Genomic DNA, 115,343 nt, shown 5'->3' with positions numbered 1-115,343 from the left:
CCTTGACGATCTTTGGTACTGACGGTGATTTGTGTTGCTCGATACATATTATCAAGGTTTTCATTACCTGCGAATTTTTGTTTATCTTCGTCAGATAATGGTTTTAATAAATAGGTGTTCTCTCCGTACATATTATAAGTAATTGCGACTTGTGGCACGATGATTTGGTTCGTTTCTGTTGGCAAGGCAACACGCAAACGCGTAAACATACCGGACAATAATTTTTGGCTATTTTCGCTATCAAAGGTCGCTTGAACAGCAATTAATCCTGTTGAGGTATCAATGGCAGGTTCAATCGCAGTTATTTTAGCACTAAAGGTTTCGCCTAATAACGCATCAGCCGTAGCGGTAACTTTTTGTCCTACAGTAAGATTATCAAGTTCATTTTGTGAAACAGAAAAATCAACTTTCATTTGACTGCGATCTTCAACACGCACAATTTCTGTTCCTGCAGTAACATATTCCCCTACGTTTACTTTGACAATCCCAGCAATACCGTCAAAAGGTGCATAAATTTTACGACGAGCAATGGTTGCTTTTAACGACTCAATATTAGCGACTAATGCGTCATAAGTAGCTTTAGCATTATCCAACTCCGTTTGTGAAATACTTTGGGTTTTCGCTAATCTTAAATAGCGGTGATATGTTTGTTGAGCGAACGGTAATTGTGCTTCAGAGGCTTGTAAAGTCGCTTGTTCTACACTACTATCAATATTGATGATTAGATCACCTTTTTTGACGGTTTGTCCCGACTGAATTAAAACAGCTGAAACTGTACCCGCAGATTGAGCTTTTAACATAGCCCCTTGATTTGGACGAACTAACCCTGTGGTTTCAATCACAGGTGTCCATTCAGAAGCCGTAACTTTAAATGCAGTAACAGGGCTAGCACCTTCAGGGTGGGTAGCTAAATACTCTGAAATCTTTTTTTGTTTATACATTGTAAATGCAATCACAACAGCAAAAACAAGAAAAATAATAACCAATACCAATTTAATCACGAAACTGCGTGATTTTTTTGGTTTATTGGATTGAGTTTGGTTCATAGAGTTCTCCATAAATATCAATGAAAGAAATGTTAAGTGTAACGCTATTTTTTAATAGCCTGCCAAGTTTGTTGTACCACTTGTTCTAAAACGGATTTAGGATAAGTGATATTATGATAAAAAGTTTTGACTGATAAACTTATTGCACTATCAAGACTAATCGTAAATAAAATTTGTGAAGGTAAATCGCATAAAACGCCTTTTGCTTTAGCATGTTCACAAAACTTATTCCAAGGATCATTTGGATTATTAGTCCGTTCTTGTACTAATGAACAAAAGCCAGGTAATGAACGATATTGATGGAAGTTTAATACCGTTTCAGGGCATTTTTGTATTTCAAACCAAAGGTTCCACCAAAAACGATGATATTGATGATAAGGATCATCATCTAAATTAAAGTTTTGAGACATTGCGGTTTCAAATCGAATAAAAATATTTTCAATAAGCCGAGTTAATAAGGCTTCTTTATTTTCAAAATGAATATAAATAGTACCGGGAGAAATTCCTGCTTCTTTTGCAATTTTATGAATAGAAAGATGGTGTAAACCATCTCTTGCCATTAAGCGTTCTGTTGTTGTAAAAATAATATCTACTGTATCGGATTTATGTTGCATAATATTTAGCCTAAAAAATGTTTATTTTTCAATGAATGAACGTTCGTTCATTTTATTTTTTTTGTGATCAGAGTCAAGATTTTATTAGAGAAGTTTAAGATAGTTGTATTAGATAATTATGAGGAATAATAAAAAAATTCCACACCTTTATTGCTAAAAGTGTGGGTAAATATCAATGTAGGAGGAAGTTAAATTTTATTCATTGGTTCAAAATCACGCTGTTCTTCGCCAGTATAAATTTGACGAGGACGAACAATTTTGAAGTTGCCTTGATTATACATTTCTTTCCAGTGAGCAATCCAACCTACAGTACGACCTAAAGCAAACATTACGGTAAACATTGAGGTTGGAATACCAATAGCTTTTAGAATAATACCTGAATAGAAGTCCACATTTGGATAGAGATTCTTTTCAATGAAGTATGGATCGTTTAATGCAATACGTTCTAATTCCATAGCAACATCAAATAATGGGGTATCGATCTTCAATTCTTGTAATACTTCATGGCAAGTTTGACGCATTACTTTTGCACGAGGATCATAATTTTTATAAACACGGTGACCAAACCCCATAAGACGGAATGGATCATTTTTATCTTTTGCACGGGCAATAAATTCTGGGATACGATCTACCGTTCCGATTTCTTCTAACATATTAATACAGGCTTCGTTTGCACCACCATGTGCAGGTCCCCAAAGTGAAGCAATACCTGCTGCAATACACGCAAATGGATTAGCACCAGAAGAAGCCGCAGTACGTACAGTAGAAGTCGATGCATTTTGTTCATGGTCAGCATGTAAAATAAAGATACGATCCATTGCTCTTTCTAATACAGGATTTACTACATAAGGTTCGCAAGGGGTTGCAAACATCATATAAAGGAAATTACCTGCATAAGAAAGATGGTTTTGTGGGAACATGAATGGTTGACCAATAGAATATTTATAACACATTGCTGCTAGTGTTGGCATTTTTGCTAGCAAACGAATAGCAGTTAATTCTCTATGTCTTACATCACGAACGTCTGTAGAGTCATGATAGAACGCTGCTAATGCACCACTAACCCCACACATAACCGCCATTGGGTGAGAGTCACGACGGAAACCATGGAAGAAACGACTAAGTTGTTCATGTACGAGAGTATGCTTTTTAACTAATTGAGTGAATTCTTTATATTGTTCTGGTGTAGGACGTTCACCAAAAAGTAATAAATAAGCGACTTCTAAATAATCAGCATTTTCTGCAAGTTGATCGATTGGGTAGCCACGGTGTAATAAAATTCCTTGATCACCATCGATATAAGTAATAGATGATTTACAAGTGGCGGTTGACATTAAACCAGGATCGAAAGTGAAGAGTTTTTGTGAAGTGAGTGATTGTACATCAATTGCATCGTAGCCTAGTGTTGCTTTTTGTACTGGTAGATCATATTCGCGACCATCACTCAGAGTTAGCTTTGCAGTAAGTTCTTCTGACATAAATTCCTCCTTGTATTGTCTTTCTTAGAAATAAGTCAGTATGATATTGTTAGACTTACATATATGTTAATAAGTTGTTATGCAATATATCACCATTATTTTGGAACTGCCTGCAATTTTTTTTAAAATTAGAGGTAGATCAAAAAATTTTTCGGGATTGTTTGTTTTGTTTTTGTTAAAAATGTAACAAATGTCACAGAAAATAATTTTTTTATGGACGATAATAAGCATACTCCAATTTCGAGTGAATCTTCTAGCTATTTTATAGGGGTAACATCGAATTTGTTGTTAAGCTTATAAACTAGTGAAAAAAGTTGTAGCACAACTGTTGTAAGTAAAAAATGAAGGACTTATCAATGCAATCTAACAATACAATGAAAGAGTGGCTTGCCTCGACCGCATTTGGAGGTGCAAACCAAGCTTATATTGAAGATCTTTATGAATCTTATTTAACCGACCCAACCAGTGTTTCTCCAGAATGGCAATCAATTTTCCAACAATGGAAAGCCGAAAATGACCAACCACATGCTCTCATTAAAGATTATTTCCGTCGTTTAGCAAGCGAAGGTCGCCGTAATCAACAAACCGTGATTGATCCAGAAGCCGGTGCAAAACAAGTTCGTTTATTACAATGGATTAATGCTTACCGTTTCCGTGGTCATCTTAATGCAGATCTTGACCCATTGAAAATGTGGAATCGCCCAGAAATAGATGAATTGGATTTCCATTATCATGGATTTACAGATGAAGAATTAGATGAACGTTTTAATATCGGGCAGTATGTGTATCAACGTGAAAGTATGACCTTACGCGAAATTGATAAAGCGTTGAAAGAAACTTATTGCGGCCATATCGGGCTAGAATTTATGCACATTACCGATATTGAAATTCGTCGTTGGTTACAAGAAAAAATCGAAACAGTCTTAAATAAACCGTTATTTACAAAAGAAGAACAATTAACCTTTTTAAAAGAATTAACTGCAGCTGACGGTTTAGAACGTTATCTTGGAGCAAAATTCCCAGGGGCGAAGCGTTTCTCATTAGAAGGGAGTGATGCCTTTATTCCATTGATGAAAGAGATTATTCGTCATGCAAGTAAACAAGGCGTAAAAGATGTTGTAATGGGGATGGCTCACCGTGGTCGTCTAAATATGTTAGTCAATGTACTAGGTAAAAAACCAAGTGAATTATTTGATGAATTTGCGGGTAAACATGCAACTAATCGTACTGGTGACGTGAAATATCACCAAGGTTTCTCTTCAAATTTTGTGACAGAACATGGTTATGTACACTTAGCACTTGCATTTAACCCATCACATTTAGAAATTGTAAGTCCTGTTGTTATTGGCTCAGTTCGTGCAAGACAAAATCGTAGTCATGATACAGAACGTCAAAATGTTTTAGCGGTTACGGTACACGGAGATTCTGCTGTGGCAGGACAAGGTATTGTGCAAGAAACCTTAAATATGTCGGCGACACGAGGCTATACTGTTGGTGGAACTATCCGTATTGTAATTAATAACCAAATTGGTTTTACCACTTCAAATCCGCACGATACACGTTCAACAGAGTATTGCACTGATATTGCGAAAATGATTCAAGCACCAATTATTCATGTGAATGGTGATGATCCAGAAGCGGTTGCATTTGCTGGACGTATTGCAGTGGAATATCGTACTAAATTTAAACGTGATATTTTTATTGATCTTATCTCTTATCGCCGTCATGGTCACAATGAAGCCGATGAACCATCAGCAACACAACCATTGATGTACAAAAAAATTAAAGGTCATCCAACACCACGTAAAGTGTATGCAGATATGTTAGTTACACAAAACGTGATTACTGAAGAAGAAGCAAATGTTTTTGTCAACGACTATCGTGATGCACTTGATCAAGGTGAATGTGTGGTGCCTGAGTTTGTGCCAATTGATATGAATAAGATTGACTGGTTGCCATACTTAAATCATAGCTGGACATCACCTTATGAAAGTAAATTCCCAGAAGAGCGTTTTAAAGCATTAGCACATAAAATTAGCGAATATCCAGCTGATCATCCATTACAAAGCCGAGTAGCGAAAATTTATACTGATCGTCAAGCAATGGCGAGAGGAGAAAAACCATTTGACTGGGGAATGGCAGAGTCAATGGCCTATGCAACTTTGTTAGATGAAGGCAACCATATCCGTTTATCTGGTGAAGATGCGGGACGTGGTACATTCTTCCACCGTCATGCAGTATTACACAACCAAGAAAATGGTACAACTTATACCCCGTTACAACATCTCCACGATCAACAAGGTGAATTTGAAGTTTGGGATTCTGTACTTTCAGAAGAATCAGTATTGGCATTTGAATACGGTTTTGCGACCACAACGCCAAGAACCTTAACTTTGTGGGAAGCACAATTTGGTGATTTTGCTAACGTAGCCCAAGTCGTAATCGATCAATTTATTAGTTCTGGTGAACAAAAATGGGGCAGAATGTGTGGTTTAGTGATGTTATTGCCTCATGGTTATGAAGGACAAGGACCTGAACACTCATCTGCACGTCTAGAACGTTATTTACAACTTTGTGCAGAAGACAATATTCAAGTATGTGTCCCTTCTACACCAGCACAAGTTTACCATATGTTAAGACGTCAATTATTACGTAAAGTACGTCGTCCACTAATTGTAATTACACCAAAATCATTATTACGTCATCCATTAGCAGTTTCTGAAATGGAAGAGTTATATAAAGGTGAATTTAAAAATGCGATTGGTGAAGTTGATGCGTTAGATCCAAAACAAGTAAAACGTGTAGTACTTTGTTCAGGTAAAGTTTATTACGACTTACTAGAAGAAAGACGTAAACGTGAAATTACTGATATTGCCTTAATTCGTATTGAACAACTTTATCCTTATCCACATGCGGAAATGAAAGAAATTTTAGCAGATTATCAACACGTAACGGATTTTGTATGGTGTCAAGAAGAACCACAAAACCAAGGTGCTTGGTATTGTAGCCAACATAATTTCTATGCATCTATTCCTGAAGGAGCAAAATTACGCTATGCGGGTCGTCCTGCATCAGCATCGCCTGCGGTAGGATATATGTCATTACATGTCAAACAACAAAAAGCGTTGATTGATGATGCGTTAACAATTGAAAAATAGAATTTAACTAAGTAGAGGATACATAAATGAGTAATGTTGAAATTGTTGTTCCTGATTTGCCTGAATCTGTTGCGGATGCAACTGTTGCAACTTGGCATAAAAAAGCAGGAGATGTGGTTAAACGTGATGAAGTGCTTGTTGAAATTGAAACAGATAAAGTTGTGTTAGAAGTTCCTGCGAGTATTGATGGCGTATTAGAAAGTATTGTTGAGGAAGAAGGGGCAACTGTTGTGAGTAAACAGCTGCTAGGTAAACTCCGTGAAGTAAAAGAAGGTGAAGAAACGAATGCTAGCGTGAGTAAAACTGAACCAACACCAGCAGATCGTCAACATGCAGCGATTGAGCCAGAAAGTTCAAATGATGCTTTAAGCCCAGCGGTTCGCCGTTTACTAGCAGAAAAAGATCTTGATCCAAGTAAGATCAAAGGTTCTGGTGTTGGTGGTCGATTAACACGTGAAGATGTTGAGGCTTATGCTGCATCTAATTCAACCAAAACCGTTGCAGCAGAAGAAACTGCACCAGTATTAGCCGCACGCAGTGAAAAACGTGTACCTATGACTCGTTTACGTAAACGCATTGCAGAACGTCTATTAGAAGCGAAAAACAGTACAGCAATGTTAACAACCTTCAATGAATTAGATATGACACCAATTAAAAAATTACGTAAACAATATGGTGAACAATTCGAGAAGAAACACGGTGTGCGTTTAGGGTTTATGTCTTTCTATGTAAAAGCAGTGGTGGAAGCGTTAAAACGTTATCCTGAGATCAATGCTTCTTTAGATAGTGATGACATTGTTTATCACAACTATTTTGATATCAGTATCGCCGTATCTACGCCACGTGGGTTAGTAACCCCAGTATTACGTGATTGTGACCAGCTCAGTATGGCTGAAATTGAAAAACAAATTAAAGTATTAGCTGAAAAAGGTCGTGATGGTAAATTGACAGTTGAAGATTTAACTGGTGGTAACTTTACGATTACTAATGGTGGTGTTTTTGGCTCATTGATGTCAACACCAATTATCAACCCACCACAAAGTGCGATTTTAGGTATGCACGCAATCAAAGATCGTCCAGTCGCAGTGAACGGTCAAGTCGAAATTCGTCCAATGATGTATCTCGCACTCTCTTATGACCACCGTTTAGTGGATGGTAGAGAGTCAGTTGGTTTCTTAGTCACTATCAAAGAGTTACTTGAAGATCCAACACGCATCTTATTAGAAATTTAATTTAACCGACACATTTTAATAATACCTGCCATAAGGTTATGGCAGGTACGCAATCAATAGGAGAAAGCATGAATTTACATGAATATCAAAGTAAGCAAATTTTTTCTGAATATAAGTTACCTGTGAGTAAAGGTATCGCTTGTCAAAACCTCGAAGAAGGTTTACAAGCAATGAAAACATTAGGCGGCAGTGAATGGGTTGTGAAGTGTCAAGTTCATGCTGGTGGACGTGGTAAAGCTGGTGGAGTGAAACTTGTCCGTTCAGAACAAGAGGTCGCAGAATTTTTTGATCGCTGGTTAGGCAAACGTTTAGTGACTTTCCAAACAGATGCAAATGGTCAACCAGTTAATACGATTTATGTAGAGCAATCATCTAATATCAAAAAAGAACTCTATGTTGGGATGGTAATTGACCGTTCATCACAATCTGTGGTTTTTATGGCATCAACTGAAGGTGGCGTAAATATTGAAGAAGTGGCAGCAAAAACACCACATCTATTGCATAAAGTTTATGTTGATTCACTAATCGGCGGTATGCCATATCAAGGTCGTGAATTAGCCTTTAAATTAGGTTTAAATCCAGAACAAACTAAACAATTCACTCAAATGTTCTGCCAATTAACCAAACTCTTTATTGAAAAAGATGCTGCATTATTAGAAATCAACCCATTAGTGATTTTAGATAATGACAAATTACACTGCCTAGATGCAAAAGTTGTGATTGATGGCAATGCACTTTATCGCCACCCAGATCTCCTAGCAATGCGTGATTTAAGCCAAGAAGATCCTCGTGAAGCAGAAGCAGAAGAATCACAACTTAACTATGTTGCACTTGATGGCAATATCGGTTGTATGGTGAATGGTGCTGGTTTAGCAATGGGAACAATGGATATTGTTAAACTACACGGTGGTTATCCAGCTAACTTCCTCGATGTTGGTGGCGGTGCAACCAAAGAACGTGTAGCAACTGCATTCAAAATCATTCTTTCCGATAAGAATGTAAAAGCAGTATTAGTCAATATTTTTGGTGGAATTGTACGTTGTGACTTAATTGCTAACGGTATTATTGATGCGGTGAAAGAAGTCGGTATTAATGTACCTGTTGTTGTGCGTTTGGAAGGGAATAATGCGGAACTTGGTCGTGAAATTCTTGCAAATAGCGGACTTAAAATTATGGCTGCCAATTCATTAACAGAAGCAGCTCAGTTAGTGGTTAAAGCTGCGGAGGAAAAATAATGTCTATTTTAATTGATAAAAATACAAAAGTAATTTGTCAGGGATTCACTGGCGGTCAAGGTACATTCCATTCAGAACAAGCATTAGCTTATGGTACGCAATTAGTGGGTGGGGTTTCGCCAAATAAAGGCGGTACAACCCATTTAGGTTTGCCAGTATTTAATACTGTACGCGAAGCAGTAGAAGCAACAGGTGCAACAGCTTCTGTGATTTATGTACCAGCACCAGGCTGTAAAGACGCAATTTTAGAAGCGATTGATGCAGGTATTCAATTAGTTGTATGTATCACTGAGGGTATCCCAACAGTAGATATGTTAGTGGTAAAACAAAAATTGAATCAAACCGGTGTGCGTATGATCGGTCCAAACTGTCCAGGTGTTATCACTCCAGGTGAATGTAAAATCGGGATTATGCCAGCGCATATCCATAAAAAAGGTAGTATTGGAATCGTTTCTCGTTCAGGTACATTAACTTATGAAGCAGTAAAACAAACTACTGATGAAGGTTATGGTCAATCAACCTGTGTAGGAATTGGTGGTGACCCAATTCCTGGATCAAGTTTTATCGATATTTTGAAACTATTTGAAGCTGATCCTGAAACCAAAGCGATTGTGATGATCGGGGAAATTGGTGGTTCTGCAGAAGAAGAAGCTGCTGCTTATATTAAACAACACGTAACTAAACCAGTTGTGTCTTATATCGCAGGGGTAACAGCACCAAAAGGTAAACGTATGGGACACGCAGGTGCGATTATCAGTGGTGGTAAAGGTACTGCTGATGAAAAATATGCTGCACTTGAAGCTGCAGGCGTGAAAACAGTACGTAGCCTTGCAGATATTGGTAAAGCATTACGTGAGTTATTAGGTTAGTCCTATCATTTACTAATAAAAAACCGCCAATTTGGCGGTTTTTTGTTTGCGGTTATCTTATTATTTACCGCATTGTCACAAACTCTTCTGAGCCAGTTGGGTGGATAGCGACAGTATTATCAAAATCTTTTTTCGTTGCGCCCATTTTGATTGCAACGGCAAAGCCTTGAATCATCTCATCTACCCCAAAACCAATACCGTGTAAACCGACAATTTTTTCTTCCTCACCGACACACACTAACTTCATACGGCAAGGTTGGCGATGTTGTGTTACTGCAGTGTACATTGAAGTAAAAGTCGATTTATAAACTTTTACATGATCTGCACCATATTGCTCGATCGCTTGTGGTTCAGTTAAACCAACTGTACCAATCGGTGGATGACTAAAGACCACGGTTGGAATCAAGTTATAATCTAAATGTTCATTTGGTTTATTGTTAAATAAACGTTCAGATAAACGGCGACCAGCGGCAACAGCAACAGGCGTTAATTCCACTGCACCAGTATTATCACCTACTGCATAGATACCTTTTACATTGGTGTTTTGGTATTTATCAACTTCAATAAAACCTTTGCTATTAGTTTTTACGCCAGCAGCCTCGAGGTTTAGTTTGTCTGTCATTGGCACACGACCGATTGCCCAAACCACACAATCAACAGTTTGTGAACGGCCATCTTCTAAGAAGAGAGTTAAACTACCGTCAGCATTTTTCACCACTTTTTGTGGTACAGCTTGCGTGTGTAACGTTGCCCCTTCGTTTTGCATAATTTCCACTAAGGTTTCCACGATCAATGGATCAAAATTACGCAATGGTGCGTGTTTACGCACAAATAAATGGGTTTCTACGCCAAGATTATGTAATACACCAGCAAGCTCAACCGCAATATAACCAGCACCTACGACTGCAACACGTTTTGGTAATTCAGTTAACGCAAATACCCCGTCAGAATCAATTCCGTATTCTGCCCCTTCAATATTTGGATGACTTGGACGACCACCAGTAGCAATTAAAATATGTTTTGCTTTAATTAATTCGCCATTGACTTCAACCGTATTTGCATCAACAAATTTTGCAAAACCACGAATCACATCAACTTTGTTATTGCCTAATACACGCTCATAAGATTGATGAATACGATCAATATAGGCTTCACGGCTTGCACGCAATTTTGCAAAATCAAAGCGGTTTACAGTAACATCAAAGCCATAATCAGGGGCATAAAGATTAATCGCTTCGGAAATTTGTGCACCATACCACATTACTTTTTTCGGTACACAACCGACGTTTACACAAGTTCCACCTAAATATTTTGCTTCAATAATGGCACATTTTTTACCATAACTCGCTGCACGATTAATCGAAGCGATACCACCGCTTCCTCCACCAATCGCAATATAATCATATTCTTTTGTCATAAGTTCTCCCATTGTTGAGATGTTTTGAAATTTACCGCGTTATTGTGGCGAATTTTGTGTTGTGATGCTAACTGTTAGCATAAATTGGTTTAATTGGTAATAGCGATTTACTCAGGTGTAATCCAATTAATTGACCAATGTCCTGTACCTGTTGGTGCGAGAATTTTGGTTAAGTAAGGCAAAATTTCACGCATCTGCTGTTCTAATTGCCAAGGTGGATTAATTACAATCATTCCGCTTGCGGTCATTCCTCGTTGCTGCGTATCAGGGCGAATACCAAGCTCAATTTGTAAAATTTTACGGATTTTGGTTTCTTCAAGAGCTTGCACCATTTTTTTGACTTGTTGACGTAAAACAACTGGATACCAAATCGCATAAGTACCAGTGGCAAAACGTTTATATCCCTCTACAATGGCATCAACCACGAGTTGATAATCTTCTTTGAGTTCATAAGGGGGATCAATCAGGATAAAACCGCGGCGTTCTTTCGGTGGTAGAGTAGATTTTAATTGTTGAAAACCATTTTCACGCTTGGCCTGAACATTGGCATAAGGCTGCATATTTTTGCGTAATAACGGATAATCGCTAGGATGTAATTCCGTTAAAATCGCACGATCTTGTGGACGTAGCATATTAGCAGCCAGTAGAGGTGAACCTGGATAGAAAGTAAGGCGACCGTTGCGATTCACTTTTTTAATTTGCGTTAGGTAGCGTTGTACGATTTCGGGTAAATCAGTGCGTTCCCATAAATAACCGATACCCTCTGCAAATTCTGCTGTTTTTTCTGCTTCAAAACTTTGTAATGAATAGAGTCCAGCCCCTGCGTGCGTATCTAGGTAAAGAAATCCTTTCTCTTTTTGTTGTAGAGATTCAAGGATCAGTAATTGCACAATATGTTTAAGTACATCAGCATAATTACCAGCGTGAAAACTGTGGCGGTAACTTAACATAAATTTCCTCTTATTTTGCTAATTGATTCCAATGTTTTGGATTGACGTATTCAATGCCTTTATCAGTAAAACGAATATTTTCGTGTTGTAGTAGATAACGTTTGGCAGGCAATCCACCACCAAATCCTGTTAGTTGCTGCTGTTTACCTAAGATACGATGACAAGGCACGATAATACTAATTGGATTACGCCCAATCGCTCCGCCAACAGCACGAATTGCTTTTGGATTACCAATTCGCTCAGCAATCTCTGCATAAGTAGCCGTATGCCCAAACGGAATTTGTAATAGTTGTTGCCAAACGGCTTGTTGAAAGGGGGTACCGAGTAATTTTAAGGGTAATTGGTGAAAGGTGTGTTGCTCACCTGAAAAATAACGATTTAATGCTTGCTCCGTTTGACATAACACAGGGTGATCATCACGCATAATCCAATGATGTTGACATTGATGTTCACGCTCAAACAGCACACCGATCAAATGATGTTGCTGTGCTAGGAGTTGCAGTTTACCTACTGGAGAGTCCATAACAGATAAAAAGATCGGTTCTTGCATATTGTTCTCTATCTTACAGATTAAAAAGGGCGTTATTGTGCGTACAAAATGATAATTTCTCAAGCAGATTATCGATTTCTTCTGGTAAATAAGCCGATTAGGTTTTGCACGCGATAAATTAATAACGCCGATAAAATCAAAGCACTACCGACAATTTTAATGGTAGTGAGTTGTTCACCAAGCAGTATCACGCTCAAAATAATCGTCCAAACAGGTTCCAACAACATAATGATTGATGCGTTGGCAATATGGCAATAACGTTGCCCAATGGTTTGTAACATATAACGGAAATTAGTACCAATTAATACACTAATAGCTAACCACCAGATTGCCGAAGAAGGAATATCGCTTTGCCAGTGTTCGGTAAGTAAAGAGTAGGAAAGGCATAATATTCCTACCACAGAGAGTTGTAATGTGGTTAAAGGCAAAGGGGGAATGGATTTAGAATATTGATTATGCAACACAAAATAGATCGCAGAAAACAGCGAAGCAAGTAAGTATAGTGAGCTATCAACTGAGAAATGCAAATCACCTTTTGAATTTGCAAGCAGATAGACACCACATAATGCCGTAGGGAGAGCAATCCAGAATGTACGCAATGGTTTATTGCGGAAAAATAGCCAAGAGATTAAAGGGGCAAGTAACATCGATACACTGACTAAAAAAGCCCCTGAACCAAGATTATTATTAAAGGTAATTGCCATAATCCACGTTGCCATAAAAATAGCAAAAAAGAGGCCTGTCGATAATGCACGGATCGTTTCAGAACGTGTTAAACGCTTTAATTGTGGATAGGCAAAAGGGAAGAAGATTAAGGCTGCGGAGAAAAAGCGTAAACCGATAAAACCGACTGGTGGAAACCCGACTAACGCATATTTAGAAAAGAACCAACCGAGTGCAGCTAAAATTGAAACAAAGAAAAGAATTATTTCTCCAATACCATCAATATTTTTCATTTGTACATCCATTTTCTTTTTTATTAGTTTGGTATTATCGGTATTCGTGAAATGTCTGTAAAACCCTTTTCAATAAGAATTTATCAATTATTGTCATAGAGCAAATAGCAGATATAAAGTTACTGGATATTTATACAGTTTTCTTGTATGCTATGCGACAGTTTTTTTGTGAGGTTGAATATGATTGGGCATTTACGCGGAATATTATTAGAAAAAGCACCGCCTGAAATTTTATTGGATGTCAATGGTGTGGGATATGAGTTGTTATTACCAATGACAAGTTTTTATCATTTACCTGAAGTGAATCAAGAAGTCTCGCTTTATACACATTTAGTTGTTAGAGAAGATGCTCACCTACTATTCGGTTTTTATCAAAAACAAGATCGTACATTGTTCCGTGAATTGATTAAAACTAATGGCGTTGGTCCTAAATTAGCGCTTGCTATCCTTTCGGCAATGTCAGTAACTGAATTTTCTTATGCGATTGAGCATGAAGAACTCTCTAAATTAATTAAAATTCCAGGGGTAGGGAAGAAAACCGCAGAACGTTTATTGGTTGAATTGAAAGGAAAATTCAAACAATACCGTAATGAAGATTTCTTTATTGAACAAAAAGTAGGAAGCCAATCTCCTGAACCAACCTTTGCAACAGCAGCTTCGCCAGCAGAGGATGCCATTTCAGCATTAATTGCGTTAGGTTATAAGCCAGCCGATGCCGAGAAAATGGTCAAGCGAGTTGCCCAACCTGAATTAAATAGTGAACAGTTAATCCGTGAAGCATTAAAAAATGCGTTGTGATAAATGGTATAAAAAATGATTGAAGTAGATCGTATTATCAGCCCAACCGCCAAAGCCGAAGAAGAGTATATTGATCGTGCGATTCGTCCTAAATTGTTACAAGATTATGTTGGTCAGCCACACGTCCGTGAACAGATGGATATTTTTATCAAGGCAGCCAAAATGCGTAATGATGCGTTAGATCATCTCTTGATTTTTGGACCACCAGGATTAGGCAAAACCACTTTAGCCAACATAGTGGCCAATGAAATGGGCGTGAATATTCGCACAACTTCAGGACCTGTGTTAGAAAAAGCAGGGGATCTCGCTGCGATGCTAACCAATCTCGAACCGCACGATGTATTATTTATTGATGAAATCCACCGTTTATCGCCAGCGATTGAAGAAGTGTTATATCCAGCAATGGAAGATTACCAACTGGATATTATGATTGGCGAAGGCCCAGCTGCTCGCTCAATTAAATTAGATCTCCCGCCGTTTACGCTTGTTGGTGCAACCACAAGAGCGGGTTCTTTAACGTCACCATTAAGAGATCGTTTTGGGATTGTACAACGCTTAGAGTTTTACTCGGTCCCTGACCTCACTTCCATTGTAATGCGGAGTGCAAATTGCCTGAAATTACAAATTGCTGATGAAGCAGCTCACGAAATTGCACGCCGTTCTCGTGGTACACCACGCATTGTTAATCGCTTATTACGCCGTGTGCGTGATTATGCGGATGTCAAAAATGGCGGATTTATATCGGCAGACGTTGCCAAGCTCGCCTTAAATATGCTCGATATTGACTCAGAAGGGTTTGATTTTATGGATCGTAAACTACTTATGGCAATTATCGAACGCTTTGATGGTGGGCCTGTTGGCTTAGATAATTTGGCAGCAGCGATTGGTGAAGAAAAAGAAACGATTGAAGATGTGTTAGAGCCTTATTTAATCCAACAAGGTTTTTTACAACGCACACCAAGAGGCAGGATCGCCACTTCACATACCTATCGCCATTTTGGTTTGGCTCAGTTAGCAGAACGATAAATAGTATTGAGTGATACAAGCTGACAGTAAGAGATCTGCGTAGAAGTAGGAAAAAATGCAGGCAAACAAGAGTTCTTATTGCATCGCTATCAGAAATCTTATAGAATTTGCACGTTTTTTGCCAAAGAAAAGGATTGGCGAACAATAGTTGATTTTCTGCTTAATAAAAAGCAGTACAGTTGTAAGTGAAATTATTAGAGGAATAAGACTATTAAAACCGTAAAAAAAGCCCCAGCAACTAATCGCCCGAATCGTATTAATGAAGAAATTCGTGTGAAAGAAGTCCGCTTAATTGACCAAGATGGTGAACAAGCGGGAATCGTATCTATCCAACAAGCATTGGATATGGCGGAACAAGCCGAACTCGATCTAGTTGAAATAAGCCCTAATGCAGAGCCACCAGTGTGCCGCATTATGAATTACGGTAAGTTCCTCTATGAAAAGAGCAAAACTGCAAAAGAGCAGAAGAAAAAACAAAAAGTTGTTCAAGTAAAAGAGATTAAGTTCCGTCCAGGAACTGACGAAGGCGACTATCAGGTAAAACTACGCAGCCTGATTCGCTTTTTAGAAGACGGGGATAAAACCAAAATCACATTACGTTTCCGTGGTCGTGAATTGGCACATCAACAAATTGGGATTGAGATGTTAGATCGGATTAAAGCAGATTTAGCAGAATTAGCTGTCGTTGAATCTGAACCATCTAAGATCGAAGGTCGCCAAATGGTGATGGTACTTGCCCCGAAAAAGAAATAATTAGTGCAACTCAAGTAATAAAAGTAACGATGAATTAATCGTTACTTTTTATTCGCCTAATTATTGGTGATTAATAGTAAAAACAATGCGGAGTTAAACTCATGCCTAAAATCAAAACAGTACGTGGTGCTGCTAAACGTTTCAAAAAAACTGGAACTGGCGGTTTTAAACGTAAACAATCTCATCTTCGTCATATTTTGACTAAGAAATCAACTAAACGTAAACGTCATTTACGTCATAAATCAATGGTGGCGAAAGCTGACCAAGTTTTAGTCGTAGCTTGTTTACCATACGCATAACCCACGGGTTAGCGAACGTTTCGTTATTTTTTAAGTACAAATAGACAAAGGAGATTCCTATGGCCCGTGTAAAACGTGGTGTAATTGCAAGAGCTCGTCATAAGAAAGTTCTTAAGGCAGCTAAAGGTTATTATGGTGCACGTTCTCGTGTATATCGTGTTGCTTTCCAAGCAGTAATTAAAGCTGGTCAATATGCTTACCGTGACCGCCGTCAACGTAAACGTCAATTCCGTCAATTATGGATTGCACGTATCAATGCGGCAGCACGTCAAAATGGCTTATCTTACAGCCGTTTCATCAATGGCTTGAAAAAAGCATCTGTTGAAATCGATCGTAAGATTCTTGCCGATATCGCTGTATTTGACAAAGTTGCCTTTGCTGCTTTAGTTGAAAAAGCAAAATCAGCACTTTAATAAACTAAATTATTTCATTTTAGTTCGTGAGAAAGGATAGTGAGTTAATCGCTATCCTTTTTTACTAAGTGAGGCATTATGCAAGTAAAAACATTTTCACGACTTTTATTAGTAGCTTGTTTACAACTGGGAACGCTGCAAGCGATAGCAGCGAGCAATGATTTTGCCGTACAGTTTGCAAAAGGTGAACATTCGGCAGAATTAAATGGAACAATCCAAGGCTATAATGCAGATCGCTATACTTTTTATGCGAAACAAGGGCAAATAGCAACATTGGAAGTAGTGAAAAAAGATCCGCAAGTTCAATTTTCCTTAGCCTATGCAAAGAAATCCAAGCAAGTTGATTTAACCGCTAGTCAACAATTATTGCCTTATTCTGGTCAATATATTCTGACCGTTCATCAAACTCGTAATGACGCACGTAAGCAACCAAAAGCACAGAGAATTTATTCGGTAAAATTATCCATCTCTGATGTGGCTAAGCCTAGCCAAAATGCAGACCAATTAACGCAAGTGATTTATCGCTGTGACAACGGCAAAAAGCTAACGGTTACTTATCAAGGTGAGCAAGCGACAGTGAATTGGCAAGGCGGTATGGAGAAATTAACGCTCGATAAAAAATTAAGCCAACCGCATAACCCTGTATTTAGCAATGCAGCTTACCTGTTAAGTTTGGCAACGTTGCAAGATAAGGCTTGGCAACAGAGTACCATTCATTCTTGGTTAAAATTGGGTAAAACAGCGACCGAAGATAAAGTGTTATTACAAGCGTGTGTGGTAACGAAGTAAGGTTACTTGAGCTTTCCGCTGAAAAATGCGTTTATTAACGTGAGCAAGCCCTCCCTCATTATAGCAATGGAACGGAGGGCGAGATTGAACCCAGCGATACCGAACAGTAAAGAACAGTATCCACGCCAAACCCCTCAATAAGCAGGCTATTTTCCTGCTTTTCCGCTTTTCCTCGCTTCCTTTCCTTTTTATTGCCTTTGAAAAGTACATCAAACAGAAAACAAGCGAATCAAGGCTATCCGATTCAAGATTTTGCCGATTTAACAATGAAACGTTTTACTAACTTTGGAGTAAAATTTTTATAACGTTTTACTCCAAATGTTCACATAAAACGGATTATTACACCGCTTCAAAAAAGCGAAAAACCTACTAAATAAACGTTACGCAAACGATAACGTTACTCCAAAAGAGTACAGTGATAAATAAATGTTCAATTTATTTTTTTCGATAATTTAAAGATCTTTTGCATTATTAAGAAATAAATTCACTACGTATTTAAATAGAGCAACATGATGAATTACTTCAAAAGAGGTGGTGCATATATGCTGTTTTGCTTTTCAACAAAAAATGGATGAAATTTAGTATTAAAGAACAAAAAATAGCTAAAAATGGCGAGAAAATGACAAAATAATGCCTAATTAGAGGTATATAAAAATATTGAGATAATTTAAGTTTTAATTATATTTAATTTGGCTATAAAAATATTTTTTTGCTATTTTATAAAATAAATATCCGTAATTAGTTTTGTGTTTTTTAGATTATATTTTAAACAATGGAAACTTCAAAATATAATAACTTAGTAAACTATTTACCCTCCCCCAGATGTTTTTAAAAACCTAGTAATCACAAGGGTTTTAGCGATTTTAAACTTGTACAAAATCGTTAAAAACTTGTACTTTTCCGTTTTTTTATGAATAAAGATCAAGAAATCAATTTTTTATTAAAAAATAGATTAAAAAAACTAATGCAAAAAATTTTTGAACTAAATCACTAAATTTAAAAATTATTATTTACATAAATTTATTCCTGACCTACATTGTTACCGATTTTTAGGAGCGACTCTGATTGACGAATTTAGTTGATAAGCAATTTGATGTAATTCCTTCAAACCGTAGTCAAGTTTTTAACCACGTATAGCATCTATGCTATACCCCAATTAGTAAGGAACAGTTTATGAATCATATCTTCCGTGTCATTTTTGATCATACCAAAGGTATTTGGGTGGCGGTGTCTGAGCTTACCAAGGCACATGGAAAAACCAAATCAGAGAAAACAACTCGCTCTGTAAGCAATGTCAATGGGGGGGGTATTTACGCAGTAAGAAAACGTTAGCGACAACCCTATTAGCTGCGTTATTAGCCAGTTTAGGGGTATCGAATGGTGCGATGGCAACGGCATATAAGACTAACTCTACTGGATCTCCTTCTAGTAATTCATCAAATGATTTCAATACAATTTCAACTTATACAGTAGCTGCGTTTGATGGAAAGACAGCAGCAAAATTAAACTCTTTTGCTTCCTTAATAGGTGAGACCGGAAACTTTAATGTAGGATTTTTAGATAGAAGTGGCGGAAAAGCCACCTTTAGTCAGTCAGGCACAATTAAGATTTTAGGTGGAAATGGTATCACTACCACAGCAAATGGCGATACTATTACCATTTCTTCCACTGGTGCACCAAGTCAAGGTACTGTGGAACTTTATGGAGATAATGGGCAATCTACATTTACAGATACACTCAGTATAGTAGGAGTGCCAGATGGTCCTATTGCAACACAAGCTTCGAAAGGACAGGTTTCTGTATATTTGAAAAAGAAGGGCGTTGATACAGAATATCTAGCTGATAAAGCAGTAACAAAAGATAAATTATCTGATGCTCTTCAAACTCAAATTTCAAGGCTTAATGCAGATGGTACATTAAACTTTTCTAACCTTGCCGCAACGAATGGTGTGATTACAACAGCGATGTTGGCTAATAATTTTTTACTTGATGGTTCTAAGATTGCAGCTGGAACAGTAACAGCAGATAAATTAGAAACAAACTACAAAACTTCTATTGACAAAGCGATTGCTAAAACTGAAAAAATTATTACTTCCATTTCTAATGGAGACACCATAAAAGAGTTTTCTGGGACAACTTTATTAATTAGTGGCAATGATGATATTTCAGCGAGTATAGGTGGGGGTGGGGCAGTAAGTATTGCCTTAACCAAAGCAGCAAGTATTACTGAAAATGACAATCATGCTGCAACAGCGGCACAAGTTTATAAAGCAATTACAAGTGCAAAAACTACAGTAAGTTCTGAGGCTGGTTCATATATTCAAGTAGCAGAAACTCAAGGTTCAGGCATTGCTAGCAATAGTTATAAGGTTTCTTTGGATTTTGACACACTAAAAACAAAATTAAATGACACTTTTGCTGAAGATAGCGATTTAGATAGTTATCTAACAAAAACAGATGCAGCAGAAACTTATCTAACACAAACAGATGCAAAAAGCACCTACCTCACTAAAGCTGGATTAACCGCAGAGGGTAGTAACATCGTAATTGATGATACGACTGACGGTAAATCAGTTGGTTTAGCGACTACACTTACAGGCTTAACTTCTGCGACCTTTGGTAAAGGAGCAACAAATACAGTTATTGATCAATCTGGTGTTGCTGTTGGTAATGTCCAATTATCCGCAGGTGGTTTAGAGATGGATAACCACGCTATCACAGGTTTATTAGCTGGTTCGAAAAATGGCGATGCGATTAATTATGACCAATTTGAAAGCGTTGCGTCTCAATTAGGCACTGTTCAAGAGGGCAAATTTACACCTAAAACCTATAGCAAAGTCCTCTATACCGATTCAACAGTGAAGAAAGAAGAAACTATTGAAAAACAACCTGTTCTATTTAGGGCAGCGTTACTAAGTGACATTACTATTGCTCCACCAACTAGTGCAACAGAAACAGGAGGCACTATTTCAACTACCGTAGAGGATTTAGTTAATGCAGTAAATTCTGGCTTGAATTTTACTGATGGATCACATAATACAAAAGTACAGCTCGGTGGCACAGTTACCTTTAAATCGGATAAGGATACAGGCAGCAATATTACGGTAGATAACGAAAACGGCACATTCAAATTTGGGCTTAAGACTACAGGTAGCGTTACGAAGGACACTCCTGACGCAGACAAGTTAATCACCAGTGGTGCAGTGGCGAAGGCGTTAGACGGATATGTCACTAACGGCGCTCTTGAGAGTTATGCTACTAAACAATTTGTGAATGCAAAAACCATTACCTTTACAGGGAATGCAAAGGATAGTACAGCTGCAATAGTGGATTTAGATAGCAAAAATAGTCTCAATTTATCTGGAGATGCCAATATTAGCGTTGCTTCTAACCCAAAAGGTGTAAATTTCACGCTTAATCAAGAGCTTACTGGTTTAACTTCTGCACAATTTAGTAGTGAAGTTGCTGCTGGTGAAATCAAATTAGGAAGTATTTCTTTAAAGAATAATGATGGCGTTTTAGCTCTTTCACAAACTAGTCAAAACACAAGAATTAATGGTGTAGCAAAAGGTATTAAAGACATGGATGCCGTCAACGTTTTGCAATTTAAATCTGTTGCAGGTGTGTTAGGAACGTTTGATGCTAGTAGTGGAACATTTACTGAACAAAAATATGATGGTGTTAAAACACAATCAACACAAGCTCCAGCTAATGGGCAGTCTTTAAAAACGACAGTTCAGAATTTAGTTAGTGCAGTTAATAATGGCTTTAATATTCAGAATTCTGATGGTTCAAATAAATACCAAGTACTATCTGGCGGTTCAATTACCTTTAAACAAGATAAAACGACAGGCTCTAACGTTGATGTAGATGTAAACAGCAATGGAGAGGTTTTGATTGGGCTTAAGACTGATACTGTGGTTACTGATCAAAGTAATAAGTTGATTACCAGTGGTGCAGTCTTTACCGCTATTGATACAGCTAAAGGTGAGGTGCTAGACGATGTGTCACAAACTTATTTAAGCAAAGCTGATGCTGAAAGCACTTACTTAAAAGGTGTCACCGCAGGGGATAACATTAAAGTTAGTGAGGGAGATGGTAAAGCTACTGTTAGCTTAAAGAAAAAACTTACAAGTTTAACTTCTGCGGAATTTGGTAATGCCTCAGACGGTACAACTATTAACAAAGGCACTATCACTGCAACTGGTGCAATTACTGGTGGTAGCTTTGCGGTGAAGAATGGACCAACATTATCTGCAACTGGCTTAACAATGAACAGCCAAACAATCACTAATTTAGGTGCTGGTATTGCTGAGACTGATGCAGCAAATGTAGGACAAGTGAATGAAGTTTATACCTCATTGGGTCAAGTTGCAGATGAATTAGGTACTTGGAATGTTAGCACTAAGAAATTTAAAGCTCAGTCTTATGCAAAAGTGAATAAAGGTACGACAGTAGGAAGTAGTACTTATGACAATCTTCATAGTGCGGTAACTGATATTATTGATGCAATTAACGGTGGTATGACATTTAAAGTAGGTAGTGCTGAAGTCAATAAATATTTAGGCGGAACACTAGCATTTGATAATACTGCACCAGCTGATTCTGATGGTTCAAATATTGCACTTTCTGCTGATACCAGTGGTATCCATTTCGGGCTTAAACAAGTAGCTACAGGAACTGCTCTTAATGCTGATGCAGAAAATAAATTGACTACATCAGGTGCAGTTAAAGGTTTTGTTGATGATTATGAGTTGTCGTATAGCATAACAGGTGGTGATAGCGGAGCAAGTGCTTCTACAGCACTTAGTCAAGGCTTTACTTTTAATAATGAATCGCCAGATCAGCTCACTATTGGTTCAAGTGCTGCAGGTGTAATTGACTTTGGGCTTCAAGTAGCTAATGAGGTTGATAACTCTGATTACTTGATTACAAGTAGCGCAGTTAACACAGCACTTACAGACTTAGATACTAAGTTAACAGATGCTATTACAGCAGGCGATAATTATGCTAAGACTGCTAAGATTACTTTCCAAACAGATGATGGTAATAAACTTAGAAGAGGGCTTGATGGTACTTTAGCTATTACTGGTGATGATAATATTGAAACAGCTAAAACAACAGATGGTAAGTTACAAATTAAACTTAAACGTGACACTAATTTGAGTTCTGCGACTTTCAAAGATGAGGATCAAGAAGATGGAACGACAACGACAGTAAATAAATCAGGTGTTGTAATTGTTACGGGAACTAGAGGTGCCACTTTAACGGATTCACAACTTGAATTTACTGGTGGTGCTAAAGGAACAGTATCGTTAAGTAAAGATGGTTTAAATAATGGTAATAATAAGATTACCAATGTGGCTGATGGTGAAGATGATACTGATGCGGCAACTGTAGGACAACTTTCTGCAGTCGTAACTGGATTAGGCGGTACATTCGATAATGGTGATGCAATATTTGACCAATTTAGCACACCAGTTCAAGGTTCTGGTAGTGAAGCGGCACCACTCAAGGCAATCACGGCAATTAATCATTTAATCGCTGCAGTGAATAATCGTACAGTTGAAAAAACAGAGATTGCAAATGCAACAGCCAAAGATGGTAAATTAGCGACCGCTTATGCAGTTAAAGAGTATGTCGGTGATCAACTTGGCGCTACTACCTTAGCCTATAATGCTGATAACGGCAAAGATACAAAACAGACCGTGACATTAAGTCAAGGGCTTGACTTTAAGAGTAGTACAAACCTTACTGCAACTGTCGGGGCGAGTGGTGAAGTCACTTATGCCTTGAAGGATAAATTAACCGACTTAACCTCTGCGGTATTTGGTGATTCCTCAGACGGTACAACTATTAACAAAGGCACTATCACAGCGACAGGTGCAATTACTGGTGGTAGCTTTGTGGTGAAAAATGGACCAACCTTATCTAGTGCTGGTTTAGCGATGAATAGCCAAAAAATCACAGGTTTAGCTGCTGGTACTGCAACAGGTGAAGCGGTGAATTATGATCAATTTAGTACCGTTGCTGACCAACTAGGTGGTTTAACAAGCGGATCACTTACAGCACAAAGTTATAACAAAGTTAATATCGAAGGTCAAAGCACTGATTCTCGTACTAAGATTATTGATTCTGTTAAAGACTTAATTACCGCCGTTAATACAGGTTTTAAGGTCTCTGATGGTAATGATGATTCGGCAACTCAAATTACTGCTGGTAAAACAGTAACCTTTAAACCAGCTGATGGTGAAAAGAATATCTCTGTTACCAACAATGCAGGCACTTTGAGTTTTGAACTTAAAGAAACAGCGGATAAAAATGCGATTGCAAATGCAACTGTGGAGTCTAAAGAAGATCCATTAGCAACAGCACTTGCTGTTAAAGGGTTTGTGGAAGATAAAATTGGTGCAACTACGATCGCTTATACCGCTAATGGAGTTACAAATAAGAAATCAGTCAAATTATCTGATGGTTTAGACTTCCAAAATGGTAATAACTTAACTGCATCTGTTGATAACGATGGTAAGGTGAAATATGACTTAAACCCAACATTAACAGGTATTACCTCAATTGATGGCACTGCGTTGGTGTTAGAAAGCAATAAAGTGAAATCAATTAATGACGGTAAGGTTACCTTTGATGCAAATTATGGTTATGTTGCTACGATTAATGGAAATGCCGTTGTCTTTGGACAAGATGGTAAATTAACTTCGCTTGATACGGCGAGTGGTGCAGTAATATTTGGTGACAATGCGATTACTTTAGCTACTAAGAAAGTAACTGGTTTAGCCGCTGGTGAAGTGAAAGATGCTTCAACAGATGCGATTAATGGTGATCAATTGTTTGGTTCATTAGAGAGTGTTAAAAATATTCTCGGTGATGGATTCAGTAATGCAGATGGTGCAGTTACCTATACTGGAACAGGCGGTATTGCTGGTCTTGGAAATGATGTAACAACCATTAGTGGCGCATTTACTGCACTTAAATCAAGCATTACTTCACTAGAAAGTGGTTTCTCTGGTCCTGTGGTTTATGTTGATAAGAATGGTGAGCCAACAACTGATAAAAATAAAATTACTGCTTTATCTTTAGTCAGTGGTAATGGAAACCCAATTCAATTAAAGAATGTCGCTTCTGCTTTGAATTTAGGTGATAGCACTGATGCAACCGCAGCTGTTCAAAGTTTATTAGAGGAAACTGATGCTAAGGCATTGAATACCGCAGTGAATTTGAAAGACTTACAAGCTGTTGCTCAAGCTGGTTTGAACTTTATCGGTAATGATGCTGCAGCTAAAGTTGTGAATATCCCACTCTCTAATACATTAGCGATTGTTGGTGCAGGCACAATTAATGCTGAAAACTTCGCTGGTGTAGACGCTGCAGCAGGTAATATCCGTGTTATAGCTGATAGTAAAAATAACAAACTTATCGTTGAATTAGCGAAGAAACTTCAAGCGTTGGAAGAAGCTCAATTCGGTACAGCTAATGCGAATACGACAATTACCGCAAGTGGTGTAACTGTTCATCCAGAAAGTGGTAGTGATGTAAGTCTAACCGCAAGTGGCTTGAACAATGGCGGTAATAAGATTACCAATGTTGGCACTCCAACTAAGAGCGATGCTGGAAGTGTAGCAGCGAATAAAGAGTATGTTGACACTGAAATCACTAATGCAAAAACTGAGCTTACTAAGACAGGCTTTGAACTTAAAGCAAATGGTGTGGTGCCAGCTGATCAAGATGCAACCGTGAAACTTGGTGATGTTGTAAATGTTGTTAATGGTGCAAATAGTAGTGTTTCAGTGGTAACAACACCATCAGGTGAAACTGTTGATGGCAAGACTACTACACACACCTTACAAGTTAATGTAACTGGCTTGCCAACTGCCTTTGTTGATAAGGATGGTGATGCATTAGTGAAAGTCAATGGTAGTTATTACAAAGCCAAAGATGTTATTGGTAAAGATGGTTCTATCAATATCACTGATGATGTCCAAGCGGTTGAACCAGCAAAAGTCTCTCTAGTTGGTTCTGATGGTAATCCGACTGCAATGCAGCTTGATAATGTGAAGAGTGTTCTTACTAAAGGTGAAGGACAAACTATTACTAATGCTATCAATGATGCTGTAGCGAAGAATGGTAATGGTCAATCTGCGGTAAATGTTAACGACTTAAAAGAAGTTAACGATCGTGTTCAAGCTGGTTTCAATATCAAAACCTCTGCAGATGGTGGAATAGTTGATAATACTGGAATTGCGACTACTGGCGATAACATCAACCCAGATCAAAATACCTTAGAATTTGTGGCTGGTGCGAACGTTACCTTAAAACAAGAAGCAGGTAAGATCACTATTTCTACCAATAATGTGGATATTGTGAATAATGTTATCAAAAGCCAAGGCTTACCAGTAAGCTATGGTTATAAAGATGCGAAGGACGGCACTTATAAGAAAGCGTATAAGATTGGTGATAAGTTCTATACTGATACGGCTGGCACTAGCGAAATTCCTACTGGTTCTGAAATCGTCGCTCGGATGGATTATAACGATCCAATGACCTTAGCGAATGTGAAGAGTGCGTTAGGCTTAACAGGTAATTACAACAATACCTCAACAGAAACTAATGGTGGTACTCCGGCAAATCCACAAGCGATTACTGTTGATGATGCACAAAAAGCAGTGGCTGGTGAAAGTAAAGATGGTAAGAGTGGATTACTCGCTAAAGCAGGTACTGACCTCAATAAAGGCGTTAACCTAGGCGATCTCCAAGCCGTTGCTCAAGCTGGATTGGACTTTACAGCGAATAACCAAAAAGATGGTCAAGATGTTGTGATTCACCGTCCAGCTGGTACGAAGATCGCAATTAAAGGCGAAGGTACTGTTGATCAAAACCCAGATAACACTTATAAGACAGCAACCAATAATATTGTTGTTGAAGCGAAAGCGGATGACGCTTCTTTAACCGTGAAGCTTGCTGAAGACCTCAGAAACTTGAAGAGTGCAATCTTTGAAGCGTCTGATTCTGATACAGGTAGCTTACAAGTGGATGGCAATGGTGTTCGTTTCTTAAAAGATGGCACTGTTGATACTAGAGATGAAAATGCACCTTCTATCGCGAAGACTGGTATTGACGCAGGTAACCAAAAAGTCACTAACGTGAAAGATGGTACTATTGATGACGGTAGTGAAGATGCGGTTAATGGCGGTCAAATTGCGAAGATCTTAGGTAAAGAACCTAAGAATAATTATGGCGAAAATATTGGTGGTACTGGTAAAGATAACATCAATGATGCCTTGAAAGCAGTTCGTTCTGAAGTGAATAACAAAGGCAGTGATGGTAAAGACGATAGCAATATTGGTATTACCAAAACTGAAGGTAACAATGGTCAAGATGTTTACAGTGTGAATATGAGTAAAGACCTTGTGCTTAAGACTGTAACTTTAGATAACGGCGATGGTAACGGTAAAGCGAAACTTGGCGTGGTTCATCAAGCACAATATGTGGGTAGCGAAACTGCGTTGGATGTGAATAACGTTCGTATTACGGGCGTTGCCGATGCGAAAGATCCAACTGATGCTGTTAACTTAAAGCAAATGCGTGAAATGGGCTATCAATTAAATAGCCGTGTCACTGCGTTGGATAATAAAGTGAACAAGATGAATCGTGAGTTGCGTGCTGGTATCTCTGGTGCAATCGCTGCAGCGAACTTACCACAATCTGCTGTTGCAGGTGCGAATATGGTGTCTGTCGCTGGTGGTAGCTACGGTGGCGAAAGCGCAGTCGCGTTAGGGTTCTCTAAACTCTCTGACAGCGGTAAAGTCGCATTCAAGATCAGTGGTACTTCTGACAGCCGTGGTAAAGTGGGTGTCGGTGCTGGAGTAGGCTTCTATTGGAAATAATGAAGTTTTAACCTTAGACCTCCAATAAAATCGTAAGTAAAACCGGGCAACTGCCCGGTTTTTTGTTAACGAAGTCCTGTATTTTTTCGTTTTTTGGCTCAGTAAATGTCATGATCACTAGATGGGGTAAATCATGCGATAATCACTCCCCCTCTTTAATCTTGAAAGGGGAGTGTGTCGCTAGGATTTATTTAATATAAAGACAAACCGCCAATTGGCGGTTTGTCTAAATGTTTTTCGCAAATTCTAACAACTGACGTTCCTCGTCCCAGTTGATATGCGGTATTTTAAATTTATCAAATGTTCGTTTGATTGTATTTAAAATATTAATCTTGTCTGCTGTGTCGGGGGTATCTAATGTAAAAAGGATATTATCTTTTTTTAACAATCCTTCTTCTTCAGCACGGTTCACTTTAGCTACCCAGCTATCACAATGTTCAATCATACTTGGTTTTTCAATTTGATCGAACGCAAGTGGTTTAACCGCTTTTAAGATTTCCAGATCATCATCGTTTTTTAATGCAAGTGGTAAAGTAAATTTAGCCAGCTCACCTCTAACTTTATGTTGTTTATAGCTTAGTAAAATTCGATCAGCATCTTGTTGAAATAGCCTTTTATAGTGTTTGATGATACTTTGTTCTTGGCTTTCTGCTTTAACGCCCGCATTTTGAATAAATTGATGGTATAGATTATTAAAATATGCTTGTGGATCATCAACTAAACCGACAGCAGCGTTGCTATATTGTATGATGCCCTCTTTTACATCAACGTAGTTATGGAAGAAGGTAGCCATTTCTTGAGGTGATACATCAAACAACTGATTAACAATATATTGTAATTCATTGTCAATCGTATCATGTACGTTTTCAAAAATTTTGCTATGGTAGAAAAAATCATTTACTCGTTTATTGTTTTTGCTAACTAGACGATAGGTTAATTTTCTGCTTTCAGGTTCACACATCAATAAGCCAACATTGACAAATTCGCCTGTTTCAAAGTACGGTCTATAGCGTACAAAGCTGTATAAAATAGGGTGTTTCATTCTATGTTGTCCCAATAATGTGGTTCAGTGATTCGAGAAAGAATAGCTTTAATCCTGTTAATTTCGTCATTCATTTTTTGATATTCTTCATCATCAAGAATAAACCAATTCTCAGGAATTAGCTGGTAAATATCATCAAATTCTTTCAATATGTCAATTGCTTTATTGTTAAAAGTATCTTTATCCACCCAATCTAAACGCCAGCTTCTGTTTTTGGTTGAAAAAATATGTTCATCAAATTGTGCGTTTTCATCAAATGCTAAATTGTGATCTATCACAAGGATTTTTTGTTGTTGTTCATCAAACAATAAATTAATATTGCCCGTTCCTACAGTAGAAGCTGTTCTATCTGAATTTAAAATCCAGCGATCAAACATATACAGCAACTTTTGAGTTGGTTCATCAAGGTAGTTTATATTCATTGCCTGCGCAGTTTTTGCAATTTTGGCATTTTTCATAAATACAGATGCGAATGCAGTACCTGTTGGTAAATCTCTTTTCCATTCAGCTGATACGTAGCTATTTGATTCGGGGGTTACATCAACAAAACAAACTTCAGGGCTGGGTAAGGCTATTCTGTGAGCTAGGAGAGAACCGAATACTTCAGCTAATAGTTGTGGTAAAGGCATCATAGCAAGCGTCTTTACAATAACCCATTTTCCAGTTTCTGTTTGACAAATAAAAGGGCGGGTTATTCCCATTTTTGTTCTTTCTCGTATGAATATGATTTTATCCATCTATTTTTTACCCAATAAAATTCATCTTCTGGCTTTGGTGTATTCGCTTTTGCATTGAATAAATGGCTGGCTTTTACCATTAATTGCCCACTCTCGATAAGAAAGATTACCTCACAAAACAAGGAACTTATCGCTAATACATTAGTGTTGTTTTTAGTACATTTTGATGTCAGTACTGCAAAGAAACGTATCAAAGCGAAGCGTGAGGACAATAATATCTGAATAATTTGGAAGAGGGGGCTATCTTTGCCTTAATGATATGTCATAGATCATTTTAAGTTGTATTACAGTGATACAAAAATAACACTTAAATCTATAACTCATTGATTTTATTATTATAGTTATATCACTGTTATATAAAATCTGGTGGAGCTGGGGGGAGTTGAACCCCCGTCCGAAATTCCTCTACCTTCAGTACTACATGTTTAGTCTAGTCTTTAGTTTCACTTACTCACTGCGGACAGACACGCGATAAATAAGCTAGTTTGATTTAATTTAGTGCTTCGATCCTCAAACGGCGGCGTCCACACGATCTCGTTTTGGATGACTTATCTGAACCCTCGTCTTACGAGCGGAAGCTGAGGAGATAAGGCTTTAAGGCAGGTTATTAAGCTGCTAAAGCGTAGTTTTCGTCGTTTGCGACTATTGTTTTGCGGTTTATTTACGAGGCCTACCGCACCTCGACATGCACCTTGGGCTTCGCTAATCCCGTCGAATCCTAGATCAGCCCCAAAAAAACGTTGCTATTCTAACAAAAAATAATAGCAATAGAAAGTTAGCGTTGTATTCAAGAGGAGCAGTTAAGCAAATTTAATGTTGTTATATTAGAAATATGGATATTTTTCAGGAATGTAGAAAAATATTCATAGAGGCTAAGCCTGATTTTTTAATAAGAGTTCTTCTACTTCTTGAAATAGGGTAGAAAGTGCTTGTGCTTCATTTAATAGTAATAACAACATCTCTTTTTTAAATTCAGGTATAGGTAGATCTTGTGCAAGTCTAAGATCATCTTCTTTTTGTCTTAATATTTGGTTAAAGTTATCTTGATGTTTAATGATATCCATAAAATATTTATGGATTTTTTTATGTTTTTTTAAGGTATTGTATTTCACGCAGACTTTTACAAATGGCAGGATATAGTTGGTTTCAATTAGATCTTGATAACTTTTAATTGAGAGATAAATTTCTTTATGATCATCCACTTGTAATGTATTAATTTTTACTTTTCGCATTTCTGCCAGAATATTAATTCTCGCTAAACGAGTGTAGTAATAAATTTCTCCTTTTATTTCATTAGCTGATTTTTCGTTATCTTCTTTATGTTTAATCGTTTGCTGAATCAAAAATAATGCACCACCACCAAGTAGAGGGCCAATAACATCAAGGACATTATCAAAGATTTCAAAAGTTGGACTAGATAAAAATTCGAGCATTTGGCACCTCTGATTGGTAGATTGTTTATTTATAGATTAAGTAAGCGTTCTAATGATGGCGCAAAATAATAGCTGCCAGTTACAGGTTTTGTGAAACCTAATAAGCGGTCAGTTTTACCATCTATTTCACCAAACATACTGAGTAATTGTTGTTCAATATTATGTAATGTGCCACAGTAAGAAATAAAGTAAAGACCATGCTTACCACTCGCAGTTCCGTAAGGTAAACTTTGACGTAGAATTTTTAAACCTTTGCCATTTTCTTTTAAATCGACACGCCCAACATGAGAGGTTGGTGGAACGTCATCTAGTTCAACACTATCAGGTTTGGTACGACCGATCACCTGTTCTTGTTTGTTTTGATCGAGTTTTTCCCATTTATCTAACTGGTGTTCCCAACGTTGAGTAAAAACGTAACTACCATCTTGATCAATACCACTTTGTACTAAACCAATTTGGCGACGTAATGTTTCACCAGCAGGGTTTTCTGTCCCATCAATAAAGCCAGTAAGATCACGATCTTCTACCCAACGGAAACCGTGATTTTCTTCGACAATCGTAATCGCAGATCCAAATGCCTTGAGTACTAGTTGTGCTAAAGAAAAATTCACATCGTGACGCAGTGAAAGAATATGAATTAATAAATCGTTTTGTGTGGCAGGTGCGGCTAAATTGCCTTTACCTAATTGAGTAAATGGTTTTAATTCTTGTGCATCATTGGTTGATGATATATTTCGCCAAGCATTTGCGCCAAAAGCAATGACACTATGTAGATGTGCATCTGGATGTTTTTGTTGTAAGGATGCTGTTAATGCAACAACTTTTTTGCAAGCCTCTGCAATAGTCGAGTAATCTTCAATTTTGGCTTCGATATAAATAGCCGCTTTACAATTTTCAAATAGAATTCCTGTTTGTGCAGTCATAATTCACTCCATTTCTATATCAAAAAACAATGATTTATTATAACGCAAACGGAAAACATAAGATGTTAGTTTTTGTCAATGTAATCGTTTGCGTTTTTTCTATTAAAATAGATTTTCATTGCTTAAAAAACTCTGTATAATGCCGCCGCAATATTTTTCATCTATTTTTCATTTCATTCACAATTTAACAGAGAGATATTGCAATGCTTAGAGTAATTAAAGAAGCCCTCACTTTTGATGATGTTCTTCTCGTACCTGCACACTCCACCGTACTTCCAAATACGGCAAATCTTTCAACTCAACTTACACAAAAAATCCGTTTAAATATTCCAATTTTATCTGCAGCAATGGATACTGTTACTGAGGCGAAAATGGCAATCGCTTTAGCACAAGAAGGTGGAATTGGTTTTATTCATAAGAATATGAGTATTGAACGCCAAGCGGAGCGTGTGCGCAAAGTGAAAAAATTCGAGAGTGGGATTGTTAATGATCCTATTACTGTTCGTCCAACAACAACCTTGGCAGAAGTTGCTGAATTAACGAAGAAAAATAAATTTGCTGGTTATCCAGTGACTTCAGAAAATGGTGACTTATTAGGTATTGTGACAGGGCGTGATACTCGCTTTGTTTCTGATTTATCGTTACCTGTTACAGCAGTGATGACACCAAAAGAGCGATTAGTCACAGTGACAGATGGTGAATCTGCAAATCGTGAACATATTTTTACTTTAATGCACCGCCATCGTGTAGAAAAAGTGTTAGTAGTTGATAGCGAATTTAAATTAAAAGGAATGATTACCTTAAAGGATTACCAAAAATCAGAGCAAAAACCAAATGCGTGTAAAGATGAGTTTGGACGTTTGCGTGTTGGTGCAGCAGTAGGAGCTGGTCCAGGTAATGAAGAACGTATCGATGCGTTAGTTAAAGCGGGAGTAGATGTTCTGTTAATTGACTCTTCACATGGTCATTCAGAAGGCGTGTTACAGCGTGTTCGTGAAACCCGTGCGAAATATCCAGATTTACAAATTGTTGCGGGTAATGTGGCGACTGCTGAAGGTGCAATAGCTTTAGCTGATGCAGGTGCAAGTGCGGTGAAAATTGGTATTGGACCAGGTTCAATTTGTACTACACGCATTGTGACAGGGGTAGGTGTACCGCAAATCACTGCGATTGCTGATGCTGCAGAGGCTTTAAAGGATCGTGGTATTCCAGTGATTGCAGATGGCGGTATTCGTTACTCTGGTGATATAGCGAAAGCGATTGCAGCAGGTGCATCTTGTGTCATGGTTGGTTCAATGTTGGCAGGGACAGAAGAAGCACCAGGTGAAATTGAACTTTATCAAGGTCGTGCCTTTAAATCTTATCGTGGTATGGGATCATTAGGGGCAATGGCAAAAGGTTCATCAGACCGTTATTTCCAATCTGATAATGCGGCAGATAAGTTAGTACCAGAAGGTATTGAAGGACGTATTGCTTATAAGGGCTATCTTAAAGAAATTATTCACCAACAAATGGGTGGCTTGCGTTCTTGTATGGGATTAACTGGATGTGCGACTATTGAAGAACTTCGTACTAAAGCTCAATTTGTGCGGATTAGTGGTGCGGGGATTAAAGAAAGCCACGTTCACGATGTGACTATCACTAAAGAAGCGCCTAACTATCGTATGGGCTAATGAACAATACAGCTAAACTTAATAACGAGTTTGGCTGTATTTTTTTGTTTATTATATTGCATAAGTTTCTATCAAATACGGGCAAATAAGATGTTACAAGCAATTATCTTTGATATGGATGGTGTGATTGTTGATACTGAATATGTTGAGTTTAATGCACAACGGGAATTTATTGAGCGCTTGAAACAACACAATCAGCCAATTACGTTAGAACAGCAATCAGAGGTGGTCGGAAAATCATTAAAAGATATTCCAGCTGTGATTAAGAAATTATCTGGTTCCTCCCTATCATTAGATGAAATTAGAGAACAGTATTATCTTTTTTGGGATGATCTGTTTCAGCATCTAGATTATCGTGCAATTTTTCGTCAAGACATTAGCAAAATCATTGAATTTGCTAAACAGCAGCAGATAAAACTAGCAGTTGCCTCTTCCTCTTCACAACTGCATATTGAGCGAATTTTAATGACTTGTGGCATTAAAGAAGCGTTCGATTGCATTGTAAGTGGTGAGATGTTTGTTCGTAGCAAACCCGATCCAGAGATTTATCGTTATACCTTAGATAAACTAGGTGTGACAGCTAAAAATGCTGTCGCAATAGAGGATTCGTTCTATGGTATGCAAGCGGCGAAAGCAGCAGGATTAACCGTGATTGGCTATGAAGAAAAGCGTATGTTAATTGATCAATCATTAGCAGATTATATGGGCAAAGATATGCAAGAAATTTTAGGCACTATTTGTCAATTACATCAGTAAAAGTAACCAATTTTAGCAGTGCATCAGTCATTATTTTAATCAACTAGAGAAACAACATGAATAATATTCACCAACATAAAATTTTAATTTTGGACTTTGGGTCGCAATATACGCAACTTATCGCACGTCGTGTACGTGAAATTGGCGTTTATTGTGAGTTGTGGGCATGGGATGTTGCCGAAGAAGATATTCGTCAATTTGCACCAAACGGGATCATTCTTTCAGGTGGTCCAGAAAGTACTACTGAAACTGGAAGCCCTCGTGCACCAGAATATGTGTTTAATGCAGGTGTACCTGTATTGGGTATCTGTTATGGTATGCAAACGATGGCAATGCAGTTAGGTGGCTTAGTTGAAGGATCAAGTGAACGTGAATTTGGTTATGCTGCAGTTGAAGTGTTAGCCAAAGATAATTTGTTTAAAGCGTTAGCCGATGCCCATTCAGCACAAGGTAATGCCTTATTAGATGTTTGGATGAGTCATGGTGATAAAGTAACTAAAATTCCACCTCAATTCCATATTTCTGCAGCAACAGAGTCTTGTCCGATAGCGGCAATGGCGGATGAATCTCGTCATTTTTATGGCGTGCAGTTCCATCCAGAAGTGACTCATTCAAAACAAGGGTTAGCATTATTAGAAAATTTTGTGGTGGGAATTTGTCAATGTGAAAAACGTTGGACAGCAGATAATATTATTGAAGATGCAGTTGCTCGCATCAAAGCTCAAGTAGGTAATGATGAAGTGATTCTTGCGTTATCTGGTGGGGTAGATTCTTCTGTTACCGCACTATTATTACAACGTGCGATAGGGCATAACCTTCATTGTGTGTTTGTAGATAATGGTTTATTACGCCTAAATGAAGGCGATCAAGTTATGGAAATGTTCGGTAATAAATTTGGCTTGAACATTACCCGTGTAAATGCCGAAGATCGTTTCTTAGGAGAATTAGCGGGTGTTAGTGATCCTGAAGCCAAACGTAAAGTGATTGGCAAAGTGTTTATTGATGTGTTTGATGAAGAATCACATAAACACACCAATGTGAAATGGTTGGCACAAGGCACGATTTATCCTGATGTGATCGAATCTGCAGCGAGTAAAACAGGCAAAGCGCATGTGATCAAATCGCACCATAATGTTGGTGGCTTACCTGATTATATGAAACTTGGTTTAGTTGAACCGCTAAAAGAGTTGTTTAAAGATGAAGTGCGTAAAATCGGTCTAGCGTTAGGTTTGCCTTACGATATGCTTTATCGCCATCCATTCCCAGGTCCAGGTCTTGGTGTGCGAGTATTGGGCGAAGTGAAGAAAGAATATTGCGATCTGTTACGTCGTGCCGATGCGATCTTTATTGAAGAATTACATAATTCAGGTTGGTATCACAAAGTGAGCCAAGCCTTTACTGTTTTCCTACCTGTTAAATCGGTTGGCGTAATGGGCGATGGACGCAAATATGATTGGGTGGTGTCATTGCGTGCAGTAGAAACAATCGATTTTATGACTGCCCATTGGGCACATCTGCCTTATGAACTATTAGGTAAAGTGTCTAATCGTATTATCAATGAAATTGATGGTATTTCCCGTGTGGTTTATGACGTGAGTGGTAAACCGCCAGCAACGATAGAGTGGGAATAATCATATCTCATAAAAATAAAGTGACCATACTAGGAACAAGACTATTAATACATAGTTAATCCTAGTGTGGTCTTTATTAAGAATCTCATTGTTGCAATAGAATCTAAGAACGACGATAGCTAATCGTTAGTTAATAATTTTCGTTAATTCATATAACTGCAAAACCGCTTATAACTTATACAACTATTAAAATTAAACCTGAAATCATATCAACTGGCTTTACTATAATAGGTGCAGGATAAGCAACTTTTCTATATAATCTCGCACATTATTGTCTTTTATTCATATAAGGAAAATCTCACTATGATGGAGAAACTGCGCGGATACACAAATAGTGTTGTCTGGAAAGTATTAATGGGAGTAATTGCCGTTTCATTTGTATTAAGTGGCGTTGCTGGCTATTTAATTTCACGTCAAAATACCTCCGCAGCGACCGTAAATGGAGTTGAAATTTCTCAACGTCAATTCCAACAACAATATCAATCACAATATCAACAATTAGCGATGCAAATGGGCGATAAGTTTGCAGCAGTTGCTGATTCTGCAGAGTTTACTAATGGCTTACGCAAATCAGTATTAGAACGTTTAATTAATGAAGAGTTATTACGTCAATATATTGATGAATTAAGTCTTGGCGTTGGTGATGAAGCCGTTAAGCAAGCGATTGTGATGAATCCGAACTTCCAAAAAGATGGTCAATTTGATAATGCTATTTATCAACAACTCTTAACGAGTAATGGTTTGACATCAGAACAGTATGCCAATTTAGTGCGTCAAGATTTAGTCATGGGACAGTTGATGAATTCGTTATTGGGCACGGATTTCCTTACTGCTGAACAACAGCAACAATTTGTGAAGTTATTTTTCCAAAAACGTACCGTTCGTTTAGCAACATTCCCAGTTGCACCTTTAGCTGCTAAACAGACGATTTCTGATCAAGAAGTTGAATCTTATTACAACGAGCATAAAGCAGCTTTTGCCACACCTGAGTTAGTAAAAGTGCAATATCTTGATTTGAATAAAGATGATTTAGCGAAAAATCTTCAAGTAAGTGATGTTGAAATTGCACAATATTATCAAGACAATAAAGCCCAATTTATGGGACAAGCTAGCCAACATCTTGAACATATTCAAGTTACAACAGAAAAAGAAGCGAATGATATTTATCAGAAACTCCAACAAGGTGAGAATTTTGAAGCATTAGCAAAACAATATTCGATTGATAAATTAACTGCAGTAAATGGTGGTGATTTAAGTTGGGTTGTACCAGGACAATTACCAAAAGCGTTTGAAACAGCTGCAAATGAAACGGCAGTTGGTGCATATAGCAAACCGACCAAAGTAGATGATAAATATCACATCATTAAAGTATTAGAGCGTCACGAAGCTAAAGTTTTACCGTTAGAACAAGTGAAAAGTAAAATTACGGATCTCGTGCGTCAAGATTTAGCAACTCGTGAATATTTTAGTGTAGAAAAAGCCGTTGCTGATAAAGCATTTGAAGATCAAAGTGGTCTAGCTGCAGCAGCAAAAGAGGGTAATTTAACAGTAAAAGAAACTGGTTATTTTGCGCGTGATGATGTGCCAGCAGCATTAAATTTTAGTAATGTTGTAAGTGAAATTTTTAGCCCTGAATTAATTCAAGGTGGAGCGAATTCATCAATGATTAGTGTTGGTGAAAACCATAGCGTGATGTTCCGTGTAATGGATTACAAAGCAGCAGGAACAAAACCTTTGGCAGAAGCAAAAGCACAAATTGTTGAATTTTTACAACGTCAAAAAGCAGAAAAAATTGAGCTAGAGCGTGTGAAAGGCTTAGTGGCGAAATTACAAGCGGGTGATACTTCGGCAGTAGAGTTCAAGCAAGATTTAACGTCTGTTTATGCGGAAAGTAAAAATCCAACTTTGGATAAGCAAATTTTTGCGATGCCAAAACCAGTGGATAATAAACCAACTTATCACGTTGGTGCGAATGAGAATGGTGACATTGTCGTGATTGCATTAGACAAAGTGGAAGATGGACAATTATCTGCAGATCAAGAGAAGAGCTTTGTTACTCAGTTAATGCAAATTCGTCAGAACGATTTACAATCTACATTGTTAAAAGCATTAAGAGAAAAAGCAAAAGTTGAAATTAACCAAGAAATGTTAGATCAATTACAAGATCAATAATTTTTATTGATCAACTCATTATAAAGCTCCATAGAAATCACGCTATGGAGCTTTTGTTTAATTATATTTCTATGTGCAAAACCATAATATAAGAAGATGGAATTACAAGATTGTATCAATATTGATCAAAAACACATCTGGCATCCTTATGCCTCAATTACCAATCCACCTATGATTTATCCAGTAGAGCGAGCAGATGGCGTTAGGATAACCTTAAAAGATGGGCGACAATTAATCGATGGAATGTCCTCTTGGTGGGCAGTTTTACACGGTTATAATCATCCTGTGTTGAATCAAGCTGCACAAGATCAGCTGGCAAAAATGAGCCATATTATGTTTGGTGGATTTACCCACGAACCAGCGACAAAATTAGCTAAAACATTAGTTGATATTTTGCCACAAGGATTAGATAAAATTTTCTTTGCGGATAGTGGTTCAGTAGCGGTGGAAGTTGCTATGAAAATGGCGATTCAATACCAACACGCTAAAGGTGAAACGCAACGTTATCAATTTGCCACAATCCGTTCTGGCTATCATGGTGATACATGGCACGCTATGTCAGTGTGTGATCCGATTACTGGAATGCATTCTCTGTTTAGTAAGAGCTTACCAATCCAATATTTTTTACCACAACCATCAGTAAAATTTGGGGAAGTGTGGAATGACGAGGCAATTAAGCCATTACAAGATCTACTTGAGAAACAGTATCAACATATTGCAGGTTTAATTTTAGAACCTATTGTTCAAGGTGCAGGCGGAATGTATTTCTATTCCCCAGTTTACCTACAAAAAGCCAAAAAACTTTGTGAGCAGTACGGTGTGTTACTGATTTTTGATGAAATTGCGACGGGCTTTGGGCGTACTGGCAAATTATTTGCCTATCAACACGCAGATGTGATACCCGATATTATGTGTTTAGGAAAAGCCTTAACAGGTGGCTATTTAACCTTGTCTGCAACCATTACTAGCCAATCTGTTGCTGAGATGATCTGTTCTGGTGAAGCACACTGTTTTATGCATGGTCCAACCTTTATGGGTAATCCATTAGCGTGTGCCATCGCTAATGCCTCGATTGAATTATTATTGCGAACAGATTGGCAGCACAAAGTAAAACATATTGAGCAGCAATTATGTCAAGGTTTAGCGATTGCTCAAACATGGGATTGTGTACAAGAAGTCCGAGTTTTAGGAGCGATTGGCGTTATTGAGATGAAAGAGCCCGTCAATATGGCAACTTTGCAGCCGCGTTTTGTTGAACAAGGGGTATGGTTGCGTCCATTTGGAAAATTGGTCTATGTGATGCCACCATTTATTATTAGTGATGATGAACTGACAGCGTTAATGCACGGAATGCTACAAGCGATTAAAGATGAGTATCAGGAAAAGTGAAGAAAGATGACGGTATATTTTGCACAGAAGTTAAATGAATTAGCTGCGATTGGGCAGCAGCGTGCTTTCCCAGAGATTGAACATACTGGAAAATGGATTGAACAAGCAGGCAATAAGTTACTTAATTTGTCTTCCAATGATTATTTAGGATTAGCAACAGAAACTGATTTAATGCAGCAATTTCTCTCTGAAGTACAAGATTTACCTCTTACCAGTTCATCTTCACGCTTATTAACGGGGAATTTCCCGATTTATAACCAGCTAGAACAAACAATCGCACAAGATTACCAACGAGAAGCCTGCCTATTATTTAATAGTGGTTATCACGCTAATATTGGGATCTTGCCTGCGATTTGTCATCGTCATACGTTGATTGTAGCGGATAAACTGGTGCACGCGAGTTTAATTGATGGTATCCGTTTAGCGGAATGTAAATGGGTTCGTTATCGCCATAATGATTATCAGCATCTGGCACAAATTCTAGAGAAACAAGCTGCAGCATTTGAACAAGTGATCATTGTAACGGAAAGTGTGTTTAGTATGGACGGTGATTGTGCAGACCTAGCGCAACTTATTCATTTTAAACAACAATATCCGAATATTTTATTATATGTTGATGAAGCCCACGCTGTTGGGGTCTTTGGTGAGAAAGGATTAGGGCTTGCCGAACAACAAGGTTGTATTGCTGAGATTGATTTTTTAGTGGGAACATTTGGTAAGGCATTAGCGTCAATGGGTGCTTTTGTTGTGTGTGATCAATTAATTAAAAACTATTTAATTAATACTATGCGACCACTCATTTTTTCCACCGCCTTACCACCGTTTAATGTGGCATGGAGTCATTTCATTTGGCAAAAAGTAACGACATTAACGCAACACCGTCAACATTTAGCACAAATTAGTCAACAATTACGAGCGTTTATTCAAGATGAATTACAACAGCCAATGCCAAGTAGCACCAATGTCGTGCCTTATATTATTGGTGATAACCAAGCTACCGTTACTGTTGCACAACAGCTACAACAACAAGGTTTTTATGCGTTACCGATTCGCCCACCGACAGTGCCAAAAGGTACTGCTCGCATACGTTTTTCCTTAACGGCAGCAATTAATACAGAAGAAATAGCACAATTAATGGATGTGCTCAGTAATATTGAACAACAGCGATGCAAGGAAGCTAACTAATGAAAACTTATTATCTTCATCAACAACGAGAAAAATTGATTGTCTATTTTGCGGGTTGGGGAACGCCACCAAGTGCAGTAACTCACCTCGATCTAGCAGATCAATATGACTTATTAGTTTGTTATGACTATCAGGATTTACAACTGGATTTTGATTTTTCTGCCTATACAGAAATTTATCTTGTAGCGTGGTCGATGGGGGTTTGGGTTGCCGAACAAGTGATGCAAACTATTCCAGTAACAAAAGCAATAGCAATTAATGGTACACATTATCCTAGTGATGACCGCTTTGGTATTCCAACACAAATATTTCAAGGAACATTACAAGGTTTAAATTCTGCTAATCGAGATAAATTTGAACGACGAATGTGTCAGAATCGAGAGCTGTTAAATCATTATCAAACTTTGCCAGACTATCGTGAACTCAATGATATTTATCAAGAATTAGCCTTTTTAAGCGAGCAGATCAGCGTTCGATCTGAAGCAACGTTAAAGTGGGATATTGCGTGGATTGGTACTCAAGATCGCATTTTCCCAACCAGTCATCAGCAAGCATACTGGCAAGATCGATGCCAAATTAGAACGATTGAAGCTGGGCATTATATTTTCCCATTATTTCAACAGTGGGAAACGCTATGGCGTTAATAGAGAAAAGCAAAATTAAAACGTGCTTCCAATCGGCACAGCAAAGCTATGTTACGCAAGCCTTAGCACAACAACAGATTAATCAACGCTTAATCCAATTATTAGCAAAGTCGGGTAAATCTGATTTTCCAACCGTTTTGGAAATCGGGTGTGGTACGGGGGATTTTACACAGCGTTTAGCCAATTATGCCAATGTGGAACAATGGTTATTAAATGATCTCTATCAAAGTGAAGCGATTACTCAACTGATTACCGAGAAACAGCTACCAGCACAGTTTTTATTAGGAGATATTGAACAGATTGCGGTGCAACAACAATGTGATTTACTCTGTTCTGCTTCGACAGTTCAGTGGTTGACTCAGCAACAACAATTTATTGCAAATTGCCATCAGCAATTAAATGAACAAGGCATATTACTCTTTAATAGTTTTGCACCTACTAATTTGTATGAAATTCGTACTCTGACAGGTATAGGATTAACCTATCCGACCTTAGAACAATGGCAGCGATGGTTGGAAGATTATTTTATTGTACAAGAGCTATTTACAGAAACGATCCAATTAACTTTTGCTTCGCCATTAGAAGTGTTACAGCACCTGCGAGCAACAGGTGTTACTGCCACACAACAACAAGTTTGGACGAAAAGCAAACTAAACAATTTTATTGCACAATATCAAGAACAATTTACCTTACAAACTGGGCAGGTAAGTTTAACTTACTGCCCAGTTTATGTAATAGCCGAGAAGAAATAATAATCCCTCATTTAAGAGGGATTATTTTTACAGAACAATTAACCTAAAATTTCAGCAAGTTTTGCACTTACTTGTTCAACTGGTAATGTACCATCTAAGCGGAAATATTGAGTTTTACCATTAGCCGCTTCTTTACCGTAGTATTCAACTAAAGGCTTAGTTGTTGAATGATAGACTTTTAAGCGATCTAAAACAGTTTCAGGTTTGTCATCAGCACGGATAATTAAATCTTCACCAGTCACATCATCTTTGCCTTCAACTTTTGGTGGATTGTAAACGATATGATAGCTACGTCCTGATGCTGGGTGTACACGACGACCACTCATACGTTCGACAATGACTTCATCTGGTACATCAAATTCTAAAACAAAGTCAATCGCAATACCTGCTGCTTTTAATGCATCTGCTTGTGGAATAGTACGAGGGAAACCGTCTAATAGAAAACCTTTTGCACAATCAGGTTGAGCAACACGATCTTTTACTAACGCAATAATTAAATCATCTGGCACTAATTGTCCTGCATCCATTAAGACTTTGGCTTTTTTACCTAATTCAGTACCTGCTTTGATTGCAGCACGCAACATATCACCAGTCGAAATTTGCGGAATACCGTATTTATTCATAATGAATTGTGCTTGTGTACCTTTTCCTGCACCTGGTGCGCCTAATAAAATAATTTTCATGATATAACCTCTTGTGTCAAAAATATAAGTACCTTACCTGTATGTGGTAGTAAACTCAAGTCTAAACTTTAATTTATTGTCTGCTTGTTGAATCTTTATAAGGTGCAACCCAAAATAGACAAATCATTCCTGGAATGGCAAGGAAAAAACAGAGCCAATAGAAATGATAGTAACCTAATTGTTCAATTAGCCAACCAGCACTTGAACCTAATAATGTGCGAGGTAGTGCAGCAAGGCTGGTAAATAAAGCTAATTGGGTTGCAGTATAGAGAGGATTCGTTTCTCTTGCCATAAAAGCAACAAATGCAGCTGTACCTAAACCTATGCCGATATATTCGCCACTGACAACAATGGCGAGTGCGATTAATTCAAATGTGCCAATGTGACTGAATTTACCGAAACTCGCTAACCAAGCAAATCCCAAAATAGTAAGAATTTGTACGAAACCAAATAGCCATAACGCTCGATTAATACCAATTTTCAGCATAATGACACCGCCGACTAAACTAGCAATAATCATTGGCCATAAACCAGCATTTTTTGCAACAATAGCAATATCGGTACTGCTATATCCCATATCGACATAAAATGGTGTCATTAATGCGGTTGCCATCGTATCGCCTAATTTATATAAGCACATAAAAGCCAATACGGTAATCATTCCTTTTAATCCTTTACGTTGATAAAACTCAACAAAAGGACTGATGATGTTCTCTTTTAAACTACGGGATTGCCCATTAATTTGAGGCTCCCATGCAATCAGTAATGTCGCTAATATACCAGGTAGCATAAAAAGTGCTGTGATTAAGAAGACACTTTCCCAACTGTAATAGGCGGTGAGAAAAATGGAAAGTGATCCTGGAATTAATCCCGCTAAACGGTACGCATTAACATGAATTGAATTGCCTAAACCTAATTCCTGATCAGATAAGATCTCGCGGCGATAGGCATCTAATACAATATCCTGTGAAGCAGAAAAAAAAGCGACAATAGTCGCAAGGATGGCAATAATGGAAATATCTTGATGTGGTTGAAGCCAAGCAAAACCAGCGAGAGAAAGAATTAATAACAGCTGTAAGATAAAAATCCAACCTCTACGCCGTCCTAGAAAGGGTAAAACAAAGCGATCCAAGACGGGAGACCAGAGAAATTTCCAAGTATAAGGTAAACCAATCAGGGTAAATAATCCGATTGTTTTGAGATCAACATTTTCAGTCCTTAACCAATAGGGAAGCAGACTGACGAGAATATAGAGCGGTAAACCTGAACTAAAACCAGTAAATACGCAAATCAGCATATTTCGGCTAAAAATTTGTTGCATCAAAGAAGTATTTACTGGCATAACAAGATCCTTAGTACAGCGAATTAGTCACGATAACCATTCGGATTGTTTTTTTGCCAATTCCAAGTATCACGCATCATTTGTTCTAAACCACGTTCAGTTTTCCAACCTAACTCTTTTAAGGCAAGAGATGGATCAGAATAACAAGTTGCGATATCGCCTGGACGGCGATCCACTAAACGATATGGAATTTTAATATCATTCACTTTTTCGAAAGCGTGAACCATATCTAATACGGAATAACCAGTACCCGTACCAAGATTATAAATATGCAATCCTGCATCATTTTCATGACGATCTAAGGCTTTTAAGTGTCCGATTGCTAAATCAACCACGTGAATATAATCACGCACACCAGTACCATCATGAGTTGGATAGTCGCTGCCAAATACTGAAAGTTGTTGTAATTTACCAATCGCTACTTGGCTAATATATGGTAATAAGTTATTTGGAATACCATTCGGATCTTCACCAATTAAGCCACTTTCGTGTGCACCAACTGGGTTGAAGTAGCGTAGGATAGTCATACTGAATTGTGGAATTGCTTTGACGACATCCATAATGATACGTTCTACCATAAATTTAGATGTACCATAAGGATTAGTTGTACCACCTACTTTACAGGTTTCGGTAATTGGAATAATTTCAGGATCACCATATACCGTTGCAGAAGAACTGAAAACAAAATTAAATACATTAGCTTGACGCATTTCATCAAGTAATGTGAGCGAACCTTCAACATTATTACGATAATATTCGATCGGTTTAGCGACACTTTCGCCAACCGCTTTTAAACCTGCAAAATGAATAACTGATTCGATTTGATGAGCTGCAAAAATGCGTTTTAATAATTGGCGATCAAGTACATCACCTTGATAGAAAGTAACAGCTTTACCTGTAATCTGTTTGACACGTTCTAAAGATTTTTCTGATGAATTGCAAAGATTATCTAAAACAATCACTTCTTTATTCGCATTTAATAATTCAACCACAGTATGTGAGCCGATATATCCCGCTCCACCTGTTACCAATACAGCCATATTAGCCTCCTTTAGAATGAAAATTAGTATTTGACTGTTAAACCAAAAGTTTCGAGTTGAGCTTTAATTTTTTCTAAAGACTCTTTTGTTGGTGGTTTAACGTCTTCAAGTTCATATTTTAAGCCGAGTGTTTCCCATTTATGTTTGCCTAATTGGTGATAGGGAAGTAATTCGACTTTTTCAAGGTTTTTCATATCCTTGATAAATTCGCCGAGTAAATTAACGGAATGTTCATCATCGGTATAACCAGGTACAACAACATAACGAATCCAGGTTTTTTGATTACGTTTTTCTAAATATTTGGCGAATTCGAGCGTACGCTTGTTTGGTACGCCAATAAGATCTTGGTGAATAGTGTCATCAAGTTGTTTTAAATCAAGTAGGACTAAATCAGTGACATCTAATAAGCCATCAATGATTTCATCATAATGACGCACAAAACCATTAGTATCTAAACAGGTGTGAATACCTTGTTCTTTACAAGCACGAAACCAATCACGCACAAATTCTGCTTGTAGAATTGCTTCACCACCAGAGGCTGTTACGCCACCGCCAGAAGCATTCATAAAATGGCGATAAGTAACCACTTCTTTCATCAATTCTTCTACGGTAATATCTTTGCCAGCATGTAAATCCCAAGTATCTCGATTATGGCAATACTTACAACGCATTAAACAACCTTGCATAAAAAGAATAAAACGAATTCCTGGCCCATCAACCGTACCACAGGATTCAAAAGAGTGAATTCTTCCAACAACTGACATATAAACAGCCTTATAATCCTTATCAATAAAAGAGTTTAAAAATTTTTTTAATTTTAACTGAATTTGTTGTAAAACTCGACAGGAATTCTTTTAAGCTAAAAAATAAAATCTTTTTAAATATTAAGTTGTGGATAACATTGTGGAATTTATTGGTTTATATTGTGTGAATAAAGATTAATTTTATTTTTATGTTTGATTTATAAGGAAAAATTTTTGGTGTTAATAAACGACCTAATTGTTTAAAAAATTAGCTAATAACGAAAATGCGAGAATTAAAATTTAATAAATTGTCTGGTTATTTTTAATAAGTTGTTAAATTTTAAAAAATCAATACTGTTTATTTATTCAGGATGTGAGTTATTCAGAGAAACTGTGGATAAAATTGTGATTGAATAGGCGTAAATTAACGTATAATTTATTTGCTGTCGTTTTTTTATTCATTATATAAAATAAAAAACCTTTTAAATCATAATGTTAAAAAATATTGGTGAAAAATTAGAAAATTGAAAAAATGTTGGTTATTTTTTAATCTCTTATAAGGATTTGTATAATTTTTGATAATTATGAGGAGCAATTAGGAATGCAATCGCCAATAACAGAAGAACAGTTATTAATGCGAGCTTATCAATTAGCTGGGCGAACATTAGCAGACATTGCACAGCAATTACATATTCCAATGCCAGAAAATTTAAGGCGTGATAAAGGTTGGGTAGGAAGTTTAATTGAGATCGCACTTGGTGCAAAAGCAGGTAGTAAACCAGAACAAGATTTTGCTGAATTAGGCATTGAATTAAAGACTATCCCAATTAATCAACAGGGCGAACCATTAGAGACGACATTTGTTTGCTTAGCACCTCTGATTGATAATTATGGTGTGATGTGGGAATTCTCTCATGTGCGTTATAAATTGTCGAAAGTATTATGGATACCAATAGAGGGAGAGCGTTCGATTCCATTAGCAGAACGTAGAGTTGGGCAACCGATTTTATGGCAACCTTCGGTGGAGGAAGAAGCTCAATTAAAACAAGATTGGGAGGAGTTAATGGAACTAATTGCTTTGGGAGATGTGAAAAAAATTAATGCTCGTTTAGGTGAAGTATTACAGCTCCGCCCTAAAGGTGCAAATAGTAAAGCATTAACAAAGGGAATTGGTACAAAAGGGGAAGTGATAGAAACGTTACCATTAGGTTTTTATTTACGTAAAAACTTTACCCGTAATATTTTGTATCAATTTCAATTAGGAAAGTAATTTAGGCTATTTTCTTCTGCAAAATAGATCGTTATAGTATGGCGCTTTTAAGTCATCATTTTGATTAATTATTTTTTCTTTTTTATATAGAGGAACATTATGTTGGAATGGATTAGTAGCCCCGAGGCTTGGGTTGCATTATTTACCTTAACCGCTTTAGAAATCGTTTTAGGGATAGATAATATTATTTTTATTAGTATCTTAGTTGGGCGGTTACCAGCACAGCAACGTCAATCTGGACGAATTCTCGGCTTAGGCTTAGCAATGGGAACACGGATTTTATTATTATTATCCTTGGCGTGGATTATGCGTTTGACTGAACCGCTATTTGAAGTGGCTGGTTATGCGTTATCAGGACGTGATTTAATCCTGTTATTAGGGGGCTTATTCTTATTAGTGAAAAGTACCTTAGAAATTCACCATAGTATGGAAGAAAGTGCTTCTGAAGAAGAAAAGGCACCGAAAAAAGTGAGCTTTGTCGGGGTATTAATTCAAATTGCATTACTAGATATTGTCTTTTCCCTAGATTCAGTCATTACAGCAGTGGGAATGGCAAACCATGTTGAAGTGATGATTATTGCCATTATTTTGGCAGTTGGAGTGATGATGATTGCGGCTAAACCAATTGGTGATTTTGTGGAAGCCCATCCGACCTTAAAAATTCTTGCATTATCTTTCTTAATTTTGATCGGGGTGTCATTAATTGGGGAAAGTTTGTCATTCCATATTCCAAAAGGCTACATCTATTTTGCAATGGGCTTTTCGGTTTGTGTAGAGATGATCAATTTAAGAATGCGCAAGCATGCAAAAAAATAATATAACTGATGTCGGATATATTTATATCCGACATCTCTTCGATAGAATACCTTATTTATTCATTACAAAATGAGATAAGCAAAATTTTGTTATCTCATTAACATTTCTCAGATCAACCTTTTGACTTCCTTTAAAAATATGGGATGATAACTAATTATTAGTAGAAACAAGAGGTTATTATGATTTATCTAGATAGTCTGCCAATTGGTACACTCTTTTTTATTATTCTCGTTATTGTTGCTTTATTCTCCGCAGTAAAAACTGTTCCACAGGGTTATCATTGGACGATTGAACGTTTCGGACGTTATACTCGAACCTTAACACCGGGTTTGAACATTATTGTGCCGTTTATTGATCGTGTTGGGCGCAAAATTAATATGATGGAACAGGTGTTAGATATTCCGTCACAAGAAGTTATTTCTAAAGATAATGCGAATGTGTCAATTGATGCTGTTTGTTTTGTACAAGTGATTGATGCACGCAATGCTGCTTATGAAGTGAATCACCTCGAACAAGCGATAATTAATTTAACCTTAACGAATATTCGTACTGTGTTAGGTTCAATGGAATTAGATGAAATGCTGTCACAACGTGATTCAATTAATAGCCGACTCTTGGCAATAGTGGATGAAGCAACTAATCCGTGGGGTGTAAAAGTGACACGGATTGAGATCCGTGATGTACGTCCACCAAAAGAACTGATTGATTCAATGAATGCTCAAATGAAGGCAGAACGGAATAAGCGTGCTGAAGTTTTAGAAGCAGAAGGTATTCGCCAAGCAGCCATTTTACGTGCAGAAGGGGAAAAGCAATCTCGAATCTTACAAGCAGAGGGCGAACGTCAAGAGGCATTCTTACGAGCAGAAGCGAGAGAACGTGAGGCACAAGCAGAAGCGAAAGCAACGCAAATGGTATCTGATGCTATCGCAGCAGGAAATACACAAGCGATTAACTACTTTGTGGCACAAAAATATACTGAAGCATTACAACAAATTGGGCAATCAGGTAATAGCAAAGTGGTATTAATGCCGCTAGAAGCGAGTAATTTAATTGGTTCAGTAGCTGGAATCAGTGAATTATTAAAAGAGATGGGATCGAAAAAATGATGGTATGGCTTGCTGACTGGAGTTCAATTCATTGGTTAATCCTTGCTTTTATCTTGTTGATTTTAGAAATTATTGTTCCAGGCATTTTCTTTTTATGGTGGGGAATAGCTGGGTTAATAGTGGCAGCTATTACTTATGTATTTCCTTTATCTCTCATAGTAAGCAGTATTTTATTTGCTGTTATCGCTATTATTGCAACGCTTATTTGGTGGCGTTATCAAGCTGCGAAAACACAACGAGATAGAGTAAATAATGGTTTAAATCAACGTGATATTGCAATGTTAGGGCAACAAGGTCGTATTACAGAATTAATGAGTGAAAATGTCGGTAGAGCAGCGTTTGGTGATACTACTTGGCGGATTGAGGGTGAGCAATTACAAGTTAATGATCGTGTTGAAGTTGTTTCCGTTAAAGGGATTACACTCATCGTTCGCAGAATTTGACAAGAATGTCATTTTTGCTAGGGTCTAGGTAAAAATAAAGGCTTTTAATCTTGTAATTAAAAGCCTTTATCAATTTTAGAAAATGAATTAAACCACCACACTTTCTTTTAACGATACGGTTAAATTAAACACCAAATGTTCTGGGTGACTATCCTTACTATCTGCACAGAAATAACCTTCACGTTCAAATTGATAGACTTTTTCTGCTTCTGCCGTTAATAAACTTTGTTCTACAAAACCGTGTTTAACTACTAACGATTCAGGGTTTAATACTTGATGAATATCTTCCGCTGCACTTGGATTTGCTACAGTAAATAGGCGATCATAAAGACGGAATTCTGCAGGATGATTGTGTATTGCAGAAACCCAATGAATTACACCTTTTACTTTACGTCCGTCAGCTGGATTTTTTCCTAATGTATCAGGATCATAAGTACAATAAACCGTTGTGATATTACCTTGCTCATCTTTTTCTACACGTTCTGCCTTAATCACATAAGCATTGCGTAAACGCACTTCTTTACCTAAAACAAGGCGCTTATAGTGTTTATTGGCTTCTTCACGGAAGTCTGCTTGATCGATGTAGATTTCTTTGGTGAATGGTAATGTTCTGGTGCCCAATTCTTCACGATTTGGGTGATTTGGAGCCGTTAACATTTCTTCACCGTTGAAGTTTTCAATCACAATGCGTAATGGGTTAATTACAGCCATGGCACGAGGTGCATTAGTATTTAAATCATCACGAATACAGGCTTCTAATGCACTATATTCCACTACATTGTCTTGTTTGGTTACGCCAATGCGGCGGCAGAATTCACGAATCGATTCTGGGGTATAACCACGACGGCGTAGGCCAGAAATAGTTGGCATACGAGGGTCATTCCAGCCATCAACAATCTCTTCATTGACTAATTGTAGTAATTTGCGCTTTGAAGTAAGAGTACTTTCTAGGTTTAAACGTGAAAATTCATATTGATGTGGTAATGGACGTTCAATCGAAATATTTTCCAACACCCAATCGTATAAACGGCGGTTATCTTGGAATTCTAAGGTACAAAGTGAATGTGTAATACGTTCGATCGCATCGGAAATACAGTGGGTAAAATCGTACATTGGATAAATACACCATTTATCACCTGTTTGATGATGATGAGCAAATTTAATGCGATATAACACAGGATCACGCATAACGATAAATGGTGATGCCATATCAATTTTTGCTCGTAATGATGCTTTTCCTTCGGCAAACTCACCATTTTTCATTTTTTCAAATAAGGCTAGATTTTCCTCAACTGAACGATCACGATAAGGGCTATTTTTACCTGGTTCGGTTAATGTTCCACGATATTCACGCATTTCTTCTGGTGAAAGTTCATCAACGTAAGCTAAACCTTTTTTAATTAATTCAATCGCATACGCATAAAGCTGATCAAAATAATCAGACGCATAGCGAGGTTGCCCGTCCCAAGTAAAACCAAGCCATTCCACATCTCTTTTAATGGATTCAACATAGCTCATATCTTCTTTTACTGGATTGGTGTCATCAAAGCGTAAATTACATTTACCTTGATAATCTTGGGCAATGCCGAAATTTAAGCAAATTGATTTTGCGTGTCCGATATGTAGGTAACCGTTTGGTTCAGGTGGAAAACGTGTATGAACGGATTGATGTTTACCTTGTGCAAGATCTTCGTCAATAATTTGACGAATAAAATTAGTTGGTTTTATCTCAGTCGTTTCTGTATGACTCATAATGTCCTCAAGTTGAGTTTTTGCAAAAATAACCCACGCATTTTACACTTTTTAACAAATAACACCAAACTGAACTCAGGGGAAAAACTCATTTTCTACTAATTTTTAATTTGCATACTCTTTATGGTAAATGTCCAGAGTAGGTTATTGGTAATATTTGGGTTATTGATACACGGTTATTTTGCAATAGTCTGTTCTCACATACATTTCCCAAAATAGTATTTGTTTACGAGGTGATCTTTCTATAAAATGAATGAATGTTCATTTAGCGTAGAAAAATATCCTTGTTGGTCTGAAGGATTAAATATATGACATTAAATAAAAAAGTTTATTGGAGCTTAGCAGCTATCCTTATCGCATTAGGCGCTATTTATTATTTTACTCACGATTCTCAACCAAAAACTTCTTATTTTACTGAAACCGTTAAAAAGACTGATTTGCAACAAAGTGTAGTTGCAACTGGCACTGTACGGAGTTCTAAACGGGTTGAAGTGGGAGCAAGAGTGTCAGGTAAAGTGGAAAAAATTTATGTCAAATTAGGGCAACAAGTGAAAAAAGGAGAATTAATTGCTCAACTTGATTCAATTACTCAACAAAATGCACTAAATACAGCAATGGCACAGTTAGCCTCTTATCAAGCACAGCTCGCAGCTGCACAAACAGCTTATCGTATTGCAGAATCTAATTATGAACGAGTAGCAAAATTATATAAAAAGCAAGCAAGTTCGTTAAATGATTTAGAAACAGCACAAAATACGCGTGATACAGCTAAAGCGACAGTAGCACAAATGGAAGCGCAAGTGAAACAATCCGAAATAGAAGTGAATACGGCAACAACAAATTTAAATTACACTAAAATTACATCGCCATTAGATGGTACAGTGATTTCTATTCCTGTTTCCGAAGGGCAGACAGTAAATGCTAATCAAACCACACCAACTATAATCCAAGTGGCAGATTTAGATACTATGCTGATCAAACCAGAAATTTCAGAAGGGGATATCACTAAAATTAAAGCTGGGATGAAGGTGAAATTTTCAACACTAGCCGAGCCAGATGAAGTCTATAATGCCACGATTGATTCTGTTGACCCTGCGATGACAACATTAACGGATAATGAATATACTGAATCAGTAAGTGATACAAATGCTGTTTATTATTATGCAAATGTGTTGGTAAAAAATCCGCAACATAAATTACAAATTGGGATGACGACACAGAATACGATTATTATTGCACAAAAACAGAATGTATTAGTTGTACCGACATTATCTATTCGTAAACAAGCTGGTAAATCAGTTGTACAAGTATTAGACGGTGATAACGTTATTGAAAAAGAGATTACGACTGGTTTGCACGATGATATTAATACGGAAGTATTATCAGGTTTAACCGAAGGTGAAAAAGTCATTGTTTCGCAATCTTCTGCAAATGATGCGCCGAGTGTACGAGTTAGAACACCAAGAATGATGTAAGAGGTCTTTATGCAAAACATTATTGAAATAAAAGACCTCAATAAATATTTTGGCGAGGGCGAAAACCGCGTACATATCTTAAAAAATATCAATTTAGAGATTCAACAAGGTGATTTTATTGCCATTATTGGGACTTCAGGTTCAGGTAAATCAACCTTAATGAATATTATTGGTTGTTTAGATACACCGACAGATGGTTCTTATTTAATTACAGGGCAAGAAACAGCGAGTTTATCTGCGGATCAATTATCTGAATTGCGTCAACAACGCTTTGGCTTTATTTTTCAACGTTATAACCTGTTACCTACTTTGAATGCACAAGAGAATGTAGCATTACCAGCAGTTTATACAGGAATGAATAAAGAGCAGCGTTTACAACGAGCAGCACAACTGTTGGATAAGTTAGGTTTAACTAATAAGATGGAAAATCTGCCTAATCAGTTATCTGGTGGTCAACAACAACGGGTGAGTATTGCACGAGCCTTAATGAATGGTGGTGATATTATTTTGGCAGATGAGCCAACAGGTGCATTAGATTCAAAAAGTGGTGAAATGGTAATGGAAATCTTGCAGCAACTGCATCAAGAAGGACATACCATTATTTTAGTTACACATGATCAACATATTGCTCAATTTGCTAGTCGTATTATTGAAATTAAAGATGGTGAGATTATTCGTGATCATCGTCAAAATCATAATTTCCAACAGCGAGCGATTAGCCAAAGTAAAACGAATAAAGGATTTGGTTTTTATCGCGATCAATTCATTGAAGCGTTGCATATGTCAGTGAAAGCGATTATCTCGCATAAATTACGTTCTTTATTGACGATGTTAGGAATTATTATTGGGATCACTTCGGTAGTGTGTGTGGTGGCACTAGGGAACGGTTCGCAACAAAAGGTACTGCAAAATATTAATTCGTTAGGCACTAATACGATGGATATTTATAATGGTACTGGATTTGGTGATCGGCGTGCAGAGAGTATGCAGAATTTGACGGTTGCAGATAGTGAAGCTTTAATGAAACAGCCTTATATCGAAAGTGTAACTCCCAATAGTTCAGTGAGTGGTACCTTGACTTATCGCAATAATGCATTTACGGCTCAGGTACGGGGTGTTAGTGAACAATATTTTAATGTAAAAGGAATTTATTCTTCGGCTGGTACCTTATTTACTGCACAAGATGTTCGCCTAAATCAATCGGTAGCAATTATTGATCAAAATACGCAACAACGCATTTTTAAAGATCAGAATCCATTGGGGCAGATTATTATGATTAATAAAAAGCCGTTAAAAATTATTGGCGTTGTGAATACAGCGAATGTAATGGGAATTAATAGCGAAAATCTGAATATTTGGATTCCCTATACAACGGCAATGAATAAAATTTCTGGTGAGAAAAAGATTAGTTCTATTACGGTAAAAGTATCGGAAGGAATTAGCACGGCTGCTGCAGAAAAGAATGTCACTACTTTATTATTAAGCCGTCATGGTAAAAAAGATTTCTTTATATTAAACACTGACACTATCAAACAAACAATTGAAAGTACGACAAATACGATGAAATTATTAATTTCATCAATTGCATTAATTTCACTTATTGTTGGTGGAATTGGGGTAATGAATATTATGTTGGTTTCAGTGACAGAGCGGACGAAAGAGATTGGAGTAAGAATGGCGATTGGAGCCAAACAGCAAAATATTTTGCAACAATTTTTGATTGAAGCCGTTTTAGTTTGTTTAGTCGGTGGAATTATTGGAATTTGTCTTTCAGGGATTATTGGTGTGTTGTTTAATCAATTTATGACAGATTTCACAATGTTATTTTCTACGTTTTCGATTGTTGTCGCCGTACTTTGTTCAACATTAATTGGTATTATTTTTGGTTATGTTCCTGCACAAAATGCGGCGAAGTTAAATCCGATTACTGCCTTATCACAGGAGTAAAATTAGCTTAATATTCGGAATAATTTCAGATGTGATTACTGGTCGAAAAGGGTAGAAATTGCTATAATTTTAACAACTTTTATTATTTCTAAGGATACATTTTTAAGGATAACTATGAAGAGATTTAATAAAATTACGGCAGCATTATTGCTTTCAACTATTCTTGTTGGTTGTGCCAATATTGATGATTCATTTAATGCAAGCCAGAAAAATTTTGATCAATATATTGCAGCTACTTCTCAATTTAATGTGAATGAGGAGTGGTGGAAACTTTATAATGATCCACAACTTAATCAATTAATTGATCTTGCATTAAAGAATAATCTTGATTTAGCGAAAAGTGCAGTAGCAGTAAATATAGCACTTTATAAAGCAAATTTATTAGGTGCTGATTTAGTGCCAACTTTTAGTGGACAAACCGAATCTACTGCATCAAAAAATATCAAAGATGGTGGGAATTCAACTATCAGTCACACAGGGCAAATTGGTATTAGCTATACTTTAGATCTTTGGCGTAAATTAGCCGATTCCGCAACGGCAGCAGAATGGGAACACAAAGCAACGATTGAAGATTTAGCAGCTGCACGTTTATCATTAATTAATAGTGTGATTGATGCCTATTATAGCTTGGCATATTTAAATGATGCGATTAAAGCAACAGAAGAATCCATTAATTATTACAATCAAATTAATACTGTTGTGCAAAACAAACAACGTTTTGGTGTAATTGATGGGTTAAGTAGTGCTCAAGCGATTCAAGCAGTATTAACAGCACGCAATACTTTGCTGTCATTACAAGCAGAGCAAAAAACAGCACAACAAACCTTACATAATCTGTTAAACCTGAAACCAAACGAACCACTTAATTTGCAATTACCAAATTTATTAAATGTAAAATTGCCAGGGGTAAATTTGAATGTACCTGTTTCGGTGATTGCGAATCGACCTGATGTCCGTGCGGCACAGGATCGTTTACAAAGTACCTTTAAAGATGCAAAAGCGATGCAAAAAAGCTGGTTCCCAAGTATTAGTTTAGCAGGAACTTTACAAGCTAAAGGAACAACAGTAAGTAATGCGACTGACACACCTATGGCAGTTGGAGCAGCTACAATTTCATTACCGTTCCTTTCTTGGCAAACAGTTAAATGGAATGTGAAAATTTCTGAAGCTACTTATGAAACTTCTCGTTTAAGTTTTGAACAAAGTATTACAACGGCGTTGAATGAAATTGATGCCCTCTATTTTGCTTATCAACAGTCACAACGTAGCTATGAAAACTTATTAAATAAATATAATTATGATAAGAAGATCAGCCAATACTATCGTGATCGCTATAATGCGGGCGTGTCAGAATTGAAAGATTGGCTAACCGCTGCAAATACTGAAAAATCCTCACAAATTTCTATTTTGAATCAAAAATATACTTTGATTAAAAATGAAACCGCGGTTTATCAGGCAATGGCAGGATATTACACAAAAAAATAAAATTTAACTTCTTATATATGTAAAAAAGATACACTGTTGAGTGTATCTTTTTTTGGTAATTTTGTTCTAACATACAAAATTAATACATAAAGTATTGCGATATAATTATTCAACAACTGGCACAATTTTAGTTGCGTGAGAACCTTTATCACCATGGACAGCTTCAAATTGTACTTTTTGTCCTGCTTTTAATGAACGATATCCATCCATTTCAATCACAGAATAATGAGCGAAGATGTCACCTTCTTGACCTTCAGCAGAAATAAAACCGAACCCTTTTGCATTGTTAAACCACTTAACTACACCGATTTCCATAATAACCTCGAATAATGGATTTTTTAATTTACTTAAAATATACAACGGCAGGATCGCCCTGTACTCACTACATCTTTATCCAACTCAAAAGATAAATCAAATAGCGAATGTTTAAAATTAGCGGGAGATCACAGAAATTTAGCAAAATTGTCTAAAAACAGACATTTTATTGTTAAATTAACTCAAAAATTAAGGTTTTATCTGAGGTTATCATTCTCTATAATCATAAGAAAAAACGTTTTCGTATTAGCATTGAAGTTTCAAAATGACAGATTTCTCTTTTTTTATTTATGACTATGAAAGTTTTGGTGTAGATCCAGCTAAAGATCGCCCCGCACAATTTGCTGGTATTCGTACTGATCAGGACTTTAATATTATTGGTGAACCAATCGTTTTATATTGTAAACAAACAGAAGATTACCTTCCTCATCCAGCGGCTGTCGCTTTGACAGGTATTACGCCTCAACATTGTAATCAACATGGCATTAGTGAGCCTGAATTTGCAGCAAAAATCTTAGCTGAATTTAGCCAACCGAATACTTGTATTATGGGATATAACAATATTCGTTTTGATGATGAAATGACACGCTATACTTTTTATCGCAATTTTATCGACCCATATGAATATAGTTATAGTAAGGGAAATTCTCGTTGGGATTTATTAGATTTAGTTAGGGCAACCTATGCGTTACGTCCAGAGGGCATTAATTGGGTCTATGATGATGAGGGAATGCCAAGTTTTCGTTTAGAGTTATTAACGAAAGCAAATGGCATTGAACATAGTCATGCACATGATGCAATGTCGGATGTTTATGCCACTATTGAAATGGCAAAATTAATTAAACAGAAACAACCTAAATTATTTGACTATTTTTTTACCCATCGAGGTAAAAAAGCCTTAGAAGAGTTGGTTGATTATATCAATATGACGCCTTTGGTGCATGTTTCAGGGATGTTAGGAAATTATCGTGGCAATACTAGCTGGATGGTGCCATTAGCACCACATCCAACTAATAAAAATGCGGTCATTTTTTGTGATTTAGCGAGTGATATTAGTGATTTACTGATACTTGATGCGGAAACATTGAAACAACGTTTATACACCAAAAAATCAGATTTAGAGCAGTTAGGACAAAAGCCAGTTCCGTTGAAATTAGTGCATCTTAATAAATGTCCAATTTTAGCACCAGCAAAAACCTTACAACCACAAGATGCAGCGCGATTAGGGATTGATCGTCAATATTGCTTGGCAAATTTAGAACAGTTAAAAGCACATCCTGACATTCGTGAGAAGGTTCATCAAATCTACTTAGAAGAATATTCTAGTCAATATGAGGATGTTGAAATGGCACTTTATACGGGATTTTATCCTTATTCAGATAAGCAAAATTTAGCTATTTTACGTACGTTATCTGCAGAACAGTTAGTTAATCATGGTTTAACTTTTCAGGATAAACGAATTCCTGAATTACTTTTCCATTATCGAGCTAGACATTGTTATAAAACACTTTCACGAGCTGAACAGGTGAAATGGCAGAAATATTGTCGTATGAAATTAGAACGTGAGAGTGAATCTTTTATTGCAGAGCTTGAACAACTTTGCGCAGAGTATGCAAATGATGAGCATAAATTGAATTTGTTAAAAAATCTTTATGATTATGGTTTAAAGTTAATAATGAAATGATAAGATAAGAACGCAATTTATCCTATCGCAAACACACAAATTACTTAATCGTTAATACTAGAGGTGATTATGAGTAAAATTATTTATACCTACACGGATGAAGCGCCTGCTTTAGCTACCTTATCTTTCCTACCAATTATTGAAAAATTCGTTAAACCAGCAAATATTGAAATGGTGGTTAGTGATATTTCGCTTGCAGGAAGAATCTTGGCAAATTTTCCAGAGTATTTAAAAGAAGAACAACGTGTAGAAGATGCCTTAACTCAATTAGGGGAACTCGTTACAAAACCCGAAGCAAATGTGATCAAGTTACCTAATATTAGTGCCTCCATTCCACAGTTAAAAGCAGCTATCGCTGAATTACAAGCACATGGTTATGCTGTACCAAATTACCCAGACTCTCCAACAACAGAAGAAGAAAATACGATTCGTGCTCGTTATGACAAAATTAAAGGAAGTGCAGTAAATCCTGTATTACGTGAAGGGAATTCAGACCGTCGTGCACCAAAAGCAGTAAAAAATTACGCTCGACAATTCCCACATAGTATGGGGGCATGGTCAACAGATTCAAAAACACATGTTGCTACTATGAGTGAAGGTGATTTTTATCATAACGAACAGTCTGTCACGCTAAGTCAAGCAGGTGAAATTCGTGTGGTTTTAGAAGATAAACAAGGACAACAAACAGCTTTAAAAACTTTAAAAGGACAAGCAGGTGAAATTCTCGATGCCACAATGATGAGTAAAAAGGCTTTGGTGGCATTTTTAAGTAAAGAAATTCAAGATGCAAAAGCACAAGGTGTATTGTTTTCATTACATATGAAAGCAACAATGATGAAGGTGTCTGACCCAATTATTTTTGGTCATGCGGTAAAAGCCTTTCTAGCGCCTGTTTTTGCTAAATATGGTGATTTACTGGAAAAGGCTGGTGTAAATGTGAATAACGGCTTAGGCAATTTAATTGCGAATTTGGATAAATTACCAGAAGAAGTTCGAATTGCAGTAGATCAAGCCTTAGCAGATGGTCCTGCTTTAGCAATGGTTGATTCTGATAAAGGGATTACTAATCTACATGTGCCAAGCGATGTGATTATTGATGCCTCAATGCCAGCGATGATTCGTAGTTCAGGACAAATGTGGAATGCACAAGGTCAATTACAAGATACCAAAGCAGTGATTCCAGATAGTAGCTATGCTGGCGTGTATGCGCAAACAATCGCTTTCTGCAAACAGCATGGTGCGTTTGATCCAAAAACAATGGGAAGTGTACCGAATGTTGGTTTAATGGCACAAAAAGCAGAAGAGTATGGTTCACATGATAAAACCTTTGAAATTCCAACTGATGGCGTGGTGAAAGTCTTAGATCAAAATGATCAAGTCTTAATGCAACATACCGTAGAAGCTGGTGATATTTGGCGTATGTGTCAAACGAAAGATGCCCCAGTAATTGATTGGGTGAAATTAGCGGTAAAACGTGCTGAATTGTCTGATACGCCAGCGGTATTCTGGTTAGATAAAAATCGTGCTCACGATCGTGAAATTCTGAAAAAAGTCGAAAAAGCACTACAAACGATTGATACCAGTAAAGTTGAATTGCATATTTTATCCCCAGTAGAAGCAACGCAGCTTTCACTTGAACGTGCTAAGGCAGGTAAAGATACGATTTCCGTAACCGGTAACGTTTTACGTGATTATCTCACCGACTTATTCCCAATTTTGGAATTAGGTACGAGTGCGAAAATGTTATCAATCGTGCCATTAATGAATGGTGGTGGAATGTTTGAAACAGGGGCTGGCGGTTCTGCACCAAAACACGTTCAACAATTCTTACAAGAAAACCACCTCCGTTGGGATTCATTAGGTGAATTTTTGGCGTTGGCAGTTTCGCTTGAACATTTAGCACAACGTGAAAATAATTCACGGGCACAAATCATTGCGGATGCGTTAGATAAAGCCACAGAAAAACTATTGCTTAATGGTAAGTCGCCAGCACGTAAAGTGAAACAAATTGATAATCGTGGTAGCCATTATTATCTCGCTTGCTATTGGGCAGAAGCATTGAGTGAGCAAGATAGAGATAGTGAGTTGGCCGCACAATTTAAGCCATTAGCGGTAGCATTAAAAGAAAATGAACAAGAAATTATGGCAGAATTAGATGATGCACAAGGGCAAGTTGTTGATATGGGTGGATACTATCAGCCAAATCCAACGCTTGCTCAACAAGCAATGCGTCCAAGTGCAACTTTAAATGCGTTAATTGATAATTTTTAAGCATTAAATTGCTAGAATAAAACCCTATGCCTTGTGCATAGGGTTTTGTTTTTATAAGAAATTATGTTATGAGTTAGGCCGCAGCAAGATGAGGGCGGACGCCTAGAGTGTGGCAAATTGCATAGGTTAATTCAGAACGATTCAACGTGTAGAAATGGAAATCTTTTACTCCTTCTTTCGATAAAATTTTCACCATATCAATTGCAATACTTGCCCCGATAAGATTTCGAGTGGTTTGATCTTGTTCTAAGCCATCATACAATTTATACATCCAGCTCGGGATTTTCACATTGGTAATTTTTGCCATTTTTTGTAATTGTACAAAATTAGAAACGGGTAAAATACCAGGGACGATTTCTACATCAATACCAACTGTGACACAACGATCACGAAAACGTAGATAACTATCAATATCAAAGAAAAATTGAGTAATTGCTCGATTTGCCCCTGCTTCTACCTTTTGCTTTAGAAAGATTAAATCAGCTTGAGCGGACTTCGCTTCAGGATGCACTTCGGGATAGGCCGCAACAGAAATATCAAAATCAGCAACTTCTTTTAATAGTTTCACCAGATCACGTGCATAAAAAGGTTTTTTTGTGTAACCAGGTGGTTCATCACCACGTAATGCGACAATATTGCGAATACCGCTATCCCAATATTCTTGGGCAATTTGCTTTAATTGTTCTGGTGTAGCATCAATTCCAGTAAGGTGTGGAGCTGCTTCGATACCCGTTTGTTGTTTAATCGCTTTTACTACACTATGAGTACGCTCTCGCTCCCCCGAATTAGCACCATAAGTGACAGAAACAAATTTTGGTTTGAGTACTTTTAGACGTTGAATGGATTCCCATAAAATGTTTTCCATTTTCTCATTTTTAGGTGGAAAGAATTCAAACGATACATTAATCTCTCCATTTAAATCAGCAATATTACGATTTAGCACATCAATTTCTTTGGCGTAACTCATATTATTCTCCTATTTAGATGTTTAGCCGTCTAAACATTAAAATAGGGAGATTTTTAAATTGCGTCAATTTAATAATTTTCAGAATTAATATGAATTATATTCATAATTAATATTGACGCTTGCCTTAGCATAAAATCTCTTATTTTGTGATCCTTTTATATAAAAACGCATAGCCTTCGCTGGCTAACTGATCTAATGGAATAAAGCGTAATGCAGCACTATTAATGCAATAACGTAAACCACCATTTTCTTGAGGACCATCTTCAAATACATGTCCTAAATGCGCATCAGCGACACGTGAACGCACTTCAGTACGTACCATGCCATGACTAGTATCTTGCTGGTAGGTTACAACATCAGAGGAAATTGGTTTGCTAAAACTTGGCCATCCACATTCAGATGGGAATTTATCAGAAGACGAGAAGAGCGGTTCGCCACTAATAATATCTACATATAAACCAGCTTCAAAAAAATTCCAATATTGGTTGGTAAATGGGCGTTCTGTACCTGCTTGTTGGATTATTTGATAAGATTCAGCGTTCAAGTTTTGCTTGATTTGTTGTAAGTCTGGTTTGTGATATTGATTGGCATTGATAATCACATCGTCAGCTTTACTGAGATCAATATGACAATAACCATTTGGATTTTTAGCTAAATAATCTTGATGATATTCTTCAGCCGCATAAAAGTTTTCTAATGGTTGAACCTCTACGACCAAAGGTTGTTGCCATTTAATTTGTTCATTATTTAAGGCTTGTTGAATAATCTCTTGTTGTGCAGGTTCAATATAATAAATCCCTGTACGATATTGGACACCTTGATCAGCACCTTGTTTATTTAAACTGGTTGGATCAATTACACGAAAATAATATTCAAGAATAGTTTTTAAGGAAAGCTGTTGAGGATCATAGGTGATCTTTACTGTTTCTGCATGCCCGCTACCACGACAAACCTCTTGATAACTTGGGTTTGTGGTTGGACCATTAGCGTAACCTGATTCTGCATCTAATACGCCACCAATTTGAGCAAAATAGGCTTCTAATCCCCAAAAACAACCACCAGCAAGGTAAATTTGTGCAATTTGTGTTGTGGTATTAACTTGAGATATAGATAGATCTGACATAATTTCCTCGTTTCTTAAAGGTATAGATATTAAAGAAGAGGTTTAGTATAGAGTGAATAACGAAATTATGTCAGCTAAAAAATTAAGGTATTTCAATGATTGTGGTGGTAACATAGTTAAGCAGAGTCTAAGAAGTGTAGTTTGATTGATTTTCCCACTTTTTTTGTTCTCAAATACTATCTCAGTCAATTAATTTTTTCGTGGTTTAATTATAAGGAATATTTCTATGGAAGGCTTCCTTAACTCTATTTCGTTCTCAATTAGCGTTACCTTGCCGAATATTTTAATGCTATTTTTAGGAGTATATCTACGTCGAATTGGAATGGTTAATGATCAATTTTGTCAGCAAGGTTCAAAATTAGTATTTAATATTACGTTACCTGCTTTGCTTTTTTTAAGTATTGTGCAACATCCAACGGATTACGGTGCACAATTACAGATTATTACTGCTGGATATGTCGGTTGTTTGATTTTATTCCTATTGTCTGAAATATACGCTGCTCGTTTTGTCGCAGATAAACGGGAACGAGGTACCTTTGTACAAGGTATTTTTAGAGGTAATAGTGGTATTATCGGTTTATCATTATGTGCAAATGCTTATGGGACAGGTGGCATCGCCGCTGCTTCGGTTTACACGGCATTAATCACCATCTTATATAATATTTTGGCAGTTATCACTTTAAGTCGCTCATTATCAAGTACAGGTAAAACGAGCTTTTCACATATTTTACGCCAAATTGCTAAAAATCCTTTAATTCTCTCGATTGCGATAGCGTTAGTGATAAGTAAATTTGGTTTTACTATTCCAAAATCATTGATTAGTACAGGCGATTATTTATCACGCATGACATTACCATTAGCGTTGCTTTGTACTGGTGCGAGTTTGGATTTTAAAGGTATGGATCCTTCTTCAAAGATAGCCTTTCAATCAAGCCTAGGTAGAGTCGTGATTGCTCGGTTATGTGGATTAGAGGGCATTGGCTTAGGTGTTATTTTCTTAATGAGTGCAACACCAGTTGCGGCAGCAAGTTATCCAATGGTACGCAGTATGGGTGGTAATGCTAAGACAGCTGCTAATATAGTGGGTATTACAACGATTGGCTCAATAGTAAGTTCTGCGGTAGGTATTGTCATTTTGAAACAATTAAATTGGATGTAATGACTATTGTTTAATTTACTGCAATCTCGTATAGTAATCGCCGTTCTCAACGGGGTGCATATTAAGGTTGTTAAATTTCACGGACAGTTGATACCGAGAAATGTGATAACCAAGTAGGCTGAGATAATACCCGTCGAACCTGAACTGATTAGTCGCAGCGGAGGGATTTGAGAAGCATATCGCTATTCAAAATCCTGTTCATTGCAGTTATGTTATGAAATAGGAAATCATCTATGTTTAAAAAAATTATTCTTGCTAGTGCATTTATTGCTGCTAGCACAGCATCGTTTGCCAATCCAAGCACATTAAATATCTATACTTATGATTCTTTTTCTTCTGATTGGGGACCTGGTCCAAAATTGGAACAATTATTTGAGAAGCAGTGCCAATGTGATGTGAAATTTATTGCTTTTGATAATAGTGTAACGATGTTTAATCGTTTACGTTTAGAAGGGAAAAAAGCGAAAGCAGATGTGGTAATTGGATTAGATCAAAGTCTGATTGAAGCAGCAGAACAGTCGAAATTATTTACGCAAGCAACAGTGGATTTGACTAGTTTGAAATTACCTGTAACGTGGCAGAACAAAACATACATTCCATATGATTTCGGTAGTTATGCCTTTATTTATGATAAAACGAAGTTAACGAATCCACCAACCAGTTTAAAAGAACTTGTAGAACGCCAAGATTTACGCATCATCTATCAAGATCCGCGTACTAGCTCAGTAGGGCGTGGTTTATTACTTTGGCTAAATCAAGTTTATCCTGCAGATCAAGTAGCAACAGCTTGGCAAGCATTAGCGAAACATACTGTTACTGTGGGTAAAGGTTGGAGTGATACTTACGGTGCATTTTTGAAAGGAGAGAGTGATCTCGTATTAAGTTATCGCACCTCTCCACTATATCATTTATTAAATGAAAAAAATGATCACTATGCAGCGACAGTCTTTAGCGAAGGTAATGTGTTACAAATTGAAGTAGCAGCGAAGCTAAAAAGCAGTAAACAAGGTAAGTTAGCCGATCAATTCTTACAATTCTTGCTTAGCTCTGAAGCACAAAAAGTAATTAGTGAAAGTAATGTGATGTTTGCGGTAACAGATGCCAAGATTGAACCACATTATGATCAACTGCGTCAGCAAGTGTTGAGCGAGAAGACGATAGACACTACAAATATCACACATCAACAAACAAAAAATTGGTTATCTGTATGGCAGAATGCTTTGGCTAAATAATGAAGTTTCTGCGTCAAATTAGCCGTTCATCTTACCTGTTTTCGGGGATTACTGTATTAATTGTGCTTGCCGTCATTTATGGCGGCAGCCTTTGGCAATTACTGCAATATAGTCAATTTTCACAATGGAAAGCATTGTTGGAAAATCGTTATTTATGGCAAGTGATTGGATTCAGTTTTTATCAAGCTGGGTTATCTGCGATTCTAGCTCTCTTTTTTGGGTTACTGGTTGCACGTGCTTTATTTTATTTAGAATTTCGTGGCAAAAGTTTACTATTAAAACTGTTTTCCTTAACTTATGTGTTACCCGCATTAGTAGCGATTTTTGGCATCATCGGCATTTATGGTTTTAATGGTTGGATTAACCAAGTGTTACGTCATTTCCAGCTACAATTACCTGATATTTATGGTTTATCTGGTATTTTATTGGCACACTTGTTTTTCAATATTCCATTGAGTGCCAAAGTATTACACCAACGTTTAAGCCAACTTCCTGTATCACAATTTAAATTAGCTGCACAATTAAATGTGCAGAATTGGCATTTTTTTCGCTGGGTAGAACTGCCTTTTATTCGATCAGTTTGCTTTAGCTTATTTGGCTTAATTTTCCTGCTTTGTTTTACCAGTTTTACAATCGTTTTGACGCTAGGTGGTGGTCCAAAATATACCACATTGGAAGTCGCTATTTATCAAGCGATTACCTTTGATTTTGATATTGAAACGGCAGCATTATTAGCGATTTTACAATTTATATTTTGTTTTATCTTATTTACGATAAACAGCCGTTTTGCTCGTTATCAACAAGCCAACTGTGAATATCAAGAACAATGGCGTTTGCCACTTAATAAGAAACAACGTTATTGGCATTATTTCGTGTTATTGCTTGCGATACTATTTATTGCTATGCCATTACTCGAAACACTCATTGCAGGTCTCACTGCACGCCAGTTTTGGCAGCAGTTGTTGCAACCTGAATTGTGGCAGGCAGTAATATTTTCTTTACTATTAGCACCTACCGCAGCCGTGTTATCGCTAGGATTAAGCATTGCTTTATTACTGACAACACGGCAACTTTATTGGCGAGAACGACATAAAGTTAGCCAGTTATTGCTTAATATCGGTACCATTATTTTAGCGATACCTACATTAGTATTGGCAACAGGACTATTCTTGTTATTAGGCGAAATTACCGCTGACACGATCTTACTATTTTTATTAGTTGCCTTGTGTAATGCATTAGTCGCAATGCCATTTGTATTACAACTTCTTACCCCCGCGTTTTATAACAATATGTTGAATTATCAACGGCTTTGCCTTTCGCTTAATTTACGAGGCTGGCAACGTTGGCAAATTGTTGAAAAAACAACACTAATCCGCCCATTGCGAGTGGCATTTGCGTTAGCGGCAGCGATTTCATTAGGCGATTTTACTGCGATTGCGTTGTTTGGTAATGATAGTTTTATCTCATTGCCTTTGCTGTTATATCGTCAGTTAGGACATTATCAAAGTGATGGTGCGGCTGTAACGGCAATGATTTTGTTGCTGTTCTACTTTGTGATTTTCTTATTTACGGAACAAAATGATGAACATAATTAATCTACAACAGGTGAAATATGATTATCCACCAATGGAGATGTATTTTGATTTGCAATTAGTTGCAGGAGAACGAGTGGCGATTGTAGGGGCGAGTGGAGCAGGAAAATCAACTTTATTGAATTTAATTGCAGGCTTTGCAATCCCACAACAAGGGGAAATTTGGTTAAATGGAGAAAATCATACTAAAACTGAGCCACATCAACGTCCTGTATCAATGTTGTTTCAAGATAATAATTTATTTAATCATCTGACTGTTGCACAAAACCTTGCGTTAGGCATTAAGCCCAGTTTATCGTTATCCAAAAATGAACAGCAACAGGTAGAGTTAGTTGCAGAGCAAGTTGGTTTACAAGATTTTTTAAATCGCTTACCAGATACCTTGTCAGGCGGGCAAAAACAGCGTGTTGCACTGGCAAGAACACTATTGCGGCATCGTCCGATTTTATTATTAGATGAACCTTTTTCGGCACTTGATCCTGAATTACGCCAAGAAATGGTTGAATTAGTAGCAAAAATTTGTGAGGAAAAGCAACTTTGTTTATTGTTGGTTACGCATCAATTAAGTGAAGTAATTGGCATTATGAATCGAGTGATTAGGGTTGAGAATGGTATGATCTCTGAAAATTATTTGGTAGAAAGACCAAACAGTCGCTAGAATGGAGAACTTTGTTGCCTTATCACATAAGTGGGTTATTTAATTGATTCAAAAATGATTTAAGGTGTTGGCTACAATGTCCCAACCTGTATAAACCCTAAAAATTAATAATGACAATAACAAAGGATAGAAATTATGACTACAACAACAATCCAAATTCCATCTGTTACCCCACATCCAAGCGTAGAGTATTGGTCTGTTTGTAAAGTGGAAGCACTTTTTGAAACGCCTTTTCTTGATTTAGTTTATCGTGCGGCACAAGTTCATCGTGAGCATTTTAATCCACAAGCGATTCAACTTTCGACATTAATGTCAATTAAAACGGGCGGTTGTCCAGAGGATTGTGGGTATTGTCCGCAATCGGCACGTTATCAAACAGGCGTACAAAATGAACAATTATTAGATATTGAGGATATTGTTGCCAAAGCAAAAATTGCCAAAGAACGTGGTGCAGGGCGTTTCTGTATGGGAGCTGCATGGCGTGGACCAAAACCAAAAGATATTGAAAAAGTATCGGCAATTATTAAAGCAGTAAAAGATCTTGGTTTGGAAACTTGTGGTACGTTTGGTTTATTACAAGATGGTATGGCAGAACAGCTAAAAGAGGCAGGCTTAGATTATTACAATCATAATATTGATACTGCACCAGAACATTATGAGGATGTGATTAGTACACGTCGTTTTGAAGATCGGATTAGCACCTTAGGTAAAGTGCGTCAAGCTGGCTTAAAAGTATGTTGTGGCGGTATTGTGGGGATGAATGAAACTCGCAAAGAAAGAGCTGGTTTAATTGCGAGTTTGGCAAATTTAGATCCACAACCTGAATCTGTACCAATCAACCAATTAGTGAAAGTAGAAGGCACACCAATGATGGAGGCGGAAGAGCTTGATTGGACGGAATTTGTACGTACTATTGCGGTTGCTAGAATTACTATGCCACAAAGCTATGTACGTCTCTCGGCTGGTCGTCATAGAATGCCAGAAGCGATGCAAGCGTTATGTTTTATGGCAGGTGCAAATTCAATTTTCTATGGTGATAAATTATTAGTTACTGGCAATAATGAAGAAGATCATGACCAAATGTTAATGGCAAAATTAGATCTTGTACCCGAAATATTAGAGAACCGTAAGGACAGTGATAATTAATTAAATGATGCCACACCTTAATGGTGTGGCGATAAATGATTATTTTGCACGTTGTAGTTTTTGATATGCCTGTAACAATTTTTGATGTTCAGCGAAGTTTGCTAGGGTTTCATCGCTGGCAGGCAATAAGAAGAATGGGTTACCACCATTAATTGCATTCCACGCAAATTCAACCGCTTTTTCACCATACATTCGTTCAAACACCGCACGATATTGTTCAGGATCACGGTTTTCATCTAAGAATAATTCTAAGCTACTGATTAAGGTGCGATAATAATTAGCTTGTTCAGCAGTAAAAATTGAACTATTCATTTGATATGTCCATGTTGCCCACTCTAACGCATTTTCCAAATCACCAAGAGCTAGATAGAGCATAGATTTTAATTCACCAATGCGTAAGGTTTGCCAGCTAGTATTTTTCGGTGCAACGATACCAATAAACTCACGAACTCGTGTTGCATCATCGATACCTTGATCGTCTAGTTCTTCTAATAACTCTTGATATGTTTCAGCATCATGATGGAAGTTTGGCAGATCCAATAAAATTTCTCGCCAATCCATTCCCATATTGTTATTAGCATAGATAAGATCATCGACTGGATAAATATCAGACATTCCTGGCACAATAATACGACACGCATACACACCAAGATGTTGATAATCCATAATATAGACTTCTTTTTCTTCACGCTGGAACAGTGCCATTAAATTATTAAATTCTTCAGCAGTCGTACCAGAAAAATCCCAATGGACAAATTCATAATCACTTTCTTGCTTGAATAAATCCCAAGAAATTAAACCACTTGAATCAATAAAGTGTGTTTCTAAGTTAGCGTGTTCTGCTACATCTTCATTATTGAATGATGGTGGGGAAAAGACATCAAGATCTTTAAGGCTTCTACCTTGTAATAATTCAGTAACCGTTCTTTCTAAAGCAACAGCAAAATTTGGATGTGCACCAAAAGAGGCAAAACAAGTACCGTTATTACGATTGAATAAGACAACACAAATAACAGGATATTGTCCGCCAAGTGAAGCATCAAACGCATAAATCGGGAATCCCTCTTCCTCTAATTTAGCAATAGATGCTTGTACAGAAGGGTATTTATCCAAAATTTCAGTCGGAATTAACGGTAAACTAATTGACTCAGCAATAATTTTGTTTTTAACGTAGCGTTCGAAGACTTCAGATAATCCTTGTACTCGTGCTTCAAACATCGTATTACCTGCCGACATCCCATTAGAAACATATAAATTGTTAATAATCGCTTGAGGAATATAAATTGTTTTTTGGTCTGATTGTCGAACATAAGGCAAGGCAACGATACCACGATCAAGATTACCTGATTGGATATCCACTAAGAGATCTGGGGTTAACTCTTGGTTTGGATCGAAATAATCTAATAGTGTGTTATCTAAAATACCCGCAGGTAACAAATTAGGATCTTCAATGGGGAACCATTTTTCACTTGGATAGTGAACGAATTCTCCTTCGGCAACTGCTTTACCTAAGTAATAATCAGAAAAAAAGTAATTAGTTGAAAGACGTTCAAAATATTCACCTAATGCTGATGCTAAAGCGGCTTTTTTGCTAGCACCTTTTCCATTAGAGAAACATTGTGGACACTCTTTATCACGAATATGTACTGACCAAACATTAGGAACAGGGTTTAGCCAAGAGGCTTCTTCAATATTGAAACCAAGGTTTTTTAATTTTTGTTGAAAGGTAGCAATGGAATCTTCTAAGGCAGCATCTTTACCTAAAATAAAAGTTTGTTCTGTCATACGATTATCCTTATGTTGTTATTATTATTGGAACATATTCGAGTTAGGACAAAATGGTATTGCCTTATTTGGCGAGCAAAAATTAGAAAAAAAGTACCATTAATAGAATATGTTCAATTTTCGGCATAGCATAGTACGGGAGAAGTATCTCTCCCGCAAGCTATTTCAGTGATTATGTATTTTACAAAATATTAGAAATTGATGTTTTACTAAGATAGAGAATAAATCATCGTAAAACATCAAATTGATTCAATTATTTAAGATCTTGCTTAATGTTGTTTCGAGTGTTGGACATTCAAATTGGAAACCTGCTTTAAGCAGTTTTTCAGGGTAAACTTTTTGACTGTTTAAGAGTAAACAGGCCCGTTCACCAAGCAGTGTTTTAAGTAAGAAACTTGGTATATGTAAAATGGCTGCACGTTTCATTAAACGAGATAAAGTTTGATTAAACTCTTGATTCGTTACAGGATTCGGCGACACCATATTGAATGCCCCTCGACATTCTGAATTGTTCATCAAGAAAATAATAGCATTTACCATATCAGGTAAACTAATCCATGACCAAAATTGTTTACCATCTCCTATACGTCCACCAAGCCAATGACTGTATAGAGGTAAAATTCGACCAAGTACGCCACCATAGCTGCCCAGTACTAAGCCTGTCCGTAATAAGCAAACACGGGTATTGGCCAGCATTGCAACGCTTTCCCATTGTTTACAAAGTTGTCCTAAAAAATCTTCTGCTGCAGGCATCTTTTCCGTCATCATTAATTGAGGATGATCCCCATAATAACCAATGGCAGAACCAGAAATGAAGGTATGTGGTGGTTGAGCACTTTGATTAATTAAATCAACTAATTTTTGCGTTGTATTGAGCCGACTATTAACTAATTGTTGCTTTTGAATTTCACTCCAGCGGTGATTAAAAATGGGTTCGCCAGTAAGATTAATTACCACATCAAATTTATCTAAGTTGTCAAAATGACTTAGCGAAGAAATGGTTATTACATTAGCTGGAATCTGGGCACTATATTTTTTTGGAGAACGAGAAACTAACGTTAATTGATGACCTAGCGTATCAAGTTGTTTTAACAGTGTTTTACCAATAAACCCTGTTCCACCAGTAATTAATATATTCATACCGTTCTCCTCTTAAAAGTTATAGAGAATCGTTGAATAAAGCCTGAATATTCTCTATAAGTTGATTGATTTCAATATCACTAGTAGGTGAAACGAAGATTGTATCATCACCAGCGATTGTCCCTAAGATTCCCTCTGCTTTGCTGACAGAATCTAATAAACGTGCGATTAATTGTGCCGCACCAGGACTGGTTTTAATCACAATTAAATGGTTATTATGATCTATATCTAACACTAAATTTTTTAGTGGGCTTGACGTGGTCGGCACACTTAATTCATTCGGTAAGCAATAGACCATTTCCATTTTTGTGTTTCTTGCTCGCACAGCACCAAATTTTGCTAACATTCTGGACACTTTTGATTGATTAATATTAGTAAAGCCCATTTCGGTTAATGCGTTAACAATTTCACCTTGCGAACTAAATTTTTCTTCTGCTAATAAAGATTTAAATGCTGAAAGTAGTTTTTCTTGTTTATTTTCCATATGAATCAAAATAAGAATTGCATAAATTTTGCATAAAAATGCAGAAATGGAGATTAAATGTTGATTATACTGCATAAATTCAAATAAGTGAGAACCTTTTTCAAGGTTCAAAATAACTTTTACTAGAAAATGTGGAGTAGTTCTCAATATTGAATTTATTTATTTGAAAAAACAGGAGATGAGGCATAGAATTTCCATAATTATTTTCTATATAACTAGTAAGGAGTATAAAATGAAAGTTGCTGTTTTAGGTGCGGCAGGCGGAATCGGTCAAGCATTATCACTATTATTGAAAATTCAATTACCAGCAGGTTCTGATTTATCTTTATATGATATTGCGCCAGTTACACCAGGTGTAGCAGTTGATGTTAGTCACATTCCAACTGCAGTGAATGTGAAAGGTTTTGCTGGTGAAGACCCAACTCCAGCACTAGAAGGTGCTGATGTAGTATTAATTTCTGCAGGTGTTGCACGTAAACCAGGTATGGATCGTTCAGATCTCTTCAATATTAATGCAGGTATTGTGAAAAACTTAATTGAAAAAGTAGCTGCAACTTGTCCAAAAGCCTGTGTTGGTATTATCACTAACCCAGTGAATACAACTGTTGCGATTGCTGCGGAAGTATTGAAAAAAGCTGGCGTTTATGACAAACGTAAATTGTTTGGTGTTACAACATTAGATACACTTCGTTCAGAAACCTTTGTGGCTGAATTGAAAAATGTAGATGTAAGTAAAGTACAAGTGCCAGTAATTGGTGGTCACTCAGGCGTGACAATTCTGCCATTATTATCACAAGTACATTATGTTTCTTGGAAAGATGAAGAAATTGAACCATTAACAAAACGTATCCAAAATGCAGGAACTGAAGTCGTTAATGCAAAAGCAGGTGGTGGTTCAGCAACCTTATCAATGGCACAAGCGGCTGCACGTTTTGCACTCTCTTTAGTACGTGCATTAAATGGAGAAAAAGTGGTCGAATGTACTTATGTTGAAGGTGATGGTAAATATGCTCGTTTCTTTGCACAACCAGTTCGTTTAGGCAAAGATGGGGTTGAAGAATTATTACCAATTGGCCCATTAAGTGCATTTGAACAAGCAGCTGTTGAAGCAATGTTGCCAACGTTAAAAGCTGACATTGAATTAGGCGAAAACTTTGTTAAATAAGTTTTATCATTGCTAATTAAAATATTGATAAAAGTGCGGTGAGATGACCGCACTTTTATTTTTTGCCTAGAAAAAAGTCAGTCTTTCCTATGAAAGGGTTGCAATGCCGTAATTATGGTGTAGATTAGTTGACAGTTATAGATAACAACACGTTAAAGAAGGCTTAATATGAAAGATATAGATTGGAAAAATTTAGGATTTAGTTATATCAAAACTGACTATCGTTATGTTGCACATTGGAAAGATGGAAAATGGTCAGAAGGAAAGTTAACACAAGATAATCACCTCGTTTTACATGAAGGCTCACCAGCATTACATTATGGTCAACAATGTTTTGAAGGATTAAAGGCTTATCGTTGCAAAGATGGTTCAATTAATTTATTCCGTCCAGATGAAAATGCAAAACGTATGCAACGTAGTTGTGATCGTTTATTGATGCCACATGTTCCGGTTGAAATGTTTGTGGATGCTTGTAAACAAGTGGTAAAAGCAAATGAAGAATGGGTTGCTCCTTATGGTACTGGTGCAACCCTTTATTTACGTCCATTATTGATTGGTGTTGGTGAGAATATTGGTGTTCATCCTGCAAAAGAGTACATTTTTATGGTGTTCTGTTGTCCTGTTGGTGCGTATTTCAAAGGTGGCTTAAAACCGACAAACTTTATTGTGTCTGAATATGACCGTGCTGCGCCACAAGGTACAGGAGCTGCAAAAGTGGGTGGAAACTATGCCGCAAGTTTGTTGCCAGGACATCATGCGCATGAGCGTAACTTCAGTGATTGTATTTATCTTGATCCTGCTACACATACCAAAATTGAAGAAGTCGGATCAGCAAACTTCTTTGGTATTACCAAAGATAATGAATTTGTTACGCCATTTTCACCTTCTATTTTACCGAGTATCACCAAGTATTCTTTACTTTATTTAGCAGAAAAACGTTTAGGCTTAAAAGCGATTGAAGGCGATGTTTATATTAATGATTTAGATCGCTTCACTGAAGCAGGAGCTTGTGGTACAGCGGCAGTAATTAGTCCAATCGGTGGTATTCAAAATGGTGATGATTTCCATGTGTTCTACTCAGAAACAGAAGTTGGTCCAGTTACTAAAGCATTGTATGATGAACTAACTGGGATTCAGTTTGGTGATGTAGAAGCACCAGAAGGATGGATCGTTAAAGTTGAATAATTTATAAATTATTAAAAATACAGACAGCCATAGAAACTCTTTTTTATGGCTGTTTTTTCGTTACTTAGGTGTAGTGAATGAAGCAAATAATTGTTTTGCTGTAAATTGTAGAATTCCCACAAATAGCACTACGCAAACGTTATCTTTTTTTGTAGAATATACGCCGTTTCGCGTCATAGAGATCTGACAATGATTGATTATATTATTATTGGTATTATTTCTTTTTCCATCATTATTAGTTTATTTAGAGGATTTGTTCGAGAAGTCCTATCTTTAGCTAGCTGGTTAATCGCTTTTTTTGTATCAAGTCATTTTTATCCCTACTTAGCAGCATTTTTCCAACAAATAGAATCAGAATATCTGCGTAATGGGACGGCGATAGTTATTTTATTTATTGCAACATTAATTGTGTGTAGTTTAGTCAATTACATCATTTCTCAATTAGTTGATAAAACAGGGTTATCAGGAACAGATCGGGTATTAGGTGCGTGTTTTGGTTTATTAAGAGGCGTATTGATTATTGCTGCGTTGCTCTTTTTCCTCGACACCTTTACTAATTTTAGTCAGAGTGACTGGTGGAAAGAATCCAAATTAATTCCACATTTTGGCTTTGTGGTCGATTGGTTCTTTCATCAACTTCAACTCCATTCTAGTTTTATCAATTCTAGTTTAATTCATTATTCAGATTCATTTACTTCATCATAATAGAGGAAAATACAATGTGCGGCATCGTGGGAATTCTTGGTCATTCAAGCGTCAATCAATCAATTTATGATGCGTTAATCGTATTACAACATCGGGGACAGGATGCCGCTGGGATTGTAACTGTAGATGAAGAGGATCGCTTTCGTTTAAGAAAAGCCAATGGGCTAGTGAGCGATGTAATTCAGCAAAAACATATGCTTCGTTTACAGGGGAATGCTGGCTTAGGACACGTTCGTTATCCAACGGCTGGTAGCTCAAGTGTTTCAGAAGCACAACCATTTTATGTAAATTATCCTTATGGCTTAACCTTAGTACATAATGGTAATTTGACTAATTCTGATGATTTAAAACAAAAGTTATTTCAGTCAGCACGCCGTCATGTCAATACTAATTCTGATTCTGAATTATTGTTAAATATTTTGGCTTATCATCTGGAACAGATTAATAAACATGATCTCGATGAAGATGACATCTTTTATGCGATTCAACGCACACATAAAGATATTCGTGGTGGTTATGCTTGTGTTGCGATGCTAATCGGACATGGGATGATTGCCTTCCGTGATCCTTTTGGTATCCGTCCATTAGTTTTAGGAAAACGTGAAGATCAAGGTAAGACAGAATATATGTTTGCGTCTGAAACGGTGGCATTAGATGCAGTAGGCTTTGATTTTGTGCGTGATGTCAATCCAGGCGAAGCAATTTATATTACCTTTGATGGTCAGCTTTATTCAAAACAATGTGCAGATAATGCGAAGTTATCGCCTTGTATTTTTGAATTTGTCTATTTTGCACGTCCAGATTCTTATATTGATGGTGTGTCTGTTTATGCTGCTCGAGTTCATATGGGCGAGTTTCTTGGTAAAAAAATTGCACAAGAATGGAGTGACGTGTTAGATGAAATTGATGTCATTATTCCTGTACCAGAAACTTCAAATGATATTGCGTTACGGATTGCGAATGTATTAAATAAACCGTATCGTCAAGGATTTGTGAAAAATCGCTATGTAGGGCGAACTTTCATTATGCCGGGACAAACACAGCGCCGTAATTCAGTAAGACGGAAGTTAAATACTATTTCTTCTGAATTTAAAGGTAAGAATGTCTTGTTGGTGGATGACTCTATTGTGCGTGGTACAACGTCAGAACAAATTGTGGAAATGGCACGTGCTGCAGGAGCAAAAAAAGTCTATTTTGCTTCTGCTGCACCAGAAATTCGTTATCCAAATGTGTATGGTATTGATATGCCAACTTCACAAGAATTGATTGCGTATAATCGTACAACCGAAGAAATTGCGAATTTAATTGGTGTAGATAAATTAATTTTCCAAGATCTTTCTGCATTAGAAGAGGCAGTTCGCCAAGAAAATCCAGCTATTGAAAGTTTTGATGCGTCTGTATTTACTGGGGAATATATTACGGGCGATATTACACAAGAATATTTAGATAAAATTGCTGCACTACGTAATGATGACAGCAAGAAAAAACAAGAGAGTGAAGCAACAAATTTAGAAATTTATAGTGAAGGTTAATATTAATTAATCCATAGAGATCAGAATGCCGCTAACTAGCGGCATTTTTTACCTTTAATCACTATACAATGAACGATATAGTTGTGACTCAAAGCGTACTAATGGCGCACGTTTAGTCTTATCTTCCAAATCACCTGTCGAATAACCACTGACAAACTGAACGAAAGCAATGCGTTCACCACGAGCATTTGTCATGAAGCCTGCAAGATTGTAAACACCTTTTAACGAGCCTGTTTTAGCAATCACATTTTTCACTAATGGTGGACTGATTAATGATCCACGACCACTAATCGTGCCATCTACGCCAGCGATTGGGAAGGTTTGCAATAAGTTTAACCTATTATCATTTTTCGCAATGAACTCTAGTGCTTGTAGCATAGTATTAGCACTAATTAAATTTTGTCGAGATAAACCTGAACCATCAGCAATGACGCTATTGCCAAAACGAATATTGGTATTTTTTTCTAAAATACTTCTTACTGCCATACTGCCTAATTGAAAGGTTGCTGGGCGTTTATAATAATAATAAGCGATTGTTCTAAATAGAGCATCAGCGATCTGGTTATCAGAGTGTTTCATCATTTTTTTGAGTAACTCAGGTAATGCTTTTGATTGATGAGTAGCTAGTACTGTGCCTTGTTGTGGTTGAAATGGCATTTGTACTTGTCCATTAAAACTGATGCCTAAGTTTTTTAGCATTCGTTGAATAATCGCTGTGGCATAACTATCCGTATCTTGTACGGCAAAACTTAAACCGAAATTTTTTGGTTGGCGACGAATACAACCTTTCAGCTGGTAACGATTATTGTCATTACTTACCACATCAAATGAGCAATAACCTGCTTCATTATCATTAACAATATATACTTGGCTAAACATTTGGATTGGATATTGGGATGGCACATCAACTTTAACTAAACTGCCAACAGGACCATTCGCATTAATATTGACTGAAAAGCAATTACCGTCAATATTAACTGCAGCTGGTGGTGCATTAAAGCACATAGTTAAATCATTCCAAATCCAACCTAAACCACGATCATGAGAAGAAAATATAGACGTATCTAAAATAAGACTACCATCAATTTGGCTAATACCTTGCTTTTTTAAATTTGCTAAAAGTACATAAAGTTGCCCACTAGTGAGATCTGGATCGCCACTAAATTTGACAATAAGATCTCCTTTTAAGCGATTTCCTTCAATTTTGCCATTGGTAAGTAAACTAGTTTGAAATTTAAAACTATCTGTCAATAATAGTTTTGCGGCAAGGGCAGTAAAAACTTTTTGCGTACTAGCAGGTAACATAAAAACGTCACCTTGATAATTGGCACTAATTTGCCCTGTTGCTAAATTTTTTGCAGCTATGGTGGCACTTGCACCTTGAGGTAATTGTTGAATTATAGGCGTAACGTCAATGGTTGCAAAACTATTAGAAGAAATCGAAATAAGTAAAGGAAGTAAAAAAGCACTATATTTAGAAATACGAGAATAAATAGGTTTAGAGAACATCATAAATAACGAAAAGTTTTTTAATATTGATATTTTTTGCAATGCGGTAAATAATAATAGCTCTTGCTGATTTCGTAAATCACTATTTATTATTTTATATCACACAAGCTGCAGAAGTGCGTCTTGTGTGGTTTTGTTTTGACTGACAGTAGGGTAATAAGGACATAATAATGCAACAAATTCCGATGACAGTACGTGGAGCGGCACTTTTACGTGAAGAACTCGATTTTTTAAAGAATGTTCGCCGTCCAGAAATTATCAAAGCTATTGCTGAAGCACGTGAACATGGTGATTTAAAAGAGAATGCTGAATATCATGCGGCTCGTGAACAACAAGGTTTTTGTGAAGGTAGAATTCAAGAAATTGAAGGTAAATTAGCTAATGCACAAGTTATAGATGTGACCAAAATGACGAATAATGGACGAGTTATTTTTGGGGCAACAGTTGTGTTAGTTAATGTAGAAACAGATGAGGAAGTTACCTATCAAATTGTAGGAGATGATGAGGCTGATATTAAACAAGGTTTAATCTCAGTGAATTCACCGATTGCCAGAGGTTTAATTGGTAAAGAAGTAGATGATAATGTGAATATCGTAACACCAGGTGGTACGGTTGAATTTGATATTATTAATGTAGAATATCGTTAATCCCAGAAAAGGTTGCTGAATATGCAGCCTTTTTTGTCCCCTAAATCCCTATCAAATTAGCGAGTTATACAAAAAAAGCATAATTTTGTGATAACATAGCGACCGAATTTTAACGAAGAAGAAAGATAAGATAAACATGGAAAGATTGTGGGTTAAAAACTATCCAGCGGAATCACGTATGGATCCAGATACGTTGGCATTATCGTCTTTAGTCGAAATGCTAGAAAAAGCAGTTAGAGAACATCCAGATAGACCTGCTTATGTCAATATGGGACAAGTATTGACTTATCGTAAATTAGAAGAACGTAGCCGAGCTTTTGCCGCTTATTTACAAAATGAATTAAAGTTAGAGCGTGGTGAGCGTGTTGCGTTGATGATGCCAAATCTTTTGCAATATCCGATAGCATTATTTGGTGTATTACGAGCGGGATTAGTCGTAGTGAATGTTAATCCGTTATATACACCAAGAGAATTAGAGCATCAATTACAAGATAGTGGTGCAACGGCGATTGTAGTTGTTTCTAATTTTGCTTCTACTTTAGAAAAAGTTGTCTTTAATACGAATATTAAGCACGTGATTTTGACCAGAATGGGTGATCAACTCTCATTTGGCAAAAGAACATTAGTTAATTTTATTGTTAAATATATTAAAAAGTTAGTACCAAAATATAAATTACCGCATGCGGTAACCTTTCGTGAAGTTTTACGCATTGGAAAATATCGTCAATATATCCGTCCAGATATTGGGAAACAAGATCTGGCTTTCCTACAATATACAGGGGGAACGACAGGTGTTGCAAAAGGTGCAATGCTTACCCATGGCAATATGATTTATAACATTGCTCAAGCAAAATGGTTAGCAGAACCATTTGTAAAAGCGGGTAAAAATCGCTATGCAACCATTATTCTACCGATGTATCACGTATTCTCATTAACAGTTAATGCGTTGTTATTTATTAATTTTGGGTTAACTGGAGTATTAATTACCAATCCACGTGATTTACCAAATTTAATCAAAGAATTAAAACGTTATCGTCCGATTGCTATTACAGGTGTAAATACCCTATTTAATTCATTGTTACATCAAGAAGAGTTAAAAGAAGTTGATTTTTCACAATTAACATTAACTGTTGGTGGAGGGGTATCAGTACAAAAAGCGGTAGCACAACGTTGGTTTGAAGTAACAGGTTGTCATATTTTAGAGGGATACGGTATGACAGAATGCTCACCATTGATTGCGTGTAATCCTGCGAACTTTGCTGGTCATGCAGGAAAGATTGGTGTTCCAGTGCCTGACACAGATATTAAAATTATGGATGATAATGGCAATGAATTAGGTCTAAATCAGCCAGGTGAATTATGGGTGAAAGGTGCCCAAGTTATGCAAGGGTATTGGAATAAACCAGAAGAAACCGCAGCAGTCTTGAAAGATGGCTGGATGGCAACGGGTGACATTGTGGAAATGGATGATGATTACCAGCTACGAATTGTAGATCGTAAAAAAGATATGATCATTGTGTCTGGTTTTAATGTTTATCCAAATGAAGTTGAAGATGTGATTATGCTGAATCCTAAGGTAAAAGAAGCGGCTGTCATTGGAATTCCACATCCAGTTTCAGGTGAAATTATTAAAGCTGTTGTTGCTAAAAAAGATGAAAGTTTGACGCGTGATGAGTTACGTAAACATTGTCGTAATTATTTAACGGGATATAAGATTCCAAAAGAGATTGAATTCCGTGAAGAGTTGCCGAAAAGTAATGTAGGTAAAATTTTACGTCGTGTTGTACGCGAAGAGGAGTTAGCAAAACATGCCAATACAATGACGAATAATGTTGAAGAATCGTAATTGGTGTTTTAGCGAGTTGATGATTATAAGACTTTGTTAATTGTTAAAAGGCATGAGTTTCATGCCTTATTTTTTTGAGCTAGAAAAGATGAAAAATTTATCCATTCCTTATCAAATTATTCAAGAAAACTCTCAATTACAACAAGTTTGCCAAGAAGCACAGCAATATACCGTTGTTGCCCTAGATACTGAATTTGAACGAGTAAGAAGTTATTATCCAAAATTAGGTTTAATTCAACTCTATTTTGCTAATCAAGTTGCGTTAATTGATCCTTTAGCTATTTCAGATTGGCAGCCATTTATTGAATTATTAGCAAATCAAAAAGTATTGAAAGTTTTGCATGCAAGTGGAGAAGATATTGAGATCTTTTACCAACAATTTGGACAATTACCACAACCAATTTTAGATACACAAATTGCAGCAAATTTTTTAGGTTTTCCACTTTCGGCAGGCTTTGCATTATTAGTAGAACATTATTTACAAATTAGTTTAGATAAAAAAATGTCGCGTACTGATTGGCTGAAGCGTCCATTGAGTGAACGTCAATTACAATATGCAGCAGCAGATGTTTATTACTTATTGCCAGTTTATCAACATATGTGTATCACGATGGAAAATTCACCATGGATAGCGGCAATAAAACAGGAATGTCAATTTTTTGCAGAAAAACGGTGCAAACAAGTTGTACCAGACCGAGCTTATTTAGAGGTTGGCAATGCTTGGCGTTTAAATCGTGCTGAATTGAATAATTTAAAATTTTTAGCAAGATGGCGTTTGCAAGAAGGAATAAAGCGTAATTTAGCCTTAAATTTTATTGTGAGTAATGAGGGCTTAATTCAAGTTGCAACGCATGCACCGAAGCATACGTCACAATTATTAGAATTAGGCTTGCATCCTATGGAAGTAAAACGGCACGGTAAAAAGTTACTGCTACTCATTGAACAAGCGAAACGTATTCCCACAGAGGAATATCCTGAGTTGATAGAGAATATTGCTGAACGAGCTGAATATAAAAGACAAATGACTTTACTACAAAAAACATTAAAACAATTAGTAAAAGAACAATTACCTCTACAAGTGATTGCAAGTAAGAAGAATTTACATCAATTATTAAAATGGTATTGGTCTGGTGAGGTAATAACTAAATTACCTGATTTATTGCAATCCTGGCGAAAACCTTATGGTGAAGTTCTATTAAAAAGTTTAGAAAAAAACACCATCGGCAAAGGCTAAATAAATAGATAATTTTTAAAAAATACAAATATTTTTTATATAAATTTTATTAATTAAGAAAAAAGATTATTTTTCGCTTATTTCATTTGCATAATTCATAATTTCCGCTATCTTTAGCGTTGGGCGGAGATCATCAGATCTCTTAATCATCAACACAACACTTATAGATATTATAATTATGGTTACTTCATCTCGTTTTACAGCATTACTTTTTCAAGGTTCCTTAGTAAAAAGAGTCGCAACTGGTCTATTGTTAGGGATTCTTTTAGCACTAATTGCCCCTTACTTGGAGCCTGTATTAGGAACAAACTTGGCGGAAGATGTCAGCTTTCTTGGACAAATTTTCGTGCGTTCGTTACGATCTATTGCACCTATTTTGATTTTCGTGTTGGTTATTGCTGCAATTGCTAACCGTAAAGTGGGTGAAAAGAATAATTTAAAAAGTATTTTGTATCTCTATCTTTTAGGTACATTTTTATCAGCACTTGTAGCAGTGATTGCAAGTTTTATGTTCCCAACCGTATTGGCATTAGCCGATGCTGAAAAATCAATTGCTCCACCTGAAAGTGTGATTCAAGTGTTAAGTACATTAGTATTTAATGTCATTGATAACCCAGTAACAGCATTATTCAATGCTAACTTTATTGGTATCTTAGCTTGGGCGATTGGTCTAGGTGTGGCATTACGTCATGCGTCAGATTCTACTAAAACCTTACTTGGTGATATTTCAGAAGCAATTTCAATGATTGTGAAAGTCGTGATTGCATTTGCACCAGTTGGGGTATTTGGTCTTGTGGCTTCAACACTAGCGGATAAAGGATTATCAGCATTAGGTGGTTATGTTCAAGTATTAGCTGTATTAGTTGGTTCAATGCTATTTGTTGCGTTTGTCGTGAATCCTTTATTAGTTTATTGGAAAATCCGTTCAAATCCATATCCATTAGTATGGAAATGTATTCGTGTGAGTGGCTTAACTGCATTCTTAACGCGTAGTTCTGCAGCAAATATTCCAGTGAATATGGAGTTAGCACAACGTTTAGGTTTAAAAGAAGAAACTTATTCAGTTTCTATTCCATTAGGTGCAACTATCAATATGGGTGGTGCAGCAATTACCATTACTATCTTAACGTTAGCTGCGGTACATACTTTAGGTATTGAAGTGAGTATTCCAACTGCATTATTACTCAGTATTGTAGCGAGTATCTGTGCGTGTGGAGCATCTGGTGTTGCTGGTGGTTCATTATTATTAATTCCATTGGCTTGTAGCTTGTTTGGTATTTCAAATGATGTCGCAGCGCAAGTTATTGGGGTAGGTTTTATCATTGGTGTATTACAAGACTCAACTGAAACTGCTTTGAATTCATCAACAGATGTTATCTTCACTGCAGCAGCTTGTATTGAAGAAGAGAGAAAAAGTCAACAAGCGTAAGAAATCTTGTAACAGATAATTCGTGTTAAAGGTGCAATCATTTATTTGATCGCACCTTTTTTATAGAGGGTGTACTATTTTTCCTCACTTATCTTGATAAATAGATAAAGTACTTGATGTACAGTTAAATATATGTATAATACGCCACAGATTTCAGACGCGGGGTGGAGCAGCTTGGTAGCTCGTCGGGCTCATAACCCGAAGGTCGTTGGTTCAAATCCAGCCCCCGCAACCAATTCCAATAATTGGAATTTGGTTAAAGAGTGAGAGGCCCCGTTAGGGGTTTTTTTGTGGAATAAATTTTGTAATAAAAATTTATTTGTTCAGTTTGGTAAACACGAAGAAACGGGGCTTAATAGCCCTTTTTTTATACCTTTAATTTGACAATTAACAAGGAGATTATCTTTGGCAACGCTAGAACAAAAATTACAAGATCTATTACAACCAACTGTTGAAGGCATGGGCTTTGAGCTAGTCGGTATCGAGTGTACTCGAGCAGGTCGCTATTCAACAGTCCGTATATATATTGATAAGGAAAATGGCGTAACTATTGATGATTGTAGTGATGTAAGTCGTGAAGTAGGCGCAATTTTGGATGTTGAAGATCCAATTAGCGATAAATACAACCTTGAAGTGTCATCACCTGGATTAGATCGTCCCTTATTTACATTAGCTCACTATCAACGTTTTATTGGACAAGAAGTGATCGTTCATTTACGAATTGCAATGGCAGGTCGTCGTAAATGGCAAGGCAATTTAGTGAGTGTTGATGGCGATATGATTACCTTAAATGTAGAAGGACAACCACAAGTATTCGCGTTTAGTAATATCCAAAAAGCAAATATCGTGCCAAAAATTACCTTTTAATCAGAATTGTATGAATTAATAGAGAGATAACCATGAGCAAAGAGATTTTATTAGCTGCAGAAGCTGTATCAAATGAAAAGTTATTGCCTCGAGAGAAGATTTTCGAAGCATTAGAAAGTGCATTAGCGATTTCAACTAAGAAAAAATATGAACAAGATATTGAAGTTCGTGTATCAATTAACCAGAAAACTGGTGATTTCGTTACTTATCGCCGTTGGTTAGTGGTTGAACATGTTACTCATCCAACGAGAGAAATTACGCTAGAAGCTGCACAAATGGAAGAGCCAGAGATTAAACTCGGTGAATATATTGAAGATGAAATTGAATCTATCGCATTTGATCGTATTACGATGCAAACCGCACGCCAAGTAATTAGTGCCAAAATTCGTGATGCGGAACGTAATAAAGTGGTTGAACAATTTAAAGAAAGAGAAGGTGAAATTATCACTGGCGTCGTCAAAAAAGTGAACCGTGAGAATGTTATCCTTGACTTAGGTAACCAAGCAGAAGCAATGATTCTACGTGAAGATTTATTGCCTCGCGAAAATTTCCGTGCTGGTGACCGTGTGCGTGGTGTGCTTTATAAAGTTAATCCTGAAGCTAAAGGTGTTCAACTTTTTGTTACTCGTGCTAAACCAGAAATGTTAATTGAGTTATTCAAAATTGAAGTGCCTGAAATTGGTGAAGGTGTGATTGAGATTAAAGCAGCGACTCGTGACCCTGGCGTACGAGCAAAAATTGCTGTGAAAAGTCACGATAAACGCATTGATCCTGTTGGTGCGTGTGTTGGGATGCGTGGTGCACGTGTTCAAGCCATTACTAATGAATTGGATGGTGAGCGTGTAGATATCGTGCTTTGGGATGATAATCCAGCGCAATTTGTGATTAATGCGATGGCACCAGCTGACGTTGTTTCAATCGTTGTTGATGAAGATAAGAAATCTATGGATATCGCCGTTGAAGCAGCAAACCTTGCTCAAGCAATTGGCCGTAACGGACAAAATGTGAAATTAGCTTCACAATTAACAGGTTGGACACTAAATGTAATGAGTAGTGACGATCTAGAGAATAAACATCAAGCAGAAAATCAAAAAACAATTAATCTCTTTATGGATGCATTGGATCTTGATGAAGACTTCGCAGCATTGCTATCAGAAGAAGGCTTTAGCAAATTAGAAGAAATTGCATATGTGCCAGTGGAAGAGTTATTAGAGATTGATGGTTTTGATGAAGATCTTGCGGAAGAGTTGCGTAATCGAGCGAAAGACGCATTAACAAAAATTGCGTTAGCTGAAGAAGCCGCTTTAGCGAATGTAAATGTAGAAGAAGCCTTGCTCAATTTAGAAGGTATGAATCGCCATTTAGCCGTTAAATTGGCTGAGAAGAAAATTACAACTTTAGAGGAACTTGCAGAGCAAGGTGTTGATGATTTAAGTGATATTGAAGAACTTTCGGCAGAACAAGCTGCAAATTTAATTATGGCAGCACGCAATATCTGCTGGTTCGGCAATGAAGAATAATCAAGGTGGTGTACAGATGACTGATCAAAAAACTGATACCCAAGTAACAGAGAAAAAGCCAACTAAATTGAAGTTGAAACGTTCAACGCATAGTACGTTAACGGTGCAACAAAATGGTAGTGGTAAAAGTAAAGAAGTAAAAATTGAAACACGTAAAACGCGTGTGATTGATACTCGTGCACAAGCAGAAATGGAAAAACAAGCTGCTGAACAAGCGCGTTTAGAAGCAAAAGCTCGTCAGGAAGCTGAAGCAAAAGCGAAGAAAGAGGCAGAAGAAAAAGCAAAACAAGCTGCTGAGGCGAAAGCGAAGAGAGAAGCAGAAGAGAAAGCAAAACAAGCAGCAGAAGCAAAAGCGAAAAAAGAAGCTGAACAAGCTCAAAAAGAAGCTGCAGCGAAGAAAACAGAATCTGCGAAAAAAGCTTCATCAGAAAAAGATGAAAATAAACAAAAACGCAAAGCAGAAGAAGCGGAATTCCGTCGTAAAGCGGAAGAGGCTGCACGTCAAAAAGCAGAAGAACAAGCAAGAAAAGCTGCAGAAGATGCAAAACGTTATGCTGATTTTTCTGATGAAGATATGGATGATGATGATGCAGATGATTACTCTGATTATCACTTTACCTCTTCTTATGCACGAGAAGCTGAAAATGAGGAAGATCGACGTAATGAAAATCGTGGCCGTGGTAAGAAAGTTACCAAAACCAAGAAAAATGGTCGTGATGAAGAGTCTTCTAAAAATGAACGTGAAGCGAACCGCCGTAATAATCAACAAAATGGTAAAGGTAATAAGAAAGCAAATCGTAAGAGTGCATTACAACAAAGCTTTACTAAGCCAGCACAACCAGTATCTCGTGATGTCGTGATTGGCGAAACCATTACAGTTGGTGAACTTGCGAATAAGATGGCGGTTAAAGCAACAGAAGTCATTAAAACAATGATGAAAATGGGTGCAATGGCAACGATCAACCAAGTGATTGATCAAGAAACAGCTCAATTAGTTGCTGAAGAAATGGGACACAAAGTCGTATTACGTCGTGAAAATGAGTTAGAAGAAGCGGTATTAAGCGATCGTGATATGAATGCTGAATCAGAACCACGTGCACCAGTTGTTACTATTATGGGACACGTTGACCATGGTAAAACATCATTGCTTGACTATATTCGTAAAGCAAAAGTGGCTGCGGGCGAAGCGGGTGGTATTACCCAGCATATCGGGGCATATCACGTACATACACCAAATGGTGATATTACCTTCTTAGATACGCCAGGACACGCTGCATTTACGTCGATGCGTGCGCGTGGTGCACAAGCAACAGATATCGTGGTACTTGTGGTCGCTGCGGATGATGGTGTAATGCCACAAACTATTGAAGCAATTCAACATGCTAAGGCAGCAAATGTACCGTTAGTTGTAGCGGTAAATAAAATTGATAAACCAGAAGCTGATCCAGATCGCGTAAAAACTGAATTATCTCAACATGGTGTTATTTCTGAAGATTGGGGTGGTGATACACAATTTGTCAATGTATCTGCGAAAAAAGGAATCGGTATTGATGATCTATTAGATGCGATTCTATTACAAGCAGAAGTGCTTGAACTTACCGCAGTGAAAGATGGAATGGCAAGTGGTGTCGTGATTGAATCTTATCTTGATAAAGGTCGTGGTCCAGTTGCAACCGTATTAGTTCAATCAGGTACGCTCAATCGTGGTGATATTGTACTTTGCGGCTTAGAGTATGGTCGTGTGCGTGCAATGCGTAATGAAATCGGCAAAGAAGTCAAAACGGCAGGCCCATCTATTCCAGTAGAAATTTTAGGTTTATCTGGCGTACCAGCTGCTGGGGATGAAATGACAGTGGTGCGTGATGAAAAGAAAGCTCGTGAAGTAGCGTTATATCGTCAAGGTAAATTCCGTGAAGTGAAACTCGCTCGTCAACAAAAAGCGAAACTTGAAAATATGTTTAGCAGTATGACTGAGGGTGATGTTTCTGAATTAAATATTATTGTCAAAGCGGACGTACAAGGTTCAGTAGAAGCAATTTGCCAAGCATTATTAGAGCTTTCTACTGATGAAGTAAAAGTGAAAATTATCGGTTCTGGTGTAGGTGGAATTACAGAAACTGATGCGACTTTAGCTGCAGCATCTAATGCAATTTTAGTGGGCTTTAATGTTCGTGCTGATGCGTCTGCACGTAAGATTGTAGAAAGTGAAAGTATTGATTTACGCTACTATTCAGTAATCTATGATTTAATTAATGAAATTAAAGCGGCATTAAGCGGTATGCTACAACCAGAATTTAAACAAGAAATTATTGGTTTAGCTGAAGTTCGTGATGTATTCCGTTCACCGAAATTTGGTGCGATCGCAGGTTGTATGGTGATTGAAGGGGTAGTGAAACGTCATAATCCAATCCGTGTATTACGTGATAATGTTGTTATCTTTGAAGGTGAGTTAGAATCACTTCGTCGCTTTAAAGATGATGTCAATGAAGTTCGTAATGGTATGGAATGTGGTATCGGCGTGAAGAACTACAATGATGTTCGCACTGGCGACCAAATTGAAGTTTTTGAAACGATTGAAATTAAACGTTCAATTTAATTAACAGCACAACAATAATTAACAAAGTGGTAACGAGTCAAATTACCACTTTGTTTTATTTTTGAGGATTCATTATGGCAAGAGAATTTAGCCGAGCACAACGAGTCGCCCAAGAAATTAAAAAAGAGATTGCAGTGATTTTGCAACGTGAAGTAAAAGATCCTCGCATTGGAATGGTCACAGTATCTGATGTTGAGGTTTCAAGGGATTTGGCTTATGCAAAAATTTTCGTGACCTTTTTATTTAATGAAGATGATGCACAAATTAAGCAAGGATTGATTGGCTTAGAAAAAGCATCGCCTTATATTCGCTCCTTATTAGGTAAAGCGATGCGTTTACGGATTGTGCCAGAATTGCGTTTTATTTATGACACTTCATTAGTTGAAGGAATGAGAATGTCTAATTTAGTGACACAAGTCGTAAATCAAGATAAGGCAAAACATCACGAAGAGTAGGAGTAAACGTGGCGAAAAACAAGAAAGGTCGAGATATTGACGGTATTGTGTTATTAGATAAGCCACAAGGTGTTAGTTCTAATCATATCTTGCAACAAGTAAAGCGTTATTATCAAGCAAATAAAGCAGGTCATACGGGGGCGTTAGATCCATTAGCAACGGGGATGTTGCCAATTTGTTTAGGGGAAGCAACCAAATTTTCACAGCATTTATTAGAGGCAGATAAGGCTTATTTGGTGACTGCTAAATTAGGGGAACGTACTGATACCTCTGATGCAGATGGACAAGTGGTTGAACAGCGTGCAGTAAATGTCGATTTAGCTCAAATTATTGCAGCTCTGCCGCATTTCACTGGCGAGTTGAAACAAGTTCCAACAATGTTTTCTGCCTTGAAACATCAAGGAAAACCGCTTTATGAGTATGCACGTGCGGGAATTACCGTTGAACGTGAAGCCCGCCCAATCACGATTTTTTCGCTTGAGTTTATTGAATACCAAGCACCCTATTTAACATTATCTGTGCATTGTTCAAAAGGGACTTATATCCGTACATTGATCGATGATCTTGGGGAATATTTAGGGTGTGGTGCGCACGTTACTATGCTTCGTAGAACGAAAGTAGCAAATTATCCAACCGAGAAGATGGTAACCATTGAACAACTTGCGATATTAGCAGAGCAGCAAAATCTAGCAGCTTTAGATCAATTATTATTGCCAACGGATACTGCAATTACTGATTTACCTATTTTATCTGTAACAACTGAAATTGCACAAAAATTACGTTTTGGGCAGAGAGTAAAATTAGCAACAGAAGTTGCTGCTGGTTTACATACTGTCTATACCGAGCAGAAAGAGTTTATTGGCGTAGCTGAAGTTATTAAGGATGTGTTACACCCAAGGCGGCTAGTTAATTCAGATAAATAAAATGATTTTGTTATAGTTTGAAATACACAATCTATGTCCTAGATTGTGTATTTTTTATTTGTGTAGTTTTTGGCAAATTAGCAACCTTTTTGTCTACTATGCCGCTTTAAAAGCAAAAAACCGTAAGTTCAATTAAACTTACGGTTTTTTAGAATTTGATGGCGGAGGAAAAGAGATTCGAACTCTTGGAGGACGTAAATCCTCGCCGGTTTTCAAGACCGGTGCCTTCAACCACTCGACCATTCCTCCGCAGTTGTTGGCTTAACTAAGCGGGGCTAATCATACGGATTTCAGTAAGGTAAGTCAAGCAAGGAAAAACGTTTTTTTTATAAATGCTTTAATAATAGGCAAAAGTTGTTGGTTAAATGCTCTGGTGAGCAAAAAATAAATAATATATCTGTAATACTGTCTTTTTTATACTGTATTTATATACAGTATTTTGTTAGACTAATTACCTCTTTAATTTTGTGTTATTGATAACAATATGACTCAACGAAAAATTATCCATATTGATATGGATTGTTTCTATGCAGCAATTGAAATCAGAGAAAATCCAAATTTAGCCGATAAACCTGTTGCAGTTGGAGGATCACCTCAGCAACGAGGTGTCTTGGCTACTTGTAACTATATTGCTCGTCGTTATGGTTTACATAGTGCGATGTCCTCAGCACAAGCATTAAAACGTTGTCCTCATTTAGTGTTATTGCCAGTTAATATGGCATTTTATAAGCAAGTATCGCAACAAATTCATCAAATTTTTCAACGTTATACTGAAATTATTGAGCCGTTATCATTAGATGAGGCCTATTTAGATGTGACTCATGCTACACAGTATTCAGGATCAGCTACTTGGATAGCGGAAGCCATTCGGCGAGATATTTGGCAAGAATTACATTTAACTGCTTCGGCAGGTGTTGCTCCATTAAAATTTTTAGCCAAAATTGCTTCAGAACAAAATAAACCTAATGGGCAATTTGTGATTCCTCCTGAAAAAGTGATGGAATTTGTTTATCACTTACCTTTACGTAAAATTCCAGGAGTGGGAAAAGTTGTAGCTGCAAGATTAAACGCAATGGGATTGGAAACATGTGGTGATGTACAACGTTTTCCACATCATATCTTGAATGATCAATTAGGTAAAATGGGCGAACGTATTTGGCAATTTAGTCATGCGATTGATGAGCGACAAATTCAACCGCATCGAGAACGTAAATCAGTGGGGGTGGAAGAAACTTTATTAACTGATTTGGTTTCGCCAGAACAAAGTCAGGCAATAATGGCAAAACTTTATCAACAGTTACTGCATCGTGTACAAAAGTATTGTTTAAATTTTGCTACACATACATTCAAATTAGGGGTTAAATTAAAATTTAGTGACTTTCAAGCAACAACAGTGGAAAAGACAGGATTATTGTGTAATTTAGAACATTTTTGGCAATTATTAGAGATTGCTTGGCAACGAAGTCGAGGGCGTAAAGTACGTTTGATTGGTTTGCATTTATATTTACCAGAAAGTCAACAGCAGCAACAAATGTCGCTGTGGGAATAGTAATAAAATTATTCTGCAATAAACCCTTGAAATTGATTAAATAAGTACGATATAAAGGAGCGTTTTTGCAGAACATCATTATCAAGGGAGGAAAATATAAGATGATGAGGATTATTCTGTTTTTAATCACAAATATGGCAGTGCTATTTGTGTTTAATATTATCTTAACGTTGACGGGTATCCGTTCACAAGATGCAATGGGATTACTGATTTTTGCAGCGTTATTTGGTTTTAGTGGCTCATTAATTTCATTGTTTTTATCAAAAACGATGGCGAAGCGTTCAGTTGGTGCAGAGGTGATAACAACGCCGCAAAATGAAGTTGAACGTTGGTTAGTTAATACAGTTAAACAACAAACTGAAAAGTTAGGTTTACCAATGCCAGAAGTGGCGATTTATCATTCTGCAGATGTGAACGCCTTTGCGACAGGTGCGAGTAAAAATAATTCTTTAGTGGCAGTTAGTACAGGATTATTAAATAGTATGAGTCGTGATGAAGCTGAAGCGGTGTTAGCTCACGAAGTGAGCCATATTGCCAATGGGGATATGGTCACGATGACGTTGTTACAAGGTGTGTTAAATACTTTTGTGATTTTCTTATCTCGTGTTATTGCAAGTGTGGCAGCACAAAGTCGCAGTAGTGATGAAGAGAGCAGTTCAAATTCTGGTATCTATTTCCTTGTGTCGATGGTATTAGAAATTGTATTTGGTTTCTTAGCGAGTATGATCGCTATGTGGTTCTCACGTTATCGTGAATTCCACGCAGATGCAGGTTCAGCACATCTAGTCGGAAAAGAAAAAATGATTGCTGCATTACGTCGTTTACAAGCAATTCACGAACCTGAAGAATTAACGGGACAATTAGCTGCCTTTGCAATTAATGGAAAAAGAAGTGGTTTAGCAAGTTTATTTATGAGCCACCCGCCATTAGAAAAACGTATTGAAGCATTACAAAACTTAAAATAATTAGTTAAGTTGCTATGATTGGTTAATGCCTTAATTGTTGGAATTAAGGCATTAATTATTTTTTGGAGTACGGGAATGGAACATAAAATAGAAGATTTAATGGCGATTTTTAATCGCTGTTTTTATGCAGAATATAATACAAAATTAGAAAAGGGCGGAGATGAGCCTATCTATTTGCCAGCAACGGAAGAACGTCCTTATCATGCGATTTATTTTGCACGTGGTTTTTATAGCAGTGGTTTGCACGAAATAGCTCACTGGCTAGTTGCAGGCAAAGCCCGTCGAGAATTAGAAGATTTTGGTTATTGGTATGAACCTGATGGACGTAGTGAAGAGCAACAACGGGAATTTGAAAAAGTAGAAGTGAAACCACAAGCATTGGAATGGATTTTGGCAAATGCGGCAGGTTTCCGTTATGTTGCAAGTGCTGATAATTTAAATGGCAATCCAGGTGATACAGGCCCATTTAAACAAAAAGTTTATCAACAAGTATGTGAATATGTAGCGAAAGGATTACCTAAGAGAGCGGAAAAACTCCGCTTAGCATTAGCAGAGTTTTACCAGCGACCAAAAGAGATTGATTTAACTGAATTTGATCTCACTAAGATTTAATCTTTGGACGGTTCAGGTGTCATTGCCTGTGTTGGATGTTGTTCACTATATTCTAGCAATAATTTAGCAATCGCTTGGCGATAAGTAATTTCTAAGGTTTCTCGGCTAGTAGCAATAACACCTTGATCAATCAAGAAACCATCGCTGACATCATAAACCCAACCGTGCAAGGAAAGTTTTTTACCTCTATTCCAGGCAGAACGTACAATAGAGGATAAACCTAAATTGTAAACTTGTTCGGCAACATTAATGCGAGTTAGGGCATCAGCACGTTTCTCTGGAGGCAGATTACCTAGTAGATGGCTATGTTTAAACCAAATATCACGAATATGTAGTAGCCAGTTATTGATTAAACCTAAATCCTCATTGGTCATAGCAGCGTGGATTCCGCCACAGTTGGTATGACCACAAATAATAATGTGTTCAATGTCGAGTACATCAACGGCATATTGGACGACAGAGAGGCAGTTTAAATCGGTATGAATTACTTGATTAGCAACATTGCGATGTACGAACAGTTCACCAGGTCCTAAGTTAGTCAGTTTTTCGGCAGGAACACGACTATCAGAACAGCCAATCCATAGAAAGGTTGGTTTTTGATGTTCAGCAAGCTCAGCGAAATAATCGGCATGTTGCTCTTTCATTTCGGTTGCCCATTTAAAATTGTTGGCAAATAATTGTTCGATTTTCTTCATTTATACACCTTAATATTGAAGATATGCTATATTGTCGGGCGTTTTGCATTATACCGATAAAAACTCTCCTGCCTATGACCTTTTAATTAAATTGATGAAAAAAATAAAATGTAAGGATAATTATGTTTGCATTAGAGATAAATCAATTAACAAAATCTTATAGTAATGGTTTTAAAGCCTTACATGGGATTGATTTGCACGTTAAAGAAGGTGATTTCTATGCTTTACTTGGACATAATGGTGCAGGTAAATCAACAACGATAGGAATTATCAGTTCATTAGTCAATAAAACCAGTGGTCAAGTAAAAGTTTTTGGTTATGACTTGGATACTCAACTCACAGAATTGAAAAAACAGTTGGGTGTTGTACCACAAGAATTTAATTTTAATAACTTTGAAAAAGTGATTGATATTTTGACTAATCAAGCAGGATATTATGGCGTACCTCGTCAGGAAGCCTTGAAGCGAGCAGAATATTGGTTAAAGAAATTGGATCTTTGGGATAAACGTCAGCAAAAATCAATGCGTTTATCAGGCGGAATGAAGCGTCGTTTAATGATTGCTCGTGCGTTAATGCATAACCCTCGCCTATTGATTTTAGATGAGCCAACCGCAGGCGTAGATATTGAGTTGCGCCGTACGATGTGGCAGTTTTTGCAAGAATTGAACCAGCAAGGTACAACGATTATTTTAACTACCCACTATCTTGAAGAAGCGGAAATGCTTTGTCGTAATATTGGTATTATTCAGCAAGGGCGTTTAGTGGTAAATACGTCAATGAAGGAGCTGTTAGCTAAATTAGAAACAGAAACCTTTATTCTCGATTTAGCACAAAATGGATCAGAGATTAAATTACAGGATTATCGCTTTAAATTAGTTGATGCAATGACATTAGAGGTTGAAGTCCACCGTGAACAAGGATTGAATTCGTTGTTTGCCGAATTAAGCCAGCAAGGTGTTAGCGTATTAAGTATGCGAAATAAAGCGAATCGCTTGGAAGAATTGTTTGTCAGTATGGCATTAAATAAATCAGATGCGGATAAAGCAAAACAGGGGGAAAAGTAAGATGTCATCATTAGCATGGGTTGCTTATAAAACCATTTTACGCAAAGAGATCCAACGTTTTATGCGTATTTGGGTACAAACTTTAGTGCCACCAGTGATTACCATGATGTTGTATTTCATTATTTTCGGACAATTAATCGGCAGTCGTATTGGTTCAATGCACGGTGTTAGCTATATGGAGTTTATTGTACCTGGATTGATTATGATGTCTGCGATTACGAACTCTTTTGCGAATGTGGCTTCCTCTTTTTACAGTACAAAATTTGCTCGTAATGTAGAGGAATTATTAGTTTCACCGACTTCGCCACATATTATTATTTTAGGCTATATTTCAGGTGGTATGGCTCGTGGGATCTTTGTTGGCTTTTTAGTAACACTGGTATCACTATTTTTTGTACGTTTTGATGTATATTCGTGGCTCGTTATTTTAGGCATTTTATTAATGACCACGGCAACCTTTTCATTAGGTGGTCTAATTAATGCAGTATTTGCACGATCTTTTGATGATACCTCTATTATTCCAACGTTCGTGTTAACACCATTAACCTATTTAGGTGGTGTTTTTTATTCAATTTCGTTATTACCTGAATTTTGGCAATGGGTATCAAAATTGAATCCAATTGTTTATATGATTAATGGTTTCCGTTATGGTTTTTTAGGGATTAGTGATGTACCGTTGCATTATACCTTTGCCGTATTAGCGTTATTTATTGTGGTTTTATATTGTTTTGTATATCAATTAATTAAACGTGGTGTTGGATTAAGAAATTAATCGATTCCTGTTTAAGGAGCAAATATCTATGTTAGATTGGCAGCACTATTTGGCCTTTACACCACAAGAAATGAGTGCATTATGGCTCAGTTTAGAAGTGGCGTTGGGGGCGGTACTTTGGAGTTTACCCTTAGCGATTTTCGTTGCTTGGTTATTAGCTAGAAAACAGTTTTTTGGTAAAACCATTTTAAATAGTGTGATTTATTTGCCTTTGGTATTACCACCAGTCGTCATTGGATATTTGCTTTTAGTGATCATGGGGAGAAAAGGGGTAATTGGACAGTATTTATATGAATGGTTCGGTTTCTCCTTTGCATTTAGTTGGCGTGGTGCAATCTTAGCCTCTGCTGTGGTTGCCTTTCCGCTTGTTGTACGTTCCATTCGACTTTCGCTAGAAAGTATTGATGCTAATCTTGAAGCGACAGCTAGGACATTAGGAGCTTCGCCTTATCGGGTATTTTTTACGATTACGTTGCCATTAGCCTTGCCAGGGGTATTGGCTGGAATGGTGTTAGGATTTGCTCGTTCATTAGGTGAGTTTGGAGCGACGATTACGTTTGTTTCCAATATTGTTGGTCAGACACAAACGATTCCGCTGGCGATGTATTCTTTTATTCAAACACCTGGGGCAGAAGATCAAGCATTTAAACTCTGCTTACTTTCGATTATGCTTTCGCTGTTGTCTTTACTGTTATCAGAATGGCTGTCCCATTATATGTATCAAAAATTAGGACAACGCCATGCTTAATTTACAAGTTAAGAAATCTTTTCCTTCACTTACCGTAGAACTCGATCTACAAATTCCTACTCAAGGCATTACGATGATTTTTGGTCGTTCTGGTGCAGGGAAATCTTCATTATTAAATATGGTGAGTGGTTTAAGTACACCAGATCAAGGACGAATCACGTTACAAGATCGGGTACTTGTGGATACTGCACAACATATTAATTTACCTGTGGAAAAACGCCGAATTGGTTATGTATTTCAAGAAGCGAGGCTATTTCCGCATTATCGAGTAAAAGGGAATTTGCAATATGGAATGCCGAAAACATTGCAAAATAAGTTTTCAGCGATTGTTGAGTTATTAGGTTTAGAAGAGCTATTAAATCGTTATCCACTGACTTTGTCTGGTGGAGAGAAGCAGCGTGTTGCGATTGGAAGGGCATTATTATCAAATCCGCAATTATTGTTAATGGATGAGCCATTATCTGCATTAGATATGCCTAGAAAACAAGAGTTAATGCGCTATTTATTACGCTTAGTAAAAGAGATTGAGATCCCAATTCTGTATGTCACACATAGTTTAGATGAATTAAAGATCTTAGCTAATCGAGTGGTGTTGCTTGAAAGTGGTAAATTGATGAAATTTGCGGACTTACAAACGGTTTGGAATAGTGGCTTATTAGCCGAATGGCAACAAAATCAGGGAAAACAGTGGATTTATCAAGGAAAGTTATTAGAAAAAATAGCCTGTACTCAACAAGGTATTGTTCAGATTGGAACACAACATTTTCGAGTAGCCTTAAATCAAGATTATCCATTAGGGGAAATGGTAAAAATCGCCATTAATCAACAGGATCTATTTTTATCGTTAACACCATTAAACAACAGTAGCGTGACGAATCAATACCAAGGTGTCATTATCGATATTAATAAACAAGAAGATCAGATTGCGGTTGTGGTAAAAATTGAGGAAAACCTCATAGTAACAGTGTTAATTAGTATTGCTGCTTATCAACAATTACAACTCAAACAAGATCAAGTCATTTATTTGCATATATTAAATGTACATATGTTAGCTTATTGATGTGGTACAAAGAGCAAAAAAGTTATTGGTATCTTCGAAGAGAATGACCTACAATTTGTTACTAAGAGTAATATTCTTTCTCAATTAAATATCTATTAAAAACGTTTTTATAGATAGATCTATTTTTGTTTATTAATAAGTAGGAGAAACCTATGTTTAAAAAATTGTTGATTACCTCAGTAGTTGCATTAAGTGCAAATTTTGCGAATGCAGAACAAGTTACCGTTTTTGCGGCAGCATCAATGACAAATGCACTACAACAAGTGGCAACAGACTATAAAAAACAAGCACCACAAGATGAAATCGTCTTTTCTTTTGCTTCTTCTTCAACGTTAGCGAAACAAATTGAAGAAGGGGCACCAGCGAATATTTTTATTTCGGCAAATACGAAATGGATGGATTATTTGAAAGAGAAAGGTTTAACTGTAGCAGGCACAGATAAAATTTTAGTTGGTAATGATTTAGTGATGATTGCGAATAAAGATAGCAAAACTGACAATGTGGATGTTGCAAAAGGCGAATGGATTAAACAGCTAGATAATAATTTTCTATCTGTCGGCGATCCAGATCATGTACCAGCAGGACAATATATGAAGGCTGCTACTATGAAATTAGGTTTTTGGGAGAAAATTGAATCCAAATTGGCACGTGGTAAAGATGTGCGTGCCGCATTAGCTGTAGTTGAACGTGATGAAGTTCCATTAGGTGTCGTTTATGGTACAGATGCAAAACAAAGTGATAAAGTGAAAGTGGTTGGCATTTTCCCAACAGATAGTTATCCAAAAATTGAATATCCAGTCGCTTTATTAAAAGATCACGATAGCAAAGCAGCAAAAGCCTTTTTTGATTATTTACAATCAGATGATGTGAAAAAAGTCTTTACACAATATGGTTTTAGTGTCGTAAAATAATAGTTAAGTTGTTATTTTTGATTAGCCTATAACGAGTTTCCGTTATGGGCTTTTTGTTTGCAATATAGAAAACATAGTGTCCATCAATCTTCATATTCACTTTATTACAAACTTACTTCTCTATAAGAACAGCCGATTTTTTACTTGAAAATCATTTTTGATAGTGGCAATATTGACACCCTTTAAAAAATAAAAATAATTCTCATTTTATTTGTCTAGAAAAATAATGATTAAACGGCGATATTTGTTGTTATTCTTAGTGGTGTTATCTTTTTTTTCACTATTAATTGGCGTCAGTTCAGTAACACTCACTGGATTGCTATCTTTTGATTATGAGCAATGGCAAGTGCTGATGATTAGTCGTGTTCCACGTCTAATTAGCATTTTAATTGCTGGTGCAAGTTTAAGTATTTGCGGGTTAGTAATGCAACAATTAAGTCGTAATCGTTTTGTTTCGCCAACCACGGCGGGTACGATGGATTGTGCAAGATTAGGTGTATTATTAGCCATCTTATTTTTCCCTGATGCTTCAATGTTATTAAAGTCTACGATAGCTATTATTGCTGCTTTTGTTGGATCATTGCTATTTATGACTTTATTGGAAAAAGTTAAATTTACTGACACTATTTTTGTTCCCTTAGTTGGTATTATGTTTGGCAATATTGTCAGTTCAATTACCGCATTTATCGCCTATCAACAAGATTTATTACAAAATTTATCCTCATGGCTACAAGGTGATTTTTCTCTGATTATGAGTGGACGCTATGAGATGCTTTATATCAGTATTCCAACATTATTATTAGCGTATCTATTTGCACAACGTTTTTCGATTGTCGGAATGGGGGAGGCGTTTGCAACAAATTTAGGACTAAATTATAAACAAGTGTTGTATCTAGGATTGGCGATTGTATCTGTTGTATCGGCGATTGTAATTGTTACAGTGGGGGTCATTCCTTTTCTTGGCTTAATTGTACCTAATATTGTGACACTATATTTAGGAGATAATTTACAGAAAACACTTTTACATACGGCAATTTTAGGGGCAATTTTTGTACTTGGTTGTGATATTTTGGGTAGAGTAGTTATCTATCCTTATGAAATCTCAATTAATGCGGTAGTTGGTGTATTTGGTAGTGCGATATTCCTCTATTTGTTATTTAAGAGGTATCGTAATGCGTAATTTATTCGCCTGTAAATTAAAGCTCGCTTTATTAATTATCATTGTTATGGTGGTAAGTACACTATACCTTGTTTATCAACTTCCTTCTCGTTGGGAATATGCATTAACACATCGAACATTGTCTTTATTAGCAATTATTGTAACAGGTATAGGTATTGCATTAGCAACAATGCTATTCCAGCCATTAGTGAATAATCGAATTTTAACGCCAAGTGTTTTAGGGCTGGATTCGTTATATTTATTTATTCAGACTGTTATTATTTTTGTGTCAGGTTCTGCAGCCTTGTTGGCGATTGATTCGCTTGTACTCTTTTTCTTTTCAACTGTGGTTATGATGGGATTTGCGTTATTGCTGTATCGCTTATTATTCCAACAAGAGCAGCAAAGTATGTTTTTCTTATTATTAGTCGGTATTGTATTTGGGACGTTTTTTCAAAGTATGACGACTTTTATGGAAGTATTAATCGATCCAAATGAATTCCAAATTACTCAAGATATTGGTTTTGCTAGTTTTAATCGAATTAATACTAATATTTTATGGATAGCAGCAGCTATTATTATCGCAGTTTCGTTCTGGAGTATCCGCTATTTTCGCATACTTGATGTACTGGCATTAGGCCGTGATCAAGCGATTAATTTAGGTGTGAATTATCCACGAATAACAAAACAACTCTTGCTGATCGTTACGATTTTAATTTCTGTTGCGACTGCATTAGTAGGTCCAATTACTTTTTTAGGGTTGTTGGTGATGAATATTACTTTTGAATTTATGCCACGCCATCAACACCGTTGGTTAATTCCCACTGCAATTTTAATTGCCATCATTATTCTCGTATTAGGTCAATTTATTGTGGCTCAGCTTCTTACCTTTAAAACGACATTAAGCATTTTGGTGAATTTTATTGGCGGTGTGTATTTTATCTATTTATTACTTAGGACAAATAAAGTATGGCAATAGAACTGAAAAATATTAGTAAATCATTTGGGCCACAACGGGTGGTTGATGATGTTTCATTAACAATCCCGCAAGGCAAAATTACCGCTTTTATCGGACCAAATGGTGCGGGTAAAAGTACATTATTAGCAATTATTAGCCGCTTGCTTCAAGCCGATCAGGGGGAAGTCATTTTAAATGGCATACCGTTACAGCAACAAGCAAGTGAGAGTATTGCACGACAATTAGCGATTTTAAAACAGAGTAATCACGTCCATTTACGTTTAACCGTAGAAGAGTTGGTATCTTTTGGGCGTTTTCCTTATAGCAAAGGGCGTTTAACGGCTGAAGATAAAGTTGCTATTGATCATGCTATTGACTATATGAATTTAACAGAATTACGTAACAAACCAATCCATACCCTGAGTGGAGGACAACGGCAACGTGCGTATATTGCGATGACGTTAGCACAGGATACGGATTATATTTTGCTTGATGAACCATTGAATAACTTAGATATGAAACATTCAGTACAAATTATGCAAGTTTTGCGTCAGTTGGTGGAAAATCTAGGCAAAACAGTCGTTATTGTTATTCATGATATTAATTTTGCCTCTTGTTATGCGGATTATATTGTTGCTATGCAGCAAGGACGACTTGTTGCAGAGGGTGATGTTGATCAAATTATGCAAACGCCTGTATTGGCAAATATCTATGATATGCACATTCCGATCCAACAGATTAATGGGCAACGGATTGCAACCTATTTTCGTTAAAATTTTATCTACAAATAGTTGAAAGGAGAGTAATTAATGAAAATTAAAATGAAACTAGCTTTAGGTGTATTGGGATTAGTAAGCAGTTTAGCCATGCTACCTAGTCAAGCAGCAGATATTACAGTAAAAACCTCTGTTGGAGAACAAACTATACCTCAAGATGCGAAACGTATTGTGGTATTAGATTATGGTGTGGCAGATACATTGCGTGAGTTAGGGGCAGCAGATCGAATTGTTGGTATTCCAAAATCAACAGTATTGCCTACTTACTTAGAATCATTTAAAGCAGATAATTTTGCGAATGTAGGATCACTACCTGAACCCGCTTTTGAAAAAATTAATGAGTTGAAACCAGATTTAATCATTGCTTCTAGTCGTCAACAAAAAATGTTAGATCGTTTTAAAGAAATTGCCCCTGTTTTTTATTATCAAAATGATTTTACTAATTTCTATTCCTCATTAGTGAATAATATTGAAATTCTTGGCAAGATTGTGAATAAAGAATCTTTGGCTAAAGAGAAAATTGCTACTTTAGAAAGCAAAGTAAATCAATTAGCAGCACTAACTAAAGGGAAAACGGCCCTATTAGTATTAGTGAATGAAAATAGAATTAGTGCATATGGTGATACTTCTCGTTATGGTCTGGTTTATCAAAAATTTGGGTTTACGCCAGCAGATAAAAATATCAAATCTTCAACACATGGTATGAGTGTTGGTTTTGAGTATGTGCTAGAAAAAAATCCTGATTATTTATTAGTTGTAGATCGTACAGCAGCCATTACGGATAAAAAAGATAATGCTAAAGTTGTTTTAGAAAATGATCTTATTAAGAAAACGAAAGCATATCAGCAAAAGCATATTGTTTATTTAGATGCGGCAAATTGGTATTTAGCATTTGGTGGATTAAAAGCAATAGAAATGATGATTGATGAATTAGAGCAAACCGTAAAATAATTAAATTATTAAGAAATAAGAATGGTAGATATTGAATCATAAGATATCTGCCATCTTTATTAATTATTTATAACCTAATTTTCTTAAAAAGTTTCCTTTCTCATTGTGTTACATTAAGAAAAAGTTTATAATACTCTATTTGGTTTTTATGAAAAAAACGACATGGTTAGTTTACTTTTAAAAAGTGAAAAAATTTATCGTGATTAATTAAAAGAGAGAATTAAATGAAATTATTTAAATTAATAATGTTAGTTGTTGCTGTAATTTTTAGTATGGGTGCTTGTTCTGGTGGAGGCTCATCATCTGTATCAAATTCGGTTTATGAAGTTGAAAAAGAAATTAATACAAATAGAACTGATCTGAATAAAATAGAGAATAAAGAAATTCAACAAGAGAATAAAGACATTCAACAAGAGAATAAAGACATTCAACAAGAGAATAAAGACATTCAACAAGAGAATAAAGACATTCAACAAGAGAATAAAGAAATTCAACAAGAGAATAAAGAAATTCAACAAGAGAATAAAAATAATGAAATCCTTGTGAAGGAAAATGATGTAACAGATGAAATTAACCAACAAGTTTCTCAACAAAATCAAGAAAATATATTTAGTTTAAAGTCATATACAGATGATTCTAATATCAAAAATATTAGTTATCTAGATTATGGGTATGTTGATCTCATGGATGGTGGAAATAAGGTAAGAACCTTTTTTTATAAAATTACCGATGAAAATGCACAGATTAAAGTATTGCCTGAACAATCAAGTATTGCAGCCACCTATAATGGAAAAGCTTATATGAGTGTAGCGATTAATCCTAATGATATTGAAGTCGGAACGCTTTTCTTAAATATTGATAGCACTGGGGTTAGTGGTTATCTCGAATTTCCTTCTAAATATATTGAATTAGAAAATACACAATTAACAGCTAATGGGTATACAGGGCAAGCAGTTGTGAAAGAATTAGTATATGGTGTGTCACAATCTACAGGAGAAGAAGGTAGTTATAAAGGGGTATTAGCTGGAGGATCAACAAAATTAGATATGACCATTGGTACATTCAAATTAGAAAAAAACAATGTAGAAACAGTAAATGGTCTCTTTTATGGAAGTACTGATATTCCAGAACGGTTAAGAACAATTCCAAATCATTAATTTTCTATAATGTTCAAAAAAGGTATTTCTTTTAAAAAAGAAAAATATGAACAAAAAATTATTTATAACGCTATTGTTTTCTATTTATTTGTCTGTTTTATCAGTTAATGCGGATAGGAATACTGTTTTAGAGCTATCGAGAGATGTAGAGGATATAATTAAAGTGGCTAAGCTAGATGTTCCACAGAAGTTATCTGAAAAAGTTAGTGTTCCAGTTAAAACAACAAAAATTTCGTTAGCAGAAATTGAAAAGAATCCGCAATTAACAGCACAAATATTGAATCAAGCTATTTTACAACGAAATATTGCAGTCATTTCAAAGGTATTGCCTATTTATCGTAATTTTCCAATTAAAGATCAAATTTTAGTTCTCTTTGCTGAAGGCACTTTAGCAGAAGCACAGCATCACTATGAATTGGCTATTATGAAGTTTCGCCAAATTTTAGCGATTGATCCAAAGTTAAATCCTGTTCGCATTGCGTTAGCGATTAATTTATTTAGAGAGCAACAAAATAGTGCTGCTAAAGAACAATTTAATAAAGCCAAATCGGATCAGGATATACCGCAGTCAATTCAACTGCTGATAGAACGTTATTTACAAGCGATTGAACAGCGTTCGGAATGGAAAATCAGTGTGGTGGTTAACTATCTAAAAGAAAATAATGTAAATCATGCTTCTGCAGTTAGAGAAATTGAACATACTGGATTTATTAAAGCAGATAAAATGTTGCCTCAAAGTGCATATGGCTTTGCTTATAGTGTTAATTTAGTGCGTGATTTTAATTTATTAGCAGCACATTATCTTTCATTTGAAAATACATTAGTGGGCAAGTTGTATTGGGATAATCGTGATTATGATGATGTTTTAAATCGAACTTCTTTAGGTTATACCCATAAAAGTGCTAAACAAACGTGGCGGTTATTACCATTTTATGAACGCCGTTGGATTGGTGATAAACGTTATCAATGGGCACAAGGAATACGAGCAGAATGGAATCGATGGTTATCTGATAATTGGCAACTTTCTGGTGCAGTAGAATATGCGAAACAACGCTATTTTGATAGAGAAATGTTGAATGGACATAATCAATTAGCATCATTAACGTTATTGTGGTTACGGAACCCGTTGCAATATTTTTACTGGGGAACAGATGTACAACGGGAACACACCACAGTAAAACAATATAGCTATATTGCACCAACATTAAGGCTAGGTTGGGGACAAGAGTGGTATTGTGGAGTTTCATCACGCTTAAACTTATCTTTCACAAAACGGAATTATCAGGATGAAGCGGTATTAGGGAATGTACTCCCTTTAGGAAAAGTTCGAGTGGATAAGGTATATCAAGTTAACTTTACTTTATGGAAACGAGATTGGCATTTCTGGGGCGTTACGCCAAAACTTAAATTTTCTTGGAAAAAGCAGGAGAGCAATATTCCATCAATGTATGCTTATATGGATAAGAATATAAATTTAGTTTTTGAAAAGACGTTTTAATCGTCTTAATCAAAACAGCACACCCTCAGATACCCACTTCTTGTAAAAATTAAGATGTTTTTCTGCTGGGGATAATCATCCTTTTAATAGGAATCCCTTAAATTTTTGCTACAATATGTGCCAGAAAATAAGTGATAAAAACAAGTAATAGGTAAACTATGGCAATCTTAACCCTCTCTGGCGCATACCTTTCTTTTAGTGATCATCCTTTATTAGATCATACTGATATGACAATTGAATCTGGCGAACGTGTCTGTTTGGTAGGACGCAATGGAGCTGGAAAATCAACACTTTTAAAAATTCTTGCAGGACAAGCTGGATTAGATGATGGGCAAGTGATTGTTGAAAAAGATCGTATTATTGCAAGATTAGAACAAGATCCACCTCGTCATATTGAAGGAACGGTATTTGAGTATGTTGCAGAGGGAATCGAAGATTTAGCGCAACTGTTAAAAGAGTATCATCAGTTGTCGTTACAGTTGGCGAAAGATTACCAAGACAAGACATTAACTCGGCTTTCTGAAATTCAGGCACAATTAGAACATTTAAATGGTTGGCGTTTTGAAAATCGTATCCAAGAGATATTGGCAAAATTGGGGTTAAATCCTGATATTGCTTTATCTGAATTATCGGGAGGCTGGCAACGCAAAGCAGCTTTAGCAAGAGCATTGGTGAGAGAGCCTGATTTGTTATTACTTGATGAACCCACCAACCACCTTGATGTCGATACAATTAATTGGTTAGAAAACCTCTTATTAGAGTTTAAAGGCAGTATTGTTTTTATTTCGCATGACCGTGCATTTATCAGACGAATGGCAACCAGAATTATTGATTTAGATCGGGGTAAATTAGTTTCTTACCCAGGAAATTATGATCAATATTTAGTAGAAAAAGAAGAAAATCTACGGGTTGAAGCGTTACAAAATGAATTATTTGATAAACGGTTAGCACAAGAAGAAGTCTGGATTCGTAAAGGCATTGAAGCAAGACGAACACGCAATGAGGGACGAGTGCGAGCATTGAAAGCGATGCGAGAAGAACGTCGTCAACGTCGTGATGTGATGGGGAAAGCGAATATTCAAGTCGATAATGCGGTGCGTTCAGGAAAAATTGTCTTTGAAATTGAAAATCTTAACTACCAAATTGGTGATAAAGTTTTATTAAAGGATTTTTCAACGACAATTTTACGGGGAGATAAAATTGCTTTAATTGGTCCAAACGGCTGTGGAAAAACAACATTTATTAAATTGTTATTAGGGGAATTACAACCAACCTCAGGGCGAGTACATACGGGGACGAAATTAGAAGTCGCCTATTTTGATCAATATCGTTCATTGCTCGATCCAGAAAAAACGGTAATGGATAATGTCGCAGATGGTAAGCAGGACGTGGAAGTCAATGGCGTAAAACGCCATGTTTTAGGCTATTTGCAAGACTTCCTATTTCCACCAAAGCGTGCAATGACGCCAGTTAAGGCATTGTCTGGTGGTGAAAAAAATCGTTTGTTATTAGCAAAATTATTATTAAAACCGAATAACTTATTGATTTTAGATGAGCCAACTAACGATCTTGATGTAGAAACACTCGAATTATTAGAAGAACTGCTAACGGAATATGCAGGTACAGTAATAATCGTTAGCCATGATCGCCAATTTATTGATAACACGGCGACAGAGTGTTTTATTTTTGAAGGTGACGGTGTCTTGAATAAATATGTTGGCGGTTATCATGATGCTAAACAGCAACAAGCGAATGTATTAGCACAAAAACAAGCAGAATTACCGTCAAATAAAAAAGAGAGTAATGAGAAACAGGATAAGAAGCAAGAGTTTCGAGCCAACAAAGTACGCAAAGTGAAATTGTCTTATAAAGAGCAACAAGAATTAGCACAGATGCCGACTTTGTTAGAAAATTTAGAACAACAAATTCAGCAATTACAGGCAGAAATTAATCATCCAGATTTTTTCACTCAAGCAAATGAAGTCACTAGTGCAAAACTACAGCAATTAGCCGAACAGGAGCAAGCATTAGATGATGCGTTGACTCGCTGGGCGGAATTAGAAGAGATTGCAAATGGTTAATAACTAGCGAAAGAATAAGCAACTATACTTGGCGAGCTTGCATTTCCTATCTATTTATCAGATAATGCGAGCCGTCTTTTCGACAGTCATCTATGGAGTCCTTTTCGGTTCCTCGCAACAAACTCTAGCTCAGCGGGTCAGGTTCGGAAGAAAGCAGCCCAAGTTAGAACTTTGTGTGCCGAGATTCAGCTGGAAAGGACTCCGCCACATTTGTTATATATTAATTTATAGCATCAGTTATCACTTTAAACAGAGAAATTCTATGTAAAACCATCATTTTAAAACCACGAGTCGATGAAGCGGAACGGCAAAAGGCTGAAGCGGAAGCGATATTAAAAAATGATGAGCATAACCAAGCCGCACAAAAACAATTAGATACAGCCAATAAGGTAATAGAAACCTACGGACAAGGCGGTCAAATTCAACTTGCGGTGCGCGCGGTTACAGGCGTATTACAAGGGATAGCAACAGGGGAAGCCTCGCAAGCGGTGGTCGGTGGCTTATCGCCGTATGCCAATTATGCGATAAAGGAAGCAACCACTAATCAAATAACAGGCGAAGTAGATACCCAAGCCAACTTAATGGCACACGCCTTATTAGGTGCAATCGAAGCCTATGCGACTGGGAATAACGCTGCTGCAGGGGCGGCTGGTGCGGTAAGTGGTGAGTTAGCGGCTAAAGTTATTATTTTCTCTTCTCTAATTGAAAGAGCTGGGGTTTAATCCAGCTTTTTATTATAGCTAGACAAAGTCTAGCTATAATAAAGGAGATCTACACCTGATTAGGTGTAGATCAGAAAGTATTATTCATCTATCTTCATCACTCTGCCGAACTACCTTGATTCCAAGTTTGGCTATCTGCTGGTTTTTTAGTTTGTAATAAGAAATGTTGGTATGCTTTTGCGGCAGGTTGAACCACTTTGCCTGATGGTGTAGAGAAAGCAATACCACCTTTTAATAATTGTTGGGTTGTACCTGTTTGAACATTGACACCACTCCAGCCGACATCTAAAGAGTAACCAGAGGCTAACCAAAATTCACTGTTTTGACGGACAAGATGTTTATATTGTTGTCCGATTCTTAAATCAACAAATACACGATCAGCTGTGGTATTAAGTTGAATATTACTAATCTCTCCAACTTCAATTCCTCGATATAACACAGGTGCTCCAATAGAAAGTGAAGCAGCATTTTCTGTTTCTACAACAAGTGGAAAACCATTGCGATATTTATTGCTGTCAACATTCTGGGTTAACATAAATTGTGTTTGCTTGGTACCATTTCCGAAACTAACATCAATATAAGGTTTGAAGAGTGCATCTAAATTCTGCACACCTCCAGCTGAAATTTGCGGTGTAATAAGGGTAAATCGACTGCCTTGTTTGCTTAATTTTCTAAAATAATCACCAATGATTAACGCATCTGCTATCACTTGTTGTTTTTTATCATCAAGTTTAATCGTTTGAATAGAACCAATAGTAACACCTAGATAACGGAGTGGTAGTCCTGTACTGAGGTTGGTTGCATCATTAGCAATTAATTGAATTTGTTGTCCAGCTGCCAATGCAGTGGTTTGATCAGGATAGAGAATCGTTTGTTGCCCACCTTGTGTAATATTATCAAAGCTGATAGCACCTTTTAATAATCGAGTGATTGGTGCAGCTTTAATATCAACGCCTTGTAATGACACATTGACTTGTACCGCACTTTCTGCCCAGAAACGACTTTGTTTGGTAAGTAGGTGACGATATTGTTGATTAATAAATACCCCAATTGCAAATCCTTGTTTGTTAGGTGTGATACTTAAAATTTTTCCGACTGGCAGACGGCGATATAGCACTAATGAATTTTCGCTAATATCAGGTAGTTCTTGCGTAGTGAGTACAATAGTTGGGTCAATATCATTGGATGTGATACCTGCTAAGGCATTGCTGTTATTTTCATACAATGGATATTGGCTTAATGGTTCACTATGTTTATTTGAACTTAATAAGACATTAATTCCACCTTGTAACCATTTGCGAGGTGAATCAACATTCATTTCAATGCCATCACTATTAAGATTTAAATTAAAATTACTTGCTGCAACAAAGCGTGTATCTGCATTGATTAAATGACGATAAGTTGCGAGGATTGCGATTCTGAAAGTTGCTTGGTTAATATCGACTTTACGAGAGACAATTTCACCGATTTTTAAGCCGTTATAAATAATTGGTTGACCTTCTTCAATATTATAAGTTTGCGGTGCAGTTAAGGTCAGCATTAATACGCCAGGCTGTTGTAAGAGTAATTCTGATTGTTTAAGAACATTAAAATTAAGCGCTGGTGTGCCACTACCTTCAACAATTTCAAAATATTTCCCTTGTAAAAATTGAGTGATATTGGTTATATCAGCTAAAGAAGGACGATCGCGTAACACAATTTTTGAACCTGTTTTTAAGTTATTTTTGATACTTGGATCAACTAATAGTTTTGCTTGAATGGTTTTACTACTATGTAATACGGTTTCATCTTCTTCATCATAGTTAATTTCACTGAGAACGCCGACTTGTAAATCACGAAAATAGACGGGAGTTTCATTTTCTTTTAGGCCAGATGTATCTGATGGCAAGGTAATATCAACATTTAAGCCACGTTTGGCGGCTTTAATGGATGAGTAGAGTGAGAAACTACTATTATTTTCCGCTTCTGGACTATCATCGGGTGAATCAAATGCGATTGCACCTTGTAAAATAGCTCGAACACTGTCCATATTGATGGAAATGCCATTGAGGCTAGCATCTGCTTTAATACCACTAATATTCCAGAATCGGCTATCTTTTTTTACAAATTTGGCATATTGCTTATAAATGATTAAATCAATAGCTACTTTCTTGTCATCAGTAAAACTATAGTTGTTGACTTTTCCAACAGGGACTTTACGGAAGAAAATACTAGAGCCTAACTCAACTGAACCAAGATCATCAGCCACTAAATGAATTAAAAGATCACCTTCGTTTAATTCTGCGATAGGCCCTCGTTCTTCGGCAGTAAAGGTATCTGCTTCTTCACCCTTTCCAGGTGAAAGCGTAATGTAATTACCTGAAACTAACGCATCTAGTCCAGAAACACCTGCAAGTGTTGCGGTAGGTTGGACAATCCAAAATTTAGTATCTTCACGTAGTACTGAAACAGCTTCTGGATAGATATTGGCAATCACTTGTACTGATTTCATATCTGGTGTGAAATTCACTTTTTTAACTAAGCCAATTTGTAATCCTTGATATTTAATAGGCGTTTTTTCTGCGACAAGTCCTGAACCTTCAGAAAAGTAGATTGTGATCTGTTCGCCTTGTTCTTTATGTAGTTGATAAAACAGTACAGCTCCAACACAAAAGGCAATAAAGGGTAATAGCCAGAATGGAGAAATTCGTTTAATAGCTGAAATTTTTGCTGGGATTGAGGTATTGGCATTATTTATGTGCTTCATAATTCTTCCAAAGTAATCGTGTATCAAAGACTTCTGCAGAAATCATTGTTAAAAAAACGGCTAAGCCAAAGTAAATTGCGGCAGGCCCGACTGAAAAACTAATAATTTGTCCTCGTGTAACTAACGACATCATCAAAGACAAGACAAAAAGATCAAGCATTGACCAACGTCCGACAAAATGAACAATTTCAAATAACTTCATTTGTAAGTGGATATTCTTACCATGGCGGAAATGAATACAACCGAGCAGGTAGAGCATAATAGCAATTTTAGAAATAGGGACAAAGATACTCGCAATAAATACAATCGCAGCGATACTATAATTCCCCATTTCGATAAAGGTAATCACGCCAGACATTAAGGTATCGGCAGTAGGTACACCATTGACGTAAACTACAGAAATAGGTAATAAATTTGCTGGCAAAAGCATAATTGCTCCAGCAATTAAGGTACTCCAAGTTCGCTGTAAAATTAAATTCGTATCTACCGAAGTATTAGCGTGACAACGGGGACAAAAATGTCCAATGGCTTGTTCAGCAGGAAAACTTAAACCGCAAGTGGTGCAATAACGCAAATGCTCACTTAAAGTTAAATCAGGTGGATAAAATTTATCCCAAAACTGTTTTGGTGATGTTTTGGTAAATAACAAAATGGTCAAAAATGTGACTAAAACAAATGGAAGTAAATAGAGTGTAAAAGAGATACTGGCATATTCTCTTACTTTGAAGGCAGCAACACCAAGCGAAACAAGATAAACATCAAGCATTACCCAAGATTTGATGTAATTCAATGAGAGGAGTAACATCTTGGCGTTAATTTTAAAGAGATAACATATTTGTAATAAAATAATTATTGAAATAAATGCAACTGGCATCACAATCGCACAGAACAGTACCAGAAAGGCGGTATAAGGATAACCTTCAGTTGCCATTTTCCAAATACCACTCCAAATTGAGGTATAAATTGGAGTTCCTAATAATTGAATATTGAGTAGTGGAAAAGAGAAAGCAAATGGCATCAAGATCAAAATTGATAATGCTAAAATTGAACAACGTTTTAAACTCCACAAGTTACCTACTCGAACAGTATGATGGCAATGAGGACAGTTTGCCTTTTGATTTTTCTGTAATGTCGGTAGTAACATTGCGTGATCGCAAATATCACAACAAATAGCACGTTCAGTTACGGAATGGAGAGAAAGTGGTCTAATTTGCATTGAAATTTTGTCTGTAATGACAGGATTCGTTTAAATAAGCCAATAAAGTTGTTGAACAAGTATATAAATAAAGAGAGAATATACAAGTAAAATAATCTCATCGATTTGAATTTTAAATAGGCGTCAATTTTGTTTTGTAAATTATGAGTTCAGGCAAAATTGATACAATTAGGTCAGTCTGATTTAAGACAGTTTTAGACAATTACGAGCAGGACTATGTCGTTAGAAACAGAAAATAAAAATGAACAGCAAGTAAATGCTGAAGCAACTTCAAAAAACAAATTCCAAGAAAATAATCAAGTTATTGCATATTTAGCCGAAAAATTTCCTCTCTGTTTTTCTACTCAAGGTGAAGCAAAACCATTAAAAATTGGTATTTTTCAAGATCTTGTTGAAAAATTAAAAGATGATGAAACTGTTTCTAATAGTCAATTACGCCGTGCATTACGTCAATATACTGCAGGATGGCGTTATTTACATGGATATAAACCAGGTGCGAAACGTGTTGATTTAGACGGAAATCCTTGTGGTGAAGTGGAAATGCAACATATTGAGCATGCTGAACAACGCTTACAAGAGAGTAAAGCGAAAAAATTTGCTAAAGCAGCAGAGCAACGAGCAGCACAAGCGAAAGAGCGTAAGCCTCGTAAACCAAATTTCAAAAAAACGCCAGCAAAAGCTGGTGTTAAACGTAGAGCAGCATTAGTACCAGTTGATCTTGTAGCTTTACAAGAAGCACAACAAGTGAAAATCAAAGTGGGCGAGAAAACCCAAATTGCAACGGTACTGGCTGTAGGTAAAGATAGTGTACGAGTTGAGCTAGCACAAGGCTTAGTGCTCACTGTCACTGAAGATAGAGTATTTCAATTATAATTATCATTAATTGATAATCATCAACAGAAGCAGGGATATCCTGCTTCATGTTTCTAGCTAAGTTCAAATTGATTGATAAATTTATAAAAAATAAGAGGATTGGACACGAATGAAGTTCAAGAGAATTGCACAGAGTATTGTTATTGGTTATTTATTTACTAACGTACCAGCGTGGGCAGTGAAGCCAGAAATTAGTGCGGATAAAATTGTAATCCCGGCAGCAACTGAAGCCAATTCAATTGAGGCAAAGCGTGTAACCGCAAGGTTAATTCAATCTCACTATAAAAAATTTACGCTAGACGATGTAATGTCAGAGAAGATTTTCAATCGTTATGTGAATTTCCTTGATTATAGCCACAATACTTTTTTACAGTCAGATATTGATGCGTTTCGTAGTAAATATGCAAAACATTTTGATGATGATTTAGTGGCTGGTGATTTATCTGCTGCATTTGATATGTATAAAGTATTACAAGAACGTCGTTATCAACGTTATACATATGCCCTTTCTTTACTAGATAAAGAACCAAATTTAAAAGAGAAAGATCAAATCGAAATCGATCGTAGCGAAGCACCATTTCCAAAGACAGAAGAAGAGGCTGATAAACTTTGGAAAGAACGAGTGAAAAATGACATTATTTCTATGCGCTTACAAGGAAAATCTTGGGCACAAATTAAGAAAAAATTGGTAAAACGCTACAACTTAGCCATTAAGCGTTTAACGCAAACAAAACCAGATGACGTTACACAACTGTTTTTGAATTCTTTTGCTCGTGAGTTAGATCCGCATACGAGCTATCTCTCACCTCGTAATGCGAAGAGTTTCCAAGAAGATATGAATTTATCTTTAGAGGGAATTGGGGCAACGTTACAGTCAGAAGATGATGAAACTATTGTGAAGTCATTAGTTCCAGGTGCTCCAGCAGATAAAAGTAAGAAAATCAAAGCAGGAGATAAGATTGTCGGTGTTGGCCAAGGGGCAAAAGGTGAAATTGAAGATGTCGTTGGCTGGCGACTTGATGATGTTGTTGAAAAAATTAAAGGTAAAAAAGGAACAACAGTCCGCCTTGAAATTGAACCTGCAAAAGGTGGTAAAACGAAGATTATTACTTTAGTACGAGATCGTGTGCGTATTGAAGATCGAGCTGCAAAATTAAAAGTTGAAAAAGTGGATGATAAAAATGTTGCCATTATCACTATTCCAAGTTTCTACAATGGGTTAACTGCAGATGTAGTGAAATTATTGAATGAAATGAAGGAGAAAAAAGCAGATACGTTAGTCATTGATTTGCGTAATAATGGTGGTGGTTCATTACCAGAAGTGGTGAATTTAAGTGGATTATTCATTACTGATGGTCCAGTGGTACAAGTGCGTGATGCGTTTAATCGTATTCGTGTACATGAAGACCTTGATCCGCAAGAGCTTTATAATGGTCCAATGATTGTTTTGGTTGATCGTTTTAGTGCATCGGCTTCAGAAATTTTCTCTGCTGCAATGCAAGATTATGGTAGAGCAGTGATTGTAGGACAGAATACGTTTGGTAAAGGAACTGTACAACAAAGCCGTCCATTAAACTTTATTTATGATACTGATCCAACTCCATTAGGAGCGATTCAATATACAATTCAAAAATTCTATCGTATCAATGGTGGTAGTACGCAGTTGAAAGGGGTATCTCCAGATATTCAAATTGCGGAATTTATTGATGAATCTGAATATGGTGAAAGTAAAGAAGAGAACGCATTAGTATGGGATAAAATTCCTGAAGCATCTTATAAAAAAGTAGCGAATTTATCTTCGCTAGTAAAAACATTAACTGAACGTCATAAAGCTCGTGTTGCCAATGATCCTGAATTTATTGTACTAAATCAAGATATTGCAACTCGTGATCAACGTAATGAGCGTAAATTCTTATCATTAAATATCGACGAAAGAAAAGCTGAGAATGATAAAGATGATGAAAAACGCTTAAAAGATCTTAATGCAAGATTTAAACGTGAAGGTAAGAAACCATTGAAAAAATTGGATGACTTACCGAAGGATTATGAAGCACCAGATTTTGTTCTGAAAGAAGTTGAACATATGGCAGTAGATATGTTGCCAGAAAAACAAAATTAATCGTTTAAAAAATCGCCTTGAGTAGGCGATTTTTTTATCTTAACAGTGAAATAACGATAATCTTATTTTATAATATTACATAATTGTTAACTATTTTAATAACTTAAGAACTAATGAATGAGGGGGAGGTTATGATGTTACAGAAAAAACATATCTTAACCACAATTTTATTTTCTGCTGTCGCTTTAGAGCCAAGTTTTGCAGAAGATTCTGTTGCAACGCCAGCTGATCAACAGCCCGTTACGACAGAACAAACAGCATCAATTCAAGTTGAACAACAAGCTAATTTAGAAAAACTACAACAAGTAACACAAGGGATTAAATTAGTTTTCCCTGAAAAATTAGCAGAAATTTATGCAGCTCGTAATTTTGCACCAATTTGGCAAGATGAAAAAGCTAAACAGCTTTTTTTACGTGATTATGCTTTATTAGGATTAACTAATATTTCTAAAGATGTAAAAGAACAATTAGCTCAATTAAAACAATTAGATAGCAATAGTTTGGCTGCTGATATCTTAATTACAGATAGTTGGCTAAATTATTTAAATTATGCGGAGAATGTATCAAGTAATGCACAAAATTGGTTATATGATAGCTATCGTTATAGTGCAAAGTTACCAAAAGATGAATTAATTTCGGCTTGGTTAGCTGCAGTTGCACAACAGCAGCTATTTGCTTTTGTAGAGAAATATAATCAACCAAATCAACGTTATATCCATACAGCACAAGCAGTTGTTGCAGGATTACAGCAACAAACTTTGGATAATGCGACTTTAGCTAAGTTAGCGATTAATCTACAACGTTTACGTTTTATTCCAGATTTTCATACAGGAATTTTTGTGAATATTCCAACTTACCATTTGCACTATTATCGTGATGGTAAAGAGGTGTTGGATTCACGTGTCATTGTTGGTAAGCAAGCAAGAAAAACCCCAGTGATGACCAGCAAGTTGAGTAATATTGTGGTTAATCCACCTTGGAATGCACCAGTACGTTTAATTAATGAAGATTTAATCCCAAAAGTAAGAAAGGATCCAAGTTATATCTATCGTAATGGTTACACGATTATTGATAGTAAAGGGAATACTATTGACCCTTATACGATTGATTGGGATAACATGACGGCGAAACGTTTTCCATATCGTTTACGTCAAGCACCAGGTGGCGACAGTGCATTAGGTAATTTCAAATTTAATATGCCAAGTTCAGATGCGATTTATTTACATGATACGCCAAATCATCGTTTATTTAATAACAAAAATAGAGCAATTAGTTCAGGGTGCGTACGGGTTAATAAGTCTGATGAGCTGGCAACGTTATTGTTGACTGAATCTGGTTGGACGGTAGAGAAAAAAGCTCAAGTATTAAAGAGTCGTAAAACCACATCAGTGCGTATTCAATCAGATAACCCAGTTTATCTTTACTATGTTACAGCGTGGGTAGATGCACAAGGTCAAATGCATACTGTGGCAGATATCTACGGATATGATAAAAACTTAACGTTGGATGACACAACAAAAACGCTTTTACAGCAATATTTGCTTTAATGGTGTAATAGACAAATTTGTTGCTAAAAGTAGGCTTAAAGCCTTATAGTACAAGGCTTTAAGCCTACTTTTTG

92 protein-coding genes, 2 tRNA genes and 2 other RNA genes (1 of these 96 running past the window's edge) are annotated in these 115,343 nt (G+C 36.7%); 68 read left to right on the top strand and 28 right to left on the bottom strand.

Features of this window, described 5'->3' with window-relative positions:
• The 3 genes from ACFFHT_RS07190 to ACFFHT_RS07180 all read right to left on the bottom strand — a co-directional run.
• Positions 1 to 1,046, bottom strand: the 5' portion of a protein-coding gene (locus ACFFHT_RS07190) for an efflux RND transporter periplasmic adaptor subunit (RefSeq protein WP_382374835.1). It extends 151 nt beyond the left edge of the window; 1,046 of the gene's 1,197 nt are visible here — the first part of the coding sequence; its start codon is at positions 1,044 to 1,046; its stop codon lies off the left edge, out of view.
• Between the two features lie 44 nt (positions 1,047 to 1,090).
• Positions 1,091 to 1,660 (bottom strand): TetR/AcrR family transcriptional regulator, encoded by a 570-nt coding sequence (locus tag ACFFHT_RS07185; protein ID WP_382367646.1) that lies wholly within the window; start codon positions 1,658 to 1,660, stop codon positions 1,091 to 1,093.
• Positions 1,661 to 1,848: 188 nt separating this feature from the next.
• Entirely contained in the window at positions 1,849 to 3,138 is a 1,290-nt protein-coding gene (locus ACFFHT_RS07180) for a citrate synthase (RefSeq protein ID WP_382367649.1), read from the bottom strand.
• Between the two features lie 356 nt (positions 3,139 to 3,494).
• Between ACFFHT_RS07180 and sucA the strand changes: the two genes are divergently transcribed.
• The 4 genes from sucA (at position 3,495) to sucD (ending at position 9,632) form a co-directional block, all read left to right on the top strand.
• Complete coding sequence (sucA, locus tag ACFFHT_RS07175) at positions 3,495 to 6,296, top strand: 2-oxoglutarate dehydrogenase E1 component (RefSeq protein ID WP_382374833.1); 2,802 nt, start codon at positions 3,495 to 3,497, stop codon at positions 6,294 to 6,296.
• Positions 6,297 to 6,322: 26 nt separating this feature from the next.
• On the top strand, positions 6,323 to 7,528 hold the full coding sequence (gene odhB, locus ACFFHT_RS07170) for a 2-oxoglutarate dehydrogenase complex dihydrolipoyllysine-residue succinyltransferase (protein ID WP_382374831.1): 1,206 nt from the start codon (positions 6,323 to 6,325) through the stop codon (positions 7,526 to 7,528).
• Positions 7,529 to 7,596: 68 nt separating this feature from the next.
• Positions 7,597 to 8,763, top strand: coding sequence for an ADP-forming succinate--CoA ligase subunit beta (gene sucC / locus ACFFHT_RS07165; RefSeq protein ID WP_382374829.1), 1,167 nt, complete (start codon positions 7,597 to 7,599; stop codon positions 8,761 to 8,763).
• Complete coding sequence (gene sucD, locus ACFFHT_RS07160) at positions 8,763 to 9,632, top strand: succinate--CoA ligase subunit alpha (RefSeq protein WP_065233791.1); 870 nt, start codon at positions 8,763 to 8,765, stop codon at positions 9,630 to 9,632. The genes sucC and sucD overlap by 1 nt, the downstream gene beginning before the upstream one ends.
• A gap of 64 nt (positions 9,633 to 9,696) precedes the next feature.
• Here sucD and gorA read toward each other — a convergent pair whose 3' ends face one another.
• The 4 genes from gorA to ACFFHT_RS07140 form a co-directional block, all read right to left on the bottom strand.
• Positions 9,697 to 11,049: a glutathione-disulfide reductase gene (gene gorA, locus ACFFHT_RS07155; RefSeq protein WP_382374826.1), complete on the bottom strand. Its 1,353-nt coding sequence runs from the start codon at positions 11,047 to 11,049 to the stop codon at positions 9,697 to 9,699.
• A gap of 107 nt (positions 11,050 to 11,156) precedes the next feature.
• Complete coding sequence (locus ACFFHT_RS07150; RefSeq protein WP_382374824.1) at positions 11,157 to 11,999, bottom strand: 23S rRNA (adenine(2030)-N(6))-methyltransferase RlmJ; 843 nt, start codon at positions 11,997 to 11,999, stop codon at positions 11,157 to 11,159.
• A gap of 10 nt (positions 12,000 to 12,009) precedes the next feature.
• A complete protein-coding gene (locus tag ACFFHT_RS07145) occupies positions 12,010 to 12,549 on the bottom strand; it encodes a methylated-DNA--[protein]-cysteine S-methyltransferase (protein WP_382374822.1) in 540 nt (179 codons plus the stop codon).
• Between the two features lie 68 nt (positions 12,550 to 12,617).
• Positions 12,618 to 13,505, bottom strand: coding sequence for a DMT family transporter (locus ACFFHT_RS07140; RefSeq protein WP_382374820.1), 888 nt, complete (start codon positions 13,503 to 13,505; stop codon positions 12,618 to 12,620).
• Positions 13,506 to 13,685: 180 nt separating this feature from the next.
• Here ACFFHT_RS07140 and ruvA point away from each other — a divergent pair, with 180 nt between their 5' ends.
• The 8 genes from ruvA (at position 13,686) to ACFFHT_RS07100 (ending at position 27,482) form a co-directional block, all read left to right on the top strand.
• Positions 13,686 to 14,303, top strand: coding sequence for a Holliday junction branch migration protein RuvA (gene ruvA / locus ACFFHT_RS07135; RefSeq protein ID WP_382374818.1), 618 nt, complete (start codon positions 13,686 to 13,688; stop codon positions 14,301 to 14,303).
• A gap of 15 nt (positions 14,304 to 14,318) precedes the next feature.
• Positions 14,319 to 15,329: a Holliday junction branch migration DNA helicase RuvB gene (ruvB, locus tag ACFFHT_RS07130; protein WP_382374816.1), complete on the top strand. Its 1,011-nt coding sequence runs from the start codon at positions 14,319 to 14,321 to the stop codon at positions 15,327 to 15,329.
• Positions 15,330 to 15,539: 210 nt separating this feature from the next.
• Positions 15,540 to 16,082, top strand: a complete 543-nt coding sequence (gene infC / locus ACFFHT_RS07125; protein ID WP_382374845.1) for a translation initiation factor IF-3 — start codon at positions 15,540 to 15,542, stop codon at positions 16,080 to 16,082.
• 101 nt (positions 16,083 to 16,183) lie between these two features.
• Positions 16,184 to 16,381: a 50S ribosomal protein L35 gene (gene rpmI, locus ACFFHT_RS07120; protein ID WP_013745268.1), complete on the top strand. Its 198-nt coding sequence runs from the start codon at positions 16,184 to 16,186 to the stop codon at positions 16,379 to 16,381.
• Positions 16,382 to 16,440: 59 nt separating this feature from the next.
• On the top strand, positions 16,441 to 16,794 hold the full coding sequence (gene rplT, locus ACFFHT_RS07115; RefSeq protein ID WP_066108956.1) for a 50S ribosomal protein L20: 354 nt from the start codon (positions 16,441 to 16,443) through the stop codon (positions 16,792 to 16,794).
• Between the two features lie 78 nt (positions 16,795 to 16,872).
• Complete coding sequence (locus tag ACFFHT_RS07110) at positions 16,873 to 17,583, top strand: ACP-like domain-containing protein (RefSeq protein WP_382374814.1); 711 nt, start codon at positions 16,873 to 16,875, stop codon at positions 17,581 to 17,583.
• A 1,173-nt stretch (positions 17,584 to 18,756) separates the two neighbouring features.
• Positions 18,757 to 18,915, top strand: coding sequence for an ESPR domain-containing protein (locus tag ACFFHT_RS07105; protein ID WP_382374812.1), 159 nt, complete (start codon positions 18,757 to 18,759; stop codon positions 18,913 to 18,915).
• A gap of 53 nt (positions 18,916 to 18,968) precedes the next feature.
• The gene (locus tag ACFFHT_RS07100) at positions 18,969 to 27,482 is read left to right on the top strand and encodes a YadA-like family protein (protein WP_382374810.1); all 8,514 of its coding nucleotides are present in this window, start codon (positions 18,969 to 18,971) and stop codon (positions 27,480 to 27,482) included.
• A 226-nt stretch (positions 27,483 to 27,708) separates the two neighbouring features.
• Here ACFFHT_RS07100 and ACFFHT_RS07095 read toward each other — a convergent pair whose 3' ends face one another.
• The 5 genes from ACFFHT_RS07095 to ACFFHT_RS07075 form a co-directional block, all read right to left on the bottom strand.
• Positions 27,709 to 28,524, bottom strand: coding sequence for a DUF3037 domain-containing protein (locus ACFFHT_RS07095; protein WP_382374808.1), 816 nt, complete (start codon positions 28,522 to 28,524; stop codon positions 27,709 to 27,711).
• Positions 28,521 to 29,261 (bottom strand): HipA family kinase, encoded by a 741-nt coding sequence (locus tag ACFFHT_RS07090; RefSeq protein WP_382374806.1) that lies wholly within the window; start codon positions 29,259 to 29,261, stop codon positions 28,521 to 28,523. The genes ACFFHT_RS07095 and ACFFHT_RS07090 overlap by 4 nt, the downstream gene beginning before the upstream one ends.
• 364 nt (positions 29,262 to 29,625) lie before the next feature.
• Positions 29,626 to 29,992, bottom strand: a transfer-messenger RNA (tmRNA) gene (gene ssrA / locus ACFFHT_RS07085).
• A gap of 141 nt (positions 29,993 to 30,133) precedes the next feature.
• Complete coding sequence (locus tag ACFFHT_RS07080) at positions 30,134 to 30,694, bottom strand: hypothetical protein (RefSeq protein WP_382374804.1); 561 nt, start codon at positions 30,692 to 30,694, stop codon at positions 30,134 to 30,136.
• Between the two features lie 29 nt (positions 30,695 to 30,723).
• Entirely contained in the window at positions 30,724 to 31,617 is an 894-nt protein-coding gene (locus ACFFHT_RS07075; protein ID WP_382374802.1) for a Dyp-type peroxidase, read from the bottom strand.
• A gap of 203 nt (positions 31,618 to 31,820) precedes the next feature.
• On the opposite strand from ACFFHT_RS07075, the gene guaB reads away from it, so the two are divergent.
• The 8 genes from guaB (at position 31,821) to bioC (ending at position 41,819) form a co-directional block, all read left to right on the top strand.
• The gene (guaB, locus tag ACFFHT_RS07070) at positions 31,821 to 33,290 is read left to right on the top strand and encodes an IMP dehydrogenase (RefSeq protein ID WP_382374800.1); all 1,470 of its coding nucleotides are present in this window, start codon (positions 31,821 to 31,823) and stop codon (positions 33,288 to 33,290) included.
• 90 nt (positions 33,291 to 33,380) lie between these two features.
• Positions 33,381 to 34,046, top strand: coding sequence for an HAD family hydrolase (locus ACFFHT_RS07065; protein WP_382374798.1), 666 nt, complete (start codon positions 33,381 to 33,383; stop codon positions 34,044 to 34,046).
• A 56-nt stretch (positions 34,047 to 34,102) separates the two neighbouring features.
• The gene (guaA, locus tag ACFFHT_RS07060) at positions 34,103 to 35,677 is read left to right on the top strand and encodes a glutamine-hydrolyzing GMP synthase (protein ID WP_382374796.1); all 1,575 of its coding nucleotides are present in this window, start codon (positions 34,103 to 34,105) and stop codon (positions 35,675 to 35,677) included.
• A 303-nt stretch (positions 35,678 to 35,980) separates the two neighbouring features.
• Positions 35,981 to 37,849, top strand: coding sequence for a peptidylprolyl isomerase (ppiD, locus tag ACFFHT_RS07055; RefSeq protein WP_382374794.1), 1,869 nt, complete (start codon positions 35,981 to 35,983; stop codon positions 37,847 to 37,849).
• Positions 37,850 to 37,945: 96 nt separating this feature from the next.
• Positions 37,946 to 39,238: an adenosylmethionine--8-amino-7-oxononanoate transaminase gene (gene bioA, locus ACFFHT_RS07050; RefSeq protein WP_382374792.1), complete on the top strand. Its 1,293-nt coding sequence runs from the start codon at positions 37,946 to 37,948 to the stop codon at positions 39,236 to 39,238.
• A gap of 6 nt (positions 39,239 to 39,244) precedes the next feature.
• The gene (bioF, locus tag ACFFHT_RS07045; RefSeq protein WP_382374790.1) at positions 39,245 to 40,423 is read left to right on the top strand and encodes an 8-amino-7-oxononanoate synthase; all 1,179 of its coding nucleotides are present in this window, start codon (positions 39,245 to 39,247) and stop codon (positions 40,421 to 40,423) included.
• On the top strand, positions 40,423 to 41,067 hold the full coding sequence (locus ACFFHT_RS07040) for a DUF452 family protein (RefSeq protein WP_382374788.1): 645 nt from the start codon (positions 40,423 to 40,425) through the stop codon (positions 41,065 to 41,067). Before bioF ends, ACFFHT_RS07040 begins: the two co-directional genes overlap by 1 nt.
• Positions 41,058 to 41,819, top strand: coding sequence for a malonyl-ACP O-methyltransferase BioC (gene bioC, locus ACFFHT_RS07035; protein ID WP_382374786.1), 762 nt, complete (start codon positions 41,058 to 41,060; stop codon positions 41,817 to 41,819). The genes ACFFHT_RS07040 and bioC overlap by 10 nt, the downstream gene beginning before the upstream one ends.
• A 38-nt stretch (positions 41,820 to 41,857) precedes the next feature.
• On the opposite strand, the gene adk is transcribed toward bioC, so the two are convergent.
• The 4 genes from adk to pflA all read right to left on the bottom strand — a co-directional run bounded on the left by adk (position 41,858) and on the right by pflA (position 45,648).
• Positions 41,858 to 42,502: an adenylate kinase gene (gene adk, locus ACFFHT_RS07030; protein ID WP_382374784.1), complete on the bottom strand. Its 645-nt coding sequence runs from the start codon at positions 42,500 to 42,502 to the stop codon at positions 41,858 to 41,860.
• Between the two features lie 73 nt (positions 42,503 to 42,575).
• A complete protein-coding gene (locus ACFFHT_RS07025; protein ID WP_382374782.1) occupies positions 42,576 to 43,844 on the bottom strand; it encodes an AmpG family muropeptide MFS transporter in 1,269 nt (422 codons plus the stop codon).
• A 23-nt stretch (positions 43,845 to 43,867) separates the two neighbouring features.
• Positions 43,868 to 44,884 (bottom strand): UDP-glucose 4-epimerase GalE, encoded by a 1,017-nt coding sequence (gene galE / locus ACFFHT_RS07020; protein WP_382374780.1) that lies wholly within the window; start codon positions 44,882 to 44,884, stop codon positions 43,868 to 43,870.
• 23 nt (positions 44,885 to 44,907) lie between these two features.
• Positions 44,908 to 45,648, bottom strand: a complete 741-nt coding sequence (gene pflA / locus ACFFHT_RS07015; RefSeq protein ID WP_382374778.1) for a pyruvate formate lyase 1-activating protein — start codon at positions 45,646 to 45,648, stop codon at positions 44,908 to 44,910.
• A 580-nt stretch (positions 45,649 to 46,228) separates the two neighbouring features.
• On the opposite strand from pflA, the gene mutH reads away from it, so the two are divergent.
• The 4 genes from mutH to ACFFHT_RS06995 all read left to right on the top strand — a co-directional run bounded on the left by mutH (position 46,229) and on the right by ACFFHT_RS06995 (position 49,262).
• The gene (gene mutH / locus ACFFHT_RS07010) at positions 46,229 to 46,897 is read left to right on the top strand and encodes a DNA mismatch repair endonuclease MutH (RefSeq protein WP_382374776.1); all 669 of its coding nucleotides are present in this window, start codon (positions 46,229 to 46,231) and stop codon (positions 46,895 to 46,897) included.
• Between the two features lie 99 nt (positions 46,898 to 46,996).
• Positions 46,997 to 47,713 carry a TerC family protein gene (locus tag ACFFHT_RS07005; protein ID WP_382374774.1) on the top strand — a complete coding sequence of 239 codons (717 nt, stop codon included), beginning with the start codon at positions 46,997 to 46,999 and terminating at the stop codon, positions 47,711 to 47,713.
• 179 nt (positions 47,714 to 47,892) lie between these two features.
• Positions 47,893 to 48,819, top strand: a complete 927-nt coding sequence (locus tag ACFFHT_RS07000) for an SPFH domain-containing protein (RefSeq protein WP_382374772.1) — start codon at positions 47,893 to 47,895, stop codon at positions 48,817 to 48,819.
• Positions 48,819 to 49,262 (top strand): NfeD family protein, encoded by a 444-nt coding sequence (locus tag ACFFHT_RS06995; RefSeq protein WP_382374843.1) that lies wholly within the window; start codon positions 48,819 to 48,821, stop codon positions 49,260 to 49,262. Before ACFFHT_RS07000 ends, ACFFHT_RS06995 begins: the two co-directional genes overlap by 1 nt.
• 87 nt (positions 49,263 to 49,349) lie before the next feature.
• Here the strand turns inward: ACFFHT_RS06995 and glnS are convergent, their stop codons facing one another.
• Positions 49,350 to 51,014, bottom strand: a complete 1,665-nt coding sequence (gene glnS / locus ACFFHT_RS06990) for a glutamine--tRNA ligase (protein ID WP_382374770.1) — start codon at positions 51,012 to 51,014, stop codon at positions 49,350 to 49,352.
• A 308-nt stretch (positions 51,015 to 51,322) separates the two neighbouring features.
• On the opposite strand from glnS, the gene ACFFHT_RS06985 reads away from it, so the two are divergent.
• The 3 genes from ACFFHT_RS06985 (at position 51,323) to tdeA (ending at position 55,921) form a co-directional block, all read left to right on the top strand.
• Positions 51,323 to 52,489: an efflux RND transporter periplasmic adaptor subunit gene (locus ACFFHT_RS06985; protein ID WP_382374768.1), complete on the top strand. Its 1,167-nt coding sequence runs from the start codon at positions 51,323 to 51,325 to the stop codon at positions 52,487 to 52,489.
• Between the two features lie 9 nt (positions 52,490 to 52,498).
• Positions 52,499 to 54,436 carry a MacB family efflux pump subunit gene (locus ACFFHT_RS06980; RefSeq protein WP_382374766.1) on the top strand — a complete coding sequence of 646 codons (1,938 nt, stop codon included), beginning with the start codon at positions 52,499 to 52,501 and terminating at the stop codon, positions 54,434 to 54,436.
• 114 nt (positions 54,437 to 54,550) lie between these two features.
• Positions 54,551 to 55,921 carry a toxin/drug exporter TdeA gene (tdeA, locus tag ACFFHT_RS06975; RefSeq protein WP_382374764.1) on the top strand — a complete coding sequence of 457 codons (1,371 nt, stop codon included), beginning with the start codon at positions 54,551 to 54,553 and terminating at the stop codon, positions 55,919 to 55,921.
• Between the two features lie 105 nt (positions 55,922 to 56,026).
• Here the strand turns inward: tdeA and cspD are convergent, their stop codons facing one another.
• Positions 56,027 to 56,236, bottom strand: a complete 210-nt coding sequence (gene cspD / locus ACFFHT_RS06970) for a cold shock domain-containing protein CspD (RefSeq protein ID WP_382374762.1) — start codon at positions 56,234 to 56,236, stop codon at positions 56,027 to 56,029.
• A gap of 265 nt (positions 56,237 to 56,501) precedes the next feature.
• Here cspD and sbcB point away from each other — a divergent pair, with 265 nt between their 5' ends.
• Both sbcB and ACFFHT_RS06960 read left to right on the top strand, forming a co-directional pair.
• On the top strand, positions 56,502 to 57,920 hold the full coding sequence (gene sbcB / locus ACFFHT_RS06965) for an exodeoxyribonuclease I (protein ID WP_382374760.1): 1,419 nt from the start codon (positions 56,502 to 56,504) through the stop codon (positions 57,918 to 57,920).
• Between the two features lie 69 nt (positions 57,921 to 57,989).
• Positions 57,990 to 60,191 (top strand): NADP-dependent isocitrate dehydrogenase, encoded by a 2,202-nt coding sequence (locus tag ACFFHT_RS06960; protein ID WP_382374758.1) that lies wholly within the window; start codon positions 57,990 to 57,992, stop codon positions 60,189 to 60,191.
• Between the two features lie 73 nt (positions 60,192 to 60,264).
• On the opposite strand, the gene metF is transcribed toward ACFFHT_RS06960, so the two are convergent.
• Together metF and msrAB are read right to left on the bottom strand one after the other, a co-directional pair.
• Positions 60,265 to 61,158 carry a methylenetetrahydrofolate reductase gene (metF, locus tag ACFFHT_RS06955; RefSeq protein ID WP_382374756.1) on the bottom strand — a complete coding sequence of 298 codons (894 nt, stop codon included), beginning with the start codon at positions 61,156 to 61,158 and terminating at the stop codon, positions 60,265 to 60,267.
• Positions 61,159 to 61,297: 139 nt separating this feature from the next.
• The gene (gene msrAB, locus ACFFHT_RS06950; protein ID WP_382374754.1) at positions 61,298 to 62,281 is read right to left on the bottom strand and encodes a bifunctional peptide-methionine (S)-S-oxide reductase MsrA/peptide-methionine (R)-S-oxide reductase MsrB; all 984 of its coding nucleotides are present in this window, start codon (positions 62,279 to 62,281) and stop codon (positions 61,298 to 61,300) included.
• Positions 62,282 to 62,507: 226 nt separating this feature from the next.
• Between msrAB and ACFFHT_RS06945 the strand changes: the two genes are divergently transcribed.
• From ACFFHT_RS06945 to bioB, 5 genes are all read left to right on the top strand, one after another.
• Positions 62,508 to 63,440 carry an AEC family transporter gene (locus ACFFHT_RS06945; protein ID WP_382374752.1) on the top strand — a complete coding sequence of 311 codons (933 nt, stop codon included), beginning with the start codon at positions 62,508 to 62,510 and terminating at the stop codon, positions 63,438 to 63,440.
• Positions 63,441 to 63,673: 233 nt separating this feature from the next.
• On the top strand, positions 63,674 to 64,672 hold the full coding sequence (thiB, locus tag ACFFHT_RS06940; protein WP_382374750.1) for a thiamine ABC transporter substrate binding subunit: 999 nt from the start codon (positions 63,674 to 63,676) through the stop codon (positions 64,670 to 64,672).
• Complete coding sequence (thiP, locus tag ACFFHT_RS06935) at positions 64,672 to 66,267, top strand: thiamine/thiamine pyrophosphate ABC transporter permease (protein WP_382374748.1); 1,596 nt, start codon at positions 64,672 to 64,674, stop codon at positions 66,265 to 66,267. The genes thiB and thiP overlap by 1 nt, the downstream gene beginning before the upstream one ends.
• On the top strand, positions 66,260 to 66,922 hold the full coding sequence (gene thiQ, locus ACFFHT_RS06930) for a thiamine ABC transporter ATP-binding protein (RefSeq protein WP_382374841.1): 663 nt from the start codon (positions 66,260 to 66,262) through the stop codon (positions 66,920 to 66,922). Before thiP ends, thiQ begins: the two co-directional genes overlap by 8 nt.
• 135 nt (positions 66,923 to 67,057) lie before the next feature.
• Positions 67,058 to 68,068, top strand: coding sequence for a biotin synthase BioB (gene bioB / locus ACFFHT_RS06925; RefSeq protein WP_382374746.1), 1,011 nt, complete (start codon positions 67,058 to 67,060; stop codon positions 68,066 to 68,068).
• A gap of 39 nt (positions 68,069 to 68,107) precedes the next feature.
• Here bioB and ycaO read toward each other — a convergent pair whose 3' ends face one another.
• From ycaO to argR, 3 genes are all read right to left on the bottom strand, one after another.
• Complete coding sequence (ycaO, locus tag ACFFHT_RS06920; protein WP_382374744.1) at positions 68,108 to 69,853, bottom strand: 30S ribosomal protein S12 methylthiotransferase accessory factor YcaO; 1,746 nt, start codon at positions 69,851 to 69,853, stop codon at positions 68,108 to 68,110.
• A gap of 249 nt (positions 69,854 to 70,102) precedes the next feature.
• Entirely contained in the window at positions 70,103 to 70,993 is an 891-nt protein-coding gene (locus ACFFHT_RS06915) for a TIGR01777 family oxidoreductase (protein ID WP_382374742.1), read from the bottom strand.
• A gap of 19 nt (positions 70,994 to 71,012) precedes the next feature.
• On the bottom strand, positions 71,013 to 71,477 hold the full coding sequence (gene argR / locus ACFFHT_RS06910; RefSeq protein WP_382374839.1) for a transcriptional regulator ArgR: 465 nt from the start codon (positions 71,475 to 71,477) through the stop codon (positions 71,013 to 71,015).
• Positions 71,478 to 71,709: 232 nt separating this feature from the next.
• On the opposite strand from argR, the gene mdh reads away from it, so the two are divergent.
• From mdh to purF, 4 genes are all read left to right on the top strand, one after another.
• Positions 71,710 to 72,642 carry a malate dehydrogenase gene (gene mdh / locus ACFFHT_RS06905; RefSeq protein WP_382374740.1) on the top strand — a complete coding sequence of 311 codons (933 nt, stop codon included), beginning with the start codon at positions 71,710 to 71,712 and terminating at the stop codon, positions 72,640 to 72,642.
• Positions 72,643 to 72,810: 168 nt separating this feature from the next.
• Positions 72,811 to 73,827 (top strand): branched-chain amino acid aminotransferase, encoded by a 1,017-nt coding sequence (locus ACFFHT_RS06900; protein WP_382374738.1) that lies wholly within the window; start codon positions 72,811 to 72,813, stop codon positions 73,825 to 73,827.
• A 189-nt stretch (positions 73,828 to 74,016) separates the two neighbouring features.
• Positions 74,017 to 74,532 (top strand): CvpA family protein, encoded by a 516-nt coding sequence (locus tag ACFFHT_RS06895; RefSeq protein ID WP_382374736.1) that lies wholly within the window; start codon positions 74,017 to 74,019, stop codon positions 74,530 to 74,532.
• Between the two features lie 14 nt (positions 74,533 to 74,546).
• Positions 74,547 to 76,064, top strand: coding sequence for an amidophosphoribosyltransferase (gene purF / locus ACFFHT_RS06890; protein ID WP_382374734.1), 1,518 nt, complete (start codon positions 74,547 to 74,549; stop codon positions 76,062 to 76,064).
• A 54-nt stretch (positions 76,065 to 76,118) separates the two neighbouring features.
• On the opposite strand, the gene dacB is transcribed toward purF, so the two are convergent.
• Positions 76,119 to 77,576 carry a serine-type D-Ala-D-Ala carboxypeptidase gene (dacB, locus tag ACFFHT_RS06885; protein ID WP_382374732.1) on the bottom strand — a complete coding sequence of 486 codons (1,458 nt, stop codon included), beginning with the start codon at positions 77,574 to 77,576 and terminating at the stop codon, positions 76,119 to 76,121.
• 167 nt (positions 77,577 to 77,743) lie between these two features.
• On the opposite strand from dacB, the gene greA reads away from it, so the two are divergent.
• The 10 genes from greA to truB all read left to right on the top strand — a co-directional run bounded on the left by greA (position 77,744) and on the right by truB (position 89,090).
• Positions 77,744 to 78,220: a transcription elongation factor GreA gene (gene greA / locus ACFFHT_RS06880; RefSeq protein ID WP_382374730.1), complete on the top strand. Its 477-nt coding sequence runs from the start codon at positions 77,744 to 77,746 to the stop codon at positions 78,218 to 78,220.
• Positions 78,221 to 78,356: 136 nt separating this feature from the next.
• Entirely contained in the window at positions 78,357 to 80,066 is a 1,710-nt protein-coding gene (gene fadD, locus ACFFHT_RS06875) for a long-chain-fatty-acid--CoA ligase FadD (protein WP_382374728.1), read from the top strand.
• Positions 80,067 to 80,154: 88 nt separating this feature from the next.
• Positions 80,155 to 81,300, top strand: coding sequence for a ribonuclease D (gene rnd, locus ACFFHT_RS06870; RefSeq protein WP_382374726.1), 1,146 nt, complete (start codon positions 80,155 to 80,157; stop codon positions 81,298 to 81,300).
• A 178-nt stretch (positions 81,301 to 81,478) separates the two neighbouring features.
• Positions 81,479 to 82,729 carry a serine/threonine transporter SstT gene (sstT, locus tag ACFFHT_RS06865; protein ID WP_382374725.1) on the top strand — a complete coding sequence of 417 codons (1,251 nt, stop codon included), beginning with the start codon at positions 81,479 to 81,481 and terminating at the stop codon, positions 82,727 to 82,729.
• A gap of 158 nt (positions 82,730 to 82,887) precedes the next feature.
• A tRNA-Met gene (locus ACFFHT_RS06860) sits at positions 82,888 to 82,964 on the top strand.
• A gap of 170 nt (positions 82,965 to 83,134) precedes the next feature.
• Positions 83,135 to 83,596: a ribosome maturation factor RimP gene (gene rimP / locus ACFFHT_RS06855; protein WP_382374723.1), complete on the top strand. Its 462-nt coding sequence runs from the start codon at positions 83,135 to 83,137 to the stop codon at positions 83,594 to 83,596.
• A 32-nt stretch (positions 83,597 to 83,628) separates the two neighbouring features.
• Positions 83,629 to 85,116, top strand: a complete 1,488-nt coding sequence (gene nusA, locus ACFFHT_RS06850) for a transcription termination factor NusA (RefSeq protein WP_382374721.1) — start codon at positions 83,629 to 83,631, stop codon at positions 85,114 to 85,116.
• Between the two features lie 16 nt (positions 85,117 to 85,132).
• On the top strand, positions 85,133 to 87,712 hold the full coding sequence (gene infB / locus ACFFHT_RS06845; RefSeq protein WP_382374719.1) for a translation initiation factor IF-2: 2,580 nt from the start codon (positions 85,133 to 85,135) through the stop codon (positions 87,710 to 87,712).
• Positions 87,713 to 87,786: 74 nt separating this feature from the next.
• A complete protein-coding gene (rbfA, locus tag ACFFHT_RS06840) occupies positions 87,787 to 88,167 on the top strand; it encodes a 30S ribosome-binding factor RbfA (RefSeq protein ID WP_382374717.1) in 381 nt (126 codons plus the stop codon).
• Positions 88,168 to 88,175: 8 nt separating this feature from the next.
• Complete coding sequence (gene truB, locus ACFFHT_RS06835; protein WP_382374715.1) at positions 88,176 to 89,090, top strand: tRNA pseudouridine(55) synthase TruB; 915 nt, start codon at positions 88,176 to 88,178, stop codon at positions 89,088 to 89,090.
• Positions 89,091 to 89,249: 159 nt separating this feature from the next.
• Here truB and ACFFHT_RS06830 read toward each other — a convergent pair.
• Positions 89,250 to 89,339 (bottom strand) — tRNA-Ser (locus ACFFHT_RS06830).
• A 235-nt stretch (positions 89,340 to 89,574) separates the two neighbouring features.
• Here ACFFHT_RS06830 and dinB point away from each other — a divergent pair.
• The 3 genes from dinB (at position 89,575) to ACFFHT_RS06815 (ending at position 92,216) form a co-directional block, all read left to right on the top strand.
• Positions 89,575 to 90,639: a DNA polymerase IV gene (gene dinB, locus ACFFHT_RS06825; RefSeq protein WP_382374714.1), complete on the top strand. Its 1,065-nt coding sequence runs from the start codon at positions 89,575 to 89,577 to the stop codon at positions 90,637 to 90,639.
• A gap of 101 nt (positions 90,640 to 90,740) precedes the next feature.
• Positions 90,741 to 91,604, top strand: a complete 864-nt coding sequence (htpX, locus tag ACFFHT_RS06820; protein ID WP_382374712.1) for a protease HtpX — start codon at positions 90,741 to 90,743, stop codon at positions 91,602 to 91,604.
• Positions 91,605 to 91,679: 75 nt separating this feature from the next.
• Entirely contained in the window at positions 91,680 to 92,216 is a 537-nt protein-coding gene (locus ACFFHT_RS06815; RefSeq protein WP_382374710.1) for an elongation factor P hydroxylase, read from the top strand.
• On the opposite strand, the gene can is transcribed toward ACFFHT_RS06815, so the two are convergent.
• Positions 92,213 to 92,911 carry a carbonate dehydratase gene (can, locus tag ACFFHT_RS06810; protein WP_382374708.1) on the bottom strand — a complete coding sequence of 233 codons (699 nt, stop codon included), beginning with the start codon at positions 92,909 to 92,911 and terminating at the stop codon, positions 92,213 to 92,215. The two genes, ACFFHT_RS06815 and can, sit on opposite strands and share 4 nt — an antisense overlap.
• A 122-nt stretch (positions 92,912 to 93,033) precedes the next feature.
• Between can and ACFFHT_RS06805 the strand changes: the two genes are divergently transcribed.
• The 14 genes from ACFFHT_RS06805 to ACFFHT_RS06740 all read left to right on the top strand — a co-directional run bounded on the left by ACFFHT_RS06805 (position 93,034) and on the right by ACFFHT_RS06740 (position 106,768).
• Positions 93,034 to 93,975, top strand: coding sequence for an ABC transporter ATP-binding protein (locus tag ACFFHT_RS06805; RefSeq protein WP_382374706.1), 942 nt, complete (start codon positions 93,034 to 93,036; stop codon positions 93,973 to 93,975).
• A gap of 1 nt (position 93,976) precedes the next feature.
• A complete protein-coding gene (locus ACFFHT_RS06800) occupies positions 93,977 to 94,747 on the top strand; it encodes an ABC transporter permease (RefSeq protein WP_382374704.1) in 771 nt (256 codons plus the stop codon).
• A gap of 28 nt (positions 94,748 to 94,775) precedes the next feature.
• Positions 94,776 to 95,495: a molybdate ABC transporter permease subunit gene (gene modB, locus ACFFHT_RS06795; protein WP_382374702.1), complete on the top strand. Its 720-nt coding sequence runs from the start codon at positions 94,776 to 94,778 to the stop codon at positions 95,493 to 95,495.
• Positions 95,488 to 96,555, top strand: a complete 1,068-nt coding sequence (gene modC / locus ACFFHT_RS06790; protein ID WP_382374700.1) for a molybdenum ABC transporter ATP-binding protein — start codon at positions 95,488 to 95,490, stop codon at positions 96,553 to 96,555. Before modB ends, modC begins: the two co-directional genes overlap by 8 nt.
• Before the next feature lie 152 nt (positions 96,556 to 96,707).
• A complete protein-coding gene (modA, locus tag ACFFHT_RS06785; RefSeq protein ID WP_382374698.1) occupies positions 96,708 to 97,466 on the top strand; it encodes a molybdate ABC transporter substrate-binding protein in 759 nt (252 codons plus the stop codon).
• Between the two features lie 226 nt (positions 97,467 to 97,692).
• Complete coding sequence (locus tag ACFFHT_RS06780) at positions 97,693 to 98,646, top strand: ABC transporter permease (protein ID WP_382374696.1); 954 nt, start codon at positions 97,693 to 97,695, stop codon at positions 98,644 to 98,646.
• On the top strand, positions 98,639 to 99,604 hold the full coding sequence (locus tag ACFFHT_RS06775; RefSeq protein WP_382374694.1) for an iron chelate uptake ABC transporter family permease subunit: 966 nt from the start codon (positions 98,639 to 98,641) through the stop codon (positions 99,602 to 99,604). Before ACFFHT_RS06780 ends, ACFFHT_RS06775 begins: the two co-directional genes overlap by 8 nt.
• The gene (locus ACFFHT_RS06770; RefSeq protein WP_382374692.1) at positions 99,595 to 100,356 is read left to right on the top strand and encodes an iron ABC transporter ATP-binding protein; all 762 of its coding nucleotides are present in this window, start codon (positions 99,595 to 99,597) and stop codon (positions 100,354 to 100,356) included. The genes ACFFHT_RS06775 and ACFFHT_RS06770 overlap by 10 nt, the downstream gene beginning before the upstream one ends.
• A gap of 36 nt (positions 100,357 to 100,392) precedes the next feature.
• A complete protein-coding gene (locus ACFFHT_RS06765; protein WP_382374690.1) occupies positions 100,393 to 101,310 on the top strand; it encodes a siderophore ABC transporter substrate-binding protein in 918 nt (305 codons plus the stop codon).
• 224 nt (positions 101,311 to 101,534) lie between these two features.
• On the top strand, positions 101,535 to 102,467 hold the full coding sequence (locus ACFFHT_RS06760; RefSeq protein WP_382374688.1) for a hypothetical protein: 933 nt from the start codon (positions 101,535 to 101,537) through the stop codon (positions 102,465 to 102,467).
• A 163-nt stretch (positions 102,468 to 102,630) separates the two neighbouring features.
• Positions 102,631 to 103,965 carry a surface lipoprotein assembly modifier gene (locus tag ACFFHT_RS06755; RefSeq protein ID WP_382374686.1) on the top strand — a complete coding sequence of 445 codons (1,335 nt, stop codon included), beginning with the start codon at positions 102,631 to 102,633 and terminating at the stop codon, positions 103,963 to 103,965.
• A gap of 158 nt (positions 103,966 to 104,123) precedes the next feature.
• The gene (locus tag ACFFHT_RS06750) at positions 104,124 to 106,046 is read left to right on the top strand and encodes an ABC transporter ATP-binding protein (protein WP_382374684.1); all 1,923 of its coding nucleotides are present in this window, start codon (positions 104,124 to 104,126) and stop codon (positions 106,044 to 106,046) included.
• 101 nt (positions 106,047 to 106,147) lie between these two features.
• Positions 106,148 to 106,245, top strand: an RNA gene (gene ffs, locus ACFFHT_RS06745) — signal recognition particle sRNA small type.
• Positions 106,246 to 106,477: 232 nt separating this feature from the next.
• Positions 106,478 to 106,768, top strand: coding sequence for a hypothetical protein (locus tag ACFFHT_RS06740; RefSeq protein ID WP_382374682.1), 291 nt, complete (start codon positions 106,478 to 106,480; stop codon positions 106,766 to 106,768).
• Between the two features lie 97 nt (positions 106,769 to 106,865).
• Here ACFFHT_RS06740 and ACFFHT_RS06735 read toward each other — a convergent pair whose 3' ends face one another.
• Together ACFFHT_RS06735 and ACFFHT_RS06730 are read right to left on the bottom strand one after the other, a co-directional pair.
• Positions 106,866 to 109,514 (bottom strand): PqiB family protein, encoded by a 2,649-nt coding sequence (locus tag ACFFHT_RS06735; RefSeq protein ID WP_382374680.1) that lies wholly within the window; start codon positions 109,512 to 109,514, stop codon positions 106,866 to 106,868.
• The gene (locus ACFFHT_RS06730) at positions 109,498 to 110,730 is read right to left on the bottom strand and encodes a PqiA/YebS family transporter subunit (protein WP_382374678.1); all 1,233 of its coding nucleotides are present in this window, start codon (positions 110,728 to 110,730) and stop codon (positions 109,498 to 109,500) included. Before ACFFHT_RS06730 ends, ACFFHT_RS06735 begins: the two co-directional genes overlap by 17 nt.
• Before the next feature lie 216 nt (positions 110,731 to 110,946).
• Between ACFFHT_RS06730 and proQ the strand changes: the two genes are divergently transcribed.
• From proQ to ACFFHT_RS06715, 3 genes are all read left to right on the top strand, one after another.
• Entirely contained in the window at positions 110,947 to 111,603 is a 657-nt protein-coding gene (gene proQ, locus ACFFHT_RS06725) for an RNA chaperone ProQ (protein WP_382374676.1), read from the top strand.
• A gap of 109 nt (positions 111,604 to 111,712) precedes the next feature.
• Entirely contained in the window at positions 111,713 to 113,722 is a 2,010-nt protein-coding gene (prc, locus tag ACFFHT_RS06720; RefSeq protein ID WP_382374674.1) for a carboxy terminal-processing peptidase, read from the top strand.
• A 113-nt stretch (positions 113,723 to 113,835) separates the two neighbouring features.
• Positions 113,836 to 115,269: a L,D-transpeptidase family protein gene (locus tag ACFFHT_RS06715; RefSeq protein ID WP_512700263.1), complete on the top strand. Its 1,434-nt coding sequence runs from the start codon at positions 113,836 to 113,838 to the stop codon at positions 115,267 to 115,269.
• The last annotated feature ends 74 nt before the right edge of the window (positions 115,270 to 115,343 follow it).

This window comes from Gallibacterium melopsittaci, from assembly GCF_042433085.1.
In the GTDB taxonomy this organism is placed as follows: Bacteria; Pseudomonadota; Gammaproteobacteria; order Enterobacterales; family Pasteurellaceae; genus Gallibacterium; species Gallibacterium melopsittaci.
This window is presented reverse-complemented; position numbering and strand designations above follow the sequence as displayed.

Bases quoted from the DNA above. Each gene is read 5' to 3' on its own strand.
- guaA (WP_382374796.1), top strand. From the start codon at position 34,103: ATGAATAATATTCACCAACATAAAATTTTAATTTTGGACTTTGGGTCG.
- tdeA (WP_382374764.1), top strand. From the start codon at position 54,551: ATGAAGAGATTTAATAAAATTACGGCAGCATTATTGCTTTCAACTATT.
- mdh (WP_382374740.1), top strand. From the start codon at position 71,710: ATGAAAGTTGCTGTTTTAGGTGCGGCAGGCGGAATCGGTCAAGCATTA.
- sstT (WP_382374725.1), top strand. From the start codon at position 81,479: ATGGTTACTTCATCTCGTTTTACAGCATTACTTTTTCAAGGTTCCTTA.
- ACFFHT_RS07075 (WP_382374802.1), bottom strand. From the start codon at position 31,617: ATGACTGCACAAACAGGAATTCTATTTGAAAATTGTAAAGCGGCTATT.
- ACFFHT_RS06780 (WP_382374696.1), top strand. From the start codon at position 97,693: ATGATTAAACGGCGATATTTGTTGTTATTCTTAGTGGTGTTATCTTTT.
- ACFFHT_RS06815 (WP_382374710.1), top strand. From the start codon at position 91,680: ATGGAACATAAAATAGAAGATTTAATGGCGATTTTTAATCGCTGTTTT.
- rpmI (WP_013745268.1), top strand. From the start codon at position 16,184: ATGCCTAAAATCAAAACAGTACGTGGTGCTGCTAAACGTTTCAAAAAA.
- ACFFHT_RS06985 (WP_382374768.1), top strand. From the start codon at position 51,323: ATGACATTAAATAAAAAAGTTTATTGGAGCTTAGCAGCTATCCTTATC.
- gorA (WP_382374826.1), bottom strand. From the start codon at position 11,049: ATGACAAAAGAATATGATTATATTGCGATTGGTGGAGGAAGCGGTGGT.
- cspD (WP_382374762.1), bottom strand. From the start codon at position 56,236: ATGGAAATCGGTGTAGTTAAGTGGTTTAACAATGCAAAAGGGTTCGGT.
- fadD (WP_382374728.1), top strand. From the start codon at position 78,357: ATGGAAAGATTGTGGGTTAAAAACTATCCAGCGGAATCACGTATGGAT.
- argR (WP_382374839.1), bottom strand. From the start codon at position 71,477: ATGGAAAATAAACAAGAAAAACTACTTTCAGCATTTAAATCTTTATTA.
- ACFFHT_RS06915 (WP_382374742.1), bottom strand. From the start codon at position 70,993: ATGAATATATTAATTACTGGTGGAACAGGGTTTATTGGTAAAACACTG.
- ACFFHT_RS06765 (WP_382374690.1), top strand. From the start codon at position 100,393: ATGAAAATTAAAATGAAACTAGCTTTAGGTGTATTGGGATTAGTAAGC.
- ACFFHT_RS06805 (WP_382374706.1), top strand. From the start codon at position 93,034: ATGTTTGCATTAGAGATAAATCAATTAACAAAATCTTATAGTAATGGT.
- rplT (WP_066108956.1), top strand. From the start codon at position 16,441: ATGGCCCGTGTAAAACGTGGTGTAATTGCAAGAGCTCGTCATAAGAAA.
- rnd (WP_382374726.1), top strand. From the start codon at position 80,155: ATGAAAAATTTATCCATTCCTTATCAAATTATTCAAGAAAACTCTCAA.
- ACFFHT_RS06900 (WP_382374738.1), top strand. From the start codon at position 72,811: ATGAAAGATATAGATTGGAAAAATTTAGGATTTAGTTATATCAAAACT.
- dinB (WP_382374714.1), top strand. From the start codon at position 89,575: ATGACTCAACGAAAAATTATCCATATTGATATGGATTGTTTCTATGCA.
- ACFFHT_RS07140 (WP_382374820.1), bottom strand. From the start codon at position 13,505: ATGAAAAATATTGATGGTATTGGAGAAATAATTCTTTTCTTTGTTTCA.
- bioC (WP_382374786.1), top strand. From the start codon at position 41,058: ATGGCGTTAATAGAGAAAAGCAAAATTAAAACGTGCTTCCAATCGGCA.
- ruvA (WP_382374818.1), top strand. From the start codon at position 13,686: ATGATTGGGCATTTACGCGGAATATTATTAGAAAAAGCACCGCCTGAA.
- ACFFHT_RS06800 (WP_382374704.1), top strand. From the start codon at position 93,977: ATGTCATCATTAGCATGGGTTGCTTATAAAACCATTTTACGCAAAGAG.
- dacB (WP_382374732.1), bottom strand. From the start codon at position 77,576: ATGATGTTCTCTAAACCTATTTATTCTCGTATTTCTAAATATAGTGCT.
- sucD (WP_065233791.1), top strand. From the start codon at position 8,763: ATGTCTATTTTAATTGATAAAAATACAAAAGTAATTTGTCAGGGATTC.
- ACFFHT_RS06715 (WP_512700263.1), top strand. From the start codon at position 113,836: ATGAATGAGGGGGAGGTTATGATGTTACAGAAAAAACATATCTTAACC.
- sucC (WP_382374829.1), top strand. From the start codon at position 7,597: ATGAATTTACATGAATATCAAAGTAAGCAAATTTTTTCTGAATATAAG.
- ACFFHT_RS07065 (WP_382374798.1), top strand. From the start codon at position 33,381: ATGTTACAAGCAATTATCTTTGATATGGATGGTGTGATTGTTGATACT.
- pflA (WP_382374778.1), bottom strand. From the start codon at position 45,648: ATGTCAGTTGTTGGAAGAATTCACTCTTTTGAATCCTGTGGTACGGTT.
- ACFFHT_RS06960 (WP_382374758.1), top strand. From the start codon at position 57,990: ATGAGTAAAATTATTTATACCTACACGGATGAAGCGCCTGCTTTAGCT.
- galE (WP_382374780.1), bottom strand. From the start codon at position 44,884: ATGGCTGTATTGGTAACAGGTGGAGCGGGATATATCGGCTCACATACT.
- ACFFHT_RS06735 (WP_382374680.1), bottom strand. From the start codon at position 109,514: ATGAAGCACATAAATAATGCCAATACCTCAATCCCAGCAAAAATTTCA.
- ACFFHT_RS07185 (WP_382367646.1), bottom strand. From the start codon at position 1,660: ATGCAACATAAATCCGATACAGTAGATATTATTTTTACAACAACAGAA.
- modC (WP_382374700.1), top strand. From the start codon at position 95,488: ATGCTTAATTTACAAGTTAAGAAATCTTTTCCTTCACTTACCGTAGAA.
- ACFFHT_RS06760 (WP_382374688.1), top strand. From the start codon at position 101,535: ATGAAATTATTTAAATTAATAATGTTAGTTGTTGCTGTAATTTTTAGT.
- adk (WP_382374784.1), bottom strand. From the start codon at position 42,502: ATGAAAATTATTTTATTAGGCGCACCAGGTGCAGGAAAAGGTACACAA.
- odhB (WP_382374831.1), top strand. From the start codon at position 6,323: ATGAGTAATGTTGAAATTGTTGTTCCTGATTTGCCTGAATCTGTTGCG.
- bioF (WP_382374790.1), top strand. From the start codon at position 39,245: ATGACGGTATATTTTGCACAGAAGTTAAATGAATTAGCTGCGATTGGG.
- ACFFHT_RS06770 (WP_382374692.1), top strand. From the start codon at position 99,595: ATGGCAATAGAACTGAAAAATATTAGTAAATCATTTGGGCCACAACGG.
- prc (WP_382374674.1), top strand. From the start codon at position 111,713: ATGAAGTTCAAGAGAATTGCACAGAGTATTGTTATTGGTTATTTATTT.
- thiB (WP_382374750.1), top strand. From the start codon at position 63,674: ATGTTTAAAAAAATTATTCTTGCTAGTGCATTTATTGCTGCTAGCACA.
- ACFFHT_RS07145 (WP_382374822.1), bottom strand. From the start codon at position 12,549: ATGCAAGAACCGATCTTTTTATCTGTTATGGACTCTCCAGTAGGTAAA.
- proQ (WP_382374676.1), top strand. From the start codon at position 110,947: ATGTCGTTAGAAACAGAAAATAAAAATGAACAGCAAGTAAATGCTGAA.
- guaB (WP_382374800.1), top strand. From the start codon at position 31,821: ATGCTTAGAGTAATTAAAGAAGCCCTCACTTTTGATGATGTTCTTCTC.
- purF (WP_382374734.1), top strand. From the start codon at position 74,547: ATGTGCGGCATCGTGGGAATTCTTGGTCATTCAAGCGTCAATCAATCA.
- ACFFHT_RS07150 (WP_382374824.1), bottom strand. From the start codon at position 11,999: ATGTTAAGTTACCGCCACAGTTTTCACGCTGGTAATTATGCTGATGTA.
- ACFFHT_RS07025 (WP_382374782.1), bottom strand. From the start codon at position 43,844: ATGCCAGTAAATACTTCTTTGATGCAACAAATTTTTAGCCGAAATATG.
- ACFFHT_RS07105 (WP_382374812.1), top strand. From the start codon at position 18,757: ATGAATCATATCTTCCGTGTCATTTTTGATCATACCAAAGGTATTTGG.
- can (WP_382374708.1), bottom strand. From the start codon at position 92,911: ATGAAGAAAATCGAACAATTATTTGCCAACAATTTTAAATGGGCAACC.
- metF (WP_382374756.1), bottom strand. From the start codon at position 61,158: ATGAGTTACGCCAAAGAAATTGATGTGCTAAATCGTAATATTGCTGAT.
- sbcB (WP_382374760.1), top strand. From the start codon at position 56,502: ATGACAGATTTCTCTTTTTTTATTTATGACTATGAAAGTTTTGGTGTA.
- rbfA (WP_382374717.1), top strand. From the start codon at position 87,787: ATGGCAAGAGAATTTAGCCGAGCACAACGAGTCGCCCAAGAAATTAAA.
- infB (WP_382374719.1), top strand. From the start codon at position 85,133: ATGACTGATCAAAAAACTGATACCCAAGTAACAGAGAAAAAGCCAACT.
- ACFFHT_RS06775 (WP_382374694.1), top strand. From the start codon at position 98,639: ATGCGTAATTTATTCGCCTGTAAATTAAAGCTCGCTTTATTAATTATC.
- greA (WP_382374730.1), top strand. From the start codon at position 77,744: ATGCAACAAATTCCGATGACAGTACGTGGAGCGGCACTTTTACGTGAA.
- htpX (WP_382374712.1), top strand. From the start codon at position 90,741: ATGATGAGGATTATTCTGTTTTTAATCACAAATATGGCAGTGCTATTT.
- modB (WP_382374702.1), top strand. From the start codon at position 94,776: ATGTTAGATTGGCAGCACTATTTGGCCTTTACACCACAAGAAATGAGT.
- ACFFHT_RS06895 (WP_382374736.1), top strand. From the start codon at position 74,017: ATGATTGATTATATTATTATTGGTATTATTTCTTTTTCCATCATTATT.
- sucA (WP_382374833.1), top strand. From the start codon at position 3,495: ATGCAATCTAACAATACAATGAAAGAGTGGCTTGCCTCGACCGCATTT.
- modA (WP_382374698.1), top strand. From the start codon at position 96,708: ATGTTTAAAAAATTGTTGATTACCTCAGTAGTTGCATTAAGTGCAAAT.
- ACFFHT_RS06945 (WP_382374752.1), top strand. From the start codon at position 62,508: ATGGAAGGCTTCCTTAACTCTATTTCGTTCTCAATTAGCGTTACCTTG.
- ycaO (WP_382374744.1), bottom strand. From the start codon at position 69,853: ATGACAGAACAAACTTTTATTTTAGGTAAAGATGCTGCCTTAGAAGAT.
- mutH (WP_382374776.1), top strand. From the start codon at position 46,229: ATGCAATCGCCAATAACAGAAGAACAGTTATTAATGCGAGCTTATCAA.
- ruvB (WP_382374816.1), top strand. From the start codon at position 14,319: ATGATTGAAGTAGATCGTATTATCAGCCCAACCGCCAAAGCCGAAGAA.
- bioB (WP_382374746.1), top strand. From the start codon at position 67,058: ATGACTACAACAACAATCCAAATTCCATCTGTTACCCCACATCCAAGC.
- ACFFHT_RS07080 (WP_382374804.1), bottom strand. From the start codon at position 30,694: ATGCTCGAATTTTTATCTAGTCCAACTTTTGAAATCTTTGATAATGTC.
- ACFFHT_RS07180 (WP_382367649.1), bottom strand. From the start codon at position 3,138: ATGTCAGAAGAACTTACTGCAAAGCTAACTCTGAGTGATGGTCGCGAA.
- glnS (WP_382374770.1), bottom strand. From the start codon at position 51,014: ATGAGTCATACAGAAACGACTGAGATAAAACCAACTAATTTTATTCGT.
- bioA (WP_382374792.1), top strand. From the start codon at position 37,946: ATGGAATTACAAGATTGTATCAATATTGATCAAAAACACATCTGGCAT.
- ACFFHT_RS06995 (WP_382374843.1), top strand. From the start codon at position 48,819: ATGGTATGGCTTGCTGACTGGAGTTCAATTCATTGGTTAATCCTTGCT.
- ACFFHT_RS07040 (WP_382374788.1), top strand. From the start codon at position 40,423: ATGAAAACTTATTATCTTCATCAACAACGAGAAAAATTGATTGTCTAT.
- ACFFHT_RS06750 (WP_382374684.1), top strand. From the start codon at position 104,124: ATGGCAATCTTAACCCTCTCTGGCGCATACCTTTCTTTTAGTGATCAT.
- ACFFHT_RS07110 (WP_382374814.1), top strand. From the start codon at position 16,873: ATGCAAGTAAAAACATTTTCACGACTTTTATTAGTAGCTTGTTTACAA.
- ACFFHT_RS07095 (WP_382374808.1), bottom strand. From the start codon at position 28,524: ATGAAACACCCTATTTTATACAGCTTTGTACGCTATAGACCGTACTTT.
- ACFFHT_RS07100 (WP_382374810.1), top strand. From the start codon at position 18,969: ATGGCAACGGCATATAAGACTAACTCTACTGGATCTCCTTCTAGTAAT.
- msrAB (WP_382374754.1), bottom strand. From the start codon at position 62,281: ATGTCAGATCTATCTATATCTCAAGTTAATACCACAACACAAATTGCA.
- ACFFHT_RS06980 (WP_382374766.1), top strand. From the start codon at position 52,499: ATGCAAAACATTATTGAAATAAAAGACCTCAATAAATATTTTGGCGAG.
- thiP (WP_382374748.1), top strand. From the start codon at position 64,672: ATGAAGTTTCTGCGTCAAATTAGCCGTTCATCTTACCTGTTTTCGGGG.
- ACFFHT_RS07005 (WP_382374774.1), top strand. From the start codon at position 46,997: ATGTTGGAATGGATTAGTAGCCCCGAGGCTTGGGTTGCATTATTTACC.
- ppiD (WP_382374794.1), top strand. From the start codon at position 35,981: ATGATGGAGAAACTGCGCGGATACACAAATAGTGTTGTCTGGAAAGTA.
- ACFFHT_RS07000 (WP_382374772.1), top strand. From the start codon at position 47,893: ATGATTTATCTAGATAGTCTGCCAATTGGTACACTCTTTTTTATTATT.
- nusA (WP_382374721.1), top strand. From the start codon at position 83,629: ATGAGCAAAGAGATTTTATTAGCTGCAGAAGCTGTATCAAATGAAAAG.
- ACFFHT_RS06730 (WP_382374678.1), bottom strand. From the start codon at position 110,730: ATGCAAATTAGACCACTTTCTCTCCATTCCGTAACTGAACGTGCTATT.
- ACFFHT_RS07090 (WP_382374806.1), bottom strand. From the start codon at position 29,261: ATGGATAAAATCATATTCATACGAGAAAGAACAAAAATGGGAATAACC.